The sequence below is a fragment of the Hymenobacter sp. DG25A genome (assembly GCF_001280305.1).
Lineage (GTDB): Bacteria > Bacteroidota > Bacteroidia > Cytophagales > Hymenobacteraceae > Hymenobacter.
Genome location: NZ_CP012623.1, coordinates 115343 through 230685, shown reverse-complemented (window position 1 = coordinate 230685; position 115343 = coordinate 115343). Strand labels below are relative to the sequence as shown.

Genomic DNA, 115343 nt, shown 5'->3' with positions numbered 1-115343 from the left:
TTTCCAGTTCCACGCGGAACATGGCATTGGAAAGGGCTTCCAGAATCACTCCGTCCTGTTCAATGGAGGTTTGTTTGGCCATAAGGCTACTGTAAGGCTTTTTCTATGTATTCGAAGGAGGTCAGGATTTCTGCTTTGTCCTTTCTTACTACAATGGTATGTTCAAAATGCGCCGAGGGCTTCTGGTCTTTGGTGCGGATAGTCCAGCCATCCTTCTCCTGAACCACTTGCTTGGTACCGAGGTTCACCATAGGCTCAATGGCAATGACCAGTCCCGTCTGCAGCTTCAACCCGGAACCACGTTTACCGTAGTTGGGTACTTCAGGCGACTCATGGAGCTTCTTGCCAATACCGTGACCGACCAGTTCGCGAACCACTCCATAACCTTGCTTTTCAACATGGTTCTGAATGGCATAGCTCACATCGCCCATCCGGTTGCCTGCCACTGCCTGCTCGATGCCGAGATACAGTGACTTTTTGGTTTCATCCAGCAACTTCAGCACCTCCGGTGCCACCTCCCCGACTGGGTAGGTGTATGCGCTATCGGAATGATAGCCGTTTAACAGTACTCCGCAGTCTACCGAAATAACATCTCCGCTTTTCAGCGTGAAGTCGCCCGGGAAACCATGCACCACCACAGAGTTGGGTGATATGCAGAGGCTGAAGGGAAAATCGTTATAACCTTTGAAAGAAGGCTGCCCGCCATGGTCCCGGATGAATTCCTCAGCACGAGCATCAAGCTCGCGGGTGGTAACTCCTTCCTTGATCATGCCCGCAACTTCTCCGTGGGCCTGAGCCAGCACTTTCGCGCTGGCACGGATAAGCTCAATTTCTTCTTCGGTCTTGTAGAAGATCATGACCAAATTAGGAAGCCATGGCAATGTCCTGCGTACGGCCGCGAACTTTGCCCGATTTCATCATGCCATCGTAGTGGCGCATCAGCAGGTAGCTTTCTACCTGATTCAGCGTATCTAATACCACCCCTACCATAATGATGAGGGAAGTACCACCGTAGAAAGCCGAGAACGGGCGCGTTACACCGAGCAGCAGTGCGAATGCCGGGAAGATGGCAATTAGTGCCAAGGCTAAAGCACCGGGCAACGTGATGCGCGTCAGAATCTCATCAATGTGCTCAGAAGTATCATTACCTGGCTTTACACCCGGAACAAAACCACCGCTACGCTTCAGGTCATCCGCAATCTGATTGGGGTTGACACTGATGGCCGTATAGAAATACGTGAACAACAGAATCAATACACCGAATACCAGATTGTACTGCCAGGAGGTATAGTCAGAGAACTTCACGCCGATATAGCTTGCCATATCACTATCATTCTGCCATACCGAAGCCACAATGGCCGGTACAAACATCAATGACTGCGCAAAGATGATGGGCATAACGCCGGCAGCATTCACCTTCATGGGAATAAACTGACGCTGTGCATTTAACTGGGTAGTGCCACCAATTTGCTTGGCATACTGCACCGGAATCCGGCGAACAGCCTGCGTGAGCACAATCACCAGCATAACTACGAAGAACAGAACCACCAGCTCCAACAAGAAGATCAGGGCGCCGTTGATGCCTTTGGCAGCAGCTTCACCAATAATAGCTCCTGGGAAGCGCGATACAATCCCGATCATAATGATCATGGAAATACCGTTGCCTATTCCTTTATCCGTGATTTTTTCACCCAGCCACATGCAGAAGAGCGTGCCGGCTGTGATGATAATCATCGTAGATACCGTAAACAGTACCCCCGGATTCATAATAGCATCAGCGTTAATGGTGGCAATGAAGCCAACCGATTGAGCCAATACTATTGGAATTGTGAGGATACGCGTATACTGGTTGATTTTCTTACGTCCCGACTCTCCTTCTTTCTGGAGCTTCTGGAAGTAAGGCACGGCAATCGTGAGCAGCTGCAACACGATGGAAGCCGAGATATACGGCATGATGCCCAGAGCGAAGATCGAGGCGTGGCTAAAAGCACCGCCGAGCAACGTATCCAGAATACCGAACAGTCCTTCTGCGCCTTGCTTCAACCGGTTCGGATCCACACCGGGCAGCACCACGTAAGAACCCAGCCGATAAATGGCAATGAAAAAAAGCGTATTGAGAATCCGCGTACGCAGATCCTCAATAGCAAAGATGTTCTTAATCGTGGTGATGAACTTGTTCATTGCCAACTAGACTTACAGAGTCACGGCTTTACCACCCGCTTTCTCAATGGCTTCAATAGCCGACTTCGAGAAGGCGTGGGCATGTACTTCCAGCGCTTTGGTGATTTCACCGCGACCCAGGATTTTCACTTTGGCACTTTTCGACACCAGACCGGCACTCACAAAGAATGCATTGTCCAGCGTAGTAACAGCACCATTTTCGGTCAAAGTAGCCAGCACATCAAGGTTGATGCCTTTATACTCAACACGGTTGATGTTCTTGAAGCCGAACTTCGGGATGCGACGCTGCAGAGGCATCTGACCACCTTCGAAACCGGACTTTTTAGAGTAGCCCGAACGGGATTTGGCACCTTTGTGACCGCGCGTTGAGGTGCCGCCACGGCCGGAACCCGTACCACGACCTACACGCTTTTCATTGCGGGTAGCGCCTGCGGCGGGTTGGAGATTGCTGAGATTCATGGTCGGGATATTCCTAGAGTTCGGTTACTTCTATCAGGTGTTTCACGGTCTTAACCATGCCTGCAACTTGGGGAGTGTTTTCCACTTCCTTGGTGCTGCCGATTTTACCGAGGCCAAGGGCCTGCACCGTGCGTTTCTGCCGCTCGGGGCGGTCGATAACGCTTTTTACGAGTTTGATATGGATCTGCGCCATCTGCTTAGCCGTTAAAAACTTTAGAGAGGCTGATGCCACGAGCCTGTGCAATCTGCAATGGGTCGCGCATTTTCAGCAGAGCATCAAAAGTAGCTTTTACTACGTTGTGGGGGTTAGACGAGCCTTTCGACTTAGCCAGTACGTCTTTGATACCAGCGCTTTCGAACACCGCGCGCATAGCACCACCGGCAATCACACCCGTACCAGCAGCAGCTGGCTGAACCAGCACAAAACCACCGGAGTACTTACCTTCCATAACGTGAGGAACCGTGTGCTTGTACAGAGGTACTTTCACCAGGTTCTTCTTCGCGTCGTCAATGCCTTTGGCAATGGCGTCGGTTACTTCGTTGGCTTTGCCGAGGCCGAAACCTACAGTGCCGTTACCGTCACCAACTACCACAATGGCCGAGAAGCTGAAGCGACGACCACCTTTTACTACTTTGGCTACGCGGTTGATAGCAACCACTTTTTCTTTCAGGTCGGAATCGCCAGTGCGCGACTGCTCCGCGTTACGGTCGTTGCCGCGACGGTCATTGCCACCACCACGACGGTCATTGCCACCGCCACGGTTATCGGCGCTACCACCACGAGGGCCGTTGTTAAATTCTGCCATGATGATTTAGAAATTGAGGCCGCCTTCGCGGGCTCCTTCTGCCAATGATTTTACGCGGCCGTGGTAGAGATAACCGGAACGGTCAAATACCACTTTCGAAATTCCTTTTCCTGTAGCACGGGCAGCAAGTTCTTTGCCGACTGCGGCAGCGAGGGCGACTCCGTTGCCCCCTTCCACCGAAACGTGCTTCGAGGAAGCAGACGCCAGCGTTGTTCCTGTGGTGTCGTCAATAATCTGGGCATAGATGCCCGTATTGCTGCGAAACACCGACAGACGCGGGCGCTCGGACGTGCCAGCCACCTTAGTGCGGATGATGCGCTGGATCCGTTTTCTTCTAGTTGCTTTATCGAAAGCCATGGTGTGATGTTATTTCGAAGCCGTTTTACCAGCCTTACGACGAATTTGCTCACCCACGAAGCGCACGCCTTTGCCTTTGTAGGGCTCAACTTTGCGCAACGAGCGAATCTTTGCGGCCACCTGACCCAGCAGTTGCTTATCAATGCTGGTTAAGGTAACGATAGGGTTTTTACCTTTCTCGGTGAGGGCCGTTGCAGTAACTTCTTTTGGCAGGGCCAGGAAGATGTTGTGCGAATAACCCAGTGACAGCTCCAGGGTAGTACCAGCCATAGTAGCTTTATAACCTACACCTACCAGCTCCAGCTTCACTTCCAAGCCCTGACCAACACCGCTAACGGCATTGTTCAGCAGTGAACGGTACAGACCGTGCATTGCTTTGTGGCGCTTCTGTTCAGTTGGGCGGGTCACTACCAGCTGCCCGTCTTCGGTAGCTACGGTAATGTCGCGGTCAACCGGAACGATGAGGGTACCTTTCGGGCCCTTCACGGTAACCGTGTTTTCGTTGCTCACTTCAATCTGCACGTTGTCGGGCAGGCTGATGGGCAGTTTACCAATGCGTGACATAGTCTCGTTTTCCTTTCAGATTAGTAGACGTAGCACAGCACTTCGCCGCCCACGTTCTCGGCTTTCGCCTCTTTTTCTGTCATCACACCTTTCGACGTCGACAGAATCGCAATACCCAGACCGCTGAGTACACGCGGCAGGTTTTCTACGTGAGCGTACTTACGCAGACCAGGGGAGCTTACCCGCTCCAGCTTGGTGATTGCGGGCTGCTTGGTGGTGGGGTTGTACTTCAGCGCAATCTTGATTGTGCCTTGTACCGCTGCATCATCAAAACGGTAGCTCTGAATGTACCCTTTATGGTAGAGTACCTTCGTGATTTCCTTTTTGATCTTGCTGGCCGGAATCTCCACTACCCGGTGGTTTGCCTTGATGGCATTGCGAACCCGGGTCAGGTAGTCGGCAATTGGATCTGTATTCATTGGGATGTCGAATTGAAGCGCCCTTTTTTAGGGAGCCGCAAAGATATGAAAATTTCGTCGCCACGGAAAGCGGCGACGAAATTTTCGGTTAAGACTTCTTGACTCGGCTTTCGGGGCTCGGTCAATGGTTTCTCTCGGCAACCTGCCAAGTCAGACGATGCTGTGTAAAAGCTACACAGGCATCCTCTTGTAATTTACCAGCTAGACTTCGTTACGCCGGGGATTTTACCCGCCAAAGCCATTTCGCGGAAGCGCACCCGGCTGATGCCGAACTTACGCATATAACCACGAGGACGGCCGTCAATTTTGTCGCGGTTGTGCAGGCGCACAGGCGACGCATTGCGTGGCAGTTTGTCCAGGCCTTCGAAGTCACCAGCGGCTTTCAGAGCCTTGCGCTTCTCAGCATAACGGGCAACGGTAGCAATACGCTTCCGCTCCCGTGCTTTCATCGATTCCTTAGCCATTGTTTTGTTTCTTGGCGTTAGCGAACGGCATTCCGAAAGCTTTCAGCAGCTCGTAGCTCTGCTCATCGTTTTCGGCCGTCGTTACGAAGGTAATATCCATACCCGAAATCGACTTGATCTTATCGATCGAAATTTCTGGGAAGATGATTTGCTCCTTGATGCCCAGGGTATAGTTACCGCGGCCATCGAAGCCTTTATCGTTGATGCCTTTGAAGTCACGCACGCGGGGCAGAGCCACCGTGAGCAGACGGTCCATGAATTCATACATCTGCTCGCCGCGCAGGGTAACGCGGGCGCCGATAGGCATGCCTTCACGGAGTTTGAAGTTCGACACCGAGCGCTTGGCAATGGTAGGAACAGCTTTCTGACCAGCAATGGTCGTCAGCTCATCCACACCATTATCAACCAGTTTCTTATCGGCAACAGCTGCGCCGATACCGCGGTTGATGCAGATCTTGGTGATGCGTGGTACCTGCATGATGCTCTTGAACTGGAATTGTTCTTGGAGCGCGGGTACTACTTCTTTGAGATAAATATCTTTGAGTCGAGCCATTGTCGTAGTACCGGATTAGGCGTTTTTCGAGTCAATTGCTTTCACGTTACTCACGTGAATGCCAGCTTCGATCTTGGTGATGCCGCCCTGGGGGTTCTTCGCACTGGGTTTGTTGTGCTTGGTAACCAGGTTGAGGCCTTCCACGATAACACGCTGCGTTGAGCGGTTCACCGACTTAATTACGCCGGTTTTGCCTTTCTCGTCGCCGGCAATTACCTGTACGGTATCACCGGTTTTCACGTGTAGTTTCGCGGGCGCTGCTTTCGTTTTCGTTGCCATTGCTTAGAGAACTTCAGGAGCCAGCGAAACGATCTTCATGAACTGCTTTTCGCGGAGTTCACGGGCCACTGGGCCGAAGATGCGGGTACCGCGGGGCTCGTCGTTATTGTTGAGCAGAACAGCAGCGTTATCGTCGAAGCGGATATAAGAACCGTCTTTACGACGGATTTCCTTCTTCGTGCGCACTACTACTGCCTTGGATACAGTGCCTTTTTTAGCATTGCCAGACGGAATAGCGGATTTGATCGAAACCACGATCTTATCGCCTACGCTAGCGTACTTCTTACCCGTGCCGCCAAGGACACGGATGCAGAGCACTTCTTTGGCGCCGCTGTTATCAGCGACGGTCAGACGGGATTCTTGCTGGATCATCTTACTTAGCGCGCTCTAGAATTTCTACCAGTCTCCACCGCTTGCTCTTGCTCAACGGACGGGTCGACATAATGCGAACCGTATCGCCTTCGCCGCATTCGTTGTTCTCGTCGTGGGCCATGAATTTGGTCGACTTGGTAACGAACTTGCCGTAGATGGGGTGTTTCATTTTGCTTTCCACCACAACCGTGATGGACTTGTCCATCTTGGAGGAGGAAACGCGCCCGATGATTTCTTTACGCAGGTTGCGCTCGGGTGCGCTGGTCGTTGCCTGCTGTGCTTCGTTGCTTGCCATCGTTATTTAGCAGTTTGGGTTGCCTGCTCGTTCTCGCGACGGTTGAGCTCGGTTTGCAGACGGGCTACGTTCTTGCGGCTATGCTTCAGGCGAACCGGATTTTCCAGAGGCGAAATAGCGTGCGCGAAGCGCAGCGTCTGGCCATTGGTTTGTTCGGTCTTGATTTGCGCTTTCAGGTCTTCCAGTGAAAGGGCGCGGATATCGGCGTTCTTCATCTTACTTGCTTTCTTCGTAGTCGCGACGAACAACAAATTGAGTCTTAACCGGCAGCTTCTGCGCGGCGAGACGCAGCGACTCCTGTGCTACTTCCAGCGAAACACCGTCCGACTCGAACATGATGGTGCCAGGCTTTACTACGGCTACCCAATACTCGGGCGAGCCTTTGCCTTTACCCATACGTACCTCTGCAGGCTTCTTGGTAATTGGCTTGTCAGGGAAAATGCGGATCCACACTTGACCTTCGCGTTTCATGGCACGGGTCATGGCGATACGGGCAGCCTCAATCTGGCGAGCCGTAATCCATGCCTGTTCCAGGGATTTAATAGCGAAGGAACCGAAGTCTATGGAGCTGCCGCGGTAGGCTAGGCCATGCACGCGACCCTTTTGCATCTTGCGATACTTGGTCCTTTTCGGCTGTAACATGATTTATCTTGAATTGAAATTCGAAAGAAGGGAAAAGGACTAGCGACGCGGAGCGCCACCACCACCACGGTTCTGGCCGCCTTGGCCACCAGGGCCGCCGGCACCAGGACCACCGCCACGGCGCTGTCCACCACCGGCCTGACCACCACGGTTGTCACCGCCACGGTCATTACGGTCGCGGCGCGGGCCACGGTCACCACCACGGTCACCACGCTCACCGCGTGGGCCACGCTCGCCACGGCCTTCGCCGCCGGCTGGGCTGGTGGGCTGCTGGTTTGGCGAGAGGTCGGGCTTGCCGAACACTTCACCACGCATGATCCACACCTTGATACCGATTTTGCCATACACGGTCTGAGCTTCTGACAGCGCATAATCGATGTCAGCACGCAGCGTGTGCAGCGGGGTACGGCCTTCTTTGTATTGCTCGGAGCGGGCAATTTCAGCACCACCTAGACGACCACCGCACTGAATCTTGATGCCTTCGGCACCAACGCGCATTGCAGCCTGGATAGACATCTTCATCGCACGACGGAACGAGATACGAGCCTGCAGTTGCTGAGCAATGCTCTCACCTACCAGCTTGGCGTCGAGTTCCGGACGCTTAATTTCGAAGATGTTGATCTGAACGTCTTTGCCGGTAATCTGCTTCAGTTCGTCCTTGATCTTATCAACCTCTGCACCGCCTTTACCAATTACCACACCCGGACGAGCCGTGTTGATGGTGATGGTAACACGCTTCAGAGTACGCTCAATCACGATGCGGCTAATGCCACCTTTCGGGATACGAGCCATGATGTATTTGCGGATCTTTTCGTCCTCAACCAGCTTGTCGGCAAAGTCCTTACCGCCGTACCAGTTCGAGTCCCACCCTTTAATGACGCCCAAACGGAAGCCAACCGGATTTACTTTCTGTCCCATAGTGCTTATGCGGTGGCTTCTGCCTTGGTTTCAGTGGTTTTTTTCGAGGAGCTACGACGCGTAGTCTTGGCTTTGCCTTCCGTTGCAGTAGCAGTGGCAGGCTTTTTCTCAGCAGCCTTCTCAGCAGCTGCTTTGCTGCCCAGGGGTTCTACTTTCGTGTCAATGATCAGCGTCACGTGGTTGCTGCGCTTGCGGATGCGGTGACCACGACCCTGAGGGGCGGGGCGCAGACGCTTCAGCTGGCGACCTTCATCCACGAAGATTTCCTTGATGTAGAGGTTAGCATCCTCGATGCGCTCATCCTCGTTCTTCTGCTGCCAGTTGGCCAGAGCCGATAGGAGCAGTTTCTCGATTCTTTCAGCGCCCGAGTTAGCCTCGAACTTCAGCAAGCCCAGGGCGCGCGTCACTTTCTGACCGCGGACCATGTTGGCTACCATGCGCATCTTGCGAGGCGAGGTAGGCACATTACGGAGTTTAGCAGTAGCTTCCATATTAGCGCTTGCCTTTATCTTTCTTGGCGATATGACCACGGAAGTTACGGGTTGGGGCAAACTCACCGAGTTTGTGACCTACCATGTTTTCCGTGACATACACCGGGATGAACTTATTGCCGTTGTGAACGGCGAAGGTGTGGCCAACGAAGTCCGGAGAAATCATCGAGCGGCGAGACCAGGTCTTCACCACCGACTTTTTGCCGGTTTCTTCCATTGCCGAAACTTTCTTCTCGAGCCGGAAGTCAATGTACGGCCCTTTTTTTAGCGAACGTGCCATTGCTTACTTCTTGCCTTTACGGTTAACGATGAGCTGCTCAGAGTACTTGTTCTTGTTACGCGTCTTCTGACCCTTAGAGAAGATGCCGTTACGGCTGCGTGGGTGACCACCCGACGACTTGCCTTCGCCACCACCCATTGGGTGATCCACGGGGTTCATAGCAACCCCACGAACACGCGGACGACGACCCAACCAACGGTTACGACCGGCTTTGCCGAGACGTACGTTCATGTGGTCACCATTCGAAACGGTACCAACGGTAGCCATGCAGGTTACCAGTACCATGCGCATCTCGCCGGAAGGCAATTTCAGCGTGGCATACTTGTCTTCGCGGGCAACCAGCTGAGCGTAGGTTCCGGCCGAGCGAGCCATAGCAGCACCACTACCGGGCATTAGCTCGATGTTGTGTACGATGGTACCCAGTGGAATTTCGCGCAGGGGAAGGGCATTGCCTACCTCTGGCGCTACGCCGGTGCCGGAAACTACCACCGCATCAACCTGCAGACCAGCGGGCGCAATGATATAGCGCTTTTCGCCGTCGGCGTAGTTGAGCAGGGCAATACGCGCCGTGCGGTTAGGATCGTACTCAATCGTCTTCACCGTGGCTGGAACACCAGCTTTATCACGCTTGAAGTCGATTACACGATACTTCTGTTTGTGACCACCGCCGATATAGCGGTTCGTCATTTTACCCGCTCCATTGCGGCCACCGGATTTTTTCAGGGGTGCCAACAGCGACTTCTCCGGCGTCGACGTGGTTATCTCGTCGAAGGCCGGGGCGATGCGGAAGCGCTGACCCGGTGATGTTGGTCTTAGTTTTTTGAGTGCCATTACTCTAGCTTAGAAAATGCTCTTTGCGGAAAAGCTGGGCTTAGATGCCGTTGTAGAAGTCGATAACGTCGCCTTCTTTCACGGTTACTACGGCCTTCTTGCCGTGTGGACGACGACCAGTTACCTGACCTGTCTTCGTGGACTTGGACTTGATCTTACCGTTGGTGCGGATCGTGCTGATGCCGGTTACCGTTACACCGTAGATTTTCTCAATATCCTTTTTGATCTGAACCTTATTGGCAGTGCGCTCCACTTCGAAAACGTACTGACCTTTTTCGTTCAGGCCCGTGGCCTTCTCGGTCACGATGGGTTTTTTCAGTGTGCTCATTATTCTGCGGAGGTATAGAGTTGTTCCAACGACTTCAGGCCAGCCTCCGACAGCAGCAGCGTGTCAGTGTTCAGCAGGTCGTGCGTGTTCAGCGCTACGGGCGTTGCTACGGTCACTTTCTGAATGTTGCGAGCCGACAGCACCACGTTCTTGTCTACTTCACCGGTTACCAAGAGGGTCTTTTTGCCGTTGTTCAGCTTCAGATCGTTCAGGATGTTCAGGAAGTCTTTGGTTTTGGGAGCATCGAGTACGATGTTCTCTACCAGCGCTACTTTACCATCTTTCGCCAAGCTCGAGAGAGCCGACAGACGGGCAAGACGCTTGGTCTTTTTGTTGAGCTTGAAGCCGTAGTCACGGGGCTCAGGACCGAATACACGACCACCACCGATGAATACCGGCGACTTCATGCTGCCGGCGCGGGCACCGCCCGTACCTTTTTGTTTCTTGAGCTTCTTCGTGGTGCCTTGCACCTCGTTGCGCTGCTTCGACTTGTGCGTGCCCTGGCGCTGATTTGCCAGGTACTGCTTCACGTCGAGATACATCACGTGCTCATTCGGCTCGAGGCCGAAGATAGCGTCGGACAGGGTAACCTTGCGGCCAGTGTCTTCGCCTTTGATGTTATATACTGACAGTTCCATCTCGCGTTATTTTTCCAGGACCACGTAAGAGTTCTTGGCACCGGGAATCGAACCGCTTACTACGATTAGGTTCTTGTCGGCTACCACGCGCATCACCTTCAGGTTTTGCACTTTCACACGGTCACCGCCCATCCGGCCAGCCATGCGCATTCCTTTGAATACGCGGGAAGGCCAGGAGCAAGCACCGATAGAACCTGGGTGACGCAGACGGTTATGCTGACCGTGGGTTTGACCACCCACACCCGCAAAGTTGTAGCGCTTTACTACACCCTGGAAACCTTTACCTTTTGAAGTACCTACTACGTCTACAAACTCGCCTTCCTCGAAGAGGGTAGCGTCGATGGTAGCGCCAGCGGCATAGGTAGACTCCGCAGCAAGGCGGAATTCAACCAGCTTTCTTTTAGGAGTGGTACCGGCTTTGGCGAAGTGGCCAGCCAGTGCTTTGGTAGTGTTTTTGGCTTTTTTCTCGCCATAACCTACCTGAACGGCCGTGTAGCCGTCCTTTTCGATTGTCTTAACCTGCGTCACTACGCACGGACCCGCTTCAATGAGCGTGCAGGGAATATTCTTCCCGTCCGGAGTGAAGAGGCTTGTCATACCGATTTTTTTACCGATGATGCCAGGCATTCTATTGGGGTTTATAAAAAAGACACAGCGAAAACACCCGAGCGGCGTTTTCGGAAAGGGAGTGCAAAGCTAGGTAATTGTTACGTAATAATCCAACCCCATTCTGAAATATTTTCAGAACTACCTAGTTAGCCATTTCAACCAGTAATTTTTAGGGCACCTCTCTACCCGTATCTGCTTGGCTATTGTTCGCGAAGCTGCATTGAGCATACTTGCCTTAGACCGGACGCCAACTGGTATCAGATTCGGCGGACTTTTCCTGTCCATTTAAAGCCAGCAGCAGGAAAATTAAAGTGAAATTTAGCCCTACCTGCAGCTCCAGTGGGTATTCTACCAGAAAGGATAATGTCACAATCAGATAGTGACTAAGCAGCAGAGGTGCTTGCCGGGGCCATACCCGGATGCCCGGGAGATAGAAAAACACAGTGAAAAGCAGAATGCCAATTCCCCCAAAGGCCACCAGGTTAAATAGAAACTGGTTGTGCGGCAAAATATAGGCCCGGGGATTAATCTGTGGGAAGCTGGCCTGGTATTCCTGCGCTATGGCCTGCTCCATATTGGCGCGCCCCACTCCTACCCACGGATGCTCCTGCACAATTTGCAGCGCTACTTTATAGGAATATATCCTGCCTACCAGTGAGTAGTTATTCGCAGACCCGCTCTGCTCTACCCGGCCTACATCCTCCTGCGTATTCAGAAACTTATTGTGGAAGGTGGGCAGCACGGTATAGCTCAGCAAGGGCAGCACCAACATGCTAACCAACCCCAGCATGGCCAGCTTGTACTTTCGTTCCCACAGTACCAAGACTACTACCGCTACGCTTGCGAGTACATATAGTGTGAGCAACCCACTGCGTACCGCCAGTATATGTTGATAGACAATCAGGAATACTATAGCTGTGCCCAACCACTTACGCCAATTTTGCGGCACCCCGTCCTTCCAGAGCAGCATACTCCCAATGGCAATGGCATAAGTAACCATTAAGCTGAACCGGATATGATCCGGCACGGTGGGCATAATCTGCGACTGCAGATACATTTTGTGGATCTGGGCTGTATGCAGCAAATAGTTGCCAGTACTTCCCAGAGCCGACAACGTGACCAGCCCGATAAAAAACAGATAAAGACCACGCAGATAGCGCCCGGGCAATCCGCCCAGCAGCCAGAAAGCAAACGGCAACACTAAGAACGGTGACTGCAGCAGAATCCCCCTGGTAAACTCGTCCCAGTTACCTTCTTGGGTCTGAATGCCCCAAAGCGCATGAATAGCGAATATGCCCATCAGGCTCCAGTACGCCGGGGTAAATCGACTACGCGGAATGCCTCCCTGCACGTAAGCATAAGCAATACTGTTGGCAACCAACCCCAAGATACCCAGGCTGGGCAGCACCCGAACGATATTGCCGGTAAAGAGCCCAAGTATAATGCAGCCGCACCAGAAAACGGCCAGCAGCTGTAAGCGGTGTACAAGGGTCCCGGAAACTTTCACTGAATTCATACGGGGGACAGATACCGCCATGGATAATACGCAGCGCGGAGGTTCTCCTACTTTATAGCGAAGGTGGTTTCGCCCTCTAAAGTTGGCAGGATTAAACGAAAACACCCCGCCGGTTTCGAAAAACCAACGGGGTGTTGTTATTAACTAGACCAGGAAATCAGTCCTCAGACTTTGATTTCAACGTCTACGCCGCTAGGCAACTCCAGCTTCATCAGTGCATCTACGGTCTTCGACGAAGTCGAGTAGATGTCAACGAGACGCTTGTAGGTGCACAGCTGGAACTGCTCGCGCGACTTCTTGTTCACGTGGGGCGAACGAAGAACGGTGAACTTCTCCTTGTTAGTGGGCAGTGGAATTGGGCCGCTTACGATAGCGCCCGTAGCCTTCACCGCCTTCACGATCTTCTCCGACGATTTGTCCACCAGGTTGTGGTCGTAGGATTTCAGTTTGATGCGAATTTTCTGGTTCATGTCTGTAATCTGAAAGCGGATTAGCGGATGGCGTTACCTTTTTGCTTGGCAATGATAGCTTCAGCAAGGTTGTTCGGCACTTGGTCGTAGTGCGAGAAGGTCAGCGAAGCCGAAGCACGACCCGACGAGATGGTACGCAGCGTAGTTACGTAACCGAACAGCTCCGACAACGGAACGTCAGCCTTGATAACGTTAGCACCACCTTTGGTGTCCATACCTTTCATGATACCACGACGACGGTTCAGGTCACCCGTTACCGAGCCGGTGTATTCATCAGGAGAAACTACTTCTACCGCCATGATAGGCTCAAGCAGTTTCGGACCAGCTTGCTTGCCAGCTTCACGGAAACCACCACGGGCAGCCAGTTCGAACGACAGGGCGTCCGAGTCAACATCGTGGTAAGAACCGTAGTACAGACGTACACGCATGCCTTCAATGGGGAAGCCAGCCAACGGACCGTTCTTCATAGCTTCTTCGAAGCCTTTCTGAACTGGGGCGATGAATTCGCGGGGGATAACACCACCCGAGATGTCGTTTACGAACTCCAGACCGGGTTTCTCCGGATCGGTCAGTTTCGGACCGAGTTCGAATACGATGTCACCGAATTTACCACGACCACCCGTCTGCTTCTTATAAGTTTCGCGATGCTCAACCGTTTTGGTGAGAATCTCCTTATAAGCTACCATAGGAGCACCCTGGTTGATTTCCACCTTGAACTCCCGACGCATACGGTCGATGATGATTTCCAGGTGAAGCTCGCCCATGCCTTTCAGTACGGTCTGGCCCGTCTCGGGGTCAGTCTGTACAACCAGCGTAGGATCTTCTTCCACGAGTTTGGCAATAGCCATACCCATCTTATCAACGTCGGCCTGAGTTTTAGGCTCGATGGCGTAACCGATAACGGGCTCAGGGAAGCTCATCGATTCCAGTACTACGCGCGACTTCTCGTCGGTCAGCGTATCACCGGTTTTGATGTCTTTAAAACCAACACCAGCAGCAATATCACCGGCCTGGATTTTATCGATAGGGTTCTGCTTGTTGGAGTGCATCTGCATCAGACGCGAGATACGCTCCTTCTTGTTCGTGCGGTTGTTGTGCACGTACGAACCAGCATCCAGCACACCGCTGTAGCAACGGAAGAAGCACAGACGACCTACGAAGGGGTCAGTAGCAATCTTGAACGCCAGAGCAGTGAAAGGCTCGCTGTTGTCGGGGTGACGCTCGATTTCCTCGCCGGTATCGGGGTTTTTACCGATAATGGGGGGCATATCCAGCGGCGAAGGCAGGTAGGCCATTACGCCATCCAGCATCGACTGTACACCTTTGTTTTTGAAAGCTGAACCGCACATTACGGGCGAGAACTTCATGTCGATAACCGCCTGGCGGATAACGACCATCATTTCCTCACGCGTGATGGAATCGGGGTTGTCGAAGAATTTCTCCAGCAGGGCGTCGTCATACTCGGCAACGCTTTCTACCAGCTTCTGACGCCACTCGGCTACGGTCTCCACCAGATCCTCGGGAACCGGGATTTCGTGGTACGACTTGCCCTGGGTAGCATCATCCCATACGATGGCCTTACCCGTCAGCAGATCGACAACACCTTTGAAGGTATCTTCGGCACCAATCGGGATTTGCAGCGGCACAGGGTTAGCACCTAGCTTGTCCTTAATCTCGGCCACAGCCTTGAAGAAGTCAGCACCGGCACGGTCCATCTTGTTGACGAAGCAGATGCGGGGCACTTTGTACTTGTCAGCCTGACGCCAAACCGTTTCCGACTGTGGCTCAACACCCGATACAGCGCAGAACAGAGCAACGGCACCGTCCAGTACGCGCAGCGAGCGTTCTACTTCTACCGTGAAGTCAACGTGGCCGGGGGTGTCAATCAGGTTAATCTTATACTGCTTGGTCTCGGGCGTAGGGTCGCCGTTGGCATCAGTAGGGTAGTTCCAGAACGTGGTGGTGGCAGCTGAAGTGATGGTGATACCCCGCTCCTGCTCCTGCTCCATCCAGTCCATCGTGGCAGCACCTTCGTGCACTTCCCCGATTTTGTGGGTTTTACCGGTATAGTAGAGAATGCGCTCCGACGTGGTAGTTTTACCAGCATCGATGTGCGCCATAATCCCGATATTCCGGAGATACTGCAGATCTTTATTAACAGCCATGGTTTTTATGAGGTCTTAGGAATTAGGGCCTCAGGCCTTAGTAACGCATTTAAAACACTACTAAGCCCTAAGACCCTAAACCCTAATAACTGTTTAGAAACGGAAGTGCGAGAAGGCCTTGTTGGCTTCTGCCATCCGGTGCGTGTCGTCCTTTTTCTTCACGGCAGCACCTTCACCCTTAGCAGCGGCAATGATTTCGCCGGCCAGCTTGTCCTTCATGGTTTTCTCACCACGACGACGGGCATATTGAATCAGCCACTTCGAACCTACGGCGATACGACGGTCAGCACGAACTTCGATCGGCACCTGGAAGGTAGCACCACCTACGCGGCGGCTCTTCACTTCTACAGTGGGCATAACGTTGTTCAGGGCTTTGCGCCACATTTCCAGGCCGCTCTCCTTGGTGCGCTGCTCAACTAGCTCGCAGGCATCATAGAAAATGGTGTAGGCCAGGTTTTTCTTCCCGTCATACATCATGTAGTTAACGAAGCGGGTTACCAGCGTCTCCTTGTATTTGGGGTCGGGCAGGAGGATACGCTTTTTCGGTTTTGACTTTCTCATGGGTTCAGATGTGAGTAGCGGTAGCCAAGAGTGGGATAAGAACCATATGCTATCCAGCACTTCGGACTACCACACTCGTCTCAATTACTTTTTCTTACCGGGTGCTGGTTTGCCGCCTTTGCCTGTTGCTACGGGCTGGCCTGGCTTCGGACGCTTAGCGCCGTACTTCGAACGACGCTGCAGACGGCCGTTTACACCGGCGGTGTCCAGAGCACCACGAATGATGTGATAACGCACACCGGGAAGGTCTTTCACGCGGCCGCCACGAATCAGCACGATGCTGTGCTCCTGCAGGTTGTGGCCTTCACCAGGGATGTAGGCGTTAACTTCTTTGCCGTTGGTGAGGCGCACACGGGCTACTTTACGCATAGCCGAGTTCGGCTTCTTAGGCGTGGTGGTGTACACACGGGTGCAAACGCCACGGCGCTGCGGGCACGAATCAAGTGCCGGCGACTTCGACTTAGTCGTCAGCTTCTCGCGGCCTTTTCGTACTAATTGGTTAATGGTAGGCATCTACGGAATGGTTTGTCCAGGGGGGTTCGCTCCCAAAAAATTAGGCTTGCAAAGGTATAGACTTGCTTTCGAAATAGCAAACAGGTTGAATTAGTTAATTTTATAAGATGAAGCAGGAAGAAAGCGGACCATCTGCGGCTTCACCATTACTTATTTAGAGGGCTGCTTATAAGTCGAAGTGGGGTAATTGCCAGCGGCGGCCCGTTGCTTTCCGGATAGCCCGCCGCCACCCAGGCAAGCTGCTGTACGCCTGCTCCGACTTGTGCAACCAGGGGATATTCAACTGGGTGGCCCGCTGGTACAGCTCCTCATAGCTCTGCCCGGCATAGCGCTCAAACAGCTCCGTCAGCACCGGCCTTATAGCCTTCAGGTTCCAGTAGTGCAGCAGGCAACCGGCGGCTTCCTGTACCGGCTGTCCCTCCACGGCAAACCGCATACTGAAGGCCAGCTGCTCCATCATATGCTTGTTGTAGGCGGCATACAGCTGCTCGGCCAGCTGCATCACTTCCGGGAGCAAGCCGGCATCCTCGCTTCGGAAGCCTAGCACGCCGGAGTTAAACAAGCGGGTGGTGGGCTCAATACGGAGCGTATGTCCCGCTATCCGGGTCTGGAAGTTTTTCAGATGCCGATACACTTTACGGCTCAGCCCATTGCCCATGGCCAGCGTGCCCTCATCCAGATGCATATAGCGTACTCCCTGAGTAATAGCTTCGAAGATAGGGGCCGGGTCCTTTAGCCAGATGGTATCCGTATCCAGAAACAGCAGGTTGCCGGGGAAGTGGGTTGCGGCATGTTCCAGCACCCCAATCTTCAGCAGATATACTTTATTGACACTGCCTTTCCACTGCTGCCACTGCTCCTCAGCTATTACCGGATAAAGGATATCAGTTGGACTGCCCAGTACTTTCTGAAAGCTGGTCGCATCATCCGTATAGATAATAATGGTAGGACGTGGCTTTGCTGTGGTGTGACGTGCCACCTGATAGTAGGACAGAATGCTGTACAGCGCCTCGCTCCTGATTCCGGCAGAACCATACGAAAGGTAAATAAAGTAATTCGGCCGCTGACCTGACGATGGAGAATGTTGCATGGAAAAGCCGATAGTAAGGAAAAGCCGACGCTCCTCCCCTGGGAAGCGCGTCGGCTTTTATGCTTGATTACAAATCAGGATTTACGCCTCGCCCATGGCGCCCCCGAAGTTCATGGGGTAGCTGGGCATATCTGGCTGCTGCTTGATGGGGCCAAAGGTCTGCTCAAACCGGTCGATGTTATCAGAGAGTGCGGCCAGCAGCCGCTTGGCGTGCTCGGGGGTGATGACGATGCGGGCTTTTACTTTGGCTTTGGGCAGGCCCGGCATCAGGCGGATAAAGTCAATAACGAACTCGCTGCTGCTGTGCGCAATCATGGCCAGGTTAGCATATTCGCCTTCGGCAATTTCCTCCGACAGCTCAATGTTAATGGCGTTGGGGTCGTGGGGGGTATTAGCGTCTTGGGGGGCTGGTTCATAGCAGAAGGGATAGGCCGCAGCAGGTGCATTCTGCCCGGCAGGTTAAAACTACCAAAAAAGAAAAAGCCGACCAGATTTCTCTGGCCGGCTTCTCCTACTTATTTACTCCAGAAGAACTACTCCTGTACCGATTCGCGACGTGAGGCGCGGGCCGGACGTTTCGCAGGAACCACTTCTTCCGCGGCTTTCGACGCTTGCAGCGCCTCCAGCTCTTCTTTCGACCCTACAATCTGACGCGTGTATTCGCGCAGACCGGTACCGGCCGGGATGAGGTGACCTACGATTACGTTTTCCTTCAGGCCCAGCAGTTCGTCGGCCTTGCCACGGATGGCGGCTTCCGACAGCACCTTGGTCGTTTCCTGGAAGGAAGCGGCCGAGATGAACGACTGAGTACCCAAAGAGGCCTGCGTGATACCCTGCAGCGTGGGGCGTGATACGGAAGGCTGTGCATCCCGTACTTCCACCACCGCGAGGTCCCGACGCTTCAGGCTCGAGTTTTCGTCGCGCAGACGACGAGCCGTTACAATCTGACCAGGCTTCAGGTTCGTCGAGTCGCCGGCATTCGTTACCACCTTCATGTCGATGATGGTATCGTTTTCTTCCATGAACACGATTTTGTCGATAACCTGGTGCTCCAGGAAAGTTGTATCACCAGCATCGAGGATAACCACTTTCTGCATCATCTGGCGAACTACCACCTCAATGTGCTTATCGTTGATTTTCACACCCTGCAAGCGGTATACTTCCTGAATCTCGTTCACGAGGTACTCCTGCACCGCACCCGGACCCTGAATGCTCAGGATGTCGGACGGCGTAATAGCACCATCGGAAAGCGGCATACCGGCCCGGATGAAGTCGTTGTCCTGCACCAGAATGTGCTTGGACAGCGGCACCATGTACTTCTTCTTCACGCCGTCTTTCGACTCCACAAAGATTTCACGGTTACCACGCTTCACGGTACCATAGGTTACCACACCGTCAATCTCGGCCACAACAGCCGGGTTTGAAGGGTTACGGGCTTCGAAGAGCTCCGTAACACGGGGCAGACCACCGGTAATGTCGCGGGTTTTGCCCACGGCACGCGGAATCTTGGCCAGAATCTGACCAGCCTTGATTTTCTCGCCGTTCTCCACGTTCAAGTGCGAACCTACCGGGATGTTATAGCCCTTCGATCCTTCCATGTCACCCTTCTTACCGGGGCGCACGATGATAGAGGGGTTCTGATCCTTGGCTTTTGATTCGATAATCACTTTCTCACGGTGACCGGTCTGTTCGTCCGACTCCTCGCGGTAGGTGATGCCTTCGGTGATGGCGTCGTACTGAATGACACCATCAAACTCGGCCAGAATAACGGCGTTGTAAGGGTCCCAGTTGTTCAGTTCAGCACCTTTCTCTACCTCCTGGCCTTCTTCTACCAGCAGGAACGAGCCGTAAGGCACGTGGTTTGAGATAAACACCTTGCCGGTGCCTTTCTCCACGATACGAACCTCGCCCGAGCGACCCATCACCACTTTCACCGGCTCGCCATCAGGGCCAGCGGTTTCCACGGTGCGGATATCTTCGAACTCTACCACCCCGGCGAACTTGGCGCGGATGCTGGCTTCTACTGCAATGTTGGATGCTGTACCACCTACGTGGAAGGTACGCAGCGTGAGCTGGGTACCAGGTTCCCCGATAGACTGAGCAGCAATAACACCAACCGCTTCGCCTTTCTGCACCATGCGGCCCGACGACAGGTTACGACCGTAGCAACGGGCGCAGATACCACGCTTCGACTCGCAGGTCAGTACTGAACGGATTTCCACCGATTCAATGCTGGTGTTGTCGATGCGACGCGTGATTTCCTCGGTGATTTCGTCGCCGGCAGTCAGGATAATCTCGTCCGTCAGCGGGTCGATGATATCGTGCACGGCCACGCGGCCCAGGATACGTTCTGCCAGTGGCTCTACCACGTCCTCGTTATCCTTCAGAGCGAAGGTCTCGATGCCGCGCAGCGTACCACAGTCATTTTCGTTTACAATTACGTCCTGCGATACGTCTACCAGACGACGCGTCAGGTAGCCGGCGTCAGCCGTTTTCAAAGCGGTATCAGCCAGACCCTTACGGGCACCGTGGGTCGAAATAAAGTACTCGATTACGTCCAGACCTTCTTTGAAGTTAGACAGAATCGGGTTTTCAATAATCTCACCTACCGAGCCCTGCAGCGACTTCTGCGGCTTAGCCATCAGACCCCGCATACCGCCGAGCTGACGAATCTGCTCACGCGAACCACGGGCACCGGAGTGCATCATCATGTAAATCGAGTTGAAGCCCTGGTTCTCCTTTTCGAGGCGACCCATGAGGGTTTCAGTGATTTGGTTGTTGATACGCGTCCAGATGTCGATAACCTGGTTGTAACGCTCGTTATCTGTAATCAGACCCATCTGGTAGTTCTGCGTTACCGCCAGAACATCCGCCTGCGCCTGCGCAATCAGAGCATCTTTCTCTTTCGGAATCTGGATGTCGCCCAGACCCATCGACAGACCACCTTTGTAAGCCGACTGGAAGCCCAGCGTCTTGATGTCGTCGAGGAACTGCGCCGTGCGGGCCATGCCCGTACGCTTGAACACCAGCGAAATGATTTGCTGCAGCTTTTTCTTGGTCAGCAGCTCATCTACGAAACCTACCTCGGTGGGTACGAGCTGGTTGAACAGCACGCGGCCGGCTACGGTCTCGATGATCTTGGTAACCAGGTTATCCTGCTCGTCCCGAACCAGCGTACGAACCTTGATATAGGCGTGCTTCGACAGAACACCTTCGTTGATGGCAATAACTACCTCCTCATCGGAGTAGAAAGTCATGCCTTCACCGTCGATTTTCTCTTCGGGCGTAGTGCGCTTGCCTTTGGTCACGTAGTACAAGCCCAGAACCATGTCCTGCGACGGTACCGCAATAGGCGCGCCGTTGGCAGGGTTCAGGATGTTGTGCGAGGCCAGCATGAGCATGGAGGCTTCCAGGATAGCAGCCGGTCCCAGGGGAACGTGCACAGCCATCTGGTCACCGTCAAAGTCAGCGTTGAAAGCCGTACACACCAGGGGGTGAAGCTGAATAGCTTTACCCTCGATGAGGCGGGGCTGGAATGCCTGGATACCCAAGCGGTGCAGCGTAGGAGCCCGGTTGAGGAGCACTGGGTGGCCTTTCAGCACATTTTCCAGAATATCCCACACCACGGCGTCCTTGCGGTCAACGATTTTCTTCGCTGATTTCACCGTCTTCACGATACCGCGCTCGATGAGCTTACGGATAATGAACGGCTTGAACAGCTCGGCGGCCATGTTCTTGGGCAGACCGCACTCGTGCAGCTTCAGCTCCGGGCCAACCACAATAACCGAACGGCCAGAGTAGTCAACACGCTTACCGAGCAGGTTCTGACGGAAGCGGCCCTGCTTGCCTTTCAGCATATCAGACAGCGACTTCAGCGCCCGGTTACCTTCAGCACGCACGGCATTCACCTTACGTGAGTTGTCGAACAAGGAGTCAACAGCTTCCTGCAGCATGCGCTTTTCGTTCCGCAGAATCACTTCAGGAGCCTTGATTTCGATCAGGCGCTTGAGGCGGTTGTTACGGATGATTACGCGGCGGTACAGGTCGTTCAGGTCGGAAGTAGCAAAACGGCCACCATCCAACGGCACGAGAGGGCGCAATTCCGGGGGAATAACGGGCACCATGCGGATAACCATCCACTCGGGCTTGTTTTCCACGCGGGTGGCGGCATCACGGAACGCTTCTACTACCCGCAGACGCTTCAGAGCCTCAGCCTTACGCTGCTGCGAAGTTTCGTGGGCAGCTGAGTCACGCAGGGAGTACGACAGCTCGTCGAGGTTAATGCGCTCCAGCAGGAGGTACAACGCATCAGCACCCATGCGGGCGATGAATTTGTTGGGGTCCTCGTTCGGCAGCATCTGATTCTCGCGGGGGAGCTTGTCGATGATGTCGAGGTACTCGTCTTCGGTGAGGAAGTCAAGCTGCTGCACGCCTTCTTCGGCCAGTACGCCCGCCTGTACTACTACATACCGCTCGTAATAGATAATCTGATCCAGCTTCTTGGTGGGCAGGCCCAGCAGGTAGCCGATTTTATTGGGCAGGGACTTAAAGTACCAGATATGCGCCACGGGCACCACCAGTTCGATGTGGCCCATCCGCTCCCGACGTACTTTTTTCTCGGTCACCTCTACGCCGCAACGGTCGCAGATAATGCCTTTGTAGCGGATGCGCTTGTATTTACCGCAGTGGCATTCCCAGTCCTTTACGGGACCGAAAATCCGCTCGCAGAACAAGCCACCCATCTCGGGCTTGTACGTCCGGTAGTTGATCGTCTCGGGCTTTACTACTTCACCGTTCGACCGCTCCAGAATGGATTCGGGCGAGGCCAGCGAGATAGTGACTTTCGAGAAGTCCTGTACCAGTTTTTTGTTTTTTGCAAACGCCATGTGTGGAAGCTATTAGCTGTTGGCTTTGTGTGCTGTTAGAACGGCTCCGCCCTCTTAAGAGCAGCGTGAGTAATTCTAACAGTTCGACTTTGGCAAAAGTGCTCTGCAGATCGGATAGGTACGCCGTGCAGTAGGTTCTACCAAGTCTGGATGATAAACAGCTCGTCTTTGGGCAAACACGAACCACTTTGCGGCCAACTGCTCCCGGAGGTTGATGCCGTTCTGACCATATCTCGGAACGACGCCGGCAGCAGATGTTATCGGTTTCCCGAACCGCGTATTACTTGAAAGAGGGAGCTGCCAGCATCGAAACACCAGCAGCTCCCTTTTCAAAACTTAGTCAAGCGTGATTTCCAGGGCCAGACCACGCAGCTCATGAATGAGTACGTTGAATGACTCGGGGATATTTGGCTTGGGCAGTACGTCGCCTTTCACAATAGCCTCGTACGCTTTGGCACGGCCTACCACGTCATCCGACTTCACCGTCAGGATTTCTTGGAGAACGTTAGAAGCGCCGAAAGCCTCCAGTGCCCATACTTCCATCTCGCCGAAGCGCTGGCCACCGAATTGTGCCTTACCACCCAGCGGCTGCTGGGTAATAAGCGAGTACGGGCCGATGGAACGGGCGTGCATCTTGTCATCAACAAGGTGACCCAGCTTCAGCATATAAATAACACCCACGGTTACCGGCTGGTCGAAACGCTGACCAGTCAGACCATCGTGCAGGTAAGCACGGCCCCAGTCGGGCAGGCCCGCCTCGGTCAGTTCATGCGCCACTTCGTCCTCGGTTGCACCGTCGAAAATCGGGGTAGCATAGGTGCGGCCCATTTTCAGACCGGCCCAGCCGAGTACCGTTTCGTAAATCTGACCGATGTTCATCCGGCTTGGTACACCCAGGGGGTTCAGCACGATGTCCATTGGGGTGCCGTCGGGCAGGAAGGGCATGTCCTCATCGCGCACGATGCGGGCTACTACCCCCTTGTTACCGTGACGACCAGCCATTTTATCACCCACCTTCAGCTTACGCTTCTTGGCGATGTATACTTTGGCCAGCTGCACAATACCGGCGGGCAGCTCATCACCTACTTCCAAAGTAAACCGGTCGCGCTTAAAGCGGGCCGTGATGGTGTTGCGACGCTTAGCATAGTTTTTCACCAGCATCGTCAGCATACCGTTCACGCGCTCATCAGCCGTCCAGTTCTCCAGGATCAGGTCTTTGAACATGTTCACCTCTTCCGGCACGGCGTAGTTGCTCTCGTCCTTGTAGGGGTTCTTCTCGGGGAACAACGCTTCCGTGATGTTCTTCTTACCGAATTTCACACCCTTGCTCAGGATTTCGTCGCCAAACTTGTGCTTTACGCCCTGGGAGGTTTTGCCTTCCAGCAGCTGCACCAGCTTCTCTACCATCACGGCTTTCACCGCGCGCAGTTCCTTGGCGTACGAGTCCTTCAGCTCTTCCACTTCCTTCTTCGACTTGGCCCGGAGGTTTTTGTCTTTCTTAGGACGGGAGAACAGCTTGGTTCCGATAACCACACCCTGCAGGGAGGGCGGCGCCTTAAGCGAGGCATCCTTCACATCACCGGCTTTGTCACCGAAGATGGCGCGGAGCAGCTTCTCTTCCGGCGTCGGGTCGGTTTCGCCCTTCGGCGTAATCTTACCGATCAGGATGTCGCCTTCCTTCACCTCAGCGCCCAAACGGATGATACCGTTGTCGTCGAGGTTGCGCACGGCTTCTTCGCTCACGTTCGGGATTTCCGAGGTCAGCTCTTCTTCGCCACGCTTGGTTTCGCGCACTTCCAGCTCAAACTCCTCAATGTGAATCGAGGTAAAGATGTCGTCGCGGACAACCCGCTCCGAAATAACGATGGCATCCTCGAAGTTGTAACCCTGCCATGGCATGAATGCCACCTGCATGTTACGACCCAGAGCCAGCTCACCTTTGTTAGTGCCGTAGCCTTCGCACAGAACCTGGCCCTTCATCACCCGCTCACCGTTCTTCACGAGCGGCGTCAGGTTGATGCAGGTATCCTGGTTGGTACGACGGAACTTGATCAGGTCGTAGGAAATCTTCTCGGCGTCGAAGCTTACGAGGATATCGTCTTCCGTCAGGTCGTATTTTACTACGATGCGGTTAGCGTCCACGTAATCAATTACACCGTTGCCTTCCGCTACTACCAGCGTACGGGAGTCAGTAGCTACGCGGCCTTCCAGACCGGTGCCCACAATGGGAGCCTCGGCTTTCAGCAGCGGTACTGCCTGGCGTTGCATGTTCGAACCCATCAGGGCACGGTTGGCGTCATCGTGCTCCAGGAACGGAATCAGTGAAGCAGCTACCGATACAATCTGGTTCGGGGCCACGTCCATGTAGGTGTACTCACCGGGCTCAACCACGGGGAAGTCACCTTCGAAACGGCCTTTCACCAGGTCGCTGATGAATCTACCCTCATCCGTGAGGCGGGCGTTAGCCTGCGCAATGTGGTGGGTATCTTCTTCCTCAGCGGTGAGGTACTTCACGTTCTCCGTCATATCCACCTTGCCGCTCTCAACCGTGCGGTAAGGCGTCTCGATGAAGCCCATGGCATTCACGCGGGCGTGCACGCACAGCGACGAAATCAGACCAATGTTTGGTCCTTCCGGCGTTTCAATGGTGCAAAGACGGCCGTAGTGTGTGTAGTGAACGTCACGTACTTCGAAACCAGCCCGCTCACGCGACAGACCTCCCGGCCCCAGTGCCGATACGCGACGCTTGTGCGTCACCTCGGCCAGCGGGTTAGTTTGGTCCATGAACTGCGACAACTGGTTGGTGCCGAAGAACGAGTTGATAACCGAAGACAGCGTCCGGGCATTGATCAGGTCAACCGGCTTGAAGTCCTCGTTGTCGCGCACGTTCATGCGCTCCTTGATGGTACGCGCCATACGGGCCAGACCTACGCCAAACTGAGCGTAGAGCTGCTCCCCTACCGTGCGGACACGACGGTTGCTCAAGTGGTCAATGTCATCGACAATGGCCTTGGAGTTGATCAGACCAATCAGGTACTTCACGATGAGGACAATGTCCTCGTTGGTCAGCACGCGGGCTTCCCAGTTCGTGTCGATACCCAGCTTCTTATTGATGCGGTAGCGGCCTACGTCACCAAGGTCGTAGCGCTTATCCGAGAAGAACAGCTTTTGGATGATATCACGCGCAGTTTCTTCGTCGGGAGCTTCCGTGTTACGGAGCTGACGGTAGATCTGCTCTACAGCTTCCTTCTCCGAGTTGGAGTTGTCTTTCTGCAGCGTGTTATAGATGATGGCGAAGTCAGCAATGTTGACATTCTCGCGGTGCAGGATAACCGATTTGGCTCCGGCATTCAGGATGGTGTCAATATCGTCCTCCTCAATGGTCGAGTCGCGCTCCAGCAGCACTTCGTTCCGGTCGATAGATACCACTTCTCCGGTATCCTCGTCCACGAAGTCCTCCGTCCAGGTGCGCAGCACCCGGGCAGCCAGCTTCCGGCCTACGGCCTTCTTGAGCGTTTTCTTATCAGCCTTCACCTCTTCCGACAGCCCGAACAGGTCCAGAATGTCTTTGTCGGTGCCGTAGCCGATAGCGCGAAGCAGCGTGGTAACCGGGAATTTCTTCTTCCGGTCGATGTACGCATACATCACATTGTTCACGTCCGTGGCAAATTCAATCCACGAGCCTTTGAACGGAATAATACGGGCCGAATACAGCTTCGTGCCGTTGGTGTGCTTGCTCTGGGCAAAGAACACGCCGGGCGAACGGTGCAGCTGCGATACGATAACCCGCTCGGCGCCGTTAATAACGAAGGAGCCTTTCTCGGTCATGTAGGGGATATTCCCCAGGAACACTTCCTGCTCAATGGTTTCGAAGTCCTCGTTGTCCGTGTCATTGCAGACCAGACGCAGCTTAGCCTTCAGGGGCACCGAGTACGTCAGGCCGCGGTCGATGCACTCATCCACCGAATACTTGGGCGGATCTACGTGGTAGTCGATGAACGTCAGGACAAAGTTCTCGCGGGAGTCCGAAATCGGAAAGTTCTCCGCGAATACCTTGAACAGCCCTTCATCGGTGCGGTTCTCAGCAGCCGTCTCCAACTGGAAGAAATCCATGAACGAGCGAACCTGCACGTCCAGGAAATCCGGGTACTCAATAACCTTTTTAATCTTGGCGAAATTGATCCGCTCGTCAGCGGCCTGCAGCCTTTCCAGCGCAGCCTTTGCTTTCGGTGTAGCCAATGTATGTGGGGTTAGGAAATGGACACAGAGAGGATGCAATCAAAAACCCTACTGCCGTCCTGTGCGTTTAGGCACAAAAAGCCGCAAAGCGGCGCGTCTGAGGACATTAGTAATGTTTGTTGCCTACAAACAGGAAAAGACCTGGCTTAGTTGCCAGGCCTATCCTTATTTGTAGAGAGAAAATGCGGGCCGCAGAGTTATTTAACTTCTACTTCGGCACCAGCTTCTTCCAGTTGCTTCTTCAGGGCTTCGGCTTCGTCCTTGGTAACGCCTTCTTTCATAGCCTTGGGAGCTCCGTCAACCAGTTCTTTGGCTTCTTTCAGGCCCAGGCCGGTCAGGTCTTTCACCAGTTTCACGACAGCCAGTTTGCTTGCGCCAGCCGACTTCAGGATTACGTCGAACGACGTCTTCTCCTCAGGAGCTTCAGCAGCAGCAGCGCCACCGCCAGCCATCATTACCGGAGCAGCAGCAGCAGGCTCAATGCCATACTCGTCTTTCAGGATAGTAGCCAGTTCGTTTACTTCTTTCACCGTCAGGCTAACGAGCTGCTCAGCGAATGCTTTCAAATCTGCCATTTCTGTAGATTGTTAAAAAAGGGGGGTTGTTGAACGTTTTGGAATTCTAATGTGAAAAAGATGAGCAGCGGTTAGCCTGCAACCTCTTCTTTTTCGGAAAGCGTCTTGAGGATGCCAGCCAGTTTGTTGCCGCCGCTCGACAGAGCAGAAATAACGTTCTTGGCGGGCGACTGCAGCAGACCGATGATATCACCGATAAGCTCGTTTTTGCCTTTGATCGTGCTGAGGCTCTCCAGCTGGTCAGCACCTACGTACACGTCGCTGTCGATGTAAGCACCTTTCAGGGCTGGCTTCGGCAGTACGTTTTTACCGTAGTTCTGCGACTTGTAGAAGTCTTTCAGCAGTTTGGCCGGGGCATTGCCCGACTCTTTCGAGAACAGAACACCCGACTGGCCTTTCAGCGCAGCGTCCATCTCCGAAGTATCGCCACCCAGGGTGTCGAGAGCCTTGCGGATCAGCGTGTTCTTGTACACTTTGAACTCCATGCCGCGGTTGAAGCACAGGCGACGGAATTCGTTGATTTTCGCCACGGTCATCGACGAAGCGTCGGTGATGTAGAACGCGTTGTGCGATTGAAACTTCTCGCTCAACTCGTCGACGAGGGCTTGTTTTTCTTCCCGGGTCATATCGTCGTGTTGGTTATACCTTAAGCGGAAGTTACTTGCGTGTCAACCGGCACTGCGGGCGACATCGTGCTCGAGAGCGTGATGCTCTTGATGTACGTGCCTTTTGCCGACGAAGGCTTCAGACGGTTCAGGGTCTGAATTACTTCGATGGCGTTTTCAGCCAGCTTCTGCGAATCGAACGATACCTTACCGATGCTGGTGTGGATGATACCGGTTTTGTCAACTTTGAAGTCGATTTTACCAGCTTTCACTTCCTGTACAGCCTTGGCAACGTCGGTCGTTACGGTACCTGACTTCGGGTTAGGCATCAGGCCACGAGGGCCCAGTACCCGGCCCAGACGACCAACTTTGGCCATCACAGCAGGCATCGTGATAATCACGTCAATATCTGTCCAGCCTTTCTCGATTTTCGAGATATAGTCGTCCAGACCTACATAGTCGGCACCAGCAGCCGTAGCTTCGGCTTCTTTGTCCGGAGTTACGAGAGCTAGAACACGGACCGTTTTGCCGGTACCATGGGGCAGAGTGGCTACGCCACGTACCATCTGGTCAGCTTTACGGGGGTCAACACCCAGACGAACGTCGATATCAACCGAAGCGTCGAACTTGGTGTAAGTAATGTCCTTCACCACGGTAGCGGCCTCAATGAGGTTACGCACTTGGGTCAGGTCATGCTTGGCAAGGGCTTCCTTGCGCTTTTTGCTCAGTTTTGCCATCTGATTCTTCTCCGTTAAGATTATTCAGCGAAAGGAGAATCTCCCTTGATGGTGATACCCATGCTGCGGGCGGTGCCAGCTACCAGTTTCATGGCCGATTCGATTTTGAAAGCATTCAAATCGGGCATTTTCACTTCGGCAATCTGACGAACTTGGTCCCACGTTACCGAACCCACTTTGTTACGGTTTGGCTCTTTCGAACCGCTCTGGAGCTTGGCAGCTTCCATCAGCATAACCGGCGCCGGTGGGGTCTTCACCACAAAGTCAAACGACTTGTCGGTGTACATGGTAATGAGAACAGGACAAACTTGGCCGGCCTTATCCTGGGTGCGAGCATTGAACTGCTTGCAGAACTCCATGATGTTAAGGCCTTTGCTACCAAGTGCAGGTCCAACCGGCGGCGCGGGGTTCGCGGCGCCTCCCTTTATCTGAAGCTTCAGATAACCTCTAATTTCCTTGGCCATTTGGATTGAAAGGCTTCGGACGATGTGACGTAACTCACACAGTCCTCAGATGATGTAATGCTCCTGGTGGAAGCACCGCCGGTCCGGAGCGGACAACCGACGACGTACTATTAAGCTATTAAGACTCTTTCTCGACCTGAGTGTAGCTGAGCTCCATGGGAGTGCTACGGCCGAATATTTTCACAATTACGTTGAGCTTCTTCCGCTCTTCAAACACTTCGGAAACCGTACCGGAGAAGCCGCTGAAGGCTCCATCTACTACTTTCACCAGTTCGTTTACCACGAACGGAGTTTCCAACTGGGCTGTCTGCTCTTCCGCTTCGTCTACCACTCCGAGGATGCGGTTAACTTCGGAAATGTGCAGCGGCACTGGTTTGGTATTCTGATTGGCTGCTTTACCTTCCTTATCACTGAGGAAACCAATGACACCAGGTGTGCTGGTGATAATGTGGTCTACTTCGCCATGGGAAAGGTCAGCGTGGATGATGATGTAGCCGGGGTACAGGTTCCGCTCACGCACGCGCTTTTTGCCGTTGCGCATTTCGAATACCTTCTCAACCGGAATCAATACCTGCGGCACCAAATCCGAAAGGCCATGACGACCAATCTCGGTTTCGAGATACGTCTTGGCCTTTTTCTCTTGTCCGCTTACCGAGCGGACAACGTACCATTTCAACTCACCCATCGATTCTTGTGCTTAACGGAACGAGTTGTAAAAAGCCTCCAGTCCCGTTTTGAAGATGATGTCCATCAAGCCCACAACTGCCGCAAACACGAGCGAGCCGATGAGTACCAGACCGGAACTCTTCTGCAGCTCTTCGAAAGACGGCCACGTTACTTTGTAGCGCATCTCTTCGGTAGTCTCGCGGAAATACTTTGTCAGCTTGCTCATAATCCGTGAACGGGCTTTGGCGATAATAACTGGGCCAGTAACTGGCTAAATGGCACGGGCGGAGAGATTCGAACTCCCATCAAAGGTTTTGGAGACCTCTATTCTACCCTTGAACTACGCCCGTGTAAGCGCTCCAAACGGCTATTAAGCCGGATTGGGACTGCAAATGTACTGAACGGATAGCACAAAACAAATCCGCCCCCGAAAAATCGAGGGCGGATTGTGTTATGCTAGCAGAAACTAGTCGAGGATTTCGGTCACCTGACCGGCACCTACCGTACGGCCACCTTCGCGGATAGCGAAACGCAGGCCTTTCTCCATTGCTACGGCGCTGATCAGCTCCACCTGAATGGTGATGTTGTCGCCGGGCATTACCATCTCAACACCTTCGGGCAGGGTGATGATACCCGTTACGTCGGTGGTGCGCAGGTAGAACTGCGGACGGTAGTTGTTGAAGAATGGGGTGTGACGGCCACCTTCCTCTTTCGAGAGAACGTAAACCTCAGCCTTGAATTTTTTGTGGGGAGTTACCGAGCCGGGCTTGCAAATAACCATACCACGACGGATATCGTCCTTTTCAATACCGCGGAGCAGCAGACCTACGTTGTCACCAGCTTCGCCACGGTCCAGGATTTTGCGGAACATTTCCACACCCGTAACCGTCGACTTCAGGCCTTGCTTGGCACCCATACCGAGGATGTCAACCTGCTCACCCGAGTTGATAACACCACGCTCGATACGGCCGGTAGCAACCGTTCCACGACCCGTGATAGAGAATACATCCTCTACTGGCATCAGGAAGGGCAGGTCGGTCAGACGAGTTGGAATTGGAATGTAGCTGTCAACAGCGTCCATCAGCTCCTCAATCTTGGGAACCCAGTTGGCGTCGCCGTTCAGGCCACCCAGAGCAGAACCCTGGATAACAGGAATGTTGTCACCGTCGAAGTCATAGAACGACAGCAGCTCACGGATTTCCATTTCCACCAGCTCGAGGAGCTCGGGGTCATCCACCATGTCTACTTTGTTCATGAATACCACCAGCTGAGGTACACCTACCTGGCGAGCCAGCAGGATGTGCTCACGCGTCTGGGGCATTGGGCCGTCAGTAGCAGCAACTACGAGGATAGCGCCGTCCATCTGGGCAGCACCCGTTACCATGTTCTTCACATAGTCAGCGTGACCAGGGCAGTCAACGTGAGCATAGTGACGGTTAACGGTAGAGTATTCTACGTGCGAAGTGTTAATCGTGATACCGCGCTCTTTTTCTTCGGGAGCGTTGTCGATTGACGAGAAGTCACGCTTTGCGGCCAAACCTTTGTTCGCCAGTACCATCGTGATAGCAGCGGTCAGGGTAGTTTTGCCGTGGTCGACGTGCCCGATCGTACCGATGTTCACGTGCGGTTTGGAACGATCAAAATTTTCTTTAGCCATTGTAAAGAGATTAAGAGGAATTTTGTGGTGAAGGAGGGGAAAACGCGACTTGACTATACTGCAAGAAAGCGATACGCAGCTCCGCTTAGTGGGGACTGCACGTCGCTTTACTTTTCTCGCAGGTCCAAACGGTGCAGACGCGCTGCCCCGGTGGTACTCGTATTCAGAGCCATTTATGGGATTTGAACCCATGACCTCTTCCTTACCAAGGAAGTGCTCTACCACTGAGCTAAAACGGCTGATGTAAGGGCAAATTTACAACGAAGAATGCACAATGGCGGGCCACTGCTTTTCTTCATCATCAATCTGGTATTGACAATGAGCGGGAGACGAGGTTCGAACCCGCGACCTGCAGCTTGGAAGGCTGCCGCTCTACCAACTGAGCTACTCCCGCAGAGAAGAAATGAATGGATGGCCCGCTGCCAGGCAATTGCTTGCTTGTTGCAATACCATCCATTCACTCAACTACGTGGGGAGAGAAGGATTCGAACCTTCGAAAGCTTACGCTAACAGAGTTACAGTCTGTCCCATTTGGCCGCTCTGGAACCTCCCCGGGTGTTGTTTTTCTCAGCCGACTGCAGAGAAGCATTACTTTAATAACCTTCTCCGGAAGTGGGTGGGTTGCTAAAGGAGTTGCAAAATTAACGGGTTTCTGATGCAAGTCAAGCGCTAGCCTCAAATCAGCTTAATATTTTTTCTTCCTTACGGGCCGAATAAGCAGTAGGTATTTACCTCTCAGGGGGTTGAAAACACAACCGGCACCGGAATATTTTCTCAGTGCCGGTTGTATTTCGCCACTCTGGCCTCTTAAAGGAGATTATACATTCCCTTCAAGCCTTCATCTTTTTCTTTGGCGCGAATATCCTGCAGAACAGATTTCAGCTCCGGGCTGCGTTCAGAAACGGCGACCAGGCCTTTATAAGCACCGAGGCGCACATAAGGGGAAGGATTATTGCGGGCGAGGACTTCCAGCTTTTTCAGGCCCTTCTCGCGCTCAATGGGCGGCATGCGCTGCATGAACAAGCCAAAATTAGGCAGGAAGGTGTACAGGTCAGTATCCCCCAGCGTCTCTACATAGCGCAGGTACCAGTCGTACTGATCTACTTTGCCATTGAGGACGTAGTACCCGCCCAAGGCGTTTATAACACTGTGGTTCGGGGTTTCCTGTAGCCTGGCTATGCGTTCAGCCGTTTTTGCTGTGGGCGCTTTCGTCAGAGCATTGATAGCGGCCGTCACTACTACATAGGAACTGTCATTAAGGCCGGCTTCGTAGACGGAGCCAAAGTCTTCATTGGGGAAGGAGGCCAGCGTCGCCAAGGCAGCAGCGCGCACCTCGCTGCGCTTGTCGGTGGCAGCGGCCCGCTGAATCTCCTTGCGGATAGCACCGCCTTCCGGCCCTTTGTACTTGCGGAAGGCGCTGAGCGCTGCCGTGCGCACGGCCCAGAAGTCATCGTTAAGAGCTGTCCGCAGCATTCCGGATACTACCAAGTCGCCTACTTTAGAGCGCAGCTCCTGAATGGCCTCGTATTTTTGCAGGTAGTTGCGGGCGTGGTAGAACTGATAAAGCAGCTCGTCCTGGCTTCGCTCCTCCTCTATTTTAGCCAGGAGCTGGGCCTGATCATCAAACTTTACCAGGCTGGGGCGCTGCGTAACCGGCAGCACAAACGTCTGGTCGGCTTTGGTAATGGTTAGCTGGTGTTCCGTAGGCTGGTTGTTTACCCAGGTGGTAACCGTAACGGGCAAGCGGAAGATGGGCGTAAACGTGGAATCCTGCTGCTGCTGCACATGCAGGGTAACCTGGCTGTTGTTATAGCTATGCGTCACGCGCAACTCGGGGTGGCCGCGCTGCATAAACCACTGGTTAAAAAACCAGCGCAGATCTTCCCCGGTCACGTCTTCGAAGGCCAGCCGCAGCTCATCAATCTCTACGGCGGAGAGCTTGTTGCGCGTCAGATACAGGTTCAGCGCCGCGAAGAAGGCATCATCGCCTACGTACTTGCGCAGCATGTGCAGCACCCTTCCGCCTTTTTGGTAGGAGTGGCGGTCCAGCATATCCTCCCGGTTAGCGTAGTTATATCGAATCAGGGGTACGCGCTTATCCTCCGCCTCCTGAAAGTATAGCTCGGAAGCCGTTTGCTGCACTAGGGAGGCAGCATCGGCGCCGTACTTATATTCGGCCCACAGATACTCTGAGTAATCGGCAAACGACTCGTTCAGGGGCAAATTAGACCACGATTCGCAGGTGACGTAGTTGCCAAACCAGTGGTGAAACAGCTCGTGGGCAATAACCCAATCCGAGTTTTTATCCAGCAGTTCCCGGCGCGTAGCCTGAATGCCGTCGCCGTGAATGGTGGCGGAGGTGTTCTCCATGGCCCCCGACACATAGTCGCGCACGGCCACCTGGGCATATTTCTCCCAGGGATACTCTACACCCAGCTTCTTGGAGAAGAACTCCAGCATCTCGGGGGTATTACCGAACACGGCCTTGGCCGTTTGCTGGAATTTGGGCTCCACATAATAATCCACGGCTTTTCCGCGCCAGGATTCACTGACCACGGCAAAGTCGCCCACAGCCATCATGGTGAGATAGGGCGCGGCCGGCAGGCTTTGCTTCCACACATCGGTGCGGGTGCCGTCGGAATTCTTCTTGGAGGAAATCAGCAGGCCATTCGACAGCGTCTTGTATTTCGACTCCACCGTCATGGCAATTTCCTGCGTCATGCGCTGGTTGGGCTTGTCGACGGTAGGAAACCAGGCCGAGTTGTTCTCCGTCTCGCCTTGGGTCCAGATCTGGCGGGGCTTGTTTTTCTCAGCCCCCACCGGGTTGATAAAGAACAGACCCTTGTTGCTGGTAATGGCGTCACTCCCACCCGCTGTCAGCTCATTAGGCTTGGCTATGTAGTTCACCCGCACCTGATAGGCCTCGGTGCGGCTGTAAGCCCGGTCCAGGTTCACGGTGAGCTTGCGCTTATCGTAGCTATAGGTAAGGGCTTTCTCCTTTTCCTTGCCGTTGGCCACCGATATCAGGCGGATGCTGCGGATGTCAAAACCCTTGGCATCCAGCACCAGCTGGCTTTGCGGATAGAAGTGGGGCCGCACCGAGAGCGTGGCCGTACCAATGAGCTGTTGCTTGGCCCAGTCGAACCGGACATCCAGCCGCGTGTGCAGCACATCCGTCAGAATAGTAGCCGTAGGGTGCTCGGGCGTGGTATTGGGCAGCCACGAGGGTACCACGATGCTGGGGGAAGCCGCATTGGAGGAGTAAGGATCAGCAGTTGCTTGGGGCTTCTTCCGGGCAGACTTCGCCGGAGAGCTTTTATCAGGCTTAACGCTCTGAGCAGGTGCAAACAGAGGCAACGCCAGCACCAGACTTAGGGCACCGATAAACGGGTATTTCATGCAAGTGGCAATAGGGTATTGTGGCTCAATTTCCGAAATAAGTTTGAGATTTGGCCTATCTTTAAGCCCTTTTCCGCCCAACGTAACTTTGATAGAATGCTCCAGGTAAACACCGGATCCAGCCAGGTTTGGGAAGTTGAATATCAACCCGACGCCATTACCGTGAATGGTGAACCGTTTACCTGGGACCTGGCTCCGCTGGGCAATGGGCGTTACCACATCCTGCACGAGGGACGCTCTTTTTCCGCCGAGGTTGTCAGCGTAGAGCGCGCCACCAAAACTATTCAGCTGAAGGTGGACGGGCGTATCATGGATATTAACGCCAAGGACCGCTTCGACCTGCTGCTGGAAAAACTGGGGATGAGCGATGTGGCCGCCCATAAAATTAACGAGCTGAAGGCCCCTATGCCCGGCTTGATCGTAGATATCCGCGTGGCCCCGGGCCAAACCGTGCAAAAGGGTGACCCGCTGCTGGTGCTGGAAGCTATGAAAATGGAGAACATCCTGAAGTCGCCGGGCGATGGGGTGGTAAGCGCCATTAAAGTTACCCTGCGTGACAATGTGACCAAAGGACAGGTGCTGATTCAATTCAGCTAGCCGGTCAACGTCTTAGTCAGGCTTTCGCTTCGATATATCCCACTCACGCTAAATTTTCGCGTTTTGAAGTACAAACGAATTCTGCTCAAGCTCAGTGGCGAGGCCCTCATGGGCACGCAACAGTATGGCATTGATGCCGAGCGCCTGATGCAGTACGCTCAGGAAATCAAGACGGCGGCCGAAACCGGCACCCAGATAGCTGTGGTAATTGGTGGCGGCAACATCTTCCGGGGTGTGCAGGCCGAGGCCTTTGGCCTGGACCGGGTGCAGGGCGACTACATGGGCATGCTGGCCACGGTTATCAACTCCATGGCCCTGCAGAGCGCCCTGGAAAAGCTGAACGTGAGTACCCGGCTGCTTTCCGGCGTTACCATTCAGCGGGTGTGCGAGCCTTACATCCGCCGCCGCGCGCTGCGCCACCTGGAAAAAGGCCGCGTGGTCATCTTTGGGGCCGGCATCGGTTCCCCTTACTTCACTACCGACTCGGCGGCTTCCCTGCGGGCCATTGAGATGGATGCGGATGTAGTACTGAAGGGCACCCGCGTAGATGGTATTTATACCGCCGATCCGGAAAAAGTCCCTACCGCCACCCGCTATCCGCAGATTACCTTTGATGAGGTGATGGAAAAGAACCTGAATGTGATGGACATGACGGCCTTTACCTTGTGTAAAGAGAATAACCTGCCCATTATTGTATTCGATATGAACAAAGCCGGCAACCTGCAGCGCCTGATTGATGGCGAAACCGTAGGCACGCTGGTCACCATGAATGGCACCAAGCCGGAGGCCGAAGCTGCCGACAAGCAGAGCAGCCTGCAGGCAGCCGTAGAAACTTCACCCACCACAACGGAGCAAGCCTGAATCAATTAAAAATTAAGGAAGCAGTACCTGAACTTGCGTACTGTTGCGGGGCTAACCCCGCATTTCCTTCCTGGTTTTTAATTCTCAATTTCTAATTCACCTTAACAAATGGACGAAGAAATCCAGTTTTACCTGAGCGACGCGGAAGAATCGATGGGCAAAGCCCTGCAGCACACGGGCGTTGAGCTAGGCCGCATTCGGGCCGGCAAAGCCAGCCCTTCTATGCTTGATGGTCTGCGCGTAGATTACTACGGTACTCCTACCCCCTGAGCCAGGTAGCCAACATTGCCACGCCGGATGCCCGCACGCTTTTCATTAAGCCCTGGGAAAAGAACATGGTGGGCGAAATCGTGAAGGCCATCAAGAACAGTGACCTGGGCCTGAACCCCCAGTCGGATGCGGAAGGCGTGCGCCTGAACATTCCGGCTATGACGGAGGAGCGCCGCCGCGAACTGGTGAAGCAGGTAAAAAGCGAGTCGGAAGGCGGTAAAGTGCGCATTCGGGCCATCCGCAAGGATGTGAACGAAGCGTTGCGCAAGCTGCTGAAAGAGGGTGCTTCCGAAGACTCCATCAAGGACGCCGAAGCCAAAGTGCAGAAGTTCACCGACACCTACATTGTAAAGGTGGATGAATTGATCAGCAAGAAGGAAGCAGAAATCATGACGATTTAAGTGCTGCTGACACATTCATAAAAAAGCCCCGGTGAAGATGATTCACCGGGGCTTTTTTTATGTTCTTTAACTTATACAGGGCGCATTAAGCGCGCCAATAGCCTTCTGCCTCAATTCGTTTTTCTACCGCTGCCGGCACCAGGTAACGGATGGATTTGCCGGCCCGGACACAGTCCCGGATAAAGGTGGCGGAAATATCCAATAATGGGGCATCTACCACGCGCACGCCTGGGTGGGTGCTGACCTCGGAAGCATCTACCCCAGGGCGGGGATACACATACACTTCGTGCTCGGCCAGGATACGGTCGGCATCTTTCCAGCGCGGCAGGCCGGGCAGGTTGTCTTCGCCCATCAGCAGCACAAAGCGGTGGTCGGGGTACTGCCGGTGCAGGGCGTCCAGCGTGACAATGGTGTAGTTGGGCAGGTCCATCCCGAATTCCACGTCCAGTGCCTTCAGCCGGTCATTATCGGCAATGGCGGCCTGTACCAACTCAAAGCGCACCTTCTCGGGAAGCAGATCCTGCCCTACTTTGAAAGGGCTTTGCGGCGAGACAACCAGCCACACCGCATCCAGATCGGTGTGGGTGGCCATGAAGTGGGCCAGAATGAGGTGGCCGGTGTGCAGGGGATTGAACGAGCCGAAGAGCAACCCCACTTTGGGGGTACTCACAGAATGGCAGGTTCAGCGGTAATAAAATCGCGCACCAGCTTTTCCGCTTGCGCAGTAGCCTCATCCAGGTCGTCGTTCACTACTACTACATCAAACCGGTCTTCGAAGGTAAGCTCGAAGTTGGCTTTATAGAGGCGGGAAGAGATGCTGGCGGCAGAATCGGTAGCACGGGCCCGCAGGCGGTGCTCCAGAATTTCCAGGGAGGGTGGTTTGACAAAAATGGCCAAGGCCCGATCTTTGTAGAATTCCTTGATGCTGAGGCCGCCTTTCACGTCCACATCCAGCACGGCGTGTTTGCCGCTTTCCCAGATGCGTTCAATTTCGGACTTCAGCGTGCCGTAGAAAGCACCTTCGTATACTTCTTCCCATTCCACAAAAGCATCCTGCCGGATTTTCTCCTGGAACTCTTGGACGGAAATGAAGTAGTAGTCCTTCCCATTGGCTTCGCTGCGGCCGCGACGGTCGCGCGTGCACGCTGAAATCGAGAAGCTTAGCTCCGGAATACGCTCCAGCATCCGGTGCACAATAGTGGTCTTGCCAGCGCCGGAAGGCGCCGAAAAGGCGATGATTTTACCCTGCATCGGGCAAAATTAGGCCATTTCTGCTTGCAAGCGCTGAAGAATTGTTTGCGACAGTACCGCCGGGGCGCCTTTACGGCCTACATGCTGAGACAGGAAGTCGACGAAAATGCGCTGTTTATCAATGGTATCGAAGCAGGGCGAGCAATCTTCGGCATGGTTAACAAAGTATTCTTCGTCTTCCATAGTAGGGGACTGGCCTTCAATAATCTGGTCGAGAATTGTATTCACACGCTCACAGTCGGCGCCGGACTCAGGAGTAGCGGCAGCCGGTTGGTTGGTTTTTGTAGATGTAGTTTCCATACTAATGCGGCTGGAGTGTTAATCGTGGTCTGCGTCTGAATCGGTGGTATCGTTATCGTCGGCCTCATCATCGGTGCCGTAGCCCATAGATTTGGCGTATTTCTCAAGCTTATCCTTCAGAAAGTTCCGGGCCCGGTGCAGGCGGGAACGAACCGTACCAATAGGGATATCCAGCACTTTGGCCATTTCCTCATATGTGAACCCTTCCAGGTCGCAGAGGATGATAACGGTGCGAAAATCCACCGGCAGCGAGTTTAATGCGCGGGCCACTTCGTCGCCGATGAGGTCGCGCACGGCTTGCTGCCGCATATCGGACGAAGTACTTCCCACGTCGCCCTCAGCCTCCACGTCTTCCGAATTGTAGTACCCTTCAATTTCGCTGTAGTCGACCTTGGCGGGTTGTTTACTCTTCTTGCGGAAGTCGTTGATGAATGAGTTTTTCAAGATGCGGAACAGCCACGCTTTGGCGTTGGTTCCCGGCTCAAAATATTCAAAAAACCTATATGCCTTCAAATAAGTCTCCTGCACGAGGTCGTTGGCATCGTCCTCGTCCAGGGTCAGGCGGTAGGCAAAATTGTACAGGGAATCGATAACCGGCATTAATTCCGCTTGGAAGCGGCGGTCTTTCTCTTCCTTACTCAGCTTAGAAACCCGTTCGGGAGAATCGCTCATGGGCGCAGAAAATTACGGATGCCACCGCTGCCTTATGGGCACCCGGTGGCTTAAATGTAGCTATTATACCGTACCACTCCCAGGGGTGTTACACACCCGGGCAGCAGTTTGTCGTTCGGTGGACACTACGAGAAAACCATAGAGAAAGACGAATAGATTAAATCCAATTTGCAATTCCAACAGGGAATCCGTCAACATAGCAATGGCTAACAACCAGATACAGTGTACCACATACGGATTTCGGCGCTGGGCAGGTTGTGCCAAAGGGCCCAGCAAAACCAGCAGCCACAAGCCCAGCTGCACCAGCCCGCCCCCTACTAAATAGTGCAGGTACTGATTATGCACCATGACCCAGTTGGCCGGCTTAAGGCCAAAGCTTTGCCAGGCATATTGCTGCATCATAGCGGCCCGCACATCAGCAGGGGCCACGCCCAGTAAGGGGTGGGTCTGAAAGACAATATTAGCCGTGTGCCAGGCGGCCAGGCGTTTGGAAAGAGAGTAGTTGTTGATATCGTGCCCCAAAGCAAACTGCTCCAGATCAAAGTGCGTGGCTTCCAGCCGTTGCTGCGCTGACTCCAGCGTTTGCAGAGCTAGCCAGGGCAGCAGCACAAGCATAGCAATCAATAGCAAGCCCAGCCGCCATTGCCGCCGCACTGCTACTACCAGCACCACATCCAACAGCAGCGTAGCGTAGAATACCAGCAGGCCGGTTCGATACGCCAGCACATGCAACACTACCAAAGCCGCTATGCTGGCCGCCCGCAGCAACCAGCGCAGCACCGGCGCCGCCAGCTGCTCCCGGGCCAGTAGCATCCCAATATACACCGCCAGGGCCAGCATAATGCTGAAATGGATGTGAAATACCCCCGTAACAGACGGCATATTCTGCCCCAGTCCGAAAGCATCATTGGCCTGGGAGGCATTCATCAGGTACTCGGCCAGAGTAGCCAGGCCCAGCCCGGCTACGCCCAGCACAAACAGGCTGCCCACCCCCAGGCGTTGGCGGGCGGTGAGCGGAACTGCTACGGCAAAAACCAACGGTACGCCCAGGAGTGGCAACTGGCGGAAAAGCTCATGCCGCCATACCGCCCACTCAGCGGTATACAGGCCGCTTACCACCAGGAAAAGGTACAGTAGCGCCGGAAACCAGACGGTGTGCAACCGCAGCCACCCGGCCAACTGTCGGCGCAGATTGGGCTGCGCCGCAACGGCTAGTACACCTACCACGGGGCTCAATGCAATCAGGGCCCGGGCCATCAGCAGCCCTACCACGCCGGCCACGCACGCCAGCAGCAACAGGTACTGCGACAGGCGCCCACTCTGGTAAAGCTGCCGAAAGGAAGGGAGAGGTAAAAAAGCCATGGGAGCCGCAAAGAACGCAGGAGGCTCGTCAGAAACCAGCCGGGGGCAAAGATTTCCAGGCCGCAATCCGGTTCAGCACCTCAACAGGCTCAATAGCTGCCAGGCAAGAGCACGCGGCCGGCGCCTGCCGGCACTGCTGACAATCAGGCTTATCAAATACCAGGTATTCTGCATGCGGGCCCAAGGGGGCCCAGCGGCCGGGATGCATGGGACGGATAGGTGGATACAGCCCCAAGGCCTGCCGCCCCAGCGCCGCCGCCATATGCAACGGCCCGGTACTATTGGCCACCAGGCCATCAGCCGTGCCAATGAAAGCCAGTAGTTGGGGCAAGGTTAGCTGCCCGGTCATATCACCCGCCAGGAAGGGGGCGTGCTCCGTCAGCCAGGGGCGTAGCTCCTCCCCTTCGGCCGCCGTGCCAGTGATGAAGACGCGGTGCCCGGCCTGGTGCAGCATGCGCGCTAATGCCCCAAAGTTTACCAACCCCCATTCCCGGGCACTACCCCGGCTGCGCGGATGCAGAATAACGTTGAGCTGCCCGGCCTGGCGCTGGGCCAGCAGGTTCTGCCATTGATGCGCCAACGGCTCGGCAGGTGCCAGCCGCACCAGCTCGCCCACGGCTGCCAGCGGCGTAAGCCCGGTATAGCCCAGGGGCCGAAGCAGCTCCAGATTCAGTTGTGCCTCATGTAAGGGCGAATGGCGACGGCTCAGGGCTACCCGGTGGGTACAGGTAAGCCAGTGAAACCACCGGTTACGCGTGCCAATGCGCATCGGAATAAGGGCCTGCCGACCCAAGGACGCCAGGTGCTTATCGGGGAAGATGTGCAGCAACGCATCGGCCTGCTGTTGCTGCAACGCCAGCACCTGCGCCGGCCGCGTGAGCTTGCGCAGCTCATCCACGTTTATAAAATCATCTATCCAGGGACAGGCAGCGGCAATAGCCTGGGTGTAAGTGCGACCCAGCAGCACCACGCGGCAGTCCGGGAACAGCTTCTTAAGCTGCCCACATACGGGAAGCGTGAGCACCACATCGCCAATAGCATCAGTACGGCTGACCAGGAAAGTCTTCATACAGTAGTGGTGGGCCGCCGGGTGCGTAGCTTGGCAAACTTGAGGAAAACACCCCAGGCAGAAATGGTGGCGATGCTGAGACCGGCAAAACCATCGAGCATACCCAGCCGCAGAAAGTAGCCGTGCACGAACTTCCAGATGGGTTTCAGCAGCAGGTGAAACAGCGTAACATCGCGCTTGCCGCGCAGCCACAGCTCCTCGGCGGCAATGCTGGTAAAGCGGTTGAGTTGGGCTACGTGCTGCTCTACGGAATCATAAGAGTAGTGCAGCAAGTCACCGTTCAGAGCTTCTACCAGCTGGCCGGGCTGGGTTTCGTAGCGCTCGTGCAGGAGCAAGCCTTCCCATTGGCCCAGGCGCCGGTCGTAGAGACGCAGCTTGCGGTCGGGGTACCAGCCGCCGTGGCGCACCCAGCTGCCGCAGTAGTTGGTGAGCCGGGCCAGCGTGTAGCCGGCTCCCTGCCAGTTGTTTTTAGCTTGGCGGATGCTCTGGCGCAGCTCCTCGGTCAGGACTTCGTCGGCATCCAGTTGCAATACTTGGTCATATTGAGCCTGGACAGTGGCGAAGTTCTTTTGCTGCACATAGCCCTCGAAAGTGTGTTGAATGATGCGGGCGCCATGCTGTTGGCTGATTTCCACGGTGCGGTCGGTGGAGAAGCTGTCGACTACGATTACCTCGTCGGCTACATCACCCAGCGCTTCGAGGCAGCGGGAAATGTTGCGTTCTTCATTGAAGGTGATGATGACGACGGAGAGGGGAACGGCGGGCATAGTGGCGGCAAATATCCGAGGAAATAAGCCATATCTTTCCTAGCCCTCCTGATGCAACGAAAGTTTCTTTTCCTTTATCCTATGAATGAATTAACTAACTCAAGCTGTCTACATACGCCTTTCAAATAGTATACATGAAATCATATATACAACTGCTTTTGCTAGCCACCTTATCGTTACTCGGTTGCCGCAAGACTGATGTGGAGCCTACCTGTTCCGGATCATGCACCATTATTAAAGGGCGCTATGTGACTGATGACGGCGCAAAAGGAATTGCGGGTATGCCAGTAGAAGTTCAGTGGAAAAATCAGCCAAGCACTTATAACATTATCATTCGTCGCAAAGCCGCGACGAAGACAGATGCGAATGGCTACTATAAGTTGCGTTTCTTCATCAAGGACGATGAATTACAGAATGGTTATTTCAGACTGGTACATACGCTTCATTCCAAAGCATATGTAAACGACCACTCTATTGGAGGAGCGCAGTTTGATGGCTTAACCCGTGACACCACTATTATCAATGATTGGTTACTGCCTCGCAAAGCGTTTATTAAGCTAGAAGTGAGTAATCCGACGCAAGCCGCTAGCCCGTACTATGCTTATACGTCCTTTAATTTTAACATTGGCGCCATTCCTAATCCGTACCCCGAGTCGTGGTATAAGATCGTAATGCCTTGGCGCGGTGCTTTTACAACTACAGTTGAAGTAGCGGCAAATCAGCCGATAGATATAGAAACCCTCAAGGAGAAAAACAGCATTAGTACTCGCACCCACGACACTATTCGCTTAGCGCCAGAAGAGGTCTATACACTTAAAGAAAGCTATTAGACATACAGCGCCAGTCCATAGGTATTAAAAAACAAACCCCGCCCGGCGCAGTGCCGGGCGGGGTTTGTTTTGCATTAGCCGAACGACCTAGTAGCGGTACAGATCCGACTTGAACGGGCCTTGTACGTCTACGCCGATATAAGCAGCCTGCTTGGGCTTCAGCTCTTCCAGCTCCACGCCAATTTTGGCGAGATGCAGGCGGGCTACCTTCTCATCGAGGTGCTTGGGCAGGGTGTACACTTTGTTTTCGTAGGCAGCCGTGTTGGTCCACAGCTCCAGCTGGGCCAGCGTCTGGTTGGTGAAGGAGTTCGACATCACGAACGAAGGGTGGCCGGTGGCGCAACCCAGATTCACCAAACGACCTTCTGCCAGAATGATTACCTCTTTGCCATCAATGGTGTAGAGGTCAACTTGGGGCTTCACGGTGTCTTTGGTGTGACCGTAGTTGCCGTTCAGCCAAGCCATATCAATCTCATCATCGAAGTGGCCGATGTTGCAGACAATGGCTTTGTCCTTCAGGGCGCGGAAGTGCTCCTCGGTGATGATGTCGCAGTTGCCGGTAGCGGTTACCACGATATCCGCCTGCGGAATAGCTTCAGCCATTTTCTTCACGGCATAACCGTCCATAGCGGCCTGCAGGGCGCAGATGGGGTCAATTTCCGTTACGATAACGCGGGCACCGGCACCACGCAGCGAGGCGGCGGTACCTTTTCCTACGTCGCCGTAACCGGCTACTACGGCCACTTTACCGGCCATCATTACATCGGTAGCGCGACGGATAGCGTCTACGGCCGACTCTTTGCAGCCGTATTTGTTGTCGAACTTCGACTTGGTAACCGAGTCGTTTACGTTGATGGCGGGCATGGGGAGGGTACCGGCTTTCACGCGGTCCAGAAGGCGCAGCACGCCCGTGGTGGTTTCTTCCGACAAACCTTTGATGCCAGCGGCCAGCTCGGGGAACTGGTTCAGCACCATGTTGGTCAGGTCGCCGCCATCGTCCAGAATCATGTTCAGGGGCTCACGCTCTTCGCCAAACCACAGGGTCTGCTCAATGCACCAGTTAAACTCTTCTTCGTTCATGCCCTTCCAGGCATACACCGGAATGCCAGCGGCGGCAATAGCGGCAGCGGCGTGGTCCTGAGTGGAGAAAATATTGCACGACGACCACGTTACGTCAGCACCCAGCGCAATCAGCGTCTCGATGAGCACGGCGGTTTGAATCGTCATGTGCAGGCAGCCGGCAATGCGGGCACCTTTCAGCGGCTGGCTGGCGCCATACTCCTCGCGCAGGGCCATCAGGCCGGGCATCTCTGCCTCCGCCAACCGGATTTCTTTGCGGCCCCACTCGGCCAGCGACATGTCTTTTACTTTGTAGGGAACGTAAGTCGTCTCAACCATGATGCAGAAAATGTTTGCGAATCAACCGCAAAGGTAGCCAAAAAGTTGCGCCTTAGATATAATAACAAAGCCCGACCAACCTGGCCGGGCTTTGTTATTGCAGGGGCAAACGCCCTGGTTACTTGTTCTGAATGACGTCCAGCGTAAGCGCTTCATCGGCGGGTACGGCCGGCGAGTTGCGGCCCCGCAGGACTACAGTGTAGCTCTTGCCGTCGCTAAAGGACACGTTGGACTTGGTAGCCAGCGTAACACCCAACGAATTGCGGGCTTCCAGCGAATAGGTTTTGGCCTCAATGGGTGAGAAGGCAACCGCAGTGCCGTAGGCTACATTGGTAAAGAAAGGAGTAGACCCAACGGCCGTGAGGGTAATGGCACCGGCATCAAACCCCGTGTTCACAAAACGGATGTTGGCTTTACCGGCTGCGGGGGTAGTCAGATCATCGGTGGTGACCAGGGAACCCAGAGTAGAGGCAGTGGGGTTATAGATGAATACCGAGTAGCTCTTGTCTTTCTCAAAAGACTGCGAGAAGCCGGGCAGAACGTCGGCCTGTGACGTGCTGTTCTTCACTTTAATGGTAGCGCTACCGATGTCTACGGTCTTGTAACCAGTGTTTTTGCCATAGTCTACGTCTACCAGCTTCTTGTCATTTACCACGAAATCAAACTTGACCTTATTGTAGGGGGCCACGTGGATTAGCTGAGCCTGACCGGTACCGGGCACTACAGGTGCTACGGTGTCTTCATCATCATTGCTGCAGCTGGTTAGTACCGAGGCCAGGGCAAGGGAGGAAAACAGAAATGGACGGAGGAAATGCGGGAAGGTCGTTTTCATGTTGGGATAAATCAGGGTAAAAAAATGATTTGCGGACAGAACGTAAGACCGAGACGTTTTGTTGAGTCGGGAAATGAAATTTTTTTAATCCGGAGTTAGCAATTTATTGTTGCGCAGACCGTTAGATTTGCATTATGCTCTTAACACGCCTTGGCCTGCACCGGCCTGCACACCTGCTATTTGTTCTTCTTTTTGTGCTGTTTGCTGCCCCGCTACGGGCGCAACAGGCGCCTGCCGTTATCCGGCTCAGTCCGGAAGACCAGGACCGGGGCTTTAACGGCCCCCAGAAGAACTTTTATTTTGCCACGGGGGACGACCAGAAGTTTCAGAACGCTGGTTTCTTCGGTCAAAAATTGCGCCCTTATGTAGCCGATAATCCGGAGGCGCTGAAAAACCTCAACCATTACCGTCGGCAGAAATGGCTGTATCTGGGCGAGCGGCTGGTGTTTTTAGGCTCCCTGAGCTTGTATAGCCAGCAAGTGCTGGCCAAGGATGAGAAGCAGTACTTCAGCCAAGCCCAGCGCGGTGCCATTGGCGTGGCAGCTTTCAGCCTGCTGGCCAATGTGCTGATTAGCCGCAACACCAACGAGCATTTCCGCCGCACGGTGGAAGCCTATAACGCCGGACAACCGGCGGCCCGCACGGGCGCTTTGCAACGTCTCGCCCCCAGTGGCGTAGGCATTACGGCGGTGGGTACGCACCCGCAGTTGGCCTTGCGCTGGTCGGTGCGCTAGTTTAGGCGCGCTGTATTTTATACGCCCCTCTTTCAAAAGGGCCCGTCCTGCATAAGGATGGGCTTTTTTCTGTATGTTAGCCCTGATTTATGGAATTTCCGCTGCCTGAAGCGGCGCGTCAATACGTAGCCGATAACCTGCACGAAGACCCCGCCAAGCTGGCTTTACAGGCCCGCCGCTATCCGGGCTTGCCGGTACCGGAGCTGGTACGGCAAATTCAGGCCCGCCAGAAAGCGCGCACCAAGCTCCCCGCCTGGGCCGCCAATCCTGATCTGATCTTTCCCCCCGCCCTCTCAGTAGAGCAGGCTTCCTCTGACCGCACGGCCGCTTTCAAAGCCAGCCTGGTGAGCGGCGCTACGCTCCTGGCCGACCTGACCGGTGGCTTTGGCGTAGACAGCAGCTATTTTGCCACCCAGGTACAGGAGGTTCATTACGTGGAGCGCAACCCCGAGCTGGTAGCGGTAGTGCAGTATAACCTGCTGCAGCTGGGCATTCATAATGTGGTGTGCCACGCTACCGATGCCGTTCAGTTTCTAAGAAACACGGACCAGCACTTCGACTGGCTCTACCTGGACCCGGCTCGCCGCGACACCGCCGCCCGCAAAATTTACCGACTGCAGGACTGTGAGCCCGATATTCTGCGCATTATGCCCCTGCTGCTGCACAAAGCCGACCGGGTGCTGCTCAAAACCTCGCCTATGCTGGATATTGAGCAGGCCCTGGAGGAGTTGGCGCACGTGCGGCGGCTCTGGGTGGTGGCCGTGGATAATGAGTGTAAGGAGGTATTATATGAGCTGGGCCAGGAACCTGCCGTTGACCCGGAGCGCTTCACTATTAACATGAAGCGGGATGGCACCCAGCAGGAATTCCGCCTTAACCGGGCCCGGGAAGCCCGCGCCATTCCGCGCTACGCCGAGCCCCAGCAGTACCTGTACGAGCCCAACTGCGCCATTCTGAAGGCCGGTGGTTTCCGGAGCATCGGTACGGCTTTTGAGCTGCTGAAGCTGCACCAGCACAGCCACCTGTATACCTCGGATACGCTTCGGGCCGACTTTCCCGGCCGCATTTTCCGCATTCGGGCCACCGAGCGCTACGACCGGGATGCCCTGCGTGCCCACCTGGGCCCGGAAGTACGTGCCCACGTCACCACCCGCAACTTCCCCGACTCGGTAGCCGACTTCCGCCACCGCACCGGTATCCGGGAAGGCGGCGAGCTATACCTGTTTGCCACCACCGATTTGCGCGGCCGTTTGATGGTGCTGGTGTGTGAGAAGCTGTAAACTATAAAACTCCAAGCGCCTGTCATCCTGAGCTGCGCGAAGGACCTTCTCCCGGCGGAACGATAATCGTCGGAACGACTCGTGCTGACGTGAAAAGGTCCTTCGCGCAGCTCAGGATGACAGTTTCTTTATAGTGCTTGACCGTTTGCAATTTCCTATTTCGCCGGGCTGGTCCAGGGGCTGCCTTGCAGGCGAAAGCGCCAGGGCAGCACCGCATCTTCGCCGGCATAGTCAATGCCAACCCGCGGGGAGGCAATTAGCTGATTAGGCTGAATTACGTCTCCCTGGTCTTCCAGCCAGATATCCGGCCCGGCTAAATCAGTACCGTAATGTTTGGTGCCGATGCCCAACGCCTGCGTGAGCAGGCCGGGCCCTCCGGTCAGGTTGCGGGCCGGCTGGCTCAGGCCCCGGCGGAGCATCATCTCCTCTACCCCCACCAGCGGCTCCAGGCCCCGGATCAGGACGGCATCGGCTTTGCCGGCTTCATTGGTAATTACGTTAAACAGGGTGTATCGGCCATAAATCAGGTAGGCATAGGCTACGCCGCCGGGCTCATACATAATGCGGGTACGGGCGGTGTAGCGGCCTAGGTGGGAATGGCAGGCTTGGTCGTTGATGTGGGCGTAGGCTTCGGTTTCCACGATACGGCCGCCGGTCAGCACGCCATCAAAACGGGTGAAAAGATGCTTACCAATCAGCTCACGGGCTATTTGCACCACATCGGGGCGCTGGTAGAAGGAAGCGGGAAGTTTCATTATTCAGAATTGCACTTAATCAGAAAACAGCAATACGTAATTGGGGCAGCTGGTTGCCCAGACTTACCAGTTGCTGGAGAAATGCTTTACCTTTGCCCCTGTAGAGGTGGCCAGACCCCAATTGCGGGGCGAGGCTGAAAAGGGAATCCGGTTAAAATCCGGAGCTGTCCCCGCAACTGTACGCTTCACACAACCAGGCACGCCAATCCCCCGGCCACTGTTTCGCAGAAGGTTTCCCTACCAGGAAAACCGGAGAGATGGGAAGGCGGCGTGCCCGAAGCAAGCCAGGAGACCTGCCCCTACGCATCCCAAGTTCAGCGCCTGCGGAGGAAGGGCGGAGAATGAATGCAGTGGCTGCCTGTAAAGGGCAGTCGGTTACCCTGTTTTCGGCCTCGGCTTCGTGGCACGCTGCTTCCGGCAGCTACCCCCAGAAGTTCTGAACTGAATTTTCAGCTTTGAAAATTTGGTTCATCGAATGCGTACCGGTGCTTTTCGCTTTTTCCTGCTTTTGCTGGCTGTTTGGGTGCTCCCCGGGCTGGCCGCGCATGCCCAGCAGCCAGTGGCCGCGGCTCCCCCGGATACGGCCATGCTGCTGCCCACCGTACGCATAGAAGTCACCCGCCCGGAGCGGTTTGCCGTGGGCAGCCGCCTGCAGGTGCTGGACTCCGCCGCCCTCGCCCCTTACCGGGGCCAGACCCTGGCCGATGCGCTGGGAGCCCAAACGAGTATCTACCTTAAAAACTACGGTCCCGGGCAGCTGGCCTCCATTGCCATGCGCGGCACCTCGGCGCGGCACACGGCCGTGCTGTGGAATGGCCTGAATATTACCTTACCCACTTTAGGCGAAGCTGATTTTGCTCTGCTGCCTACCACTGGCGCAACCCGCGTAACGGTGCAGCATGGCCCGACCGGCGCTACCTACGGCACCGGGGCGGTGGGCGGAGCGGTGCTGCTGACCAGCCCCGTGCGCTGGGGCGCCGGCCTGCAGGCCAGCGCCCAGTTAACCTACGGCAGCTACGAACTCTGGGGCCCCAGTCTGGAGGGCAGCTTCAGCAACCAGAAAGTAGCCGTCAGGGTGGCGGCTTCGGCCCGCACGGCCCGCAATAATTTTCCCTACCCTTCACCAGAGCTGCAGGGCCTGGTATCCCGCCGCCAGCAGAATGCGGACGTGGCGCAGTGGAGCATGAGCCAGGATGTAACAGTGCGCACCGGCCAGCGCGGTGAGGTAATGCTGGCGGCCTGGCTGACTGATGCCAACCGGGGCATTCAGCCCGCCATAGGAGCCGTGAATAACCATGCCCGCGAGCGGGACCAGAGTCGCCGTGTTCTGGCGGGCTACCGCCACGTGGCCGCCCGCCACGAATCGGTGGTGCGGGTGGCTTGGTTTGAGGATGTACTGAACTATCAGGCGACGGGCATACAGAGCAACTCGCGGGTGCGCACTACGCAGGCGCAGGGGCAGCACACCTTCAACTTTGCCCCCCACGCCAGTGTGCAGGTAGGCGCCGAAGCGCAGCACTTTGCGGCCGAGGTAGATGGCTATGCCCGGCCGGTAGAAGAAAACCGCTTTAGTGGTTTTGCCCTGATCCGCTATGACCCGCAGCCTTGGCTTCGGCTGACCGCCAACCTGCGGCAGGCCGTGCTGCCCGGCCGCAAAGCCCCGCTGGCGCCCACGGTTGGCGCGGAGTGGCAGGCCGGCACGTGGGCCCAACAGCAGCTGGTGGTAAAAGCCTCGGCCTCCCGCAGCTACCGGGCACCCACCCTGAATGAGCGGTACTGGCGGCCGGGCGGCAACCCGGCTCTCTTGCCGGAACAGGGAGTTGGTTACGAAGGTGGCCTGCAGCATAATTGGCAGCTGACACCCCAGCTGGATCTGAAATCAGAAGCCACCCTGTACCGGCAGGTAGTAGACAACTGGGTGCAATGGCTGCCTACCGCTGATGCGGGCTACTATTCCCCGCGCAACCTGCGCACCGTACGGGCCTGGGGCCAGGAAACCAGCACCCAGCTTTCCTGGAAGACTCTGCACTACCAGCTACAGTTGCAGGCCGCCTATGCCTACACCCAATCGGAGAAAGTGCGGGGCTACGCCGATGACGCGGACCCCACCTACCGCCAGTTGCCTTATGTACCCCGCCATACGGTAGCCTTCACTACCAACCAGTTGTGGCGGGCCTGGCAGTTAGGCACTAACACCACCTTCACCGGCTTTCGGTACACGGATGCCGGCACCCGGGAATTCCTGCCCTCCTACCTGCTGGCCAATGCCACGTTGGGCTACACCATCAAGGCCCATAAAACCTGGGCTCTTACGGTCCTGGCCCAGGGCTATAACCTCACCAATGCTACTTACCGCAGCTATGCCGCGCAGGCCATGCCACTCCGCAACGGGCAGCTGAGTTTGCGGGTGGCCTGGCGCTAACATCTTTCCCTTACTTTCTTATTCTATGTACACCTCTCCCCGCTTCCCTCCTTTCATTACCCGCTCGGCGCTGGCTCTCCTGAGCATGATGATCGTAACCGCCTGCGACCCGGACACGGATACGCCCGACCCTACATCGACGGCCGACGTCTTTATTGTGAACGAAGGCGGCTTTAACAAAGGCAATGCCGGCATCAGCAGCTTCAGCACCGCTACCGGGCAGATGCTGGATGTAAACCGGTTTCAAACGGCCAATAGCCGGCCCCTGGGGGATGTGGCGCAGTCGATGACGGTGGCGGGCGCCCGGGGCTATATTGTGGTGAACAACAGCAACAAGCTGGAAGTAGTCTCTCTGCCGGACCTGAAGGAAGTAGCGACTATCACGGGCCTGTTGCTGCCCCGGTATTTTATGGCGGCTTCGGCTGATAAAGGCTACGTAACGGAGTGGGTGGACTTTGGGGTGCCGGGCCGCGTGGCCGTCATCGACCTGAAAACCAATACCATTGTAAAAACCATTCCCACGGGTATTACCCCGGAGGCAATGCTGGTGGTGGGCAACAAGCTGTACGTAGCCAACAACGGCGAAAACACGCTGACCATCATCAACACCCTGACCGATGCGGTAGAAACTACCCTGCCCGTGGGCGACGCCCCCACCAGCCTGGTGCAGGACCGGGCCGGCCGGATATGGGTGCTCAACAGCGGTATGGTAGCCTACAACCCTGACTACACCGAAGACTATGAGCATACCACACCCGGCTCTTTGGTGGATTTCGCCCCCCAGAACCCGACCGCGCAGACGCGCCGCCCCTTTGCCTCTAACCAGGTACGCCCCCAAAAGCTGCTGATTGATTTCAGTGGCACTACCCTGTACTTCAGCAACGGCTCGGCGGTGTTCCGCATGAATACCACGGATGCGGCCTTGCCCACTACCCCCATCATTCGCCGCCGGTTTTATGGGCTGGGCCTAGACCCACGCGACAATACAGTATATGGAGCACTGGAGAATTTCAGTGGGCCCACCAAGTTTATCCGCTACCAAAGCACCGGCACGCCCATTGATTCCTTTGCGGTGGGCGTAGGTGCTAACAGCTTCGTGTTTTACCGGCCCTAGAGGCTGATTAAGACTGATAACCAAAGCGCCCTTCCATTTGCTATGGAAGGGCGCTTTGGTTGTGGGGTGTTGCGGAGTTAGTCAGCAATACCGTCGTTGTTGCGGTCTTTGGCCTTACCGGCGCGGTCATATATTTCTTCACCCGTGAGGCGGCGGGTGGTATCCTGAGTGTTGCCGGTGGTAGAAGGGCCGGAGGAAGTGGGGTTTACCTCGGTGGGGTCGTGGCTTTTATCTACGCCGCGTTCTACGTTGGTGTCGCCGGATTTATTGCCGGTACCGCAGGCTACCATTATGAAGGCAAACAGGAACGCACCAGCAGTTGTGCGCAAATAAGGGAGAGAGAAAGTCATAGGGCGAAATCGTGAAGCAGGTTGTGAAACAAGCAAGTATAGTGCTTCCTACGGCTGCCTGTTGGCGGGGTTTACGTGGCGGCCGTTGCTACCGGAAATCGAATTTTATCACAAGCAGTATTCTGCGATTCATGCCCGTGTTTTTAGTCGTTGCTGGCCCGTTGCGCGTACACAGGTAAAACCCGACTTTGGCAAATTTGGTATATTTGTTTCATGCCGAAGCACCGCTCCTCTCTTTCCAAGTTCCGCCCTGCTTCCCCCCTGCTGCGACACGCGGCGCTGGTAGCTGGTATAAGTCTTTTCTTAGCCATACTACTGGTAGCGTATGTTTTTGGCTTTCATAATGAGTTCTTGTTCAGGACTTCTGCTGCTTTTTTCGTACTTTTCTGTCTCCTGGCCGTAACGTTCCTCGTTGTTGTGCCATTCGTGAATTGGGCTGCCAGCAACTGGTTTGGTGCTGGCTGGCAGGAAACCCCAATTGCACCTACACGCCGTAGCCGCCCTACTGTTTCCGCTGCCCCGCGGAAACAAACACCCAGCCGTTCGCGGTTGGCTCCTTAAATCATTAACGCCCAACTTACCTTCTACACTGTGAAAACAACCCGCTTGCACATCAAGAATATGGTTTGCCCACGTTGCGTTAGTGCCGTGCGCCACCTCCTGGAGCAGGCTGGCTACCGGCCGGCTCAGGTAACACTCGGAGAAGCAGTTTTGGCGAAAGACACGCCTGCCGACCCCAAAGAAGTAGCGCCGCTGCTTCGCGAAGCAGGCTTCGATGTATTAATGGATCGGGCGGAGCAGCTCACGGAACAAATTAAAACGGCTCTGGCCGAATACTTGGAGCATTTGCGCACGGCGCGCATGCCGCTTACCACCTCCGCTTTCCTCACAGACCGGTTTGCCGCCACGTATTCTCACCTGAGCAAGGTGTTTTCGCGCACGGCTAATCTCACCATTGAGAAGTATCTGATTCGCATGAAGATTGAGCAGGTGAAGGAGCTGCTCAGCTATGGCGAGCTGACCCTGGGCGAAATTGCCGAGCAAATGCGCTACAGCAGCGGCCAGCATCTGAGCAACCAGTTCCGCCAGGTAACCGGCCGCTCCGTAAGCGAATTCCGCCGCGACCTGATGCCCAAGCGCATGTCTCTGGACAAAATAGCCTAACGGCGCCCGCAAGCCACAGTATCGTACCAACTTCGCCGGAATTCTGTATAACCGGCGCACTTCATTCAGGGTATTAGAGGTAATCCTCTGATACCCTGATTTTTTATGTATTACTCTGTTCATTTCGCCCTGGCCCTGCTGCTCCTGCTTAGCACCATGCCCGGCTATGCTCAGCATAAGCAGCACCAGATAAAGCAGCCGGCTGCCACTGATACCACCCGGCGCCCCGCTGCGCCTATGGACCATAGCCAGCACCACATGCCCGGCATGGCCCCCGCCGATACTGCCCGGCCCGCAGCCCCCATGAACCACGCTGGTCACAACATGGATATGATGCCGGGCATGAACCATGGCACCATGGATATGGGCACCATGCCGCACGCCTACTCCCGCCAGCTGCCCATGAACCGGAACGGCTCCGGTACCGCCTGGAACCCCGACCAAACGCCCATGTATATGTGGATGAGCCACCACGGCAAATGGATGGTAATGAACCACGGCGCTATTTACCTGCGCTACACCAACCAAAACATTGGGCGCAACGGGGCACAGCGCGGCGGCCTCACCTTTGATGCGCCCAACTGGTTTATGACCATGGCCCAGCGGGAAGTGGGCGCGAAAGGCCTCCTGAACCTGACGGCCATGTTTTCTCTGGACCCACTCACGGAAGGCGGCAACGGCTACCCCCTGCTGTTCCAGAGCGGTGAGGCGTACCAGGGCCGGCCGCTGGTAGACCGCCAGCACCCCCACGATTTATTCTCATCCCTGAGCATTGGCTACACCCACTCCTTTTCCGAAGATATAGACCTGACCGCTTATGTGGGCTACCCCGGCGAGCCGGCCATTGGCCCGGTAGCATTTATGCACCGCATCTCGGCCATGCCCAACGCCGATGCCTCCCTGGGCCACCACTGGCAGGATGCGACGCACATCACCTTTGGCGTAGCCACGCTGGGCCTGCGCTACAAGCAGTTCAAGCTGGAAGGCTCCAACTTCACCGGCCGGGAGCCCGACGAACACCGCTATAATTTCGACAAACCCCGCGCCGACTCCTGGGCCGGCCGCCTGAACTGGAACCCCACCAGCAACCTGGCCCTGCAGGTTAGCCGCGCTTTTCTCAGACAGCCGGAAGTGTTGCACCCCAACGAGGACGTGAAGCGCACTACGGCTTCCATCATTCAGAGCAACCAATGGAGCGACGGGCGCTACCTGGCCTCAGCGCTGGTATGGGGCATGAACCAGAATATTTCCGACGAGCATTCCCACACCTCCCATTCTGTGCTGGCTGAAACCAATCTTCAATTAGGCAAGCCCGCCGTATATGGGCGCTATGAGTTTGTGCAGAAGTCGGCGGAAGAATTGCAGACGGAAACGGTAATCCTCCTACCGAATGATAATCCCGCGGAAGGGCCTTTCAACATTCACGCTCTCACCTTAGGGACTACTTACCGCGTAGCGCAGGTAGCCAACACCGACCTCACGCTGGGGGCGCAGGGAACCGTCTACCGGCCGGAGGAAATTATTCGGCCTTTATATGGCAAAACGCCCGTTTCAGCGCAGGTGTATCTGCGCCTGAACCCTTCACTGATGAAGATGAGCAAGATGTAGCCGCTTCTGCTTACTCCGGATTGTGGTCGTAGCAGTAATCGGAATGATACATGGCGGCGGAACCGCAATCCTGATGGGAGCAGTTGCGGCGCGTGGGGCGGAACTGTGGGTAGGGCCGGCTGGCATCGGTGGGCCGCTCGCGCAGGCGGGCCAGATGGGCACGGGTGCGCTGCTCCCGGATGCGGCTGGCCAGCTCGCGCGGGCTGTCCTCGCCAAAAATCAGGCGCGAAGACTGGGAGCGGTATTGATGAACAAAGGCCAGCGCCTCGGCTATTTCTTCGGCCTCGGGCGTATGGCCGTAGGCAAAATGGATTTGCACCTTGCGGCAAAACTCCTGCACATAGGCGGCCTGCCGGGGCCAGGAGCCGCGGGCCAGGTACATACCAATACGTTGCAGGGCGCCGGCGCTCATACAGGAGAAAATCAAGTCAGGGGGTAGAGTGAGGAAATCAGTGTTTCGCCCGGATAGCCAAACAGCCATTGTATCTTTGCGGTTCGTTTTGCTTTCGTGTTGCCGTGTCTACTTCGCCCCATATTCTGCTGATTACGCCGCCGCTTACGCAGCTGAACACGCCCTACCCGGCTACGGCCTACATAAAAGGCTTTTTGGGCGGGCGCGGCTATACCGTTACGCAGGCAGATCTGGGGCTGGAGCTGGTGCTAAAGCTGTTTTCGAAGGAAGGCCTTACGCGGGTATTTGCGGCAATTGAAGGCGGCGCTTACCAGTTGAGCGACAACGCCCGCCGCATGCTGCGCCTGAAGCAAAGCTATCTGAACACTGTTGAGCCGGTTATCCGCTTCCTGCAAAACAAGGACAACACCCTGGCGTCGCGCATCTGCCACTCCCGGTTTCTGCCCGAAGCCAGCCGCTTTGATAACGTGGCGGATCTGGAAACGGCCTTCGGCACCATGGGCCTCAGCGACCAGGCCCGCCACCTGGCCACGCTCTACCTGGAAGACCTGGCTGATCTGATTAAAGAAACCGTGGGTCCACAATTCGGCTTTTCGCGCTACGCTGAGAAGCTGGCTATGTCGGCTACCACGTTTGATGCCCTGCACGAAGCCCTGCAAGCCGCACCCAACCTGCTGGACCAAATGCTGCTGGAGCTGGCAGACGCGCTGATGGCCAACGTGCAGCCGGACGTAGTGGGCTTTTCCGTCCCCTTCCCTGGCAACCTGTATGGCGCACTGCGGCTGGCGGGCCGTATCAAACAAATCAGCCCCGCCACCAAAACCCTGATGGGCGGCGGCTACCCCAACACCGAGCTGCGCACCATTCAGGAGCCCCGCTTTTTCGACTACATCGATTTCCTGACTCTGGACGATGGCGAAGGCCCTTGGCTGCGGCTGCTGGACTATGTGCAGGGCAACCTTCCGCAGGCCGAGCTGCAGCGCACCTTCCTGCGCAACGAAGCCGGGGCAGTAGAGTACCTCAACTACCCGCACCCCGATATACCGCACGCCGAGGTAGGCACGCCGGACTACTCGGATCTGCCTCTGACTGAGTATCTCTCCGTGATTGAGGTGCTGAACCCCATGCACCGGCTGTGGAGTGACGGGCGCTGGAACAAGCTGACCGTGGCCCATGGCTGCTACTGGAAGCGGTGCTCTTTCTGTGATGTAACGCTGGACTATATCTCGCGCTACGAAACCGCACCCAGCACCCTGCTGGTTGACCGCATTGAGCAGATTATAGCCCAAACGGGACAAACCGGCTTTCACTTTGTAGACGAGGCCGCCCCGCCCCTGGCCCTGCGCGACCTGGCTATTGAGCTGCTCAAGCGGCGCGTTACCATTACCTGGTGGGGCAATATTCGCTTCGAGAAAACCTTCACACCCGACCTGTGCCGCCTGCTGGCGGCCTCCGGCTGCATTGCCGTAAGCGGCGGGCTGGAAGTAGCTTCTGACCGCCTGCTGGCTCTCATGGAAAAAGGCGTCACCATTGCCCAGGTAGCCCGCGTGACGGATGGCTTTACCCAGGCCGGTATTATGGTGCACGCCTACCTCATGTATGGCTTCCCCACCGAAACCGCCCAGGAAACCGTCGACAGCCTGGAAGTAGTGCGCCAGCTGTTTGCCGCGGGCATTGTGCAGAGTGGCTACTGGCACCGTTTTTCCATGACGGCGCACTCGCCCGTGGGTAAGAACCCGGCCAGGTACCAGGTAGCGCCCATCGGCCCCGAGCCCGGCCCCTTTGCCTGGAACGATCTTTGGCACGAAGACCCCACCGGCACCGACCACGAAGCCTTCGGGCCCGGCCTGGCTAAGGCCCTGTATAACTACCTGCACGGCGTGGCCCTGCAGGAGCCGCTCAGCTTCTGGTTCGATTTCAAAACGCCCCGCACCACCGTACCGCGCCACCTGATTCAGCAGGCGCTGCAGGAGCCCGGCAAGCCGGACGTTGCCCGGCCCAACAACCGCCTTTTTTGGCTGGGCAACACCCCGGAGCTACGCTATGAGCCGGGCAAGAAAGGCCAACAGGCCGTACTGACCTTTTTTGAGCAGGCCGAGGACTTCGAAGTGAAAGTACCCGCCGCACTGGGCCCCTGGCTGCAGGCACTGCTCACCGGCCTGGCCACAGATTACGACACGAAAGTGCTGTTGAAAGATGCCGCGCAGAGCTTCCCCGCCGTGGGCGGCCAGAAGTGGGAGCAGTTTCTGCTGAGCGCCGGCTGGTTGATGCTGCGTGAAAAAGGGCTACTGGTGTTGTAGCCTTTACCCTTACTTGATAAGCTGCTGCTGGAGCCACTGCTCCACGTCCTGCACGTAGCCGGGGGCAAAGTGAGGCCAGCTCCACAAGCCGGCCGTATTGGTGCTGCCGGGCAGCAGAAAATACGCATTAGCCCGGGGGTATACCTGCACGGCGTTGCCGCGCCCGTAGCCAATGGCATTCCGCAGGCGGCGCGCGCTCTGCCGGGCATCCACGGCCGGGTCGGCGCCGGCATACAGGCCCAGGGCGGGAATCCGCTGGCGGGTCAGGGCTTTGTAGGGCTGGGCTTCCGCGGCACTGGCCAGCGGTATGGCTTCCAGAATAACAGCCGCCGGGCGTTGCCGGGCAATGGTTTTGATTATCTGCGCCGCGGCGGTGCCCCGCACCCACAGGGCTACCCGGGCAGTATCAATGCGGGGCGTGGTGCGTAGCGTGGCAAAGGCGGCTTCTACCCATTGACGGGCACTGGAATCGGTGGGTTCTATTTTAGAGGCGGCCGGTGCCAGCAACAACGAAGCCACGCCTTTGCGGGCCAGCCAGGCAGCGCGGGCCGGACCACCGGCGGTGGTGGCAGAATCAGGGAGCACCACCATAACCGGGTGCCGGGACACCGTGTCTTCGGGCAAATACAACGTGGCTACCTGGCGCTGGCTGCCGGCTATCAGGCGCACGGCCTGCTCCTGGTACTGGCGGGGCTCGGCGGGGCCGCGGCGCACCCACACAAACTCGGCCCGCAGGCTATCCAGCAGAAATGCCCCGCGCAGGAAGTCGCCCTCCCGAATAGCGTTTACAGTAACATGGCCCGGGAAACCACCCTGCTGTTCAAACTGCAGCTGCGGCTCGGCATAATGCACCTCATTCAGCGGCACTTCCATACCGGGTACGGCCGGGAACGACAGCTCGGCCTGTAGCCGGCCGGGCGCTACCTCCCGCAAATCCAGCGCAGCCCGCAGTTCAGTACCCTGAATGGTAACCGGCCCCTCAAAGTGGCCGGTGGGCAGCGGCAACACCGGCTTGCCCGATTTTCCGGAGCAGGCCGCCAGCAGCAGACAGCTAACCACCAATGCCCGGCTTTGGACAGCCCAGGACATCAAACGAGGGAAAGAAACAAAGCCGTTTACGGGCACGAGGAGAAGAAAAAGGGAAACAATACGGCAAATGTACGGCTTGCACGCTAGTCAGCGCTGTTACAGGCCCTTGCGCAGAATCAGGTCGTTCTGGATGTCAGTTCCTACCTGAAACGGATGCTCGCCAATGACTTTAAAACCAAAGCGGCGGTAGAATTCAATGGCCCGCTCGTTTTTCTCCCAAACGCCCAGCACCACGCTCCGGCAGTTTTGCATGCGGGCTTCTTCAATAGCGCGGCGCATCAGGGCGGCGCCCAGACCAGTGCCAATCCAGTCTTCGCGCACGTACAGGCGCTCTACTTCCAGGCGGTCGGCCGGGGATTTGCCTTCGGCGATACCCAGCTCGGAGCCGATGCGCAGCTTGGCGTAGCCTACGGGAACCTGTTGCATGTGGGCCAGCAGGAATACCACCGCTGGATCCTGCAGCTCGGCCATTTGCTGCTCCGGGCCGAAGTTGGCCTCCAGGTAAGCCGTCATATCCTCGGGCTTGTTATCGGCCGCAAAGGTTTCTTCAAAGGTTTGGCGACCTAGCTCGGCCAGCTGAGCCGCTACGGCTGCCGTGCGCTTGGCCACTACAATTTGCAGGGGTGAAGACATAAGAAAAAAACGCGCCGGAGCGCGGAAGAAATCAGGAAATGGAATGGTCGCCGGGCTCGTCGGAAATGCGCGCATCACGGCGCATGCGGCGCCCATACCGGATGATGATGATGAAAGCGGCGAAGGTAGCGAGGGTGAGAAGCCAATCCTGCATGGGTACCAGCTGGTCAGGCTGATCGGGCAAAAAACCCGCGCCCGAAATCATGCCACTCAGGTACAGCTGCGTCACGGTTCGCACCAGCATGAGGGCCGCGCCAATACCGCCCAGAATGATTAACAGTAACCCGAATTGGCGCCGGCCGGCAGGAGAAGCCATAGCAGAAGGATTTTGGTGCAAGAAACAGCTTTTGTGGCAGAACAGCCTGCTACCCCCGTTCTACTACGAAAATCCAGAAATTCAGGCTGGAACCACGCGCCCCTTACCAAACGCCCCGCAGCCGAGTTGCAAATTGATTTCACCTGTGTACTTTTGTCTTACCACCTACTTTGCGAGAGTAGCTCAGTTGGTAGAGCATCAGCTTCCCAAGCTGAGGGTCGCGAGTTCGAGCCTCGTTTCTCGCTCATTCCGGAAAACGCCCCTTATCTGAGTCAGATAAGGGGCGTTTCTCTTTGCGGGCTGGCCGATGCGGCAGGTAAAGTGGTGGTTTTGGCAGCAGAAAAAAAACCTGCGTGAAACGAAGTATACCGCAATTTTGGTCCCGCGCGTGTAAATAAGGTATGCTTATACTATGCCTCCGGAGGCTACCTGCAAGTATTATTTAGGGAAGTACACGGTAAAAATAGAGCCTTCGCCTACCTGGCTGAGCACCTCCACGCGGCCGCCGGCATTTTCCACCATCTTCTTCACCATATACAGCCCTACGCCGGAGCCTTCTACGTGCGTGTGGAAGCGCTGAAACATCTGGAAAGGCTGCCGCTCGCGGTCCAGTTCAATGCCCAGACCGTTGTCCTGCACTTCCAGAACCATGTATTTTTCCAGCGGGTAGCACCGCAGGCTCACCAGCGGGTCGCGCGCCGGGTTGTGATACTTCAGGGCATTGCTGACGAGGTTGAAGACCACGGAGCGAAGGTTTTTGGCCGAGAAGGCAATAGAGGGGCAGTCCTGCACCTCTACCTGCAGGCGGGCGCCTACTTCCTGAATCAGGGGGGCCAGATCCAGGAGCACGTCTTCCACTACCTCCGCCAGCTGCACCTGGGTAGGTGCCTGTTCATGCTCCTTCTGCAGGCGGGATACATCGGTGAGGTGCTCAATGGTGCGCGTAAAGCGGTTCACGGAATCATGCATCAGCTCCAGGATGTAGCTTACTTCCCGGGTTCGGGTGGGCTCCTTTAGCTCATCCTGCAGGGTTTGCAGCAAGCCTTCGATATTGGTGATAGGCGCTTTTAAATCGTGGGAGGCGGTATAGATGAAGTTGTCCAGGTCTACGTTGGTGCGCGTGAGCTGCTGGTTGAGGTTATCCAGCTCGGTATTGGCAGCCAGCAGCTGCTGGCGGGCAGTTACCTGCTCACTTACTTCCGTAGCAACGGCGGCAACGCTGGTAATAGCGCCATCCGCATCGCGCAGCGGCTGGTACACAAAGTTCAGGTATACGGTTTCCAGCTGCCCCTTTCGCTCCAGCAGGGTGGTTACTTCCTGCGCAATGAAAGGCTCCCCGGTAGCCACTACCTGGTCCAGCAATTCCTTATAGCCCTGGTCGCGCACTTCTGGCAGGGCCTCAAAAATGGGCCGCCCTATTACCTGTTCCGGGGTACGCCCCCAGATAGCCGTTACGCGGGGGTTGGCTACCTCAACCAGATACTCCGGCCCCTGGAAAATGGCGACGGCCACTGGTGCCTGCTCAAACAAGGCTTGCAGCTGCGCCTGCTGGGCGGCGCGTTGCTGGCGGGCCAGCACCTGCTCCGTTACATCAAACGCGAAAATGGAAACCCCCACCGTAACGCCTTTTTCCTGGTAGGCCTGATAGGTAAAGGTGTAGAACGTCTCGGGCAGCATATTGCCCTCCGGGTCGCGGGCCTGTAGCGGCAATTCGGTACCAAAGAAGGGCTCCCCGGTAGTGTATACCTGGTCCATGAGAGCCAGGAAGCCATAGCCTACGGTTTCGGGCAGGGCCTCGGCCAAAGGAAGGCCCAACAGCTGGCGGCCTGGAAAAAGGGCCTGGTAGCCGGGGTTTACGTAGTCGAAACGGTGCTCGGGGCCGTGCAGAATGGCTACGCTGGCGGGCGTTTGCTCAAACACCTGGAACATGATTTCGCGCAGCCGCTCTATCTGCTGCGCGGCTTCCAGCGCCTCGGCCTGGAGCTGCTCGGCGCGCTGCCGGCTCTGCTCCTGCTGGGTTACTTCAAAACCAAATACCAGCACGCCATCAATCTGGCCGCTAGCATTGTAGCGGGCCTGCTGAATAAAGCTGAAGTAGCGATCTTCCAGCAACCCCGTGTCTGCCCGCACTAAAGGAATCTGAATGCCGGACTCTTCGTGCGTGATGCCCGTGTCATAAACCCGGCGGAACGTGTGATATACCGGGTGGTCCTTTAGCTCGGGCAGAGCTTCCAGCAGCGGCTTGCCTAGCAGCGGCCGGCCCGGAAACAGCTGCTGATAGCCGGGGTTGACCAGCTCATACACCAGCTCCGGCCCATCGAGAATGCAAACAGCCGCCGGAGCCTGCATAAACAGGCGCTCCAGGCGCTCCTTTTGCCGCTCACCTTCGGCCTGGGCCAGCAACAGCAGACTTGTGCGCTCCTCCACCCGCGTTTCCAGCTCCCGGTTAAGCAGCTGCAGCTGCAGCTGGGTACTGAGCAGATCTATATTATTGGTCAGGAACTCCTCATTGGTAGCCTGCAGCTCTTCGTTGGTAGCGGCCAGCTCCTCGTTGGCTATGGCCAGGTCGGCGTTCAGGCGCTGTATCTGCTGGTGCGTGCGCACCTGCTCCGTTACCTCTACTCCTACCACCACTACTCCCGTTACCGAGCCGTGCTGATTGTGCAGGGGTTGGTACACAAAATCATAATAGGTTTCATCCAAGCGCCCGTTTCGCCAGATAAAAATCTTCTGCTCCTTTCCTGCATAAGGGTTTCCGGTATGCATTACCTCCTGCAGGATCTGCTCAAACCCTTGCCCCTGCAACTCTGGCAAGGCTTTCATTAAGGGCACTCCCAGCATCTGCTCTTCGGTGCGGCCCCATACGTTACAAGCCAGGGGGTTAATCGTCATAATTCTGAACTCAGGGCCTTGCAGGTAGCTGAAAGCCACCGGTGCCTGCTGCAGAATGGTGCGCAGCTGCTCGCGCTGCTCTTCCAACTCCAGGCGGGCTGCCTTTTCCCGGGTTTGGCTCGCACGCAGGGCCTGCTCTACGGGGCTACGGTCGTGGTCCGAAGTATCAGTGAAGCTCACCACCAGCCGGGCACCTTTGCGTTGGGCGGCCAGCCGGAAATAGCCATCTAGGCCATCTGTCTGGTAGTTTACCTCGTAGTGGCCGGCCTCGCCGGTTTCAAATACCTGGCGGTAAAAGTTGAGCACGCCGTTGTGCAGCGTGGCAGGAAAGAGGGTGCTTAAAGTGCCGTCCGGCTGCTCCGGCAGTTTCAACATGTGCTGACCGGCCGGATTAAGGTACTCCAGTTCAAAGTCGGTTAGCTCCCCTTGCGGCCCATAAAGCGGGCGCAGCAGATTAATGGCCGTCAGGGAAACTTCCAGTACCGTTTGAAGCAGGTCGTTGGGCAAAGAATTTGTTTCAGGCAAGGTGATAGAGATATCGGGCATAAATAGAAACGGAGGCTAGCAGCAGGGCTAGCCTCTGTAAGATAAGACAGCGGCGGAAAGTTCGCGCGGCAGCAGATGAGCTTACTACCCGGCCGGATACAGCACGCGGCGCCGGGCACAGCCGGCCGACGCGCCTGCTCAGGGCCTTTCCGCTACCGAATCCAGATCAGCAGGCAAGGGCATATCCTCCAGCACCGGCAGGGTGAGCGAGATGGTGGTACCCTGGCCCAGGCGGGAGTGAATGTTGAATGTGCCCCCCAGCAGCGCCACGCGGGTACGAATGCCGGCCAGCCCGATGCCGTGCCCCGCCCGGGGCGTACTGGTATCAAAGCCCACCCCATCATCCTCCACGCTCACATACACATAGTTATCCTCACGGGCCACTGAAACGAAGGCTTCGCGGGCCTGGGCATGTTTCATAACGTTGTTGAGCAGCTCCTGTACTATGCGGTAAATGGCGGTTTGCAGGGGCCGGGGCAGGGACTCGTCCAGCCCGCTCAGGTTCAGATCTACCGGCAGACTACGCGGAATCAGCTTCACCAGCTCCTGCAGCGCTACCTTCAACCCAAAGTCTTCCAGCACGCCGGGCGTCAGCTCGTAGGAGATGGTGCGCGTGGCCCGGATGGCCTCGCCCAGCAGCTTATGCGCCGCCTGCTTCTGGGCCGACTCCGGCAGGGTATCCAGGTTCAGCTTGGTGGCATACAGCAGCTGGCCCACGCCATTGTGCAGGCTCTCGGCAATGCGGCGCCGCTCCTCTTCCTGGGTGTTGAGAATGGCGGAAAGCACTATCTGCTGCTGGCGCAGCTTTAGCTGGGTGGTTTCTGCCATCAGGCTGTTGCGCTCGGTTACGTCGCGGGCCAGCACGAGCACGCCCATGTTCTGGGGCAGGGGCCGCATATGCAGGTCAAAGGCCTCGTGGGGTGAGCAACCGGCCCAGTTCAGCAGCTGGCCGGCTTCGCCGGCCAGGGCGGCGTGCAGCAACGACTGAAAGCCGGGGTTGGTGGCCAGCTCCGGCAGCAGCTCCGGCAGCAGACGGCCCAGGGCCTCCGCCTCGGCCACGCCGGTTAGCCGGGCCGCCCGCTGGTTCCAGGCCGTTATGCGCAGGTCGGCATCAAGCGCCATAATCACATCCACGCTGTTATCGAGCAGGCTTTTGGTGAACTCCTGCTCCCGCCGGATTTCCTGCTTCATCCGCTCAGATTCCGTCACATCAATGGCAAACAGAATGCCCTGCTGCCGCTGGGCCTCAAAGAAGCCGTAGTTCTGAAAATACACCGGCTCGCCCTGGTACTCCGCAGACCCCAAAAACGCAAATGGTTCGCCGGCCAGCAGTTGCCGCACCGGCTCCGTCAGCACCGGGAATTCTTCAAACACGCTTTTGCCTACCATCTCATTATCCCGCAAACCCAGGCGCTGCAGGCCGGCCCCCACCAGCTCCAAGTAGTGGCCTTCCGGCGAAAGGCGGCCTAATATTACCGGCATATTGGCCAGAATATGCTCCAGCAGGCGGTTTTTGTAGCGCAGTTCCTCGGCGGCTTCCTTGCGGGAGGTGATGTCCCGCACCAGCCCCAGCAGGCGCCCATGCGAGTGGTCTTCATCGGTAAACACGCGGCCCACCATGGCTACGTAGCTTACCGTTCCGTCGGGCTGAATGATGCGGTACTCGGTATCCAGGGCCAGCTGGCCATGGCGCAGCTTTCGGATATTGTCCAGTAGCTGCGGCCGGTCCTCGGGATGAATGCGGCTCAGGGCTACGCTGGAGGGCACAGGATTAGCCTCAAAGTCATGGCCGAATATTTCCTGCGCCCGGGCATCCCAGTACAGCTGGTCATCGGTCAGGTTCCAGTCGGTGATGCCCATGGCCGTGGCCGTGAGGGCCTCCTGCAGCCGGGCCTCATTTTCGCGCAGCCGGTGAGCGGCCTGCTTTTCCTCCGTGATATCGCGCCAGGTGGCATGCACCAGGGTGCGGCCGTTGTCCGGAATGGCCGTAAGCAGAATATCGCCCCAGAATTCTTCCGCACCCTGGCGGTAGCGGCACCACTCAAAGCGGCAGTAGCCCCGGCGCAGGGCCTGCTCCCACAGCTCATCGGCCCACACTGAAGACAGCCGGCCATTGGGCTGGTATTTGGGCGAGAAGGCCGAGGCATGCTGGCCCAGCAATTGTTTTTTATCGGTGAGGCCCAGCAGCTGCAGCGTGGCGGGGTTGCAGTCCACAAACCGGTTATCGCGCAGCAGGAGCATGCCGTCGTGGCTTTGCTCAAACAGGGTGCGGAAGCGCCGCTCGCTCAGCTCCAGCGCCCGGGTGGCTTGGTGCTGCTCGGTTACATCAATCAGGGCCAGGAGGCAGTGCCGCTCGCCCAGGGCATTGGTAGCCGCAATGCCTTCCAGACGCACAAACAGGGCGGTGCCATCTTCGCGGCGCATTTCCATGGTGGTGGTCTGGCGGAAATCAGAGGCCAGCACCTGCTCCACGAACCGGCTAAAATCCAGCCGGCAATCCAGAGCCACAAACAAGGCCAGCCGGCGGCCCTGCAGCTGCTGGCGCATAGTGCCCAGCTGCTGCGCGGCCCGCAGGTTCAGCCGCAGAATGGTGCTATCGGCGGCCAGGGTGCAGTAGCCTACCGGGGCAAAATCATAGAGGTCTACGTACTGTGCGCGGGAGCTTTGAGCTTCGGCCTGGGCCAGCAGGAGTTCTTCATACTGCATTTCCAGCTCTATCTGGTGCACCTGCAGCTCCTGCACCAGACGCTGTACCTCGGGCGCGGTATCGGGAGCCAAGCTTTGGGTGGCCAGCTGTCGGCGCTCGGCACGCAGCCGCAACTCCCGCAGGGCAGCCTGGGTGTCGAGGGGTGCGGGGGAAGAAGAGCCGGGTGCTTCCATAGCGGTGCTGGACTTATTCTATTTTTATGTAAACACTGGTTATCGATATCAATAAAGCGCCGGGTCAAGGCGGCCGACTCGCAAGCTCATAAGCGGCTATTCAAACCTGACGCCCAGCAGGATACGGTCGGTGGGGTGGCCCTCGCTGCGGATGCGGCGCCCATACACCAGCACGCGGCGGGGCGGCTCCTCCCGGGTGGGGGAAGGCAGCGCAAGCGGCAGGTCGTCGAAACCGGCGCTGTCGCCACGGAGCAGGCTCGTCAGGTTATCGCGCAGGATGGGCTGCCGCCAGGCGCCGTGGTTAAGCTCGGTCAGGGGCTGGCCTTTGGCGGGCTCTTCGCCGAAGGCCTCCGTAAAGGCCTGACTTACAGTCAGCACACGCAGCTCGTGGTCCAGCACCAGCATGGGCTCGCGCACGGTTTCTACAATGCTCTCGGCATAGCGGCGGCTGCTTTGCAGCTCTTCTTCCAGCCGCTTCAGGCCGGAGATGTCCGTAAAAGTAATGACGGCCCCGCTGATGTAATTATCCAGCGTACGGTAGGGCAAAATTCGCATGGCATACCATTCGTTGGTGGTGGTCTGAATAATCGATTCGGTGCTCACCAGGCGGTCCAGCACCTGATTGATGTCCTGGATGAGGCTGGCATAGCGCAGGTTGTTGGCAAAGTGTGTGATGGGCCGGCCCACATCAGCTGGCTGCAGATGCATAATACGGCCCACAGAAGGCGTAAAACGCCTGATGATCATATCATTATCCAGGAATATAGTGGCTATTTCGGTAGCATCCAACAGGTTTTTCATGTCGTTGGCTGCTTGGCTCAGCTCTTCCGTCTTGCTCAGATACTGCATGTTCAGCGTCATGAGTTCCTCGTTCAGGCTCTGCATTTCCTCCTTGTTGGTCATTGCCTCCTCGTTGGTGCTTTGCAGCTCCTCATTGGCCGACTGCAGCTCCTCATTGGTACTCTTGAGCTCCTCCAGGCTGCTTTCCATTTCCTCAATGGTGGTCTGGAGGCGGTGTTTGGTATATTGCAGCTCTTTTTCCAGAGAGGCCACCACGGTGTCGCGGCTTAGGTCGGTGCCGGGGGCGGCTTTGCCGGTGCGCACCCGGCGCGGGGTGGGCTGGTCTTCAAAAGCCACCAGCATGAGGCCGGCCAGGGCATCGGGCTCTGTGAGGTAGGTTACGCTGATGCGCAGCAGCTGGTAGCCGGCATCGGTTTTCACCTTTACATTCTCGGCCACCACACTTTCCTTGGCGGCGTTGGCCTTGTGCACCACGGCACTGATTTCGTAGTTGAGTTCTTCGCGGGCCATTTCGAAGATATTCAGCCCCCCCAGCCCGGGCGCGGGCTCCAGGTAGCGGCCCGTGCGGCCATTTACATACAGGATTTCGCCCTTGGCATTAATGAGCACGGCCGGCGGCGTGAAGGCCTGCAGCATTACTTTCTGCACCAGGGAAGCAAAAGGCCCGTCTTTGCGGGGAGCGGAAGAAGTCATACTAGTGGCCGCCACCGGCGCCGACGGCTGCTGACGGGAAAGTGCGAAAGGGAAATTGACCAGGCGGGTAACGGAGGAGGAAGCATCGTTGCGGCGGAAAATCTTCCATTTGATGTCCAGGGGCTTAAACAGCTCATGAAAGCCCGTCATGTTTTCGCTGGGCCCCAGAAACAGCAGGCCGCCCGGGTTCAGGGCGTAGTGGAAAACGGGCAGCAGGTTGCGCTGCAGCTCCGCCGACAGATAGATGAGCAGGTTGCGGCAGCACAGCAGGTCCAGCCGGGTAAATGGCGCATCCTTATTGATATCGTGGAGGGCAAAGATGACGGCATCACGCACCTCTTTCCGAATCAGAAAGCCGGTTTCCTGCTTCACGAAAAAGCGCTCCAGCCGTTCCGGGGTTACATCGGCCACAATAGAGTCCGGGTACAGGCCGGCGCGGGCAAAGTCAATGCCTTGGGCGTTGATATCGGTGGCAAAAATCTGAATTTTGAGGTAGTGCCCGGGCTCCACTTGGTCCAGACACTCCTGCAGCAGCATGGCCAGCGAGTAGGCTTCCTCGCCGGTAGAGCAGCCCGGCGCCCACACCCGAAAAACACTGTTGATGGGCTTCTGGCGCAGCATGGGAATCAACTGCGTTTTCAGCGACTCATACGCCTCATGGTCCCGGAAAAACTTGGTGACGCCAATCAGCAGCTCCTTAAACAGGGCATCTACCTCCTGGGGGTTTTCCTGCAGGTAGCGCACGTAGTGCGTAAACTCCTTGATCTGGTGCGAGTTCATGCGACGCTCAATGCGCCGGAAAACGGTATTGCGCTTGTAAAAGCTGAAGTCGTGCCCGGTCTGAGCCCGGATGAGCAGGAAGATCTTTTGCAGGGCATGCGCCGGGCGGGAAACCGACTCAGGCCTTTCCCGGCGCGGCCGATCCATCACGGGCTTGTGCAGATATTCCAGGAGCTTATCCGGCAGCTGATCGGCCGGCAGGATGTAGTCCACAAACTCGGTGGCAATGGCGGAGCGGGGCATGGAGTCGTACTCGGCCGTTTCGGGGCTTTGCACCATCACCATCCCAAAGTTTTCCATTACCATCTTCAGCCCCAGCGTACCATCAGAGCCCATGCCGGAGAAAATGATGCACACGGCCCGCTCGCGGGCATCTTTAGCCAGGCTCTGGTAAAAGAAATCGATGGGCAGGCGCTTGCCCCGGGGCTGCGTGGGCGCAAACAGCAGCAGCGTACCGTGCATAATGCTCATGTCCCGGTCCGGCGGAATCACATATACATGGTTGGGCCGCACCTTCATGCCATCGGCGGCTTCCAGCACGGGCATGGCGGTAAAGCGCTGCATTACCTGGGGCAGCTCGCCACTGGGGTTAGGCGCTAGGTGCATCACCACCACAAAAGCAATACCGCTGTCGGGGGGCATGTGCTGAAAAAACTGCTCAAATGCCCCCAGGGAGCCCGCCGAGCCGCCCATGCCTACAATAGGAAACGTCTCGCTGTTATCTTCCTGGGCCTGTACCCGGCGCAGCTGTGCCTGCGACACCTGGGCATCAATGGGTAGCGGCGAGGCAGAAACTGGTTCAGCAGAATTTCTCTCTTCGGGAGAAGCAGGGGTGGCAGAAGGCATAGCAGCAGGCAGCGGGCTACCGCTAACGGGGTAGCCCTTCTATTCAAAAGTACGCATAAACCCCATTTTTGTCCGACAGAGATGGAGGCAGGGTTTTTAAGCGGCCAACCCTCGTTAACCCGAATCAGGCGGGCCGCGTAGGGTTAAAGACGGTACCCCATATTGTTGGGGCTGCTTTTGAAACGATTTATCTGCCTATCCCGTGGAAGACCCTGCTTATATCATTGTCATTGGTGCTTCGGCGGGGGGCATGCCGGCTCTTACGCGCTTAGTCAGTAACCTGCCCGGCACGCTGCCCGCCGCCGTGTTGGTGGTGCAGCACTTTTCCCCTGAGTCTTCCGGCCAGCTTATGGTAGAGCGGCTGGCCAGCCACACCCCGCTGCGGTGTGTGCTGCCCACGCATGGGCAGGCGCTAGAAGCCAGCACGCTGTACCTGGCCCCACCCGACCGGCACCTGCTGGTGCGGGACGGAAAACTGCTGGTGACCAAAGGCCCGCGGGAAAATAATTACCGGCCCGCCGCCGATGCCCTGTTCCGCTCGGCCGCGGCCCAGTACGGGGCGGCCGTTATTGGCGTTATCCTCACCGGCATGCTGCATGATGGCACCGCCGGCCTGGAGCAGATTAAGCGCGCCGGCGGGCAGGCCGTGGTGCAGGACCCCCAGGAGGCCGAGTTTTCCAGTATGCCGGAAAGCGCCCTCAGCAACGTAGCCATTGATTACGTGGTGCCCCTTTCCGAGATGGGCCACTTACTGACGCGCCTGGTGCACATACCGACCAGCGCCCCTACCGTTATTCCGCATGACATTAAAATGGAGGCCGCTATTGCGGAGCGTATTGTGGGAGATACTGAAGCTATTGCCCGCCTGGGCACCCCCGTGCCCCTTACCTGCCCCGATTGCGGGGGCTCTTTATGGAAGGTTGATCAGGGCAATGTGCTGCGCTTCCGGTGCCATACGGGCCACGCCTTTGCCGCCGAAGCCCTGCTGGAAAGCAGCCAGCAAGGCCTGGAAGAAACCCTGTGGGTGGCCATGCGCATGATGGAGGAGCGCAAAAACCTGCTCATGAGCATGGCCGGCCGGAGCCAGGGCGAACTGAGCCTGCGCCAGGAAGAACGCATCAAGGAGATAAAGCTGCATATCAACCGGCTGCGGGAGTTTCTGCTCTCGGGCCAAGAGCTTAACCCGGCCCCGGCCTCTGAGCAGGCTAGTTAAGTGAGCGGACTTAAGAGCATTAATAAGCCAGAACCGCCAGTCCTGGCAACAGGCGCAGCGGGTAGCAACTCCAACGCTGGCTTCCGGGTATACAAGCATACCCGACCCTACCAGCACAGGCTATAGCCCGCCCTGCCGGAGGCCGCATCCTGTCTGATTTTTCTTTCCGGTGCCTGATGGAAGAGCTAAATGAGCTATTAGGCTTACACGTACATGCTGATGATATCACGGCGCTGCAAATGTCTATACGCGCGGTGGTTATCTTTTTTGTAGCATTGGCACAGCTCCGGCTGGCCGGCACGCGCGCTTTTAGCAGTGGTAGCGCTTTTGATATGGTACTGAAGATTATTCTGGGGGCCGTGCTTGCCCGGGCTATTGTGGCCGCCTCTCCGTTCTGGCCCACCATAATAGCAGCTACGGTATTCGTGGTGCTGCACCGGCTGCTGGCCATTGCCGCCTACTATTCTGATTTTGTAGGGCTCATCATAAAAGGGAAAGCGCGGGTGCTGGTCGAAAACGGGGAGTTGAAAACCCACAACCTGCGCCGCACCAACATCACCCGAAACGACCTGATGGAAGGCCTGCGCGACAGTGGCGGCCTGGAAGAATCAGAGCACGTGCGCAAAGTAGTATTGGAGCGCAACGGCCACATCAGCGTGATTAAGCAGCACGATAAACCACCTAAGCCGAATCCGGAGTCTTAACAAAAACGCCCATAACCACTTTTTATTAGCGGCCATGGGCGGTTCGTATTAGAACGGAGGCTGGGTTAATCCCGCTTCATCTTCAGCATCTGCTTTAAGGCGGCCAGCTCGTCGCGGTACTTGGCGGCCTGCAGGAAGTCCAGCTCTTTGGCGGCGGCTTCCATCTGCTTTTCGGTTTGCTTGATGAGCTTTTCCAGGTCCACTTTCGTCATCATAGCCACCACGGGCTCAGCCGCCAATGACATTGCGCTTTCCTCGCTCGGCCCTACGTAGGCTTTGGGCTCAATTACGCGGTAGTCTGACAACGACGTCTGCCCCATAATGGCCTCCCGCGACTTTTTCACGGTTTGCGGGGTAATGCCGTGCTTCTCGTTGTAGGCCATTTGGGTGGCGCGGCGGCGGTTGGTTTCATCCATAGCCCGCTGCATAGAGCCCGTAATCCGGTCGGCGTACATAATCACCTTGCCCCGGTCGTTTCGGGCGGCGCGACCCATGGTCTGGATCAGGCTGCGCTGGTCGCGCAGGAAGCCTTCCTTATCGGCATCCAGAATAGCTACCAGGCTTACTTCGGGTAGGTCAAGGCCTTCGCGCAGCAGGTTTACGCCAATGAGCACATCAATTTCTCCTAAGCGCAGCTGGCGCAGGATTTCTACCCGGTCCAGACTCTTCACATCGGAGTGCACGTAGCTGGATTTGATGCCCAGCCGCTCCATATATTTCTGCAGCTCTTCGGCCATGCGCTTGGTGAGCGTGGTTACCAGCACCCGGTCGCCCATTTTCACCCGCTCGTCTACTTCGTCCAGCAGGTCGTCAATCTGGTTCACGGAGGGGCGCACGTCAATAACAGGGTCCAGCAGGCCAGTGGGCCGAATAATCTGCTCCACTACCACGCCGTTGGCCTGGGTTAGCTCATAGTCGGAAGGCGTAGCCGAAACGTAGACTGCCTGCTGAAACATGCTCTCAAACTCGTTGAAAGTAAGCGGGCGGTTGTCCATGGCCGAGGGAAGGCGGAAGCCGTAGTCCACCAGGGCCACCTTGCGGCTCCGGTCGCCGCCCCACATGGCCCGGATCTGGGGCATAGTCACGTGGCTTTCATCCACTACCAGCAGGTAATCCTTGGGGAAATAGTCGAGCAGGCAGAACGGGCGTGAGCCGGGCTCCCGGCCATCGAAATAGCGCGAGTAGTTCTCAATGCCCGAGCAATAGCCCAGCTCCCGAATCATTTCCAGGTCGAACTCGGTGCGCTCCAAAATGCGCTTGGCCTCAGAATCACGCCCTTCCTTCTCGAAGTAGGCGTGCTGCTGCATCATGTCAAACTGAATTTCCTTGATGGCCTGATTGAGTGTGTCTTTCCCGGTCACGAACAGGTTGGCCGGGTACAGGGTCACGTCCTTCTCATCGGAAAGCTTCTTGCCGCTCTGCGGGTCTATCTTCTGAATGCTTTCGATTTCATCCCCGAAGAAGAAAATCCGGTAGGCATAGTCCGCGTAGGCCGGGAATACGTCCACGGTATCTCCTTTCACGCGGAAGGAGCCGCGCGTGAAGTCGGCCTCCGTGCGGGAGTACAGAATCTGCACAAACTGGTAGAGCAGGTTGTTGCGCGAGTAGCGCAAACCCGGCGCCAGATAGATGACGTTTTTGGCAAACTCCTCGGGGTTGCCGATGCCATAGATGCACGATACCGAGGCAATAACAATGATGTCGCGCCGCCCGCTCAGCAGCGAGGAGGTGCAGTGCAGCCGCAGCTTTTCAATTTCCTGGTTAATAGCCAGGTCTTTCTCGATGAAGACATCGGTGCTGGCAATGTATGCTTCGGGCTGGTAGTAGTCGTAGTAGCTGATGTAATACTCGACGGCATTGTTGGGGAAAAATGTCTTGAACTCGCCGTAGAGCTGCGCGGCCAGGGTTTTGTTGTGGCAGAGCACCAGGGCCGGCTTGCCGGTTTGGGCAATAACGTTGGCCATGGTAAACGTTTTGCCGGTGCCCGTGGCCCCCAGCAGCACCTGTACATGCTCGCCATTGTTAATGCCCTGCACCAGCTGGGCAATGGCCTGTGGCTGGTCGCCGGTGGGTTCAAACTCCGAGGTAAGCTGATATTTCATCCGATGGAAAAAGGTAGCCTAGAATAACTCTGAAACAGGGCGGTGGGTTTCCACGAACGTACTAAATCCGTGGCGTTAAGCTAAACCCATTGGCAAAACAAAGAGCCACCTACTGCACTATTTGCTGCCTGGGGGCTAAGCAGCGGGTTAGGGCCGCCGGATTTCTTTTTAGCAAAATTGGGGCAAGAATTTAATAAGGCATTAAAACCTCCTACTCCCCCGGGAAACAGGTTCGGAAACGAATTCCTGAGTGGTTGTGAAAGTTCCTGTTGATCCAAAAGCCTTTTTACATTATTCTCAGGGTTAAAGCACTATTCTCAGACTAAATGCAGCCGGCAACCCTGTACCTTTAGTCATCTAACCCGCTACTCCCTACTCTTCTATTATAACATGCCTGGTTTATCCCGTTGTGTCAGTTTCTGGTTTGCCTTATTGCTTATTCTTACAACTGGAACGCCCCTTCAGGCTCAGTTTCACTCGCTTCTTGTTCAAACCGATGGCAGCCTCTGGGCCTGGGGCAACAATGCATATGGCCAGCTCGGCAACGGCACCACCACTGACCAGGCCACACCTGTTCGCATTGATTCCGGCACTAAATGGAAGAGTGCCGAAGCCGGGCAGTACTATACACTCGCCATTCGCCAGGACGGCACCCTGTGGGCCTGGGGCAAAAATAGCGCCGGGCAATTAGGTGACGGCACCACTACCAACCGCACCACCCCCGTGCAGATTGCTGCCGGCACCAAATGGATAAGCGTGAGTGCCGGTACCGGCCATACCCTGGCCATTCGGCAGGATGGCACCCTGTGGGCATGGGGCGACAACTGGTACGGCGCCCTGGGCGACGGCACCACCACCCCCCGCCCGGCTCCCGTTCAGCTGTTGCCCGGTACCACCTGGCAATGCGTGAGTGCGGGCGACTATCATTCAGCCGCCATCCGGGCCGATGGTTCGGTGTGGACCTGGGGCAACAATACCGCCGGTGCCTTGGGCGACGGTTCCACCACGCAACGTAGAACGCCCACCAAAGTAGCCTCCAATATGGCTTTCGTAAGCGCCGGCATGGGCTACGTCGCAGCCATCGACAAAGCCGGCACGCTGTGGAACTGGGGAGAGCAAAGCCCACTGAAAACCACTTCCCCGAACCTGTCGCCGACCGAGTTCCGGCCGTACAACTTTCCGGCGGGCACCAAATGGAAGAGTGTGAGTGCCGGCGCCCAGCACTGCCTCATGATCAAGACCGACGGCACGCTGTGGAGCACCGGCTATAACAGCTTCGGCAACCTCGGTATCGGCTCGCGCGACAACGTCGTTCCCAATGAAGTAGTAGCTGGCACAAGTTGGCAGACCATCACGGCCGCCAGCTACCACAACTTGGCTGTGCGGCAGGACGGCTCCGTCTGGACCTGGGGCTATAACTACGCCGGGGCTTTGGGCACAGCTACTATCAAGACTGTAGCCCTGCCCTTGCCCCTCGCTGTGGCGCCCGAGGTAGCCTGGAAAAGCTATAGTGGCAGCGGCGCGTTTTCGGCGGCCATCGATACCGAGGGCAACTTATGGAGCTGGGGCGCTTCGCAGCCTTTTGGCCCCAACTTCGGCAAATGGTACGTAGCCCCAACCAAGCTGGAAAGCACGCAGCAATGGGATAAAGTAGTAACGGGCAAAAACTACCTGCTAAGCATCCGGCACGACGGTAGCCTGTGGGCCTGGGGCACCGTCCCCGGCCGCTACGCCCGGGACTCCTACGATAGCAAAACTGACACCTACGTCGCTGTGCCAGTAGTAGCCGGCACCACTTGGCGCACCGTAGCCGCGGGCCCGATTTGTGCGTGGGGCATTCAGCAGGACAGCACCCTCTGGGGCTGGGGCGGCAGCAGCGGAACTACCTACACCAAGCCTGTTGTGGGGGATGGCACCAACCAGTCGCGGTCGGAGCCGGTGCAGCTGGTTGCGGGCTCCCGCTGGCTGCAGATCAGCGCCAGCCTCATAGATTACTTTGAGCCTTATCAAACCGGCTACTACGCGGCCGCTATTCGCCAGGACAGTACCCTTTGGATGTGGGGCTATAATGCCAAAGGCCAGTTGGGCATGGGCGACCAGGGCACGCGGCTGGCGCCGGAGCAGGTGCAGCCGGGCACCAAATGGCAATCAGTCAGCACCGGCGGAAATCATACCGTGGCCATTGCCCAGAATGGCACCCTCTGGACCTGGGGCAGCAATGAGTACGGCAAGCTGGGCAACGGCACCACCACCGATTCGTGGAAACCCATTCAGATAGCGGCCAGCCGGACCTGGAAAGTCGCAAGTGCAGGAGCGAACTTTACAGTAGCCATTGACGAAGATGGAAAACTATGGGCCTGGGGCTATAATGCAGAAGGAGCCCTTGGCAATGGCTCTACCATCAACTCTACCATTCCCCAAGCGGTGGCTTCTGACGCCACATGGCAAAGCGTGCAGGCAGGTATGAACCACGCCATGGCCACGCGCCAAGACGGTAAGCTATGGACCTGGGGAGCAAATAATTATGGACAAGCCGGCCAAACGTACTATAGCGGGGTGCCCGTGCGCATTGGTACTCTGGGCCTGCCATTGGCGGTGCGGGAAAATTCAGCAACTGGCAGCAATACACTGCAGCTAACGGCCTGGCCGCTGCCTTTCGGTAGTGCCGGCGTGCAGGTACAACTGCATTCAATACAGCCGGGGGCCGCTACCGTCAGCCTGCTGGATGCAGCCGGGCGGTTGCTCTGGCAGTGCCCCACCTACGTGCGGGCCACTGCTACCACCCTACTCCTGCCGGAAGCGGGCGCCCTATCAGCCGGCATGTATTTCTTACGGGTGCAGCAAGGCCAGCAGCAGGCTACGATGCGTTTAATTCACGAATAGGGCCCTACCTAATGGTAGAGCACCATTTTCTCGCTGCTACGAGCCAGCCATTAGCTGACCTTTTCAAGGAGCATCAGAAAGTGTAAAAGGTATTTTCCGGGCAACAGAAAACCCCGCCTTCACCTGAAAGCGGGGGTTTCTATAGGGTGGGCTGAGGATTGGGCGCTTTGCCGGCAGGCTTAATGCCCATTTTAGTGCGCTGCTACCACCGGCTTGCCCAGGCCAAACTCTACGCTTGCCTCCAGACCTACCGAGTAGGGCCGGTTCTGATGCCAGTAGGATTGCGAAGGCTCGGCGTTCAGCGTGTTCAGTCCGGCTTCGGCGGCCGGGCCCAGGGCTACCAGCCAGGAAGCACCCGCCGGGCGGTACTGCATACCCGCTCCACCCCGCAAAGAGGCCAGCACATGCCGGTATGGCGAATCAGTAGAGCTTAGCTTGTATTCTTTCCGGCCAATCAGGTTGGTATCATCCGGCGACAGACGACTGCTGAACAGCAGGTTAACTGCCGCGCCCATGCGGGCATACAACGACCAGCCCATTTTATCCGAAGCACCATACTGCAGCGAAACCGGCAGGCCAGCCGTGCGGTAGCGGTAATGTGTAGGCTGCGGTGCAGGCAGCGCCGTCAGGTCGGTAGCCATCTGGGTCCGGATGCGGTTGGCCTGCTGGTAATCACTGGTAAAGGTAGCCTGCATATCCGGTGCTACAGCCGCATAAGAGGTCTGAGAAGAAGCCCGGTACTCGGCAGCCTCCACCCCTGCCGCGGCGCTCCAGCGGCCACCAAGCCGCTTGCGGGCCATGAAAGCCACGCGCTGCCCCAGTCCGGCCTGTAAATTCTGGCGATACTCAGAGGCAGCATCCTCATAGGTCTGGGCATTGGCCCGGGCCGCAGCGGAAGCTTTCTGAAGAGTTGGGGCACTAATTGACCCGCGAGAGAAATTTACGTTGGGGTTGAAGGAGGACAGATTATGGCCGCCGCCAAAGCTCCAGCCGCCCTTTTGCGCTAATTTCTTCTCATCCTTTTCGGCCAGCTCATCGGCCCAGGCTAAAGCACTGGAGGCATAGGCTGGCTCCAAAGAAGCGGGCAGCGCTGCCAAGGCATTGCTGAGCGCCGCAGCACGGGGAGCCAGGGCAGCTACCTGCTCAGAAGCCGTTGCATCCGTAGCAGTAGTAACGGCAGGCGTGGTGGCTACGGATGGGGCCGCGGCCGGGGTAGCTACTGCCGCTACGGTGTAGGCCGCAGCATTCCGGCTGAAGTCAGCCAGCGCGGTGCCAGCACTAGGAGCCGCGCTGTAGGCCGGAGAAAGGCTCCGCTGGCCGGCAGCCGTTTCCTGGCTGCTCTGGGTAGCGCTGTTAGCAGCATAGCCCAGGAAGGAATTGCGGCCCTGGCCATTAGCCTCCGTCTCGGGAGAAGCGGTGGTTTCTGAGGCAGTATTGGCAGCCTGGGTATTGGCCGGCAGCACGCGGTTACTACCCGCCGTAACAGCAGCAGTAGCCGTACGATTAGGCGCTACATCACCCGTTACAGCTTGTTTAGCCGCAGCGCCGGCGGCGCCGTTCATGGTCAGGTGCTGCCCGCAGCAGTTACCGCGGCAGTGGCTTGGCGGGAAGGAGCCGCCGCATCGGCCGTTGCCGATTGGCTGGCGCTATTGGCAGCAGGCGCCTGGGCGGCCAGTTGTGGTTTGCTGCTTTGATTATTAGTGGCATTCTGAGCCTCCGGCAGGCCGGCAGCCAGCTCGCCTTCGTGGGTGCTGTTGAGGTGTATGGTAAACCAGCCACCCATGCCCAGCATAAATAATACGCAGGCTGCGGCTACCCAGCGGTGTACCCGGAGCCGCTCGCGGAAGGTTTCATTCTGCTGTACTACCAGCTCATGGTCAAGCTGCTCCCACAGGCTGGCCCGGGGCTGCATTTCCGCTTCCTCAAATTTTTGGCGAAACAGGTACTCCAGGTCGCCCTTTTGTGGGGAGGTGGGCTTATCGGCTGAAGGTTCCATTGGTCCGGTGAGCGTCGAGGCGCTCTAGTTTGTTTTTCAAAATAACCCGTGCCCGGGCGTACTGTGATTTGCTGGTGCCTTCGGAAATGCCCATCAGCTCCCCAATTTCTTTGTGGCTATAGCCTTCAATAGCAAATAGGTTGAACACCATCCGGTAGCGAGGGGCCAGCTCCTGAATCAGGGTCAGCAGCTCCTCAAAGCCATAGTTGGCCAGGGTAAACTCTTCATCGGCCAGGTCCTGGGGGTATTCGCCTTCGCTGACCGCTACCAAGTGCGCATTGCGCCGGTGCTGGCGCAGGGCAGCATTCACCATGATACGACGAATCCAGAATTCCAGGGGGCACTCCCGCCGAAATTTGGTCAGGTTTTTAAACACCGTCAGAAAGCCCTCCTGCAGTACGTCTTCGGCCTCAAACGTGGTTTGGGCATAGCGCATGCAAACGGCCATCATCCTGGCAGAGTACCGGTCGTAAAGCTGCTTTTGTGCCAGGCGGCTACCAGCCAGACAAGCATCAAGCAGTTCAGACTCGCTCAGGGTGTGGGGTGAGGAGAGAGGACGCACAGGGGCAGTGGCAGGGCGAAAAGTCGGCTCGGAAATGGCCACCGGCGCAAGCAGGTTGTCCAGAACCGACCCGCCGAAGGTAGGTAATAGCGCGCTCATGCTACAAACCAACCTGCACGGCTGCCTCCCTTCTTTTGGTAGATAGAAGGTATCAAGCCACTAAAATTGCTCCGGGTGCTAGTCTGGGGCATACGCTTGGGCTACTGGAAAAAGTGAATAAAAGGGAGTTGGCTCCCGCCCTGTATTCTGAAGAGTACAGCCCGTTAGCCAAGCGTTGCATGCTGGTTGCACAATTATATTCACAATGTATTATCTCCTTTATTATCAGCTATATATTTATAAAATTCGAGATAAAAATCAAGTATATTAGAATAGTTGAATTAAATCTATTGGCGGAGTTTCCCGGCCGTGCCGGTTGGTTTATGGGCAAACTGATGTCTTGATATAATCTAGCTAGGCACGGGTGCACGGCTCTGCAGTTTTGGGCCATTTTCGCCTTTCAGTAACCGGTCTGTCAATTTAGGCTGATTTCCGGTTGAGTAAGGCAGCCGCGCCAGGAAAACGAGGTACCTATCCCCTGCTTTTCGGGAAAACATTCCGGCCCAATAGCTAGGAAATCGGGCACGAAATGGTACATTCCCTCTTCAGAACCTGCACACCTCCTGCAACACAGCCGCCCGGTTCCGGGGGGCTGTTCTTTTTGGTGGCTGGCCCTTCCCGGCCGGGTTGCTGCTTCATGTAGAAAGAGTGGCCGATTGCCGGGAGATAAGTGGCCCTTAGGAAGATAAAGTCGGCGGGATAGTAGATGACTGGTGGCCGGCGCGGTAACTTTGCAGGCTGAAAAAAAACTCCTCCTCTGGTAAGAAAGTAGCACAAAATAAAAGCGGCGGAATGCAACCCACCGCCGGGTTTTAACATCTGTGCTGGAGTTGTTGAGATTATCCGGGAGATTCACGCGAGGACTTGCTCTAACTGCGCTTACACCTAACATGCTATGAAACACCTTTCCGCGTTGCTGCTGGTCGGCACTACGTTCATTACGCACATGGCCGCGGCTCAAGGCACAGCCCCGGCAGCACCCGGAGCAGCGCGCCCGGCGGGCGCCGCCCCAGCCCTTACGCTGGCCCCGGCCGCCAAAGGCACCGGCCGCATCAGCGGCACCGTGCTGGATGCTACCACCCGGCAGCCCGTTGAGTTTGCCACCATTACGGTACTGCCGCCCGTAGGCGAGCAGCCCCTGGATGGCACCGTAGCCGACGAAAAAGGCCGCTTCACGCTGAAAGGACTGGCGGCCGGTTCCTACCGCTTGTCCATCAGCTTTATTGGCTATGGCAGCCAGGTACAGGCTATTTCCCTGCAGGAGGGCAAGATGAGCCTCGACCTAGGCACCGTGGCCCTCACTTCGCAGGCCAAGCAGCTCAATGAAGTAACCGTAACGGGTGAGCGGCCGGTAGTAGAAAGCAAGCCTGACCGCCTAGTGTATAACGCGGCCCAGGACAACACCAACAAAGGCGGCACCGCCGCCGACGTGCTGCGCAAAGCCCCCATGGTGAGCGTAGACCCCGATGGCAACCTGCAGCTGCGCGGCTCCGGCAACGTGCGCGTGCTCATCAACGGCAAGCCCTCCTCCGTGATGGCCGGCGACATAGCCGAAGCCCTGAAACAGCTGCCCGCCGACCAGATTAAAAACGTGGAGGTGATTACCTCTCCTTCGGCCAAGTACGATGCCGAAGGCTCCGCCGGTATCATCAACATTGTACTGAAGGAAAACAACCTGCAGGGCATTAACGGCAACGTAGGCCTGGCCGTGGGCACCCGGAACTCCAACGGTAACCTGGCTCTGAACGCACGCAAAGGCAAGCTTGGGTTGTCGTCATCGGCCAATGGCTGGATGCACTACTCTCCTGGCGTGCAGGAGGTGGACCGCGAAGACCGGGACGTGGTAAGCGCCGACGGCATTACCACCACGGGCCGGCTGCTGCAGCGCAATGAAGGCCGCGCCCAGGGTGGCGGCGGCAACGCCCGCATCGGGCTGGAATACGAGCCGGCTACCAACCACAGCTTCAGCCTGTCGCTGAACGGCAACATGTTTCAGCACCGCAACAACGCGGATATCTACAACACCTACACCCTGGATGCCGGCGAGCCGGATAACAGCAACCCACTGTTCGGCAACTACACCCGCGACTTTGATCAGAAGTTCCAGATCCGGAGCTATGACCTGACCGGCACGTATACCCGCACCTTTGGGCCCAGCAGCCGACGCGAGTGGTCGGTACTGGCACAGCACAACCGCAACAACAACAACCGCTACTACAATGTAGACCAGTTTCCGCTGGACTACGCGGGCACCACGCCCACGTTTGAGGAGTACAGCCCCAACATTGCCAGTAACCAGGAAAACACCCTGCAAACCGACTATGTGCATCCCATCGGCGAAAAGCAGACGGTGGAGTTCGGGGGCAAGCTGATTCAGCGGCGGGTAGAAAGTGACTTCCGCGTAAGCCGCACTGATTTAAATACTGGCGAGTTTGCCGAGGTGCCCAGCCTCACCAACAAGTACACCTATGATCAGGATGTGATGGCCGGCTACGCTACCTATGCCACCAGCCTGGGCAAGAAATACAACGTGCGCCTAGGCGCCCGCGTGGAACGCACCGACCTGGAAGGTGATTTTGAGAACCAGGACAGCCCGTTCAGCCTCACGTTTACCAACCTGCTCCCCAACGTGGCCCTTACGCGCAACCTCAAGCAGCAAGGCTCCACCATCCGCCTGAGCTACTCGCGCCGCATTCAGCGCCCCAGCATTTTTTACCTGAACCCCTACCGCAACGAAACTGACCCGCGCAACATCTCGGAGGGCAACCCAGAGCTGGACGCCGAATTCACCGACAACTACGAGGTGAACTGGAATACCTTCGTGAAGGGCTCGGTCATCAACATATCAGCCTACTCCCGGCAGACCAACAACGCCATTGAGCGCATTTACCGCACCGATAATCAGGGTCGGGTGGTTTCCACCTTCGGCAACGTAGCCCGCAACCAGACTTACGGTACTAACCTGTTCGGCTCCGTGAAACCGCTGCCTAAATGGGACATCAGTGGCAACGTGAGCCTGTTTTACGTGTACCTGAACAGCAAGGCGCTGAACACCAGCAACTCAGGCTTCGTTTACTCGGCCAATATCAACTCCGGCTACAAGTTTGAGAAGGGCTTCAGCCTGCAGTTCTTCGGCATGCTAAACTCGCCGCGTATTCAGCTGCAAGGCAAAACTCGCCCTGGCAGATGTACTCCATTGGCCTGCGTAAGGAAATGCTGAAAGGCAAGGCCGATCTGACGCTGAATGCTGATAACCCCTTCTCGCGCTACGTCAAGCTGGAAAACGACTTCGACAACGGCCGTTCCCGCTCCACCAACACCACCTACGTGTACAACCGTGGCGTGCGGGCCGCCTTCAGCTACCGTTTCGGTAAGCTGGAGAACAAGCCCAAGCGCCCCGCCCGCAGCATCCGCAACGACGACCAGAAGCAGGGTGAAGGCGGCGGCGGCCAGCAATAGTATCGTCAGGCTTTAAACAGCTTACCATACCTGTTTACTATATCTGTTTTACTATATCTGTTAAATAAAAAGCTGTCATCCTGAGCAAAGCGAAGGACCTTATCATGTGAGAACGACCATCGTAACAACGACTCGTTCTTCGGTGATAAGGTCCTTCGCTTTGCTCAGGATGACAGTTCTGTTTAATACTGCTTCTACTTTAAGTAGCCGCTTATTTATTCCAGATAGCCCAGGCGGCTTCGGCCTGCAGGCAGAGCATTTCGAAGCCGTTTTTGGTGTGGGCACCCATTTCGCGGCCTTTCTGCATAAAGAGGGTTTCGCCGGGGTTGTAGATCAGGTCGTAGAGGTAGTGGCGCTCCGTGAGGTGCTCGTAGGGTATGGTGGGGCACTCGGCCACATTGGGGTAGGTGCCCAGGGGCGTGGTGTTGATGATAAGCGTATGCGCCTCCAGCAAAGAAGGAGAAAGGTCGGCGTAGGTGAGGCCGGCGGCCAGGGAGTTGCGCGAGACCAGCCAGCACCGGATGCCCAGGTCGCGCAGGGCGGTTTCTACGGCTTTGGCCGCGCCGCCCGTGCCCAGAATCAGCGCGCCGGCATCGTCGCCGCGCGCCGGGTAAAAGCGCCTCACCGATTCCTGGAACCCTATATAGTCGGTGTTGTGGCCAATGCGGCGGCCATCCGGCGCAAACTCAATTACGTTTACCGCCCCAATGCGCGCCGCAATCGGCGACATTTCATCCAGGTACGTCCACACCTGCTCTTTGTAGGGAATGGTGACGTTGAGGCCCTTCAGCTCCGGATGCTGCGCCAAAAGCGTGGGCAGCTCCGTAATAGAATACAGCTCAAACAGCTCGTACCGATGGTCGCTCAAACCCAGGTTATCAAACTTCTGGGTGAAGTACGTCTGCGAAAAAGAATGCTCCAAAGAGCGACCAATCAATCCAAATTCCCTCATAGGCAGTGCTTTTCTAGCTAAGCACATCCAAAGCAACAAAAAAACCGCCCGGTACCTATGAGGGCCGGGCGGTTTCTTTAGTAAATACTATTTTTTCTAGGCGCTGGTAGGGCGCGCCGCAAACTTGCTTTTGAGAAACTGGAACAGCGGCGGCAGAATAGACAGCAGAATAATGCCGTAAATCACCAGCGTGAAGTTGTCGCGCACCACCGGGATGTTGCCAAACAAATAGCCGGCCATGGTGAGGGAAACCACCCACAGCAGCGCGCCGCCAATGCTGTAGCTGATGAAGTAGCTGTACTTCATGGTGCCTACGCCGGCCACAAAGGGAGCAAACGTGCGCACAATAGGGACAAAGCGGGCCATAATGATGGTTTTGCCACCATGCTTGGCATAGAAGGCCTGGGTCTGGTCCAAGTATTTGCGGTTGAGCAGCTTGTAGTTTTCGCGGAACACGCGCGGCCCCAGGTAGTCGCCAATAAAGTAGTTGAGGTTATCCCCCAGAAAAGCGGCTACAAACAGCAGGGGCATCAGATACCACACGTTAAGCAGGGTTTCCGGCGAGCCGGCGGCCACGGGCTGCGCGGCCAGCGTGCCGGCCACAAACAGCAGCGAATCACCGGGCAGGAATGGAAAAACGACCACCCCGGTTTCTGTGAAGATGATGAGAAACAGAATCAGGTACGTCAGCGTCCCGTATTGCAGCACCACATCCACGAGGGTTTTATCGAGGTGCAGAACCAGGTCAAAAAAGTGCTTAATAATCTCCATAAGGCGCAAACGACTGAAAAAGCGGCGGAATATTTCTACAAAGAAAACAGGCTGCCGCTAAAGTCCCGGAAAAGTATTTCCCGCCGGGTTAGCGGCACCTTTAGGCTGGCTTCTGGACCAGCACCAGCAGGTTCAGCTTTTCCACCTTCGGAAACAGCCTGACGGTACCGCCCAAAACCTGCACTGCCTCCTGCAGTTGCTGCAGCGCGCCGGCCGGCACTGCGCCTTGCAGGGTATTCAGCAATACCTGGCCGCCGGGGCGCAACAGCCGAAATACGTTCTGCCAGAATGCCGGCGCAAACACGCCTTCCTGAATGGTGCTGTCCACAAACAGATCCACCAGCACCAGATCAAAGGGCGGGTGTGAGTCGTGCACGTAGGCAAAGGCATCGGCGCACACAATCTGCAGGCGCGGGCCGGGTTCAATGCCAAATTCCTGCGCCGCCAGCTCTATCACCAGCGGATCAAAATCGACGGCGGTAATGTGGTTTTGGTAGTCGAAATCCTCCCGCAGCGTTTGGATAACGGAGCCGCCGCCCAGCCCCAGCAGCAGAATACGCCGGCAGCCAGCCAGCGAAATCTGCTGCAAGCCAAAGCGCAGCACTCGCTGCAAAGAGCCGTAGGAATAGTTGGCCGTGCGCGAGTCCAGCACCTTGCGCCCCCGGTACAGGGAGACTTCCAACTCCCCATTATAAGTGGAGGGCACCTTGCGCGTGAACGGGTACAGATAGCTCAATGCCTTTTTCATAGACTGCAAGGTAATGGGAATGCAAAAAGTAGCGCGAAGCTCCGGCTTCGCGTACGAGCGAAGCGAGTAGCAGACGTCTGCGGGTGTTAGAACTCGCGTTGCTCTTACGCGAAGCTGGAGCTTCGCGCTACTGCTATTTCTTCCCGAGCAGAAACTCCAGCGGAATAGCCAGGCGCTGCTGCCAGGAGGCTTCGTTGTGGGAGGCTCCTTCAAAGCGGCGGGTTTGCCAGTGGCGGGCATCGTAGCCTTGGGCGCGCAGGACGGAATCTATGCGCTGCTGGTGGGGCTCATACCAGCTATCCAGCGTGGCGGTGCCATAATCGAAATACAGGCGGGGCTTGTGGCGGCGCGGCAGCTTCTGCGCCATATACCGCACCATAGCATCGGTAAAGTCCGGAGTATTCGTTTTCAGACTCAGGGGCCAGTGCGTGGAAACGCAGCCTGCTCCACCAAACACCTTGGGGTATTCCAGCGCGGCATACAGCGAGATGAGCCCGCCCATGCTGGAACCCATGATGAAGGTGTGCTTACGGTCGGGCCGGGTCTGGTAATGCTGGTCGATGTAGGGCTTCAGCTCTTCCACGATGAACTTCAGGTAAGCATCCGCCAATGACTCAGACTGCCGCTCCTGCTTAATGGCCTCCTGCCGCTCCGCTGGCATCATATTAAACGGCTTTTCGGGTGCGTACTCGGCAAACCGTTTGGGCGAGTTCCAGATGCCCACCACGATGCAGGCCGGCACTTTTTTATCCCGCTGCAGCTGCGTGAGCACACTATCTACTTCCCAGGCCACGCCGCCGTAGGAGGTTTTGGGGCTGAACAGGTTCTGGCCATCGTGCATGTACAGCACCGGGTATTTTTTGCCGGGCGCATATCCCTCGGGCAGCCACACATCCACGTTGCGCGGCTGCACAAACTTCGAGGGGAAATCCGGCAGGTGCTCTACGCGGCCCGTAGCCTGCGCCATAGCCGCCCCTGAGAAAAGCATCAGCCAGAAAGAGAGTAACAAGCGAAAAAGCATAGCAATTTGAAATCAAATGGGCAAGAAAAAACCCGCTTCCGGCCAGGGAAGCGGGTTTTTGATAGTCTGACTTAGCCTCGTGGCATGGAGGTACCGGGCTTGCCGGGAGCCTTCACTTCAGGCTTGAACATCTCGGCTACATTATCCATATCCAGGAAGTGCGTGAAAGTATCGCCGCGCAGACCCAGCCGAATGGTTTCCAGCGAGATAATCTCATTGGGGGCAATGTTGCCCAGGTTTACGTTGGCGCCCAGCATCTTGATAAACCATACCTGCTGTGCTTTCTGGGGCGCTTCCCAGATGATTTTCTCGAAGGGAATCTGGGTCAGAATCTCTTCTACCAAGCCCGAGCGAACCTCGCCGGTGCTGCGGAACAGACCTACGTTGCCGGCTTCGCGAGCTTCACCAATTACCTTTTCGGCGCCGGCTTCCAGCTCGGTACGCATCTGCTGAATCCACTTGTAGGGAGGAATGATCTTTTCAGCATCCTTGGAACCTACTTCCGACAGCACGCGCACATCTTTCGACAAAGTCTGAATGAACTTCAGCTTTTGCTCGTGGTCCAGGTCAATGGAGCCGTCGGATACCTCGCAATATTCCATGCCCATGGTATCGAGCAGGCGGCGGTAGTCATCAAACTGATTGCGGATGATGAAGGCCTCGAACAGCGTACCGCCGAAGTACACCGGAATGCCGGCTTCTTTGTACACTTCCAGCTTGCGCTTGAGGTTAGGCGTTACGTACGAGGTAGCCCAGCCCAGCTTAACAATATCGGTGTAGGAGGCGCCTACTTCCAGAAAGTCCTCTACTTCGCGCACGCTCAGGCCTTTGTCCATTACCATGGTAAAGCCTTGTTCGCGGGGTTTGGCGGTGCGCTCAGGAATTTGGTTCAGGTCGTAGTTCATCAGAAGGAAATAAGCACTTAGGCGTGAAAAGGTGTGAAAGGCCGGCTGGCAATACAGGGGCCGCTACCCGGAAATAGTAAATCCGATCCGCAAAAGTACTGTTCAGATTTTATATCGGCCGAAAAGATAGAAGCCCGGGAAGCCGGCGCATGCCAAACCTCCCGGGCTCTCTGTCTTATGCGGCTGGTTACTTGCGGTACTGATCAATCAGCCGGGCCAGGGCGCGCTGCGACTCCAGCTCGGGGAAATAATCAAACAGCAGTCGGTGCTTATCGAAATCCAGCACCAAGGCGTTTTCCAGGCACTCGTAAGCCTCGCGGTAGCGCCCGGCAGCCAGCAGGTAGGCGCACAGGCGGTAGTGCAGCTCAGCCTCGGCCGGCTGAATTTCCACGGCATTGCGCATCAGGTCAATGGCGCCGTCGTAGTTGCCCTGCTCGTAGAGTATGATGCTCCAGTTCAGCCAGGCGTCTTTGTTGTCGGGGGCTACCAGGGTGGCTTTTTCATAGCACTCAATGGCACTAACGATGTTGCCCACCTGGTACTCGGCCGTGGCAAGCGCCAGCCAGTACTCCACACTTTCCTCGTACAGGTTTACCGCCCGCCGGAAGAAGTGAATGGCCTCGAAGTTGCGGTCCTGAGCGCTCAGCACTATGCCGATTCCAAACCACGCCTCGTCCATAGTCTCATCCATATCAATGGACTTCTGGTAATAGCGGCGTGCCTGGTCCCACTCGGCCAGCTTTTCGTGGCACTCGCCAATGTTGCACAGTGCTTCCGCGGTGGGCTTGTCTTTCTCGTAGCTCAGCTGAAACTCGTCGATGGCCTTGCGGTAATGCTCCTGGTTCACGTAGGTGCTGGCCAGGTAGCCATGCGCATCATAGAACTTGCCATCAATCAGGATAGCATACTCGAAAGCGGCAATGGCATCATCGTACCGGCCCAGGCGGAAGTAGGCCTGCCCCAGGTTGTACCAGGCTAAAGCGGAGTATGGGTCATCATCGGTGAAGCGGCGGAAAAACTCCAGGTTGGTTTCCAGCCGTTCTGATACTTCCAGGCAGTACAGCAGCTCCTGCACGGCCACCTCGTTATCCAGGTTCAGGCGCAGGCTTTGCTTGTAGTACTTGGCCGCACTCTTGAACTTCAGCCAGCTTTGGTAAGCCAGGCCCAGGTTGAAGTGAATATCGTCGCGGTCGGGGGCGCGCTCCAGCGCACTCAGGAAGTACGCCACAGCCTCCGAGAAATCCCCTTTCTGCGTGGCAATGATACCGCGCGTCACGGCCACGTCCGGGTTGTCCGGGTCGAGCAGGGCAACGTCTTCAATCTGCGCGGCCGCCTCCACATACTCGCCTTTCATGGCCAGCACCTGGGAACGGTCGATGAGCAGCTCCGTGCTGAAGGGGTATTGGGCAATGGCTGCCTCACACGCCCGCAGGGCCTTATCGTACTGGGTATGGGTGGTATAATGGTCGATGATGTTCTCAAAATCGCCCAGATCAAAAAACACCGGCTCATTGTTGGTCAACATGCGCTCAAAGCGGCGCACGGTATCCAGCACTTCATCCCGGTCCTCAAAATTTTCGTTCATTCTCATGCTACTACTATCGGCAGGGAGCCGCCAAAACGGCAGCATTTGCGGTCAGATTCTCTTCTGTTCATGGGAAAAGAGAATGGGTATACTAAGATACAACAACCGCACCGGAGGCGTGCACGTTCCGTTGTAATTCAGTACAGCACCAGGCAATTGTTTCGGCTACCGGCCGGAAGGCAAGTCCGGTTGCCAGCTGCACTTTGGTGGCCTGATATTGCAGGGCGCGGCGGCCAGCGCGGGCGGTGTCTTTGGTGATGAGCGGCCGCGCTCCGGTCAGCAAGGAGCGGACATGCTCTACCCGCCAGATGGCTTCGGCAGCCCAGTCCGGCACGGCCGTTGTAGGGGGCTTTTTTCCAAAGCATTGAGCGGCCTGCGTCAGAAAATCATGCAGTGGCAGGGCCGCCGCACTCAGCACATACCGTTCCCCCCGTACCGCCAGATCCAGCGTGAGGCGCAGCATGGCGGCTACCACGTCGCGCACATCCACCACGTTAAGGTTGCCGGGTGTGTAAAACAGATGTTCGTTGTAGGCATACTGAAACAGCCGGGTACTGCTCCGGTTCCAGTCGGCGGGGCCCAGTACTACGGAGGGATTCACAATGACCGCCGACAGCCCTTCGGATACCCCGCGCCATACTTCCAGCTCGCCCAGGTATTTTGATGCCGCGTACGCCGAATGACTGGCTCCTAAGTCCCACTTAGCCTCTTCCGTGACAACAAACGGGCTGCCGCTAACTACCGCCGACGGCGGAGAAGCCGCCTCACCTAAAGCGGCCACCGAGGATACATGGCATAAGCGAATTCCGGGTTGCATCAGACAGGCATCCACCAGTACCGCGGTACCTTCCATGTTTACTTGCAGCAGGGCTGCTTCATCCTGCGGTGCGTAGGAGACCAAGCCGGCACAGTGGAATACGTGGGTTACACCCTGCAACGCCTGCTGAATAGCCAACGAATCGCGCAGGTCACCCTCCACCCATTCCACCTGATCAGCCATCGGAATGGCCGGAATCTGATTACGATAGAGGGCCCGCACCGGCAGGCCACGCGCTACCAGCGCCGGAATCAGGAAACTGCCAATAAGCCCACTGCCACCCGTAACGAAGACCATCTTACAGGTGTTTGTTGAGCAACGGCAGCGCCAGCGCTTTCTGCAGATACTCCGCCATCAGGACTTTTGTACGGAGTGTTTCCGTATGCTTCCGATGGTGCGCATCGGTACCCAGCATATCCACCATACCCGCATCAATGAGTTTCTCTGCCACGTGCCGGGCGCCCGGCGAATAGTATCCTGACAAAGAGTTCAGATTCACCTGCAGCAGCACGCCCGACTCCCGAATCCTGATCAGTTCCTCAAAACGCCCATAGAGGTAGGTATACCGTTCCGGATGGGCCATAACGGGTTGGTAGCCGGCTGCTTTGAGGTTGAAAATGGTTTCCTGCAGGTTGAAGGGCTCGTTGATATACGACGTTTCGAAAAGCAGATACTTCTGGCTGCCGCCAAAACTTAGCAGCGGCTCGGCGGCTTCCAACTTGCGGCCAAACCATTCATCCAGATAGTACTCGGCGGCGCATTCCAGTTCCAAGCCGGTAATACCGGCATCCTGAGCGGCTTGTTGCAAATTGCTGAGGGCAGCACGGACTCCTTCCGGGGTGTTCTTGTAGAAGTCGCCCATGATATGGGGGGTCATCACCAGCTTGCGGTAGCCCAGCGCCTGCATCTCGCGCAGAAGGTCCACGGCATGTTCCAGAGTTTCTGCTCCATCATCCAGCCCCGGTAACACATGGGAGTGCATATCGACTTCCAACGCTCCTAAAGAGGCAGCCTCCACCGCTGCGGCCCGGCTGCCAAACAATTTACTCAGGAACGATGCCATACTCCGAAGTTATGCAAAGCGCTGCCGCAACCGCCGCCATAAGCTGAGCTTAGGCTGCACCTCTTCATAGTAGCCCTGCCCATAGCCCTGTCCATAGCCATAGCCGTAGCCGTAGCCATAACCATACATACCAGAAGCCCGGGCATCATTCAGAATGGTCGCCATTCGGGTAAAACCATTCGTCCGAATCAGCTTATTGATATTTTTCAGGAATACCTTTTTTGAGTAGTCCGCCCGCACAATGTAAATCGGCAAGTCCGCTTTGCGCATAATCAGGATACCATCCGTGACCAAACCTACTGGCGGCGTGTCAATCATAATGACATCATACTGCTGATGCAGGTTGGCTAGTAGCTCATCAAACTTGGGACTCAGAATCAGTTCAGAAGGATTTGGCGGGGTAGGCCCGGCTGAGATGAAATCGAGCGTGGGAATAGAAGTGTGCTGAATACATTCTTCCCAACTATGCCGCTCGATCAGTATAGTACTGATGCCTTTGATGTTTTCAGCCCCAAAAGCCAGGTTGACTTTTGGCTTACGCATGTCCAGATCCAGAATGACCACCCGCTGCTCAGACAGTGCAATGATGCCGCCCAGGTTTACCGCCACAAACGTCTTGCCTTCTCCGCTGACCGTGGAGGTAATGGAAATCAGGCGTTTCTTCTTCGAAGACGCCATAAACTCCAGATTGGTCCGAATTGAGCGAATGGACTCAGAAATGGCTGACTTGGGATTTTTATCTACAATCAGCTTCGATACTGCCAGTTTCTCTTTGTCGTAGGTTGGAATAATACCTAATACCGGGGCAATACAATTATTCTCCAGTTCCCGGCTGCTGGTAACAGTATTGTGCATGAAATAGCGCACTGCCACCAAACTCAACCCTAGTATGATGCCACCCGCCAGGCCAATGGCATATACGATCATCCGTACAGGAGAAATAGGCTCTACGGGAGCAGATGCCGGAGAGAGAATCTGGAAGTCCGGAGTAGTACCCGCCTTCGCAATGCTGAACTCCACTTTCTTATCCATCAGCATCAGATAAGACTTTTCAAAGAGCTCAAAAGGACGACGAAGACGAGCTAATTCGGTCTCGCGCTGAGGAAGTACCTGCAATTGGGCGCTGTATTGGCCACGCTGCTGATTTAAAGTAGCGAGTTGCTCCCGTACAACCTGCATGCTTTGCTGTAATGCATCCTGCACATTTCGTTTGGCATACTCCACCGCTGCCTTCCGTTGCTGAACCGCTTCCGTAGCTTCCGTACTGGAACGGAGCACGCGCCGTAAATCCTGTTGAGCCAGGTTCAGTTCCGTTATCTGCTGAGTAAGAATGGGGTCCTCTAAAGTTACCAGACCAGGGACACTCTGTTCTACACTGACATTCTCATCCCTTGTAATACGTTCCCGTTGTATTAAGCGAGCTACACCATTTAATAGATCAAGGCGCTTTTGTAGCTCTATTCTCTCTTTTTCCTGCTCGGCTAACTTTTCTGTAAGAGTGCCTACGTCCGCCTTTACATCATATGTCTTATTCGCTTTAACAAACCGTTGCAAAGCTAATTCCGCCCGCTGCAGACTATCCCGGGTTATGTCAAGTTGCTCATCTAGGTACTGCAGCGTTTGCTGCTGGCCTTGTGAGTTTTTAGCCAATTTTTCTACCAAGTATACTGTATCAATCCGATTAACAATATCCTTCGCTTTGAGCGGGTTATGATCAGCAAAAGAAATACCAATAGTATTTGCTTCTGGATTAATAATTTCAACCGTCAGATTTTGATCTATATACTGATTAATAGCCCCATTGTCTTTTACCACAAAGTGATAATCCTTGCCAATAACATCAGAAGAAAACTGAGGGGTCAGATTAAGCTGTAAATTGATACCAGGTTGTATAATTGCTGAGCCTACTACTTTTTCTTCTTTAATCTCATTTCCTCTCAGTGCATAAGAAAGTATAAATTTGTCTTTATTAAGAAATTGAATATTAAACTGGATTCCATAATAACCTGGATCCTTAATAGCATATTCAATATGAAAAGGAGAAGCTTTATATAGCTCACTTTCTAATACTGTTCCCTGAGCATAATAATTCACGTCAAGTTCTAGCGAGTCTCGTAACTGCCGATAAATAAGATTAGATTTAATTAACTCTACTTCGCCAGATAGGTTATTCATAGATAAGGGTCCTTCTGGACCTGCCAGCCCTCCCCCTAGTCCTAAGGTACCAGCCTCCTGTTTCTCATCAATTTTCAAAATTGATGACGATTTATAAACCGGCTTAGTATAGCGCAGATAGGTCCATGAGGTAAGTAACCCCAAAAGAATAAACAGCAACATCCATGGCAGACTTTTGCGAACTACCATGACTAAGGTAGATAGATCAAGCCCACTGCCCTCGGTTTCTGATTCAGGCTCAGGTGTATTCATCGCCGGTTGATTACCCAGACTATTACGAATCAGGTCTTCCAGTTCAGCGTTTTCGTTTTTTGCCATTCAATTTTAGAGGTAAAAAGAGAATTATTTTTAGCTATAATAATCGGTTGCTATATAATATAATAGGTTATTTACTGAGGTTATTTATTAGAAACACAGTCGTAATTACTGACGTTAAAACAGATAATACTGGGGTTATATCAGCTAAAGCTTCTGTGAAAGGCTTACGCACTGGCTCTATATATATAACATCATTGGGATGTATCTGCAAATCAGCATGCCGCATTCCTTCAATTGTTGAAAGGTCAACAACTTGCACTTGTGGATTTCTTAAGTCTCCACGTATAAGACGAATATTGAAAGCCTTTCCTAGACGACGATTATTTTGATTTCCGCCCCCCCCTCCCTGCATATTCGATGCATCAATTCCTCCAATAGCAGATAACACCTCCAAGAGGTTCATATTCTCATTATACAATGGCACAATACGACCACCTGGGGCACCTAACACAAATACCCGACTATTCGTTACCCGGGTGGCCACGAATGATTCCTTGTAAAAAGTATTATAACGAAGCTGCAGAATGCTGTCCGCTTGAACTAAGGTATAGCCACTTACTTTAACAAAGTCCACCATGGGCAGCTTAACACGCCCATCTGCCTGAACCAAAAACTCTGCTTCACCAGCCGGCTTGCTGCCTACATCGCCACCACGTGTTATAGAAAGATTACCAGCTCCCTGGGTATTATTATTATTTGCATTACCGGCTGTATTGCCTGCTCCGCTCTGGATAGACTGGTTGCCAGGAACCCCAAAGCGAAGCTCTCCATTAGGATCAAGGAGCCGCTCACCTCGGTTGGTATACACCCGAACCTGCAAGTAGTCATTCGGCCGAATAATATAGTTGCGGCCTAGCTTTCCTAAGGCATCCCGAAGTTTGGTTGTATCGACCACGGCAGTGCTGCCCTCGGTCCGAAACATGATATTCTGCTTGTAAAGCCTGGAGGAAGCGCAGGAGCTGAGCAAGGCACCCTGAACTAGTAGAAACCAAACTAGCGGGCGAAGAGAAGTGATGCGCATGAAGGCTGGGTTAGCCAATGAGGTAAACAAAATTTATGCAGCAAAATCAGCTACTGATTAGCCAATTTCTCCTAAAAAACCTTCAAAGTTACCGAAATTGCGCCCCCTTTCAAAATCAGCCGTTTGCCGCTGATTAGCGGAGGCGAGCATAGCTGCTGTAAAAAAGCTACTTTCGCAAACCCAAAACCGGCCTTTTCCGGTTATCCCCTTAATTCCCACCCAAACAATTGACTACATGGAACTGGTAGCTACTGAAAACCAGACAATGATTGCCCAGATGGTGCGCGACTTTGGTGCCACACACATCAAGCCGAACATGATGAAGTGGGACGAAAGCCAGGAATTCCCGGTGGAAGTGTTTCACAAACTGGGTGAGCTAGGTCTGATGGGCGTACTGGTACCGCAGGAATACGGCGGATCCGGCTTTGGCTACACCGAGTACGTAACCGCCATTGCGGAGTTATCAAAAATTGATGGCAGCATTGGTTTATCCATGGCCGCGCATAACTCGCTGTGCACGGGCCACATTCTGCAGCATGCTTCCGAAGAGCAGAAACGGAAGTACCTACCCAAGCTGGCTTCCGGCGAATGGATTGGTGCCTGGGGCCTCACGGAGCCCAACACAGGTTCTGACGCCGGCAACATGCGCACCGTAGCCATCGAAGATGGAGACCATTACGTGCTGAACGGCGCCAAAAACTTTATTACCCACGGCAAAAGCGGCAATGTAGCCGTAGTCATTGCCCGGACGGGAGAAGTAGGCGACTCTCACGCCATGACGGCTTTCATTATTGAGCGGGGCACACCCGGCTTTGCAGCTGGCCGCAAGGAAGACAAGCTGGGCATGCGTGCCTCCGAAACTACCGAGCTCATCTTCACAGATTGCCGCGTCCCGAAGGAAAACGTTATTGGTAAAGTAGGCGACGGCTTCGTGCAGTCGCTGAAAGTATTGGACGGTGGCCGTATCAGCATTGCGGCCCTGAGCCTAGGTATTGCCCAGGGCGCCTATGAGGCCGCTCTGCAGTACTCCAAGGAGCGCTACCAGTTCAATCAGCCTATTTCCAGCTTCCAGGGTATTTCCTTTAAGCTGGCCGATATGGCTACCGAAATTGAAGCTGCCTCGCTGCTGACGTATCGCGCCGCCGATATGAAGGACCGGGGCCTGAACGTAAACCGTGAGTCGGCTATGGCAAAGCTGTATGCGTCTGAGGTATCGGTGCGCGTAGCTAATGAGGGCGTGCAGATCTTTGGTGGTTATGGCTATACCAAAGACTATCCGGCCGAAAAATACTATCGCGACGCCAAGCTGTGCACCATTGGTGAGGGCACTTCGGAGATTCAGAAACTCGTTATTGCCCGCACGCTCTTAAAGTAGAAACCTTGATTGGGCCAGGTTTTGCTGGATTTCACTGATTGGCACAGCCCTAGCGCAACGCACTGCTCAGGAAATTCTGTGGAATCATTTCAAATCATTGAAATCTCTGCTTATCTTTGCCCCCCTCAATCCAGGAATAGTTTTCAATCTCACTGAATATATGATCATCGTCCAAATCAAGGAGAACGAGTCGGTTGACCGTGCACTTAAGCGTTTTAAGAAGAAGTTTGAGCGCACCGGCGTGCTGAAAGAGCTGCGTCGCCGCACGTTCTTCCAGAAGCCTTCTATCACGAAGCGCAAGCAGAAGATTAAGGCTGCCTATAAGCAGACGATGTACGGCAACGAGGCAGCCAGCTAACTGCCCACGTTGAACGGAACATAAAAACCGTCTGATTTGCTCTCCGGGGCGAATCAGACGGTTTTTTCGCGTTCGTACTTTTCGAAATAATTCCATACATTGGTTGTCCGGCCCCTTTGGCTGGCAGTAGCCTGGCGTATGGAATTATTTTTTGACTATTTACGGTTCGAGCGACGCTTCAGTCCCCATACGCTGGTATCCTACCAAACGGACCTGCGGCAGTTTGCCGAGTACCTGCACACTATCTATGAGCTGGAAAAGCCAGCGCAGGCGGATCATACCCTGATCCGCTCGTGGATTGTGACCTTAATGGAGCAGCAGCGTGACCCGCGCACGGTAAACCGCAAAATTGCCTGCCTGCGCTCCTACTATAAGTTTTTACTGCGCACGGGAGTCATCAGCAAAAACCCGATGCTGCGCATCACCTCGCCCAAAGTGGGCAAGAAGCTCCCCGATTTCCTTCCGGAAGACTCGCTGAATGGCCTGCTCAATTCCTTTGCGTTTCCGGACACCTTTGTAGGTGTGCGCGACCAGCTGGTACTGGAGCTGCTCTACGGCACGGGCATCCGCCTGTCGGAGCTCCTCGGTATCCGGCACGATGACGTCAGCCTGCCGGCTCATACGGTGCGCGTAACCGGCAAAGGCAATAAGCAGCGCGTGGTTCCGCTCAACCCTACGCTCCTACAAGTACTGGAGCGCTATATAGCGTTAAAGCAACACGAATTTGGCAGCGGCGACAACGCCCGCGGCGTCCTGCTCGTTACCAATAAGCAAGAACCGCTCTATGAAAAGTTCGTGTATCGTACGGTAAAGCACTATTTGGGGCAGATTACTACGGCTTCCTCGCAGCAGCACCCGCACGTGCTGCGGCATTCCTTTGCTACGCATCTGCTGGGGAAAGGAGCCGACCTAAATGCTATTAAAGAGTTGCTGGGCCACGCCAATCTGGCGGCCACGCAGGTATACACCCACTTGTCTATTGATAAGCTGAAAGCGGTTTTTGAAAAGGCCCATCCAAAGGCCTGAGTTGTTTCCTTTTTTCTTACTCCCAAACCCCACAATCGATGAAAGTACAGACGCAATCGGTGCACTTTAACGCCGACCAGAAACTGCTCGATTTCATCCAGAAGCGCCTCGACAAGCTCGAAACCTTCTACGACCGTGTGACCGAAGGCGAAGTTATTCTGCGCCTGAATAACAAGGATGGTATTTCTAATAAGACCGTCGAAATCAAGGTTCACGTGCCGGGCACTACATTATTTGCCCAGGAAGATGCGGGTACGTTTGAAGCAGCCGCTGATGCTGCCGCTGATAGCCTGAAACGGCAGATTACCCGGTACAAGGACAAAATGGTGAGCCACTAGCCCACCCTTGCCATTTGGCCATAAAAAAAGCCCCGCCTGATAGCTCAGGCGGGGCTTTTCATTTGCTGAAGGACGGAGCTGATTACAGCCCGAACTCGGCTTTGATTTTATCCACGTAATCGAGCTTTTCCCAGGTAAAGGTTTCAAACGTCTTCACCTCACCATTGCTCATGGTTACCTGCTTGGTGCCGGGGCGGCGGCCCAAATGGCCATAAGCGGCGGTATCGCCAAAGATGGGGTTCTGCAGCCCAAAGCGCTGCACAATAGCGTAGGGGCGCATATCGAACAGCTTGTTCACCTTCTCGGCAATTTCACCATCGGTGAGGGGCTGGCCGTTGGCGCCTTTCACTTTGGTGGTGCCGTAAGTGGTAACATAAATCCCCACGGGCTGGGCTACCCCAATGGCGTAGGCCACCTGCACCAGTACCTGGTCGGCTACGCCGGCCGCCACCAGGTTTTTGGCAATGTGGCGGGTAGCGTAGGCCGCGGAGCGGTCTACTTTAGAAGAATCTTTGCCGGAGAAAGCCCCGCCGCCGTGGGCACCTTTGCCGCCGTAGGTATCCACAATAATTTTGCGACCGGTCAGACCGGTGTCGCCGTGCGGGCCACCAATAACGAACTTGCCGGTGGGGTTGATGTGGTAGGTAATCTGGTCGGTGAAGAGGCGCTGCACTTCCGCGCCGAGGCCGGCCTTTACGCGGGGAATGAGGATGTGGCGGATATCCTCCGATATCTGCTGCAGCATTTTCTCCTCCGAGGCATCAAACTCATCGTGCTGAGTGCTGACCACAATGGTTTCAATGGCCTCCGGGGTATTGTCGTCGGCGTAGCGGATGGTTACCTGCGACTTAGCATCGGGGCGCAGGTAGGTCATTTCCTGACCGGCTTTACGGATGCGGGCCAGCTCTTCCAGCAAGCGGTGCGAGAGGTCCAGGGCCAAGGGCATGTAGTTGGCCGTTTCGTTGGTGGCGTACCCGAACATCATGCCCTGGTCGCCGGCGCCCTGCTCTTCGTCTTTGGCGCGCTCTACCCCCTGGTTAATGTCCGGCGACTGCTCGTGCAGGCGGTTCATCACCTCGCAGGTGTCGGCGTTAAACAGGTATTCCGGCTTGTTGTAGCCAATGCGGCGGATTACTTCGCGGGCAATGGGCTCGGCGTCTACGTGCGCTTTGGATTTGATTTCGCCGGCTACCAGCACAAAATCCGTGGTAACGAGGGTTTCGCAGGCAACCTTGGACGCAGGGTCCTGACGCAAATACTCGTCAAGAATAGCATCGGAAATCTGGTCGGCTACTTTATCGGGATGACCTTCCGAAACGGACTCGGAAGTAAACAGGTACGACATCAGCTTATTAGATAGAAGTGCGCGAGAGGCCGGTAGCCCCTGCCCTGCCCAAAGCACTGCTGGGCGGGCCGCAAAGCTACGAGTTTTATGCAAGGCGGGAAGCATGTACAAACAGGGGAAACAACTGAGCTGCCATATTCCCTGCTTCTGACGGCCAGAGGCGGTTGTTTGCCGGTTATCATCTTACCTGATTATCCGTGTATCTTCCTGCCCTCATTCATTTCGCCTTCTTTATCACTTCTTTTCAAATGCTTCGGTACCGCTATTATTTAGCTTCTATCACCTTATTAGCCTTCGGCTTTTCGTTGCCCGGAGCCCGGGCCCAAACCTTTCAGCCGGGATATTTTGTACGGGCCGCGGGTGATACCGTGCGGGGAGAGCTGGAAAACGCCTACTGGCAAGATGCCCCCACCACTATCCGGTTCCGGCCCCAGGGACAAACAGATCTGCAAATTCTGCCTACCCACTCCTTGCCCGCATTTGGGCTAAGTGGGGTACGCCACTGGCGCACCCAATACCTGACGTATGACGCCGCCGCTGAAAGCAACCCCTCCTACCTGCAGACGGATGCACCGCGCACGCGCTTTGTAACCGATACGCTGGTAACCGAGGTGCTGGTACAAGGCCCTATCACCATTCTGGCGGCGTTCCGGGGCACTACCCCGCACTATTTTCTGCTGCGCGATGGGCAGAACCCACTGGAGCTGGTAGACCGCCGCTATCAGTACACCGGGCCGGACGGGCGCCACTACCTCAGCCGGGTAAACGATTACCGGGAGCAGCTCCGCGCCTTCCTGCCCACCTGCCCGGAGGTAGCCCCCCGCATCAGCAAATTGCCCTACGACGAGAAAGCCCTTATCCGGTTGGTGCAGCAATACAATACCACCTGCCTGGGCCAGCCAATGGTCGCTACGCCAACCACCGGGAACAAACCCAAAGGCCAGAACCGCGTGCGGCTGGATTGGGGCGTGCAGGCCGGCGCTGCGTACACCAACTCCACTGCCAAGGATGGCAAATTAGCCGACAACCTGTATGTATCAATAAACGGGCAGAAGCAGTATGAGGTGCTTCCATTAGAAAAGCGGTATCTGTCTAATGCCAACCTGGAGCAAGGCCTGCGCCCTATCGTGGGTCTCTATGCAGATGTTCTGTTTCCAGGTCGGCGCTTGGCCTTACACACCGAAGGCAGCTTCCGGAAAATGCGCGACTACCAGCAGGAGTTTGCTACTGGCCAGACGGGCTACCCAAGCAAGACCTATCGGCTGAGTGGCTCACAAACGAATCTTCAAATAGGCGTTCGGATGCTGCGGCCCCTGCCAACCGGGCAGTTTCTGGCGGGGCTGGGCCTGGCCATGAGCTTTAACGCCTTGAAGGAAAACGAAAGTGCCTACCCGGGCGCCACCAACCTCACGTACAACGGCACGCCCTTGCAGAGAAGCGTGCAGCTGGACTACCCGCATGAGCAGGTGGGCCTGTATGCGGAAGCCGGCTACCGGTGGCAGCGCCTGACCGCCACACTAAGCTGGCGATACCAGGAAGGCCTGTTGGATGACCGAACGGCTATTGAGTCGGTGGTGGTTGAAAAAACGACGAATGCACTCAACTTATACCGCACTAGAGAGTACAGCCTGCGCAGCCACCAAGCAGTCCTTAACCTTGCCTTCCGGCTGAATAAAAACACCGATTAAAAAGCCTGGTATAGACGAAAAAGCAAACACCCCGGCACCAGTTGGTGCCGGGGTGTTTTTGTAAGTAGGTCAATGAGTTTAGCGGCTGGTCTGGCCGGTGGTAGATGAGGCACCCACGGGCTTCAGATTCGTTTCAAACAGCTTTAGAATGCGTTTGTATTCATCCGTCCAGGAGCTGGGCTCTACAAAGCCGTGGTCTTCCATGGGGTATACAGCCAGTTCCCAGTTTTCCTTTTTCAGCTCGATGAGGCGTTGGGAAAGGCGCACAATATCTTGGAAGTGCACGTTGGTATCTACCATGCCGTGGCACATGAGCAGAGCGCCTTTCAGGCCAGCAGCATAGTAAATGGGCGAAGAGCGGACGTAGGCCAGGCTGTCGGAGTAGGGCTCATTCAGGATGTTATCCGTGTAGGCGTGGTTGTAGTGGGCCCAGTCGGTAACGGAGCGCAGGGCGGCCCCGGCTTTGAACACCTCGGGCTGGGTGAACATGGCCATCAGAGTAATGAAGCCCCCGTAGCTGCCGCCATAAATACCTATGCGCTGGGGGCTGACGCCGTATTTCTCCGCCAGCAGCTTGGCACCGTCTACTTGGTCCGTTAGGTCTTTGCCGCCCATATAGCGGTAAATGCCGGTGCGCACGTCGCGGCCGTAACCGGCGGAGCCCCGGTAGTCAATATCCAGCACGGTGTAGCCCTGGTCGGCCAGCAGGTTATGGAACATGTACTCCCGGAAATACTGGCTCCACCATTTATGAGCATTCTGGAGGTAGCCGGCCCCGTGCACAAAGACCACCGCCGGCCCATGGGCCTGCGGCGAAGCCGGTCGGTACAGCCGGGCATACACCTGCGCCCCATCCCGGGTGGGAATGGTAATGACCTCGGGGTCGCGCCAGGCGTAGCTTTCAAACTCTGGGGTGGTGGAGTGCGTGAGCTGGTGCATGGTGGCACCGGGTTTATTGGGCATTATATAGAGCTCCCAGGGCTTATTGGTGTAGCTGTAGCGCACGGCCAGGGTTTTCTCATCGGGCGAAAGGAAAATTTCGCTGGCCCCGGGGCGCGTGGTGAGCTGGGTAAGCGGGCCGCCCTGCACGGGCATGCGGTAGGCCTGCTGCTCGCCGGGCGCGGTTTTGTTGGCCGTGAGGTACCAGGTTTTCTTGTCGCGGCTCAGGCGGGCATTCTGGATTTCGAATTTCCCGCTGGTCAAAGCCTTTTTCCGGCCGCTGGCTACATCCACCGTGTAGAGGTGAGAATAGCCGGTTTCTTCGCTCTGAAACCAGATATGCTGATTATCCGGCAGCCAGCCTACGGCCCCGGCCTCGTAGCCAATGCCCGGGCCATTTATCCAGGCATCATCATGCTGACGGTCCAGCAGCTTGATTTTCTGGGTGGGCGCGTCCAGGGCTACAATCCAGCGGTCCTTGTTATCGGTGGAGCGAATGACCAGAAAGGCGTGCCGGCCATTCTCCGACCAGAAGGGCCCGTAGGGAATCACGCGGCGCAGCTCGGTGGCCGGTTTGTCTTTCTTGGTTTTGCTGGAATCGGCGGGTTGCGGGGCTTTGGCGGCCAGCTGGTATTCCTTGCGATAAGCGGGCTGCTCGTCCAGACCCTGCAGGTCGTGGTACCCTAATACAAAGGTGGTGTCGCGCCCAATGTCGTACAGGCCCAGCTCGTAGGCAGTTTGGGCCGAGCCCACTTTGGTGCGGGTTGATAAATCCTCGGTGAAGCCGGAGGTGGTTACGAAACTGGGCACCACCGCTACTTTGCTGCTGGCCGGTTCCTGGGCCAGGGTATAGGTCACAAAGCGGCCATCGGGGCTGAGCTGCAGGTTCTCTACGGTTTTGGTGCCGAGGTAAATGGCTTTGGGGCGCAGGCGGGCCAGGGCCTTCTGCTGCCGCTCGCGGGCTTTGGCGTCCTGTTCCCGTTGCTGCAGCACCTCAAACAAGGCCAGCTGCTGGGCTTTCAGAAATTTCTCCGATTTATCGGTAGGCTGGGCGCCGGGCGGCTTGTTCCCGCGGCGGAAGTCGGTGCGCTGGGTGGTTTCGCCGGTGGCGGGGTCCCAGGTAACCAGGTTGCCGTTGCGGGTGTAGCTCACCAGCCGGCCCTGCAGAGCAAAGCGCGGCTCCGATTCCCGCTCGGCCGTATTGGTAACACGGCGGCTTTGCATTGATTTCAGCTCCAGCAGGTAGATGTCTCCCTCCTTCTCATACACTTTGCGGGTGTAGTTTGAGTTATATAAGCCATTGGCTGCCGGCAGCTCGCGCTGCTCCCGCAAGCTTACTTTTTGGGGCGTGCCACCGCCGGGGGCTAATGAGTAGAGAGAATCGCGGCGGGCTTTTTCCGGGTTCCAGTTGAAATAAATGCGGCGGCCATTCTCACCCCAATACACATTACTAGGCGAGCTACCCAACCACTGGGCCGGGTCGCGCATGATCTTATCAACAGTAAGCGGGGCCAGCGGAGCCGTAGCTGGCGCGGCCGCCGATTGAGCTACTGCCCCGGAAACCGGAACCAGCCACAGTAGCTGCACGAAATAGAGAAAGCGCATGAGTAAAGAGAAAGAGGAATAAGAACTCGCGGAATAAGCGGCCAACAAGGACGGCACCGGAAGGTAGCGTGTTGCAGCCATTCCGAAATAGCAGGAGCAACTGCGAATGGGGAGCCTACAATCTACCCTGCTCCCACTTGGCTAGCTCCGCCTGCAGATTATGCCGGGCCGCAACTTCCAGCTGCTGATGAAAAAGAGCGGTGCGGTACAACGGTGCACTGGCCAGCAGCTTTTCCAGCACCTTCCGGCGGCCCGGGCGGTACAGCAAATCAGGCACCAGGCGGTATTCCTGGCGTACCTGCCGGGCATACTGCCAATAGTCTGCCTCCGGGGCGCCCAGAATCTGCAGGTCAGCGTCGAGGAAGAAATGCAGGTCGGTATCGTTGGGAGGCTGGGGCTGGCTATGGTCTTTGGTGCGCTCAATCAGAAACCCTACCCTTGCCTGCCGCTCCGCCGATAAGGAGGTATTCTCCAGGAAGTCCTTAGCCAGCTGAGCACTCCGGGCCTCATTATCGGAGCGCAGCGGGTTATACACGGCATCATGAAACCAGATAGCCAGCTCCACTACCGTGGCATCGTGCACCATATCCCGGTGCTCGTCCAGGGTTTTCAGCAGCCGACGAATGTGCTCGAGGGAATGATAATGCCTTTCCGGTGCTGCGTAAGCCCTTACAAGCTGGCGGTAAGCAGCTTCGCGAAAGGCTTCATCAGGAAGCAGCGAGCTGGTAAGCTGATGCCAGCGGGCTTCCAGGGAAGTAGGAGTCATAGTAGAAGGCAAAGCACTGCTATTGAGTTGCTCAGTTAGCGGTTTCGACCCCGTACGGATTATGCTGCCTGATTTCCAGAAACCGGTCTGGGGCGGCCAGTGGGGCAAAGCCAAACTGCGTGTACAGCCCGTGCGCGTCCAAAGTGGCTAGTATCCGGCGGCGCAGGCCCTGCAGCTCCGGGTGCGCCCACACTACTTCCATCAGCCATTTGGAAAGCCCCTGCTCCCGGAATTCCGGCAGCACGAAAACATCACACAGCCAGGCAAAGGTGGCGTAGTCGGTGATGATGCGGGCAAACCCGGCCAGCCGGCCATCAGAGGCATACAGGCCAAAGTTGAGGGAGTTGGCTATGGCCCGCTCCACGGTAGCGTATGGAATGCCCTTGGCCCAGTAAGAATCCTCGCTCAGGTAGCGGTGAATGGCTTTTACATCCAGCTGCGAGGCGGCGGTGCTGATGGTAAAGCCGGATGGAAGTTGGGCCTGGTGAGGAGTCACGCGGGAGGGGTAAAAATTAAAAAGTAAGAGGCGGATGCTTTTCATCGAAGTCCGTGGCATCCTGATAGGCTTTCACCAGGGCCAGCAGGCGGGCCTCGCCGTAGAGCGGCGCACAGAACGTAATGCTGGTCGGCAGTCCATTGCCATTAAAGCCATTAGGCACGGCCACGGCCGGGTGCCCGGTGAGATTGGTGAGAATGAGGTTGGCGCCCGCAAACGAAGGAGCTAGGTAGGCATCCAGCCCCACCAGGCGCTTGTCCATTTCTTCAATGAGGAGGGTGCGCACGCGCTGGGCCTGCAGGTACTCCACGGCCGGAATAAACCGCGACGAGCGGAAAATACTGGGCCAGGCATCGCGGCTTTGCTGCACCATCAGGCGGTCCTGGCCGGAGCGCGTGAGCTCATCAAACGCCGCCGCCGACTCCGCCGTGAGCCCGAACGTGAGGTCTACGGCGGGCAAATCCGGCAGCTCCAAGGGCACCAGCTCTACACCCAGCTGGCGCAGCACCGTAAGCGTGGCCTGGTCGTGGGCCTGGTTGGAGTAGAGCTGGGCAAAATCGGTCTTCAGATAACCAACGCGCAGCTTTTTCACGCTGCTCTCAAAAGCATACTGAAAGCCGGCTGGGGCCAGCAAGGTAGCCGGGTCGCGCGGGTCAGGCCCGGTGAGGGCGCCCAGCACGGTGGCGCAATCTTCGGCTGAGCGGGCAATGGGACCGGGCTTGTCCATGGTCCAGCTCAGGGCCATGGCGCCGTAGCGGCTGATGCGCCCAAACGAAGGGCGCAGCCCCGTAACCCCGCAGGCGGTGCTGGGGCTTATAATAGAACCCAGGGTTTCGGTGCCAATGGCAAACGGCACCAGCCCGGCCGATACAGCGGCGGCCGAGCCGGCCGAGGAGCCGCTGGAACCTCTGGTGATATCCCAGGGGGTGCGGGTTTTGCCCCCGTACCATACGTCGCCCATGGCCAGCTCGCCCAGGGTGAATTTGGCTACCAGCACCGCGCCCGCCTCCTGCAGCCGGGTAACCACGGCCGCATCCTCATTCAGCAGCTGTTCTTTATAAGGCACCGAGCCCCAGGTAGTGCGGTAGGTTTTGGTGCTGAACAAGTCCTTAATGCCGTAAGGCACGCCGTGCAGCGGGCCCCGGTAGCGCCCGCGCCTTATTTCGGCATCGGCGGCGCGGGCCTGCTGCAGGGCCAGCTCATCGGTGAACGTGGTAACGCAGAATAGCTGTTGGTTGTAGCGCTTGAGGCGAGCCAGGAAGAAAGTGGTTAGCGCTTCGGAAGTGATTTGGCGGGTGCGGAGCAGCTCACCCAACTGGCGCACGGAGTAATAGGCCAGCTCGTCGCGGTTGGCGGGGAGCACCACTTTGCCCATTTTCAGCAGCCGGCGGAAGTCCGTGGGCGGGGCCGAGGGAGTGGTGCGCAGGCGTAAAGGCCGGGGGTCGAAGCCGACGGCCGGGATGACGCCATTGGGCAGCTCTACCTGACGCAGGGCCAGATAGTTGTTCCGATAGTCCACCAGGTCGCGGCAGGCCGAGTCCAGCTGCGCATCCGGGAAGTTCAGCCCCATCAGCTGCTGGGCAGCCCGCACCATGGGTACGGTAATATCCGGCAACTCAGAGGGGCGCGGCAGCATGGCGCCGGCTACTAAACCAATAACGCCCATGAGCAAGGCGGGCAACAGCTTCTTCATCAGCGTGAATATACTGACAAGCAAGCACCCCGCGCGCAAAGTATTACGAATTGGCCGGGGTGCTTCCTTGCCTGAAAGTGTTAACTTACTACTTAACCAAGTGCTATTTATTCATCTTTTCTTATATCCCGATGAAAAGCTTCGTTCTCCTTGGTTGGCTGTGGCTGGTGGCGGGGGTGGCCGTAGCCCAGCCTACCACCGTGCCAGTGGGCAACACCACGGTTACAGTAACATCGTTGGCCACCAAACTGGATACTCCCTGGGAGCTGCTTTGGGGGCCCGATAACTTTCTCTGGATGACGGAGCGCCCTGGCCGCATCAGCCACATCAACCCGGCTACGGGGCAGGTATTGCCACTCTTAACCGTGCCCGATGTAGCCGAGGAAGGCGAAGGAGGCTTACTGGGCATGGCCCTGCACCCGGACTTTGCCACCTCGCCCTACGTGTATGTGGTGTACACTTACACGGCCGGCAGTCAGCTGCGGGAAAAGCTGGTGCGCTACACGTATTCCGGCGGCTCGCTTGGCTCGCCGGTCATTCTACTTTCCGACATACCAGCCGCCCGCATTCATAGCGGCTCCCGCCTGCTGTTCCTGCCCGACGGCACTTTGCTGATGTCGACGGGGGATGCCGCCAACCAAAGCAACCCGCAGGACGCCGCCAGCCTGAACGGCAAGATTCTGCGGCTGGCCGCGGACGGCAGCATACCCGCCAGCAACCCGCAGCCCAGCAAGTACCTCTACACCCTGGGCCACCGCAACCCGCAGGGCCTGGCACTGGGGCCTAACGGCCGCATCTACAGCTCGGAACACGGCCCCGATTCCAATGATGAGATTAACCTGATAGAAGCGGGCCGCAACTACGGCTGGCCTACAGTGAAGGGATTTTGTGACGAGCCCGCGGAAAAAGCCTTTTGCACCGAGAAAAACGTGAAAGAGCCCCTGTTTGCCTGGACGCCCACGCTGGCCGTATCGGGGCTGGCTTATTATAACCACCCGGCTATTCCGGAGTGGCGCAACTCTTTGCTGCTGAATAGCCTGAAAGCCGGCCAGCTGCTTCAGCTGCCTTTGCAGACCGATGGTACCAGCCTGAAAAGCGCGCCGGTCCTGATTCTCAACCGGCAGTTTGGGCGCCTGCGGGCTATTTGCGTGGCGCCGGATGGCCGCGTGTTTCTGGGCACCAGCAACCGGGACGGCTCCGGCGCGGGCAATGCGAATGACGACCAGATTCTGATGCTGCAAAACAAGGCATACGCGCCTACTGCCACTGTTGCGGCCACGGCGCCCCTGGTGGTTACCGTGTGGCCTAACCCTGCTACCAATCAGATAAAGTTGCAGTTGTCGGCTCCCTTGCCGGTGGTAGCGGGAGTTACGGTACACGATGCGCTAGGGCGGCAAGTGGGTCAGGCTACGCTGGCAGCTGGCCAGGCGCATGCGGTGCTACCATTACGCAACCTACGAGCTGGTTGGTACACGCTGCGGATACAAGGGCCGCAGCAGGAATCTGTGGTGCGATTCACTATTAAATAGCCCGCTGCGTGGGGTGCTTATCTTCCGCTGCTTCTCCTGTACTTTTGGTCTTCTGACTTTTGGGATTCAGGGCAATTACGAATCATCAGCGGCTATATGGGTAAAGCGTTACACGCATCAGGTAAATTATGGCTGCTTCTGATTCTGGTCCTGCTCCCTCAGGCCCTGCGCGCCTCGCACGCCCAGGGCGGACAGCTCACCTATGAGGCCCTCGGCAACCATGAGTACCGCATTACGTGCCGCTTTTTCCGGGACTGCTCCGGCGAGAAGCTACCGGATGAAGTCCGGCTGGACTACCGTGCCAGCGGCACCGGCTGCGTGGACCTGGACCCACTGAGCGGCTATCTGATGATACCCCGGATTGGCGCAGTTACGCTGGGCGACCCCTATTGCACAGCCCTGGGCAGCCAGCCTCCCTGCGGCCCCCGCAAGGCCACCAACTACCAAACGGCGCAGTACCAGACTACCCTTACCCTCCCCCCCAATGAGGAGTGGCGCTTGTTTGTAACCATTGCTTCCCGGCCGGAAGTAGCTAACCTGCCCGGCGACTTCACAGATGTGGAGCCGCTGCACTTTGAAGCTATTCTGCGGACGCTGGTAGGAACTGAGGAGTTGCAGAATACCTCCCCTCAGTTTCTGGAGCAGGATATTCCGGTGCCTTTTGTGTGCTGGCGCCAGCCCACCACGCTCACCTTCTCGGCTACTGAGCCCGACGGCGACTCCCTGGTGTATGATCTGGCCGACCCCATGAATGGCTGCAGCGAGACGCTGGGCTGGGGCACGTATCCTGGAAGCATCGACGATACCAACCCGCAGTGCCGGGTAATTGACCCCGGAGGAAAGTTTTCGGCCCGCTTCCCCATTCCCTCCTTCAAGCCTGGTACCTGCGCCGGCGGCAATACCCTGGCTGTTCCCGACTTCCGCATCAACGATTTTAACCGGAGCGTTACCTTCCGGCCCGCGCTGTTTACCACTGGGACCGAAACGGCCGAGCAGGCGCAGAATAAGTACGTGATGGTGGTGCAGATTAAAGAATACCGCTATCTGCAGAAGCAGTGGATGCTTATTGGCTCCGTGCGGCGCGACATGCTGGTGATTGTGATGGACTGCCAGGAAAACCGGGTGCCCAACCCGCCACTGGTTACCGCTCCCCCGGCCGCGGATGTCCGCATCTTCAACACCGATTCTACCCTGATAGAGGTGCCGGCCGGCCGCCTGACCACGGCGCGCATTGATTTTACCGACCCCAACCCCACCGACCAGCTTACGGTAACTATGCCTGAGCTGGCCCCCGCCTCCCCCACCATCCTGAACCCCGTGCTGCTGCCCCCGGCCGTGGGCAGCCTGATGCTTTCTGATAACAATACCAGCCACCCCATTGGGCAGCTCCGGCTGCAGCCCGATGCTAATTATATCGGCCAGACGTTCCGGATTCCGTTGCGCATCGAGGACAACGCCTGCCCGACCAAGGCCGTGCAGAACCGGGTGGTAGTGGTGCGCGTGGTGCCCGCTGTAGTGCCTAAGCCTTTCGGCCTGTACAACATCTTCACGCCCAACGGCGACGCGAAGAATGACGTGTTCATCTTCGACAGCCTGCCCGACGACTGCCAACTGCAGATTTTCAACCGCTGGGGCCGTTTAGTGCGGCAGTACCGCCGCTACCAGAACAACTGGAACGGTGACGGGCAGCCGAGCGGGCTCTACTATTACATTCTGACGCCGCCTACCGGCCCGGCTACCAAAGGCTGGGTGCAGTTGATCAGGTAAGCGCCTAAGCCCGGAAAGAGCTAGCTGGCCTCCTGCTCCAGGCGGTGCCGCTCATTTTTCACCACGTTGGAAATCACCCAGGGAATTTCCCGGTCGAAGGCATGCTGGCGCACGGGGCAGTCGGGCATGCGGCAATGGGAGCAGGCGGCAAAGGTGCAGGGGTCGGGGTGCACAAACATTTCCACTTCCACATCAAAGCGGCTGCGCACCACCTGCTCAATGTTATGCAGCTCGGTGTGGGTTTCTTCCAGGCTGAAGTAGTAGGGCAGCGTGAAGTGGCAGTCGATGTGCAGGTTGGAGCCGTAGCGCAGCACCCGGAGGTTGTGTACATCTATCCAGGCGGGCTGCCGGTGCGCGCTGAGCTCGGAAATAACCTGCTCCACCGTCGTCACATCCGACTCATCCATCAGGCCCGATACCGAGCGGCGCACCATGCGGTAGCCGTTCACCACAATGATGACGCCCAGGATCAGGGCCGCAATGGAGTCGAAAAGGACATTATCAGTGAGCACTACCAGCAGCAGGGCTACCACCGAAACCAGGGTACTCACGGAGTCAAGGTACAGATGCTGCCCATCGCCAATTAAGGCCACCGAATGGTGCTTCTTTCCGGCCCGAATCAGCAAGAAGCCCACGCCCAGGTTCACCACGGCCGTGAAGCTCAGTAGCGCCATGCCCCAGTCGGGTCGGGCCAGGGTGTGCGGGTGCATCAGGCTCTGAATGGCCGAATGGAAAATGTAGAAGCCGGCCGATAAAATCAGCGCCCCTTCAAAGCCAATAGACAGATATTCAATCTTGCCGTGGCCGTAGGGGTGGTTTTCGTCTTTGGGCAGACTGGCCAGGTAGATGCTATAAAGCGCAAAGCCACTGGTAGCCACATTTATGATGGACTCCAGCGCATCGGTCAGTACGGCCTGCGAGCGGGTCAGGAAGTAGGCGTAGAACTTCACCCCCACCAGCACCAGGCTCACCACCAGGGAGAGAAGACCAAACCGCAATTTAACCGACGACAACATAGAGCAGGAAAAGAGAGATGCAGCACAAAAGTCCGGAAAGAAACCCGGGCCCTAAAACATTTTGCTGAAATCAGAGTATTTACACCGGCTTAAAAATATTTTTAGATAGACCTAAAAAAGCCGTTCTTTGTGGAAACTTGTTCCTCTGCTAAAATGCCCGTGACTACTCTTCCACCCGCTCCGCCTCAGGATGCGCCCCCGGCCGGGTGGCGAAGGGCCCGGCGTGTGCCTTCCCTGGTGGAGGTATTTGCCACCATTAAAGTGCCGCCGGCCAGCGCCTCGTTCTGGCGCAAGCTCCTGGCTTTCTGGGGCCCGGGCCTCATGGTGGCCGTGGGCTACATGGACCCCGGCAACTGGGCTACGGACCTGGCCGGCGGCTCCCGTTACGGCTATACGCTGCTTTCCGTTATTCTGATTTCGAACCTGTTTGCCATGCTGCTTCAGCACCTGGCAGCCAAGCTCGGCATTGTAACCGGCCGCGACCTGGCCCAGGCCTGCCGAGACCATTACTCCAAACCCGTGGCCATGGTGCTGTGGGTGTTCTGCGAAATTGCCATTGCCGCCTGCGACCTGGCCGAGGTCATCGGTTCCGCTATTGCCCTGAATCTGCTGTTTGGCCTGCCCCTGGCCTGGGGCGTGGTGCTGACTATACTGGATGTGCTGGTGGTACTGATGCTGCAAAGCCGCGGGTTCCGGGTGCTGGAAAGCATTATCGGGGGCCTGATTGTGCTGATCTTCGGCTGCTTCGTCTACGAAATCATTGTTTCCCACCCCGACTACTTTGCCCTGATACAGGGCCTGGTGCCCCGGCCGGAAATTGTGACCAACCCGCAAATGCTGTACGTGGCCATTGGTATTCTGGGCGCTACCGTAATGCCGCACAACCTGTACCTGCACTCCAGCATTGTGCAGACGCGGGCCATTGAGCAGACCGACGAAGGCAAGCGCATGGCCATCAAGTTTTCTACCATTGACTCCACGCTGGCGCTGTTTCTGGCCTTTTTCGTGAATGCCGCTATCCTGATTATGGCGGCCGCGGCCTTTCACAGTTCGGGCCGGCAGAACGTAGCCGATATCAACGAAGCCCACAAGCTGCTGGCGCCGGTATTGGGCGCCGGGGCCGCCAGCATTGTGTTTGCGGTAGCCCTGCTGGCCTCGGGCCAGAACTCTACCCTAACGGGTACCCTGGCCGGCCAGATTGTAATGGAAGGCTTCCTGGATCTGCGGTTGAAACCCTGGATGCGCCGCCTCATTACCCGCAGCATTGCGGTGGTGCCGGCCCTGGTAGTTACGCTGATGTACGGGGAGAAAGGTACCGGCGAGCTGCTGGTCCTTAGCCAGGTTATTCTCTCCTTCCAGCTCAGCTTTGCCGTTATTCCGCTGGTGCTGTTCACGGGCAGCAAGGCCAAAATGGGCATTTTCGTTAACCGCCCCATGGTGCAAATCACGGCCTGGATTGTCTCCGGCATTATTGTGCTGCTGAACGTGTATCTGCTGGTTCAAACATTCTGGGGCTAGCCTACTGAGCGCAACGACCTGCAAAGGCGTTGCGCTTTTTTGCGGCAATACTTTTAGACAAGTCTAAAAATAATTTTAAACGCAGCTTAAAAAGCCATGAATAAACCATCTACTCTGCGTTTGATCCTGGCGCTGACTTTTAGCCTTCTGCTCGGCTTCTCCTTTGAGGCTGCTGCTCAAACCGGCACAGTACAGGGCCGTGTAACCGCTGCCGGCCGGCCGCTGGAGCTGGTGAGTGTGGCGTTGGTGGGCACTAGTACAGGCACCAACACTAACCGCGCCGGCGAGTATGCGCTACGGGCGGCGCCGGGGACTTATGAGTTGGTGTTTTCCTTTCTGGGCTATACTACCCGAAAAGTGACGACCACCATCCGGCCTGACCAGGTAACCACAGTGAACATCGTGCTGCAGACTACAGCCACCAGCTTGCAGGAAGTAGTGGTAACGGGCGTTTCGCGGGCCACCGAACTCCGGAAAAGCCCGGTGCCCGTGGCCGTTCTGAACCGTCGTGAAATCAATCTGAATAACAACGGCAACATAATTGACGCGGCCGTGAAAGGGGTGCCGGGTCTGAATGCCGTAACCACGGGGCCCAATATCTCCAAGCCTTTTATCCGTGGGTTGGGTTACAACCGGGTGCTGACGCTCTACAATGGTCTGCGGCAGGAAGGCCAGCAGTGGGGCGATGAGCACGGCATCGAAATTGACCAGTATGATATTGACCGGATTGAAGTAGTGAAGGGGCCGGCCAGCCTGATTTATGGCTCCGACGCTGTAGCCGGTGTGATAAACATGCTCCCGCGCCTGCCCAACGGCCGGGCGGGCAAGCTGCAGGGGGAGGCCCTCACCGAGTATCAGACGAATAACAACCTCATAGGCACCTCTCTGGGGCTAAACTACAACCAGCGCGGCTGGCAGTTTGCCACGCGGGGCTCCTACCGGCTGGCGCAGGCGTACCGCAACGCCCTGGATGGCCGCGTGTATGGCACTGCCTACCGGGAGCTGAACCTGACCACTATGGCTGGCCTGGAAAAAGCCTGGGGCTCCTCCCACCTCTACGCCACACTCTACAACAACCTTCAGGAAATCCCCGACGGCAGCCGCGATTCGCTGACGCGCCGCTTTACCCGGCAGATTTTCGACGGAAGTCAGGACAACATCAAAAACCGCCCGGTAGTCCCTTCCAATGAGCTGGCTACCTACCGCATCAACCCGCTGCACCAGCATATTCAGCACTACCGGCTACTCAACCGCACCCGCGTACGGGTAGGCACCGGTGAGATAAATGCGCTGGTAGGCGTGCAGCAAAACCTGCGCCGTGAGTACAACCACCCCACTGCCCCGCAACAGGCCGGTTTGTCTGTTGCCCTCACCACGTATAATTACGACGTGCGCTACGCGGCTCCCGCCTGGCAGGAAATAGAAGCCACCCTGGGGCTGAACGGCATGTATCAGGACAATACCAACCGGGATGCCACGGACTTCCCGATTCCGGATTATACCCTCTTTGACGTGGGCGGCTATGTATTTCTGAAACGAAGCTTCGGCAAGCTGGACCTTTCCAGCGGGCTGCGTTATGATACCCGCACGCTGCAATGGCCAGACTTCTTCGTGGAAACCAACCCCGCCACCGGCTTTGCCCGCAAGGGCAGCGCCACAACTGCGGGCGGCCTGCCTCCCCAATTTGCAGCTTTCCGCACCCGCTACCGGGGCCTTTCGGCCAGTGTGGGGGCGTTGTATAATCTATCAGATAAGCTCCTGCTGCGCGCCAATGTGGCGCGGGGCTACCGGGCACCCAATATCACGGAAGTGGGGTCCAACGGACTCGACCCCGGAGCCCACATTGTATATCTGGGCAACCGCAGCTTTCGGCCGGAGTTCAGCCTGCAGGAAGACATCGGCTTGAGCGCCTACCTGCGCGATGCTGAGGTAAGTGTGAGCGTGTTCAACAACCATATTGAGAACTATATCTACCAGGCCCGCCTGAACGGACCCGACGGCCAGCCGGTCGTTATTGTGCCGGGTAACGTTACCTACCAGTACCAGCAGGGCCGGGCGCAGTTATATGGGGCAGAAGCTACGGTAAACCTGCATCCGCAGGGTGTGCCGGGCCTGGAACTCAATAATAGCCTGTCCTATGTAACAGGCCTCAACAAAGAGCCCGCACTACTGGAAGCCAACGGCGCGGCGGCCAAGTACCTGCCGTTTATTCCGCCGCTGCGTACCCGCTCTGAAGTGCGCTTTACCAGTGCGCAGGCGGTAGGGGCACTTACGCAGTGCTATGTGAGGGCTGTATTGGATTATAATGCCGCGCAAAGCCGCTTCTATGCCCTGGACAATACCGAAACCCGCACAGCTGGTTATGCCCTGCTGGGCCTGGGCGCAGGCACCACCCTCACCGCCGGACCGCAGCAGCGCGAGTGGTGCCAGCTGTTCGTGCAGCTCGACAATGTGTTCAATACTAGTTATCAGTCACACCTGAATCGGTTAAAGTACTTTGAGTACTACACAGCCTCGCCCAACGGCCGTAGCGGAATTTATAATATGGGCCGCAACCTGAGTGTGAAGGTTACAGTGCCTTTTTAGGATGATGAGACGATTGTTAATCTTGCCAGGTATAGCTGTTGAATAGCCTACACGCAAAAGGAGCAGGGCTGGGTAGCCCTGCTCCTTTTGCGTGTAGGGCGCAGGAAGTTTAGTTACAGACGAGCGCCTACTACCACGGTGCGCTTATACTCGCGCTTCGTGCCACCCTTGGGCTGCAGCAGCTGAATGTGCAGCAGGTAATACCCCACGGAGGCTTTGCGGCCCTGATCCGTGAGGCCATCCCACTGTACAAAGCCCTTGGTAGCCAGGGTTTCATTGCGCACCAAGCGGCGCACCAACCGGCCCTGGGCGTCATAGATAGTTACGCTGGCCAGGTTGCCGGGCTCATTGAGGGCGTAGTTGAGCGTGGTGAAGTCCTGTTGGCCGTCGCCATCGGGGGTGAAGATTTCCGGCTCCAGGGTGAAGATCTTGCTGCCGTTGGGGTCTTCCTGAAACTGCGAGTTGCGGCGCCCGGGCGTGGCATACCCCACGCTGCCAGCGGCAGAATGGAAGTTAGCAGCTGTGCTGGGCCCTTCCGGCCGGATACGCTCCAACGATACCCCGTTTACATCAGAAAGCACCGCCAGATGCTGCTTGGCGCTGAATGCTACCTGGTCCAGCACCAGGCCCTGCGCGGTTTTCACTACCACCTGGCCGGCATCATCGGGGAAAGACGGCAGGCTCGACATTGTCAGGAAAGCAGCCGGGTCGTTGGTGGGATATTGTGCCCGCACTATGTCGGGGCGGGTGGTGAGCACCAGCAGCTGGCCGGGGGCTACCACGTAGGTATCGGCGCTGATGGTTTCGGTATCTACACTTCCATCGGCCTTGATATTGCCCAGCTGTGCGCCCTGCAGGTCCAGGTACTTGCCCGAACGGTTCAGCAGCTCCACAAAATCAACACCGCCGGTGCGGGGGTTAAACAGGATTTCGTTGACCACTATATCACCTGCCTCCGCTACCGAGGGCAAAGCAAAAGTGGCGGAGGTAGCCGGGCCGGCGGCATTACCCACGCAGTCGGTGGCGTTTTGCACCTGTACCGTTACCTTTTGGCTGGGCTGCAGCGCCGTGGCCAGCTCCAGATCAACCGTCTGAAAACCGGGCGAAGCCACTACTGCCCGGGTTACCGCTGGCCCACCGGGCAGGGTGTACAGTACCGGATTGGCGGCGGCCACGCTGTCAAGCTTTTCAGCGAAGTAGAGCCGTACGGTGGTGGCATTAATGGCCACCGCTTTCTGCAGGACCGGAGCAATATGGTCGCCGTTGGTCGCCTGCACGGAGTTGGCTTTGCCGGGGGTGCCGCCGCTGGCATCGGTGCTGGCCGTCCAGTTTTCTATGCCGGCGCAGGGGTTGGTAGTATCTACCATTTCCAGCGCCCAACCGCCCTCTTTCTTCACGGCATCTTTGTACCAGGTATCCGAATAGCTGACCGAGAACAGGGTTTTGCCGTCGCGGGCGCGCAGTACCAACTCGTCGCCGCTGTTGTTGAGGCTGGGGAAATTGCTCAGGGCAAATACTTTTCCGGCGCTGGCAAACAAGCTCCCGCGGGTGCTGCTGCACACCACGGCATACTCGCCGGGCTGCAGGGAAGCGCCGGCCGGAAATACGGCCGCCGTGCTGCTACCCAGCTTCAGCAACCGCAACCCGGCC

Annotated in this window: 99 protein-coding genes, 5 tRNA genes, 4 pseudogenes and 1 riboswitch (2 of these 109 running past the window's edge); of the genes and pseudogenes, 25 read left to right on the top strand and 83 right to left on the bottom strand. The window is 56.4% G+C overall.

What is annotated here, in order from left to right:
* From infA to AM218_RS00770, 44 genes and pseudogenes are all read right to left on the bottom strand, one after another.
* Positions 1-82: the 5' end (the start) of a translation initiation factor IF-1 gene (infA, locus tag AM218_RS00985; RefSeq protein ID WP_022822146.1), read on the bottom strand. 137 nt of this gene lie to the left of the window's left edge; only the first 82 of its 219 coding nucleotides appear in the window; it begins with the start codon at positions 80-82; its stop codon lies off the left edge, out of view.
* 4 nt (positions 83-86) lie between these two features.
* The gene (gene map / locus AM218_RS00980; protein ID WP_054411018.1) at positions 87-857 is read right to left on the bottom strand and encodes a type I methionyl aminopeptidase; all 771 of its coding nucleotides are present in this window, start codon (positions 855-857) and stop codon (positions 87-89) included.
* A 7-nt stretch (positions 858-864) separates the two neighbouring features.
* Positions 865-2181, bottom strand: a complete 1317-nt coding sequence (gene secY / locus AM218_RS00975; RefSeq protein ID WP_054411015.1) for a preprotein translocase subunit SecY — start codon at positions 2179-2181, stop codon at positions 865-867.
* Positions 2182-2193: 12 nt separating this feature from the next.
* Positions 2194-2640, bottom strand: coding sequence for a 50S ribosomal protein L15 (gene rplO / locus AM218_RS00970; protein WP_054411013.1), 447 nt, complete (start codon positions 2638-2640; stop codon positions 2194-2196).
* 13 nt (positions 2641-2653) lie between these two features.
* Entirely contained in the window at positions 2654-2833 is a 180-nt protein-coding gene (rpmD, locus tag AM218_RS16230) for a 50S ribosomal protein L30 (RefSeq protein ID WP_071843653.1), read from the bottom strand.
* A gap of 4 nt (positions 2834-2837) precedes the next feature.
* Positions 2838-3446 (bottom strand): 30S ribosomal protein S5, encoded by a 609-nt coding sequence (gene rpsE, locus AM218_RS00960; RefSeq protein WP_071843652.1) that lies wholly within the window; start codon positions 3444-3446, stop codon positions 2838-2840.
* Positions 3447-3452: 6 nt separating this feature from the next.
* Complete coding sequence (gene rplR, locus AM218_RS00955; RefSeq protein ID WP_054411009.1) at positions 3453-3803, bottom strand: 50S ribosomal protein L18; 351 nt, start codon at positions 3801-3803, stop codon at positions 3453-3455.
* 9 nt (positions 3804-3812) lie between these two features.
* Entirely contained in the window at positions 3813-4367 is a 555-nt protein-coding gene (gene rplF, locus AM218_RS00950; protein ID WP_044515441.1) for a 50S ribosomal protein L6, read from the bottom strand.
* A gap of 20 nt (positions 4368-4387) precedes the next feature.
* Positions 4388-4786 (bottom strand): 30S ribosomal protein S8, encoded by a 399-nt coding sequence (gene rpsH, locus AM218_RS00945; RefSeq protein ID WP_054411006.1) that lies wholly within the window; start codon positions 4784-4786, stop codon positions 4388-4390.
* 194 nt (positions 4787-4980) lie between these two features.
* Positions 4981-5250, bottom strand: coding sequence for a 30S ribosomal protein S14 (rpsN, locus tag AM218_RS00940; RefSeq protein WP_044515448.1), 270 nt, complete (start codon positions 5248-5250; stop codon positions 4981-4983).
* Positions 5243-5803 carry a 50S ribosomal protein L5 gene (gene rplE / locus AM218_RS00935; RefSeq protein WP_044515450.1) on the bottom strand — a complete coding sequence of 187 codons (561 nt, stop codon included), beginning with the start codon at positions 5801-5803 and terminating at the stop codon, positions 5243-5245. The genes rpsN and rplE overlap by 8 nt, the downstream gene beginning before the upstream one ends.
* Before the next feature lie 24 nt (positions 5804-5827).
* A pseudogene (rplX, locus tag AM218_RS00930) lies at positions 5828-6082 on the bottom strand (50S ribosomal protein L24); the annotation flags it as partial.
* A gap of 3 nt (positions 6083-6085) precedes the next feature.
* The gene (gene rplN, locus AM218_RS00925) at positions 6086-6454 is read right to left on the bottom strand and encodes a 50S ribosomal protein L14 (protein ID WP_044515455.1); all 369 of its coding nucleotides are present in this window, start codon (positions 6452-6454) and stop codon (positions 6086-6088) included.
* Position 6455: 1 nt separating this feature from the next.
* Positions 6456-6749, bottom strand: coding sequence for a 30S ribosomal protein S17 (gene rpsQ / locus AM218_RS00920; protein ID WP_054411003.1), 294 nt, complete (start codon positions 6747-6749; stop codon positions 6456-6458).
* Between the two features lie 2 nt (positions 6750-6751).
* A complete protein-coding gene (rpmC, locus tag AM218_RS00915) occupies positions 6752-6964 on the bottom strand; it encodes a 50S ribosomal protein L29 (protein ID WP_044515457.1) in 213 nt (70 codons plus the stop codon).
* 1 nt (position 6965) lies between these two features.
* The gene (rplP, locus tag AM218_RS00910; protein ID WP_044515458.1) at positions 6966-7391 is read right to left on the bottom strand and encodes a 50S ribosomal protein L16; all 426 of its coding nucleotides are present in this window, start codon (positions 7389-7391) and stop codon (positions 6966-6968) included.
* 39 nt (positions 7392-7430) lie between these two features.
* A complete protein-coding gene (gene rpsC / locus AM218_RS00905; RefSeq protein ID WP_054411001.1) occupies positions 7431-8309 on the bottom strand; it encodes a 30S ribosomal protein S3 in 879 nt (292 codons plus the stop codon).
* 5 nt (positions 8310-8314) lie between these two features.
* The gene (gene rplV, locus AM218_RS00900) at positions 8315-8800 is read right to left on the bottom strand and encodes a 50S ribosomal protein L22 (RefSeq protein ID WP_054410999.1); all 486 of its coding nucleotides are present in this window, start codon (positions 8798-8800) and stop codon (positions 8315-8317) included.
* A gap of 1 nt (position 8801) precedes the next feature.
* Complete coding sequence (gene rpsS, locus AM218_RS00895) at positions 8802-9080, bottom strand: 30S ribosomal protein S19 (protein ID WP_054410997.1); 279 nt, start codon at positions 9078-9080, stop codon at positions 8802-8804.
* A 3-nt stretch (positions 9081-9083) separates the two neighbouring features.
* Positions 9084-9911, bottom strand: coding sequence for a 50S ribosomal protein L2 (gene rplB, locus AM218_RS00890; protein ID WP_054410995.1), 828 nt, complete (start codon positions 9909-9911; stop codon positions 9084-9086).
* A 40-nt stretch (positions 9912-9951) separates the two neighbouring features.
* Positions 9952-10239, bottom strand: a complete 288-nt coding sequence (gene rplW, locus AM218_RS00885) for a 50S ribosomal protein L23 (protein ID WP_054410993.1) — start codon at positions 10237-10239, stop codon at positions 9952-9954.
* Entirely contained in the window at positions 10239-10877 is a 639-nt protein-coding gene (rplD, locus tag AM218_RS00880; protein ID WP_044515469.1) for a 50S ribosomal protein L4, read from the bottom strand. The genes rplW and rplD overlap by 1 nt, the downstream gene beginning before the upstream one ends.
* Positions 10878-10883: 6 nt before the next feature.
* Positions 10884-11504: a 50S ribosomal protein L3 gene (gene rplC / locus AM218_RS00875; RefSeq protein WP_044515475.1), complete on the bottom strand. Its 621-nt coding sequence runs from the start codon at positions 11502-11504 to the stop codon at positions 10884-10886.
* 217 nt (positions 11505-11721) lie between these two features.
* Positions 11722-13002: an O-antigen ligase family protein gene (locus AM218_RS00870; protein ID WP_054410991.1), complete on the bottom strand. Its 1281-nt coding sequence runs from the start codon at positions 13000-13002 to the stop codon at positions 11722-11724.
* Positions 13003-13166: 164 nt separating this feature from the next.
* Entirely contained in the window at positions 13167-13472 is a 306-nt protein-coding gene (gene rpsJ, locus AM218_RS00865) for a 30S ribosomal protein S10 (protein WP_044515480.1), read from the bottom strand.
* A gap of 20 nt (positions 13473-13492) precedes the next feature.
* Positions 13493-15637, bottom strand: coding sequence for an elongation factor G (gene fusA / locus AM218_RS00860; RefSeq protein WP_054410989.1), 2145 nt, complete (start codon positions 15635-15637; stop codon positions 13493-13495).
* 93 nt (positions 15638-15730) lie between these two features.
* Positions 15731-16198, bottom strand: coding sequence for a 30S ribosomal protein S7 (gene rpsG / locus AM218_RS00855; RefSeq protein WP_044515484.1), 468 nt, complete (start codon positions 16196-16198; stop codon positions 15731-15733).
* Positions 16199-16282: 84 nt separating this feature from the next.
* Positions 16283-16711 carry a 30S ribosomal protein S12 gene (rpsL, locus tag AM218_RS00850; protein WP_054410986.1) on the bottom strand — a complete coding sequence of 143 codons (429 nt, stop codon included), beginning with the start codon at positions 16709-16711 and terminating at the stop codon, positions 16283-16285.
* A 166-nt stretch (positions 16712-16877) separates the two neighbouring features.
* A complete protein-coding gene (locus tag AM218_RS00845; protein WP_054410984.1) occupies positions 16878-17690 on the bottom strand; it encodes a putative nucleotide-diphospho-sugar transferase in 813 nt (270 codons plus the stop codon).
* Positions 17691-17882: 192 nt separating this feature from the next.
* Positions 17883-18188, bottom strand: a pseudogene (locus tag AM218_RS00840) (DUF3467 domain-containing protein); the annotation flags it as partial.
* 146 nt (positions 18189-18334) lie between these two features.
* Positions 18335-22687 (bottom strand): DNA-directed RNA polymerase subunit beta', encoded by a 4353-nt coding sequence (gene rpoC / locus AM218_RS00835; RefSeq protein WP_054410981.1) that lies wholly within the window; start codon positions 22685-22687, stop codon positions 18335-18337.
* A 336-nt stretch (positions 22688-23023) separates the two neighbouring features.
* Positions 23024-26899, bottom strand: a complete 3876-nt coding sequence (gene rpoB, locus AM218_RS00830; protein ID WP_071843827.1) for a DNA-directed RNA polymerase subunit beta — start codon at positions 26897-26899, stop codon at positions 23024-23026.
* 224 nt (positions 26900-27123) lie between these two features.
* The gene (rplL, locus tag AM218_RS00825; protein WP_054410980.1) at positions 27124-27501 is read right to left on the bottom strand and encodes a 50S ribosomal protein L7/L12; all 378 of its coding nucleotides are present in this window, start codon (positions 27499-27501) and stop codon (positions 27124-27126) included.
* Positions 27502-27572: 71 nt separating this feature from the next.
* A complete protein-coding gene (rplJ, locus tag AM218_RS00820; RefSeq protein WP_054410978.1) occupies positions 27573-28127 on the bottom strand; it encodes a 50S ribosomal protein L10 in 555 nt (184 codons plus the stop codon).
* 20 nt (positions 28128-28147) lie between these two features.
* The gene (gene rplA / locus AM218_RS00815) at positions 28148-28843 is read right to left on the bottom strand and encodes a 50S ribosomal protein L1 (RefSeq protein WP_054410976.1); all 696 of its coding nucleotides are present in this window, start codon (positions 28841-28843) and stop codon (positions 28148-28150) included.
* Positions 28844-28863: 20 nt separating this feature from the next.
* Complete coding sequence (gene rplK / locus AM218_RS00810; RefSeq protein WP_054410974.1) at positions 28864-29307, bottom strand: 50S ribosomal protein L11; 444 nt, start codon at positions 29305-29307, stop codon at positions 28864-28866.
* Between the two features lie 118 nt (positions 29308-29425).
* Entirely contained in the window at positions 29426-29992 is a 567-nt protein-coding gene (gene nusG, locus AM218_RS00805) for a transcription termination/antitermination protein NusG (protein WP_054410972.1), read from the bottom strand.
* A gap of 12 nt (positions 29993-30004) precedes the next feature.
* Positions 30005-30199, bottom strand: coding sequence for a preprotein translocase subunit SecE (gene secE, locus AM218_RS00800; protein ID WP_054410969.1), 195 nt, complete (start codon positions 30197-30199; stop codon positions 30005-30007).
* Between the two features lie 50 nt (positions 30200-30249).
* A tRNA-Trp gene (locus AM218_RS00795) sits at positions 30250-30323 on the bottom strand.
* Positions 30324-30439: 116 nt separating this feature from the next.
* Positions 30440-31630 carry an elongation factor Tu gene (tuf, locus tag AM218_RS00790; protein WP_054410967.1) on the bottom strand — a complete coding sequence of 397 codons (1191 nt, stop codon included), beginning with the start codon at positions 31628-31630 and terminating at the stop codon, positions 30440-30442.
* Between the two features lie 167 nt (positions 31631-31797).
* Positions 31798-31869: transfer RNA gene (locus AM218_RS00785), tRNA-Thr, on the bottom strand.
* Positions 31870-31951: 82 nt separating this feature from the next.
* Positions 31952-32024, bottom strand: a tRNA-Gly gene (locus AM218_RS00780).
* Between the two features lie 76 nt (positions 32025-32100).
* Positions 32101-32183: transfer RNA gene (locus AM218_RS00775), tRNA-Tyr, on the bottom strand.
* A 254-nt stretch (positions 32184-32437) separates the two neighbouring features.
* The gene (locus AM218_RS00770; protein WP_054410965.1) at positions 32438-35029 is read right to left on the bottom strand and encodes a M1 family aminopeptidase; all 2592 of its coding nucleotides are present in this window, start codon (positions 35027-35029) and stop codon (positions 32438-32440) included.
* 96 nt (positions 35030-35125) lie between these two features.
* Between AM218_RS00770 and AM218_RS00765 the strand changes: the two genes are divergently transcribed.
* From AM218_RS00765 to frr, 3 genes and pseudogenes are all read left to right on the top strand, one after another.
* Positions 35126-35626, top strand: a complete 501-nt coding sequence (locus AM218_RS00765; protein ID WP_054410962.1) for an acyl-CoA carboxylase biotin carboxyl carrier protein subunit — start codon at positions 35126-35128, stop codon at positions 35624-35626.
* Positions 35627-35689: 63 nt separating this feature from the next.
* Positions 35690-36487: a UMP kinase gene (pyrH, locus tag AM218_RS00760; protein ID WP_054410960.1), complete on the top strand. Its 798-nt coding sequence runs from the start codon at positions 35690-35692 to the stop codon at positions 36485-36487.
* Between the two features lie 108 nt (positions 36488-36595).
* Positions 36596-37158: pseudogene (frr, locus tag AM218_RS00755) on the top strand (ribosome recycling factor).
* An 85-nt stretch (positions 37159-37243) separates the two neighbouring features.
* Here frr and nadD read toward each other — a convergent pair.
* The 7 genes from nadD to AM218_RS00720 all read right to left on the bottom strand — a co-directional run bounded on the left by nadD (position 37244) and on the right by AM218_RS00720 (position 42579).
* Positions 37244-37828, bottom strand: coding sequence for a nicotinate (nicotinamide) nucleotide adenylyltransferase (nadD, locus tag AM218_RS00750; protein ID WP_054410959.1), 585 nt, complete (start codon positions 37826-37828; stop codon positions 37244-37246).
* Complete coding sequence (gene gmk / locus AM218_RS00745) at positions 37825-38409, bottom strand: guanylate kinase (RefSeq protein WP_054410957.1); 585 nt, start codon at positions 38407-38409, stop codon at positions 37825-37827. The genes nadD and gmk overlap by 4 nt, the downstream gene beginning before the upstream one ends.
* Before the next feature lie 9 nt (positions 38410-38418).
* Positions 38419-38709 (bottom strand): hypothetical protein, encoded by a 291-nt coding sequence (locus AM218_RS00740; RefSeq protein WP_054410955.1) that lies wholly within the window; start codon positions 38707-38709, stop codon positions 38419-38421.
* 18 nt (positions 38710-38727) lie between these two features.
* A complete protein-coding gene (locus tag AM218_RS00735; protein ID WP_054410952.1) occupies positions 38728-39381 on the bottom strand; it encodes a sigma-70 family RNA polymerase sigma factor in 654 nt (217 codons plus the stop codon).
* Positions 39382-39444: 63 nt separating this feature from the next.
* Positions 39445-40743, bottom strand: coding sequence for an O-antigen ligase family protein (locus AM218_RS00730; RefSeq protein ID WP_054410950.1), 1299 nt, complete (start codon positions 40741-40743; stop codon positions 39445-39447).
* A 28-nt stretch (positions 40744-40771) separates the two neighbouring features.
* On the bottom strand, positions 40772-41812 hold the full coding sequence (locus AM218_RS00725) for a glycosyltransferase family 9 protein (protein WP_054410948.1): 1041 nt from the start codon (positions 41810-41812) through the stop codon (positions 40772-40774).
* Positions 41809-42579 carry a glycosyltransferase family 2 protein gene (locus tag AM218_RS00720; protein WP_054410945.1) on the bottom strand — a complete coding sequence of 257 codons (771 nt, stop codon included), beginning with the start codon at positions 42577-42579 and terminating at the stop codon, positions 41809-41811. The genes AM218_RS00725 and AM218_RS00720 overlap by 4 nt, the downstream gene beginning before the upstream one ends.
* Before the next feature lie 134 nt (positions 42580-42713).
* Between AM218_RS00720 and AM218_RS00715 the strand changes: the two genes are divergently transcribed.
* A complete protein-coding gene (locus AM218_RS00715; RefSeq protein WP_054410943.1) occupies positions 42714-43409 on the top strand; it encodes a hypothetical protein in 696 nt (231 codons plus the stop codon).
* Positions 43410-43496: 87 nt separating this feature from the next.
* On the opposite strand, the gene ahcY is transcribed toward AM218_RS00715, so the two are convergent.
* The gene (gene ahcY, locus AM218_RS00710) at positions 43497-44807 is read right to left on the bottom strand and encodes an adenosylhomocysteinase (RefSeq protein ID WP_054410941.1); all 1311 of its coding nucleotides are present in this window, start codon (positions 44805-44807) and stop codon (positions 43497-43499) included.
* Positions 44808-44925: 118 nt separating this feature from the next.
* The gene (locus tag AM218_RS00705) at positions 44926-45639 is read right to left on the bottom strand and encodes a DUF4397 domain-containing protein (RefSeq protein WP_054410939.1); all 714 of its coding nucleotides are present in this window, start codon (positions 45637-45639) and stop codon (positions 44926-44928) included.
* 194 nt (positions 45640-45833) lie between these two features.
* Here AM218_RS00705 and AM218_RS00700 point away from each other — a divergent pair, with 194 nt between their 5' ends.
* Both AM218_RS00700 and AM218_RS00695 read left to right on the top strand, forming a co-directional pair.
* Positions 45834-46373, top strand: a complete 540-nt coding sequence (locus AM218_RS00700) for a hypothetical protein (RefSeq protein ID WP_054410937.1) — start codon at positions 45834-45836, stop codon at positions 46371-46373.
* Positions 46374-46462: 89 nt separating this feature from the next.
* Entirely contained in the window at positions 46463-47653 is a 1191-nt protein-coding gene (locus tag AM218_RS00695; protein ID WP_054410935.1) for a class I SAM-dependent methyltransferase, read from the top strand.
* A gap of 155 nt (positions 47654-47808) precedes the next feature.
* Here AM218_RS00695 and AM218_RS00690 read toward each other — a convergent pair whose 3' ends face one another.
* Positions 47809-48408 (bottom strand): DNA-3-methyladenine glycosylase, encoded by a 600-nt coding sequence (locus AM218_RS00690; RefSeq protein WP_054410933.1) that lies wholly within the window; start codon positions 48406-48408, stop codon positions 47809-47811.
* An 87-nt stretch (positions 48409-48495) separates the two neighbouring features.
* A riboswitch (cobalamin riboswitch) is annotated at positions 48496-48723 on the top strand.
* A 160-nt stretch (positions 48724-48883) separates the two neighbouring features.
* Here AM218_RS00690 and AM218_RS00685 point away from each other — a divergent pair.
* A complete protein-coding gene (locus tag AM218_RS00685) occupies positions 48884-50830 on the top strand; it encodes a TonB-dependent receptor plug domain-containing protein (protein ID WP_054410931.1) in 1947 nt (648 codons plus the stop codon).
* Positions 50831-50855: 25 nt separating this feature from the next.
* Complete coding sequence (locus AM218_RS00680; RefSeq protein ID WP_054410929.1) at positions 50856-51944, top strand: YncE family protein; 1089 nt, start codon at positions 50856-50858, stop codon at positions 51942-51944.
* Between the two features lie 77 nt (positions 51945-52021).
* Here AM218_RS00680 and AM218_RS00675 read toward each other — a convergent pair whose 3' ends face one another.
* The gene (locus AM218_RS00675) at positions 52022-52273 is read right to left on the bottom strand and encodes a hypothetical protein (RefSeq protein WP_157547458.1); all 252 of its coding nucleotides are present in this window, start codon (positions 52271-52273) and stop codon (positions 52022-52024) included.
* Positions 52274-52885: 612 nt separating this feature from the next.
* Here AM218_RS00675 and AM218_RS00670 point away from each other — a divergent pair.
* Both AM218_RS00670 and AM218_RS00665 read left to right on the top strand, forming a co-directional pair.
* Positions 52886-53458 carry an AraC family transcriptional regulator gene (locus AM218_RS00670; RefSeq protein WP_082317997.1) on the top strand — a complete coding sequence of 191 codons (573 nt, stop codon included), beginning with the start codon at positions 52886-52888 and terminating at the stop codon, positions 53456-53458.
* A 105-nt stretch (positions 53459-53563) separates the two neighbouring features.
* On the top strand, positions 53564-55066 hold the full coding sequence (locus tag AM218_RS00665; protein WP_054410922.1) for a hypothetical protein: 1503 nt from the start codon (positions 53564-53566) through the stop codon (positions 55064-55066).
* Between the two features lie 10 nt (positions 55067-55076).
* On the opposite strand, the gene AM218_RS00660 is transcribed toward AM218_RS00665, so the two are convergent.
* Positions 55077-55478, bottom strand: coding sequence for a hypothetical protein (locus AM218_RS00660; protein WP_054410920.1), 402 nt, complete (start codon positions 55476-55478; stop codon positions 55077-55079).
* A 104-nt stretch (positions 55479-55582) separates the two neighbouring features.
* Here AM218_RS00660 and AM218_RS00655 point away from each other — a divergent pair, with 104 nt between their 5' ends.
* Entirely contained in the window at positions 55583-57778 is a 2196-nt protein-coding gene (locus tag AM218_RS00655) for a B12-binding domain-containing radical SAM protein (protein WP_054410918.1), read from the top strand.
* A gap of 9 nt (positions 57779-57787) precedes the next feature.
* Here AM218_RS00655 and AM218_RS00650 read toward each other — a convergent pair whose 3' ends face one another.
* From AM218_RS00650 to AM218_RS00640, 3 genes are all read right to left on the bottom strand, one after another.
* The gene (locus AM218_RS00650) at positions 57788-58867 is read right to left on the bottom strand and encodes a dienelactone hydrolase family protein (RefSeq protein ID WP_157547457.1); all 1080 of its coding nucleotides are present in this window, start codon (positions 58865-58867) and stop codon (positions 57788-57790) included.
* Between the two features lie 96 nt (positions 58868-58963).
* Complete coding sequence (locus AM218_RS00645; protein WP_054410915.1) at positions 58964-59500, bottom strand: GNAT family N-acetyltransferase; 537 nt, start codon at positions 59498-59500, stop codon at positions 58964-58966.
* A gap of 31 nt (positions 59501-59531) precedes the next feature.
* Positions 59532-59816 carry a hypothetical protein gene (locus AM218_RS00640; RefSeq protein WP_054410913.1) on the bottom strand — a complete coding sequence of 95 codons (285 nt, stop codon included), beginning with the start codon at positions 59814-59816 and terminating at the stop codon, positions 59532-59534.
* Positions 59817-59988: 172 nt separating this feature from the next.
* Between AM218_RS00640 and AM218_RS00635 the strand changes: the two genes are divergently transcribed.
* Positions 59989-60061, top strand: a tRNA-Gly gene (locus AM218_RS00635).
* A 193-nt stretch (positions 60062-60254) separates the two neighbouring features.
* On the opposite strand, the gene AM218_RS00630 is transcribed toward AM218_RS00635, so the two are convergent.
* The 3 genes from AM218_RS00630 to AM218_RS00620 form a co-directional block, all read right to left on the bottom strand.
* A complete protein-coding gene (locus tag AM218_RS00630; RefSeq protein WP_054410911.1) occupies positions 60255-63254 on the bottom strand; it encodes a PAS domain-containing protein in 3000 nt (999 codons plus the stop codon).
* 138 nt (positions 63255-63392) lie between these two features.
* Complete coding sequence (locus tag AM218_RS00625) at positions 63393-66134, bottom strand: PAS domain S-box protein (protein ID WP_054410909.1); 2742 nt, start codon at positions 66132-66134, stop codon at positions 63393-63395.
* A gap of 96 nt (positions 66135-66230) precedes the next feature.
* On the bottom strand, positions 66231-69254 hold the full coding sequence (locus AM218_RS00620) for a chemotaxis protein CheB (RefSeq protein WP_082317995.1): 3024 nt from the start codon (positions 69252-69254) through the stop codon (positions 66231-66233).
* Between the two features lie 202 nt (positions 69255-69456).
* Between AM218_RS00620 and AM218_RS00615 the strand changes: the two genes are divergently transcribed.
* Complete coding sequence (locus AM218_RS00615; protein ID WP_071843651.1) at positions 69457-70467, top strand: chemotaxis protein CheB; 1011 nt, start codon at positions 69457-69459, stop codon at positions 70465-70467.
* A 176-nt stretch (positions 70468-70643) separates the two neighbouring features.
* The gene (locus tag AM218_RS00610) at positions 70644-71171 is read left to right on the top strand and encodes a DUF421 domain-containing protein (RefSeq protein ID WP_054410906.1); all 528 of its coding nucleotides are present in this window, start codon (positions 70644-70646) and stop codon (positions 71169-71171) included.
* A 65-nt stretch (positions 71172-71236) separates the two neighbouring features.
* Here AM218_RS00610 and uvrB read toward each other — a convergent pair whose 3' ends face one another.
* Positions 71237-73273 carry an excinuclease ABC subunit UvrB gene (uvrB, locus tag AM218_RS00605; RefSeq protein ID WP_054410904.1) on the bottom strand — a complete coding sequence of 679 codons (2037 nt, stop codon included), beginning with the start codon at positions 73271-73273 and terminating at the stop codon, positions 71237-71239.
* A 390-nt stretch (positions 73274-73663) separates the two neighbouring features.
* Between uvrB and AM218_RS00600 the strand changes: the two genes are divergently transcribed.
* Entirely contained in the window at positions 73664-76156 is a 2493-nt protein-coding gene (locus tag AM218_RS00600) for an RCC1 domain-containing protein (RefSeq protein ID WP_082317994.1), read from the top strand.
* Between the two features lie 191 nt (positions 76157-76347).
* Here the strand turns inward: AM218_RS00600 and AM218_RS00595 are convergent, their stop codons facing one another.
* The 3 genes from AM218_RS00595 to AM218_RS00585 are packed head-to-tail and all read right to left on the bottom strand — an operon-like array spanning position 76348 to position 78714.
* A complete protein-coding gene (locus AM218_RS00595; protein WP_054410900.1) occupies positions 76348-77718 on the bottom strand; it encodes a hypothetical protein in 1371 nt (456 codons plus the stop codon).
* Positions 77719-77720: 2 nt separating this feature from the next.
* Positions 77721-78152, bottom strand: coding sequence for a hypothetical protein (locus AM218_RS00590; protein ID WP_054410898.1), 432 nt, complete (start codon positions 78150-78152; stop codon positions 77721-77723).
* On the bottom strand, positions 78133-78714 hold the full coding sequence (locus tag AM218_RS00585) for an RNA polymerase sigma factor (protein ID WP_054415162.1): 582 nt from the start codon (positions 78712-78714) through the stop codon (positions 78133-78135). The genes AM218_RS00590 and AM218_RS00585 overlap by 20 nt, the downstream gene beginning before the upstream one ends.
* A gap of 994 nt (positions 78715-79708) precedes the next feature.
* On the opposite strand from AM218_RS00585, the pseudogene AM218_RS00575 reads away from it, so the two are divergent.
* Positions 79709-82272: pseudogene (locus tag AM218_RS00575) on the top strand (TonB-dependent receptor).
* A gap of 211 nt (positions 82273-82483) precedes the next feature.
* Here the strand turns inward: AM218_RS00575 and AM218_RS00565 are convergent.
* The 10 genes from AM218_RS00565 to AM218_RS00520 all read right to left on the bottom strand — a co-directional run bounded on the left by AM218_RS00565 (position 82484) and on the right by AM218_RS00520 (position 93648).
* Complete coding sequence (locus AM218_RS00565) at positions 82484-83224, bottom strand: shikimate dehydrogenase family protein (RefSeq protein WP_054410888.1); 741 nt, start codon at positions 83222-83224, stop codon at positions 82484-82486.
* Positions 83225-83320: 96 nt separating this feature from the next.
* Positions 83321-83995 (bottom strand): DedA family protein, encoded by a 675-nt coding sequence (locus AM218_RS00560; protein ID WP_054410887.1) that lies wholly within the window; start codon positions 83993-83995, stop codon positions 83321-83323.
* A 100-nt stretch (positions 83996-84095) separates the two neighbouring features.
* Complete coding sequence (locus tag AM218_RS00555; RefSeq protein WP_054410885.1) at positions 84096-84743, bottom strand: spermidine synthase; 648 nt, start codon at positions 84741-84743, stop codon at positions 84096-84098.
* Positions 84744-84876: 133 nt separating this feature from the next.
* Positions 84877-85710, bottom strand: coding sequence for an alpha/beta hydrolase (locus tag AM218_RS00550; protein ID WP_197273995.1), 834 nt, complete (start codon positions 85708-85710; stop codon positions 84877-84879).
* Between the two features lie 125 nt (positions 85711-85835).
* A complete protein-coding gene (locus AM218_RS00545; protein ID WP_054410881.1) occupies positions 85836-86669 on the bottom strand; it encodes a phosphosulfolactate synthase in 834 nt (277 codons plus the stop codon).
* 187 nt (positions 86670-86856) lie between these two features.
* Entirely contained in the window at positions 86857-88254 is a 1398-nt protein-coding gene (locus tag AM218_RS00540) for a tetratricopeptide repeat protein (RefSeq protein WP_054410879.1), read from the bottom strand.
* A 91-nt stretch (positions 88255-88345) separates the two neighbouring features.
* Positions 88346-89368 carry an NAD-dependent epimerase/dehydratase family protein gene (locus AM218_RS00535; RefSeq protein ID WP_054410877.1) on the bottom strand — a complete coding sequence of 341 codons (1023 nt, stop codon included), beginning with the start codon at positions 89366-89368 and terminating at the stop codon, positions 88346-88348.
* A 1-nt stretch (position 89369) separates the two neighbouring features.
* Positions 89370-90134, bottom strand: coding sequence for a tyrosine-protein phosphatase (locus AM218_RS00530; protein ID WP_054410875.1), 765 nt, complete (start codon positions 90132-90134; stop codon positions 89370-89372).
* Between the two features lie 9 nt (positions 90135-90143).
* Positions 90144-92627 carry a GumC family protein gene (locus AM218_RS00525; protein ID WP_054410873.1) on the bottom strand — a complete coding sequence of 828 codons (2484 nt, stop codon included), beginning with the start codon at positions 92625-92627 and terminating at the stop codon, positions 90144-90146.
* A gap of 67 nt (positions 92628-92694) precedes the next feature.
* Entirely contained in the window at positions 92695-93648 is a 954-nt protein-coding gene (locus tag AM218_RS00520) for a polysaccharide biosynthesis/export family protein (protein WP_071843824.1), read from the bottom strand.
* Between the two features lie 235 nt (positions 93649-93883).
* On the opposite strand from AM218_RS00520, the gene AM218_RS00515 reads away from it, so the two are divergent.
* From AM218_RS00515 to hpf, 4 genes are all read left to right on the top strand, one after another.
* A complete protein-coding gene (locus tag AM218_RS00515; RefSeq protein WP_054410870.1) occupies positions 93884-95023 on the top strand; it encodes an acyl-CoA dehydrogenase family protein in 1140 nt (379 codons plus the stop codon).
* 160 nt (positions 95024-95183) lie between these two features.
* Entirely contained in the window at positions 95184-95381 is a 198-nt protein-coding gene (gene rpsU, locus AM218_RS00510; RefSeq protein ID WP_054415160.1) for a 30S ribosomal protein S21, read from the top strand.
* Between the two features lie 138 nt (positions 95382-95519).
* The gene (locus tag AM218_RS00505; protein ID WP_054410867.1) at positions 95520-96407 is read left to right on the top strand and encodes a tyrosine-type recombinase/integrase; all 888 of its coding nucleotides are present in this window, start codon (positions 95520-95522) and stop codon (positions 96405-96407) included.
* A gap of 38 nt (positions 96408-96445) precedes the next feature.
* Positions 96446-96745 carry a ribosome hibernation-promoting factor, HPF/YfiA family gene (gene hpf, locus AM218_RS00500; protein WP_044515627.1) on the top strand — a complete coding sequence of 100 codons (300 nt, stop codon included), beginning with the start codon at positions 96446-96448 and terminating at the stop codon, positions 96743-96745.
* 82 nt (positions 96746-96827) lie between these two features.
* Here hpf and metK read toward each other — a convergent pair whose 3' ends face one another.
* The gene (metK, locus tag AM218_RS00495; protein WP_054410866.1) at positions 96828-98090 is read right to left on the bottom strand and encodes a methionine adenosyltransferase; all 1263 of its coding nucleotides are present in this window, start codon (positions 98088-98090) and stop codon (positions 96828-96830) included.
* 248 nt (positions 98091-98338) lie between these two features.
* On the opposite strand from metK, the gene AM218_RS00490 reads away from it, so the two are divergent.
* Positions 98339-99778, top strand: a complete 1440-nt coding sequence (locus tag AM218_RS00490; RefSeq protein WP_157547456.1) for a hypothetical protein — start codon at positions 98339-98341, stop codon at positions 99776-99778.
* Positions 99779-99856: 78 nt separating this feature from the next.
* Here the strand turns inward: AM218_RS00490 and AM218_RS00485 are convergent, their stop codons facing one another.
* From AM218_RS00485 to AM218_RS00470, 4 genes are all read right to left on the bottom strand, one after another.
* Positions 99857-102322 (bottom strand): S9 family peptidase, encoded by a 2466-nt coding sequence (locus AM218_RS00485; protein WP_054410862.1) that lies wholly within the window; start codon positions 102320-102322, stop codon positions 99857-99859.
* Between the two features lie 115 nt (positions 102323-102437).
* A complete protein-coding gene (locus AM218_RS00480; RefSeq protein WP_054410860.1) occupies positions 102438-103088 on the bottom strand; it encodes an HD domain-containing protein in 651 nt (216 codons plus the stop codon).
* 31 nt (positions 103089-103119) lie between these two features.
* Positions 103120-103584 (bottom strand): GNAT family N-acetyltransferase, encoded by a 465-nt coding sequence (locus AM218_RS00475; protein ID WP_054415158.1) that lies wholly within the window; start codon positions 103582-103584, stop codon positions 103120-103122.
* A 16-nt stretch (positions 103585-103600) separates the two neighbouring features.
* Positions 103601-105277 (bottom strand): amidase, encoded by a 1677-nt coding sequence (locus AM218_RS00470; RefSeq protein ID WP_054410858.1) that lies wholly within the window; start codon positions 105275-105277, stop codon positions 103601-103603.
* Positions 105278-105408: 131 nt separating this feature from the next.
* On the opposite strand from AM218_RS00470, the gene AM218_RS00465 reads away from it, so the two are divergent.
* Both AM218_RS00465 and AM218_RS00460 read left to right on the top strand, forming a co-directional pair.
* On the top strand, positions 105409-106806 hold the full coding sequence (locus AM218_RS00465; protein WP_157547455.1) for a PQQ-dependent sugar dehydrogenase: 1398 nt from the start codon (positions 105409-105411) through the stop codon (positions 106804-106806).
* A 96-nt stretch (positions 106807-106902) separates the two neighbouring features.
* Positions 106903-108573 (top strand): T9SS type B sorting domain-containing protein, encoded by a 1671-nt coding sequence (locus AM218_RS00460; RefSeq protein WP_054410853.1) that lies wholly within the window; start codon positions 106903-106905, stop codon positions 108571-108573.
* A gap of 20 nt (positions 108574-108593) precedes the next feature.
* On the opposite strand, the gene AM218_RS00455 is transcribed toward AM218_RS00460, so the two are convergent.
* Positions 108594-109589: a cation diffusion facilitator family transporter gene (locus AM218_RS00455; protein ID WP_054410852.1), complete on the bottom strand. Its 996-nt coding sequence runs from the start codon at positions 109587-109589 to the stop codon at positions 108594-108596.
* A gap of 159 nt (positions 109590-109748) precedes the next feature.
* Here AM218_RS00455 and AM218_RS00450 point away from each other — a divergent pair, with 159 nt between their 5' ends.
* Both AM218_RS00450 and AM218_RS00445 read left to right on the top strand, forming a co-directional pair.
* Positions 109749-111107: an Nramp family divalent metal transporter gene (locus AM218_RS00450; RefSeq protein WP_410471220.1), complete on the top strand. Its 1359-nt coding sequence runs from the start codon at positions 109749-109751 to the stop codon at positions 111105-111107.
* Between the two features lie 96 nt (positions 111108-111203).
* Entirely contained in the window at positions 111204-113693 is a 2490-nt protein-coding gene (locus tag AM218_RS00445) for a TonB-dependent receptor (protein ID WP_082317990.1), read from the top strand.
* 113 nt (positions 113694-113806) lie between these two features.
* On the opposite strand, the gene AM218_RS00440 is transcribed toward AM218_RS00445, so the two are convergent.
* Positions 113807-115343, bottom strand: the 3' portion of a protein-coding gene (locus AM218_RS00440; RefSeq protein ID WP_197273994.1) for a lamin tail domain-containing protein. It continues 1115 nt past the right edge of the window; the window shows 1537 of its 2652 coding nt (coding positions 1116-2652); the start codon falls outside the window, past its right edge; its stop codon occupies positions 113807-113809.

Coding starts and splice junctions, on each gene's coding strand:
- fusA (WP_054410989.1), bottom strand. CDS start 15,637: ATGGCTGTTAATAAAGATCTGCAGTATCTCCGGAATATCGGGATTATG.
- AM218_RS00665 (WP_054410922.1), top strand. CDS start 53,564: ATGTATTACTCTGTTCATTTCGCCCTGGCCCTGCTGCTCCTGCTTAGC.
- AM218_RS00625 (WP_054410909.1), bottom strand. CDS start 66,134: ATGGAAGCACCCGGCTCTTCTTCCCCCGCACCCCTCGACACCCAGGCT.
- AM218_RS00630 (WP_054410911.1), bottom strand. CDS start 63,254: ATGCCCGATATCTCTATCACCTTGCCTGAAACAAATTCTTTGCCCAAC.
- gmk (WP_054410957.1), bottom strand. CDS start 38,409: ATGCAGGGTAAAATCATCGCCTTTTCGGCGCCTTCCGGCGCTGGCAAG.
- nusG (WP_054410972.1), bottom strand. CDS start 29,992: ATGGGTGAGTTGAAATGGTACGTTGTCCGCTCGGTAAGCGGACAAGAG.
- rplE (WP_044515450.1), bottom strand. CDS start 5,803: ATGGCTCGACTCAAAGATATTTATCTCAAAGAAGTAGTACCCGCGCTC.
- AM218_RS00525 (WP_054410873.1), bottom strand. CDS start 92,627: ATGGCAAAAAACGAAAACGCTGAACTGGAAGACCTGATTCGTAATAGT.
- AM218_RS00590 (WP_054410898.1), bottom strand. CDS start 78,152: ATGGAACCTTCAGCCGATAAGCCCACCTCCCCACAAAAGGGCGACCTG.
- AM218_RS00690 (WP_054410933.1), bottom strand. CDS start 48,408: ATGAAACTTCCCGCTTCCTTCTACCAGCGCCCCGATGTGGTGCAAATA.
- metK (WP_054410866.1), bottom strand. CDS start 98,090: ATGTCGTACCTGTTTACTTCCGAGTCCGTTTCGGAAGGTCATCCCGAT.
- AM218_RS00455 (WP_054410852.1), bottom strand. CDS start 109,589: ATGTTGTCGTCGGTTAAATTGCGGTTTGGTCTTCTCTCCCTGGTGGTG.
- secY (WP_054411015.1), bottom strand. CDS start 2,181: ATGAACAAGTTCATCACCACGATTAAGAACATCTTTGCTATTGAGGAT.
- AM218_RS00715 (WP_054410943.1), top strand. CDS start 42,714: ATGAAATCATATATACAACTGCTTTTGCTAGCCACCTTATCGTTACTC.
- AM218_RS00600 (WP_082317994.1), top strand. CDS start 73,664: ATGCCTGGTTTATCCCGTTGTGTCAGTTTCTGGTTTGCCTTATTGCTT.
- AM218_RS00680 (WP_054410929.1), top strand. CDS start 50,856: ATGTACACCTCTCCCCGCTTCCCTCCTTTCATTACCCGCTCGGCGCTG.
- AM218_RS00685 (WP_054410931.1), top strand. CDS start 48,884: ATGCGTACCGGTGCTTTTCGCTTTTTCCTGCTTTTGCTGGCTGTTTGG.
- rpmC (WP_044515457.1), bottom strand. CDS start 6,964: ATGAAGAACGCCGATATCCGCGCCCTTTCACTGGAAGACCTGAAAGCG.
- AM218_RS00505 (WP_054410867.1), top strand. CDS start 95,520: ATGGAATTATTTTTTGACTATTTACGGTTCGAGCGACGCTTCAGTCCC.
- AM218_RS00770 (WP_054410965.1), bottom strand. CDS start 35,029: ATGAAATACCCGTTTATCGGTGCCCTAAGTCTGGTGCTGGCGTTGCCT.
- rpoC (WP_054410981.1), bottom strand. CDS start 22,687: ATGGCGTTTGCAAAAAACAAAAAACTGGTACAGGACTTCTCGAAAGTC.
- AM218_RS00460 (WP_054410853.1), top strand. CDS start 106,903: ATGGGTAAAGCGTTACACGCATCAGGTAAATTATGGCTGCTTCTGATT.
- ahcY (WP_054410941.1), bottom strand. CDS start 44,807: ATGGTTGAGACGACTTACGTTCCCTACAAAGTAAAAGACATGTCGCTG.
- map (WP_054411018.1), bottom strand. CDS start 857: ATGATCTTCTACAAGACCGAAGAAGAAATTGAGCTTATCCGTGCCAGC.
- rplB (WP_054410995.1), bottom strand. CDS start 9,911: ATGGCACTCAAAAAACTAAGACCAACATCACCGGGTCAGCGCTTCCGC.
- rpsC (WP_054411001.1), bottom strand. CDS start 8,309: ATGGGACAGAAAGTAAATCCGGTTGGCTTCCGTTTGGGCGTCATTAAA.
- AM218_RS00735 (WP_054410952.1), bottom strand. CDS start 39,381: ATGAGCGATTCTCCCGAACGGGTTTCTAAGCTGAGTAAGGAAGAGAAA.
- AM218_RS00480 (WP_054410860.1), bottom strand. CDS start 103,088: ATGACTCCTACTTCCCTGGAAGCCCGCTGGCATCAGCTTACCAGCTCG.
- AM218_RS00465 (WP_157547455.1), top strand. CDS start 105,409: ATGAAAAGCTTCGTTCTCCTTGGTTGGCTGTGGCTGGTGGCGGGGGTG.
- AM218_RS00535 (WP_054410877.1), bottom strand. CDS start 89,368: ATGGTCTTCGTTACGGGTGGCAGTGGGCTTATTGGCAGTTTCCTGATT.
- AM218_RS00620 (WP_082317995.1), bottom strand. CDS start 69,254: ATGCCTTCTGCCACCCCTGCTTCTCCCGAAGAGAGAAATTCTGCTGAA.
- uvrB (WP_054410904.1), bottom strand. CDS start 73,273: ATGAAATATCAGCTTACCTCGGAGTTTGAACCCACCGGCGACCAGCCA.
- AM218_RS00695 (WP_054410935.1), top strand. CDS start 46,463: ATGGAATTTCCGCTGCCTGAAGCGGCGCGTCAATACGTAGCCGATAAC.
- rplP (WP_044515458.1), bottom strand. CDS start 7,391: ATGTTACAGCCGAAAAGGACCAAGTATCGCAAGATGCAAAAGGGTCGC.
- AM218_RS00550 (WP_197273995.1), bottom strand. CDS start 85,710: ATGGCGCAGGCTACGGGCCGCGTAGAGCACCTGCCGGATTTCCCCTCG.
- rplL (WP_054410980.1), bottom strand. CDS start 27,501: ATGGCAGATTTGAAAGCATTCGCTGAGCAGCTCGTTAGCCTGACGGTG.
- AM218_RS00765 (WP_054410962.1), top strand. CDS start 35,126: ATGCTCCAGGTAAACACCGGATCCAGCCAGGTTTGGGAAGTTGAATAT.
- AM218_RS00560 (WP_054410887.1), bottom strand. CDS start 83,995: ATGGAGATTATTAAGCACTTTTTTGACCTGGTTCTGCACCTCGATAAA.
- rpsL (WP_054410986.1), bottom strand. CDS start 16,711: ATGCCTACCATTAACCAATTAGTACGAAAAGGCCGCGAGAAGCTGACG.
- rplD (WP_044515469.1), bottom strand. CDS start 10,877: ATGGAACTGTCAGTATATAACATCAAAGGCGAAGACACTGGCCGCAAG.
- AM218_RS00470 (WP_054410858.1), bottom strand. CDS start 105,277: ATGAAGAAGCTGTTGCCCGCCTTGCTCATGGGCGTTATTGGTTTAGTA.
- AM218_RS00515 (WP_054410870.1), top strand. CDS start 93,884: ATGGAACTGGTAGCTACTGAAAACCAGACAATGATTGCCCAGATGGTG.
- rplJ (WP_054410978.1), bottom strand. CDS start 28,127: ATGACCCGGGAAGAAAAACAAGCCCTCGTCGACGAGTTGAGCGAGAAG.
- AM218_RS00610 (WP_054410906.1), top strand. CDS start 70,644: ATGGAAGAGCTAAATGAGCTATTAGGCTTACACGTACATGCTGATGAT.
- AM218_RS00660 (WP_054410920.1), bottom strand. CDS start 55,478: ATGAGCGCCGGCGCCCTGCAACGTATTGGTATGTACCTGGCCCGCGGC.
- AM218_RS00740 (WP_054410955.1), bottom strand. CDS start 38,709: ATGGAAACTACATCTACAAAAACCAACCAACCGGCTGCCGCTACTCCT.
- AM218_RS00725 (WP_054410948.1), bottom strand. CDS start 41,812: ATGAAGACTTTCCTGGTCAGCCGTACTGATGCTATTGGCGATGTGGTG.
- rplR (WP_054411009.1), bottom strand. CDS start 3,803: ATGGCTTTCGATAAAGCAACTAGAAGAAAACGGATCCAGCGCATCATC.
- rplO (WP_054411013.1), bottom strand. CDS start 2,640: ATGAATCTCAGCAATCTCCAACCCGCCGCAGGCGCTACCCGCAATGAA.
- AM218_RS00490 (WP_157547456.1), top strand. CDS start 98,339: ATGCTTCGGTACCGCTATTATTTAGCTTCTATCACCTTATTAGCCTTC.
- rplF (WP_044515441.1), bottom strand. CDS start 4,367: ATGTCACGCATTGGTAAACTGCCCATCAGCCTGCCCGACAACGTGCAG.
- rpmD (WP_071843653.1), bottom strand. CDS start 2,833: ATGGCGCAGATCCATATCAAACTCGTAAAAAGCGTTATCGACCGCCCC.
- hpf (WP_044515627.1), top strand. CDS start 96,446: ATGAAAGTACAGACGCAATCGGTGCACTTTAACGCCGACCAGAAACTG.
- rpsQ (WP_054411003.1), bottom strand. CDS start 6,749: ATGGCAAGCAACGAAGCACAGCAGGCAACGACCAGCGCACCCGAGCGC.
- rpsE (WP_071843652.1), bottom strand. CDS start 3,446: ATGGCAGAATTTAACAACGGCCCTCGTGGTGGTAGCGCCGATAACCGT.
- rpsG (WP_044515484.1), bottom strand. CDS start 16,198: ATGAGAAAGTCAAAACCGAAAAAGCGTATCCTCCTGCCCGACCCCAAA.
- AM218_RS00705 (WP_054410939.1), bottom strand. CDS start 45,639: ATGAAAACGACCTTCCCGCATTTCCTCCGTCCATTTCTGTTTTCCTCC.
- AM218_RS00565 (WP_054410888.1), bottom strand. CDS start 83,224: ATGAGGGAATTTGGATTGATTGGTCGCTCTTTGGAGCATTCTTTTTCG.
- rplC (WP_044515475.1), bottom strand. CDS start 11,504: ATGCCTGGCATCATCGGTAAAAAAATCGGTATGACAAGCCTCTTCACT.
- rplK (WP_054410974.1), bottom strand. CDS start 29,307: ATGGCCAAGGAAATTAGAGGTTATCTGAAGCTTCAGATAAAGGGAGGC.
- AM218_RS00540 (WP_054410879.1), bottom strand. CDS start 88,254: ATGAACGAAAATTTTGAGGACCGGGATGAAGTGCTGGATACCGTGCGC.
- AM218_RS00645 (WP_054410915.1), bottom strand. CDS start 59,500: ATGTCTTCACCCCTGCAAATTGTAGTGGCCAAGCGCACGGCAGCCGTA.
- rpsN (WP_044515448.1), bottom strand. CDS start 5,250: ATGGCTAAGGAATCGATGAAAGCACGGGAGCGGAAGCGTATTGCTACC.
- rpsJ (WP_044515480.1), bottom strand. CDS start 13,472: ATGAACCAGAAAATTCGCATCAAACTGAAATCCTACGACCACAACCTG.
- rpsU (WP_054415160.1), top strand. CDS start 95,184: ATGATCATCGTCCAAATCAAGGAGAACGAGTCGGTTGACCGTGCACTT.
- AM218_RS00720 (WP_054410945.1), bottom strand. CDS start 42,579: ATGCCCGCCGTTCCCCTCTCCGTCGTCATCATCACCTTCAATGAAGAA.
- AM218_RS00485 (WP_054410862.1), bottom strand. CDS start 102,322: ATGCGCTTTCTCTATTTCGTGCAGCTACTGTGGCTGGTTCCGGTTTCC.
- AM218_RS00520 (WP_071843824.1), bottom strand. CDS start 93,648: ATGCGCATCACTTCTCTTCGCCCGCTAGTTTGGTTTCTACTAGTTCAG.
- tuf (WP_054410967.1), bottom strand. CDS start 31,630: ATGGCTAAAGAAAATTTTGATCGTTCCAAACCGCACGTGAACATCGGT.
- AM218_RS00730 (WP_054410950.1), bottom strand. CDS start 40,743: ATGGCTTTTTTACCTCTCCCTTCCTTTCGGCAGCTTTACCAGAGTGGG.
- AM218_RS00650 (WP_157547457.1), bottom strand. CDS start 58,867: ATGTCCTGGGCTGTCCAAAGCCGGGCATTGGTGGTTAGCTGTCTGCTG.
- rpsH (WP_054411006.1), bottom strand. CDS start 4,786: ATGAATACAGATCCAATTGCCGACTACCTGACCCGGGTTCGCAATGCC.
- AM218_RS00530 (WP_054410875.1), bottom strand. CDS start 90,134: ATGGCATCGTTCCTGAGTAAATTGTTTGGCAGCCGGGCCGCAGCGGTG.
- rplN (WP_044515455.1), bottom strand. CDS start 6,454: ATGATCCAGCAAGAATCCCGTCTGACCGTCGCTGATAACAGCGGCGCC.
- rplW (WP_054410993.1), bottom strand. CDS start 10,239: ATGAGCACACTGAAAAAACCCATCGTGACCGAGAAGGCCACGGGCCTG.
- rplV (WP_054410999.1), bottom strand. CDS start 8,800: ATGGAAGCTACTGCTAAACTCCGTAATGTGCCTACCTCGCCTCGCAAG.
- AM218_RS00545 (WP_054410881.1), bottom strand. CDS start 86,669: ATGAACTACGACCTGAACCAAATTCCTGAGCGCACCGCCAAACCCCGC.
- AM218_RS00595 (WP_054410900.1), bottom strand. CDS start 77,718: ATGAACGGCGCCGCCGGCGCTGCGGCTAAACAAGCTGTAACGGGTGAT.
- rplA (WP_054410976.1), bottom strand. CDS start 28,843: ATGGCAAAACTGAGCAAAAAGCGCAAGGAAGCCCTTGCCAAGCATGAC.
- secE (WP_054410969.1), bottom strand. CDS start 30,199: ATGAGCAAGCTGACAAAGTATTTCCGCGAGACTACCGAAGAGATGCGC.
- AM218_RS00640 (WP_054410913.1), bottom strand. CDS start 59,816: ATGGCTTCTCCTGCCGGCCGGCGCCAATTCGGGTTACTGTTAATCATT.
- AM218_RS00445 (WP_082317990.1), top strand. CDS start 111,204: ATGAATAAACCATCTACTCTGCGTTTGATCCTGGCGCTGACTTTTAGC.
- AM218_RS00555 (WP_054410885.1), bottom strand. CDS start 84,743: ATGAAAAAGGCATTGAGCTATCTGTACCCGTTCACGCGCAAGGTGCCC.
- AM218_RS00870 (WP_054410991.1), bottom strand. CDS start 13,002: ATGAATTCAGTGAAAGTTTCCGGGACCCTTGTACACCGCTTACAGCTG.
- rpsS (WP_054410997.1), bottom strand. CDS start 9,080: ATGGCACGTTCGCTAAAAAAAGGGCCGTACATTGACTTCCGGCTCGAG.